Here is a 110475-nt window from a genome sequence, read left to right as displayed (position 1 = left end):
CGCGGATGGGTCGCTAGCCCGTTCATCGATGCCCTGCGGAGCCGCGAAAACCGCTTCAAGCCTGGCACCAGTCCGGGTGTGCGCATCTGCGGATAACTCCGTCACAAATTACAGATCGTAGTGCCTTCGGCACGTGGGGGGTGATGCCTGTGCAAACAGGCAACCTCAGAGAGGGAGTTCCCCACCCGTCGCGTTCGCTGGGCTACCAGATCCTCCGCTGGGCTGAGACGTACATCGTCCAGCCGGACGGCGAGAACGCGGGCGAGCCCTGGCAGTTCACCATCGAGCAGAAGCGCTTCATCCTCTGGCTGTACGCGATCGACGCCAAGGGCAAGTGGCTGTACAGCACCGCCTGTCTGCGGAGGTCGAAGGGCTGGGGTAAGCCGGTCCTGGCGGCTCTGGCCATCATCGAGTTCATCGGGCCCTGCCGGTTCTCGCACTTCGACGAGAACGGCTTCCCGGTCGGGAAGCGGGTCCGCCTGCCGTTGGTGCAGATCGCGGCTACCTCGATCGACCAGACCGCGAATACGCGGGACATGATCCGGCAGATGCTGGCGAGCTCGCCGGCCGAGTTCGAGTACGACCTTGAGATCGGCAAGGAGCGGATTCAGTTCCGCTCCGGTCGCCCGGGGCGTATCGAGCCGGTGACCAGCTCCAGCCGCACCCTGGAGGGCGCGCGGCCCACCTTCGTGGTGGGCGACGAGACGCACCACTGGGTGCCGAGCAACGGCGGCACGACCGTCTTCGAGACGCTCGACCGTAACATCCGCAAGACGGCCGGCTCGGGCTCGCGGATGGTGGAGTCCACCAACGCCTTCAACCCGAACGAGGACTCGGTCGCGCAGCGCACCTACGAGGCGTTCCAGAAGAAGCCGAACGGGAAGCTGCTCTACGACTGCGTTGAGGCCGAGTCCGACGAGATCGACCTGAACGACATTGAGGCCGTCGAGCTGGGCCTGAGGCAGGCGTACGGCGACTCGCACTGGGTGGACATTCAGGGCCTCATCGACGCCATCCAGGACCCCAGGACCTCGCAGGCTCAGGCGTATCGCTTCTACCTCAACAAGATCCAGGAGAGCGCGGACGCCTGGATGGCCAAGCCCATCTGGGATGGCCTGGCCGACGACACCGACCCGATCAAGGCCGGTGACCAGATCAGCATCGGGTTCGACGGTTCGCTGTACAGCGACTCCACGGCGATCGTGGGCTGCCGTCTGCGCGACGGCAAGCTGTTCATGATCCACCTGGACGAGCAGCCCGACCCGAAGTTCTCCAAGAACGCGGCCGACTGGCAGGTGGACACCCTCCTGGTGGACAAGCGGATGCGCGAAGCGTTCGCCACCCATCGGGTCGAGTGGGTGTACGCCGACCCGTCGTACTGGCAGAACGTGGTGGGCACCTGGGCTTTGGACTTCACCGAGGCCGACCGGGACAACCGGGACATCGTCTTCGAGTTCAGCCCGGCCCGTGCCCGACAGATGTGCGAGGCGATCGAGCGCTTCCATACCGCAGCGCATCTGGCCGAGGGCATCCGCCATGACGGCAACCCGGACTTGGCCCGCCACGTCGCGAACGCGGTCACCTACGAGGTCCCGCAAGGACATCTGATCCGCAAGGAATCGAAGAAGTCCCGCAAGAAGATCGACGCCGCCATCGCGGCTGTCCTGGCGTACGAGGCGCGAGCCGAGGCCATCGCTGACGGGCGCATGCGAGTGCGCCGTCGCGCCCGGCTACGAACGGGTTGGTCTTTGAACCGCCCAGAGACTGTGGGGTCCGAGAATCCGTGTTCGGTCAGGCGACCTGCGAGTATTCGTTGATCAGCCCGCCGAGGACCTGGCGCCGGGCAACGTATGCCTGCTCCAAACTGATCACTTCAGAGCGCGGGTTCGGCGGGCGTTGATGCAGGGATCGGTGCGGACGGTGCCGGTTATAGTGCCAGACATACTCGGCCAGGACCGTTCGCAGGTGTCGTTCACTGAAGATCAGCATGCGGTCAGTGCACTCGCGGCGTACCGTACCCACCCAGCGTTCGGCATAGCAGTTCGCGACGGGCGCTCGGGGAGGAGTCTGCACAACTCTCACCCCGATCGAGGCGAACACCGCATCGAAGCCGGCGACGAACTTGCTGTCCCGGTCGCGGAACAGGAGCGTCATCTGCCCGATCCAGCCGTCGGCGTCCAGTAGCAGGTTGCGGGCTCGCTGAGCCACCCATGCCCCGCTCGGGTGCGCTGTTACCCCGACAAGGTGTACTCGCCGGGTAGCCACCTCGATCACGAACAGCACGGAGATGCGTTTCAGGAACCCGGTGTCGACGGTGAAGAAGTCGCAGGCCAGCATGGTCTTGGCCTGCACGGTGAGGAACTGCTTCCACGTCGATCCGGATCGGCGCGGTGCCGGGTCGACACCGGCCTTCTTCAAGATCAGCCATACGGTGCTGGGAGCCAGTTTGTAGCCCAGGCCGACCAACTCCCCATGAATACGCCGATGCCCCCACGTCGGGTTCTCGGCTGCCAGACGCAGGATGAGCGCGCGAATCTCATTCGAGATCGGTGGACGGCCCGGCCGGCGCCGCGGATAAGTCCACTTTCGCCGGACCATGTCCCGGTGCCAGCGCAAGAGCGTGGCCGGGGTCACGACGAAGGCCGGCCACCGGATCCGGGGCAGCAGTCGGGACAGCACGGCCAGTAGCGCCCGGTCCGTCGGCGAGGGGCGCATCGGACCGGTCTGGCGGCGCAGGACGGCAAGCTGATGGCGCAGGACGAGTATCTCCACGTCCTTACTGGTGTCGGTACGTAGCCGCAACAGCAACAACTGGCCGAGCCGAACCAGCGAGAGGTAGAGCAGCGACACGAACATGAGTCGCGATCCTGCCAGACGAAAACCATCCTGATCGTGCGACAACATCGCAGGTCACAAGCCGAATCCGGGTTTTCGGACCCGACATGCTCCCGTGCCTGGCGGTGATCAGCTCCCAGACGCGCCGCCGGGTCTTGGCGCGCGCGGCGGCCAGCTTGTCACGCTGGCGAGGGGTCACCTCCTGCAATGCCCGCCAGGCTGTTGGCGCCGAGGCGACCGGGCCGAACAGTTCGCCCTGGTCGCGCAGGGTACGGATGTGCCGGATCGCGGTCCCGCCATCAGCGATCATCACCCCGAGATCGGTGAGTACCTGCCCACGGTCGTGGAGCACCTGACGGCCCGGCACCCGCAACGCGGACCTCAGCTCGCCGGTCAGACCGGACTTGAACGCCAGCATCCGCAACCCCGCGGTGCCCACGTGAGAGACCACACCATGACCGGCGACCGTAACCGGCCAGCCCTGTCATCCACTTCGGGATAGTCTGCATGCGAAGGGTGCTCCTCGCTCTGGAAGCGTGTTGATCTAGACAATCCACAATCTTCCAGATCAGGGGCACTCTTTGCTGTCTAACCGATCATCTCGGACGAGCTCACTTCAGCCACCGCGAATAGGCGAGGCTAGTAGGACGGATGCCGGTTACGCCATGCCCATCTGTGGCGGCGTGGATGAGGTTATGCGCCTGTGTGCAGGAAGGCCGCCCACAGCGATGGGGTTAGGGGCAATTGGCTCCGCAGTGTCTGGACGGCGTGGTGGAGGGCGTAGGGGGCTCGGCTGATGTCCACGCTCGCCCCCGCCCCTGCGTTTGGTCCTGCATCTGTTGCTGGGTCGTGGCTGGTCAGGATGGTGTAAAAGGTGTCGGCGACTTGCACGGCGTAGGCGTCGGAGATCGGCCATAGGGTGCCGATGACGTGGGGGAAGCCGGCCATCTGGAAGGCGGAGGCCAGGTGGATGGCTTCATCCAGCAGCTGGGTATCGCTGGTGAGGGCGGTGGAGCAGGCCGATAGGTAGGCCAGCCGGGCGTTGCGCAGGGTGAGGGGGGCCAGGCTGGCCACGGTGAGTGGATCGTCTTGGTGGTCGTGCAGCAGAAGCTTGCTCTGGGAGGGGTCGGTGGGGTCGCTTTGGCCGTGGCAGGCGAAGTGCGCGATCACGCAGTCCGGCAGGTGGGCCAGTACATGGGCCCTGGTTGGTGTCACCTGCTCCTGATCTATGGAGATATCTGTGGCGATGCCCGTCGCGTTAGCGCCCGGGGTGGCGGCCCTTGGACGGGAGGGCTCGGTGAGCCTGATAGCGCCGGGCAGGCGGGCGGCGACCAGGTCGGCTTCCCGGGCGACCTTTGGCAGCCGTCCCCGATAGCGCAGGCCGGGGGTGGTGGGCATGGCGACGATCAGCGCCTGCTCGTCACCGGTGGGCGGGGCTTGGTTGCTGGTGTGCTGGCGGGCGTAGCGCAGGGCGGTGATGGTGGGGGTGTAGGAGGAGACGACCCGGTCCATCACGCAGCGATGATCCGGGTCGGGGTCGGAGGTGTGGTGGCCGGCGGCGTGGATCGGCAGCAGCCCGAGCAGCCCTCCTGGCGCCCACCACAGCCGGGGCCATTGCCTCACATCGGTCCCGTCCCGGGGCGGTTCGTGGATGCCGAGCTGGTGCAGGACCGGCCCGGCCGCGACCTCCCACAGCCAGGCCAGCACGTCCCGGATCTTTTCCTGGGCGGCGAGTTTGACCGTGTCGCGGCGGCGGGTGCTGTCGGCTAGGGCCTGGTGGAAGTCGTTGATCTTGTCGGTCAGCGTCGCCTGGTCTAGGTCCGGCAGATGCAAAGGAGCTACGCCGAGGCGGGTGAGGATGAGGGCGTCGCTGCGGACAGGGCTGATGTTGAAGGTGACTATCGGCCCGGCACCCGCCTGCGCCTGGAGTTCATCGAGGGTAGGGGGTTGGGCAAAGGAAGCGAATCCGTCTAGTCCCTTGATCTGGTGCAGGACGTCGGCCAGCTCGGAGGCCACTTGGCGGCGAGCGTCCTTCCACGGCCGCGGCCAAGCCCTCGCACCGGGTCCAGGCGATTCGATGGGGTCAGCGGCGGGGGAGGCGGGGGAATCGAGCCGGTCGCGCAGGGTGGTGAAGCGGGCGGCCAAGTCCGGAGAGCGGCGGGTGAGGTCGCTGATGTCGCTGCGAGTATGCAGGATCTGGCTGAGGATCACGGCCCGGCCGGCCTCCAGCAGCCGCAGTGCCCGTTGGCCGCGTAGGTCAGCGGGGGTGGTGGGGTCGGCCATGGCCTGGGCCGCCGCTTCAGCGGCCAATCCGGCGAATTCGCGGATCGCATACTGCTGGTCGGAGCGTTCCAGCTGGCGTGGGCTCACCTCCGGCAGCAGCCGGACCGCGGTCTCCAGCAGCCCGGCCGCCTGTGCCGGATCGGTTCCGGCAGTCAAGCGTGCGGCCTCACGGGCGGCACGGATCCGCCAGGAGGGCGCCGCCGTCTTGTTCCCGGTCACCCGCTCATAGGCCGACACCGCTGCCTCTCGATCGGCCTGCACCCCGGTGTGGTCAAACCGGATCTGGAACCGGATCCCCAGTTCGGTCAGGCGTGAGGCGTGGTCGGGGTGGTCGGGCGGGGTGAGTTCTACCACACGCTCCTGGATGGTGACGGCCTGGTCCAGATCGTCCCGTACCCCGGTGCTCAGGAACCGGATCTGCAACGCCATCCCCAGGCTGCCCAAGTACGCGGCGTAGCCGGGGTGGTTGGGCGGGGTGAGCTTGACCGTACGTTCATGGATGGTGACGGCCCGGTCCAGATCAGCCTGCACCCCGGTGTTCTCGAACCGCATCTGCAGGCCGATCGCCAGGCAGGTCAGGCGTCCGGCGTAATTGGGGTGGTCGGGCGAGGTGAACTTGACCGCATCCTCTTGGGCGGTGACGGCCCGGTCCAGATCAGCCCGCACCCTGGTGCGCTCGAATCGGGCCTGCAGGCCGATCGCCAGGTTGTTCAGGTGCGCGGCGTAATCGGGGTGGTCGGGCGGGGTGAGCTTGACCGCATACTCCTCGAGGGTGACGGCCCGGTCCAGATCGGCCTGCACCGCAATGCGCAGGAACCGGGCTCGCAGGGCGGTCGCCAGGTTGCTCAGGCGTCCGGCGTGGTCGGGGTGGTCGGGCAGGGTGAGCTTGACTGCATACTCCTGGGCGGTGACGGCCCGGTCCAGATCGTCCTGCACCCCGGTGTTCTCGAACCGCATCTGCAGGGAGATCCCCAGGCCGTTCAGGAATCCGGCGTGATCGGAGTGGTCGGGCGGGGTGAACTTGACCGCATACTCTTGGATGGCGATGGCCCGGTCCAGATCGTCCTGCACCCCGGTGTTCTCGAACCGGGCCCGCAGGGCGATCGCCAGGTTGCCCAAGGATCTGGCGTGGTCGGGGTGGTCGGGCGGGGTGAGGGCGGTGATCCGCTGCCACAGACGGATGACCTGGTCCAGCAGTTCCCCATCAGTTGAGTGCATAACAGTGCCGAGCATGGCAAGGGCAGCAGGGGCTGCCTGATCCGCCAGGAACGGCAGTAATGGTTCGGGAAGGGTTTCATCAGTGATGCCGGCCAGAAAGCAGGCACCGAACCTGGTGACCGCAGCGACCAGATCATCTCGATTTTGCCCTTCGGGCAGGGCTTGGTATCGGTACCAATGCCACCAGCCCAGTACATGCCAGGCCACCATGTCGGCACCAGTCAGCTTCTCCTGGCCGATGAGCAGCGCGGTCAGGCGCTTAGCGTGAGCAACCGCAGCAGCCGTCAGGAGCGGTGTTGGATCACCGGTTGCGCTGACCTGCTGCAGTTGCCCCCGTACAGCGTCCAGCAGGTCATCTCGTTCGCTCACGATTCCTCCCGGCGACCATGCCGCGACGCTATGTCGTGAAGGCGACAATAGCCATCGCGTGAGCGGAGCGAAAGCGATTGAATACAGCTCTCGCCCATACGCTTGGGCCATACTTTCCCTCGGCCGCCTTATCGCTCACTAGAATGGAGCGGTTAACAACAAGATCACAAGCATAGTTGAGACGGGATCCTCAGCCTGGGTATGCAGCATCACCGACTGCTTGAGAAACGTGTCGGGATGGTTGCCAGCCCAGAGGAGGACCTCGCAGCCGATCCAGTAGATCAGCCAGCTGAGCGCCCAGGGCCGCCGCGCGGTTGCGTTCACGCCCGAGGCCCGACACCCGTCAGGAGTAATCTGCCCGTCCTCAGGTCGGCTTAGCGGTCGCTTCAGGGGGATCATCTTTACTCTTGGGATTCGCTTGCTCTCCGTCGAGGCTCGGCCAGGCGCTCTCCCAGGCGGATTCCGAAACGCCACTGCCCAATTGGTTGGGATCTCGGCTGGCCAAGAACTCCAGGGTTGAAGTGCTCTCTACCTTCTGGACCTTATGCAAAGCGGCGACGGCCATAGTGGCCATGGTCTCCGATGATGTGTGAGCCAGGTTGATCCACCAGTTGTACTGGATGACGTCGCGGAAAGGCTGTTGCCAGCCCGCATCCGCGAGGGCCTGTTCATCGCTGGCGGTGAGCAGCATCTCCTCCGTGACTCCTTTGATGACATGACTGTTGGGGGTCTCGGCGTGGAATCCGTCCACTTGCCACCAGACCTGTACGTAGCGGCGGTGTTCGATGCGATCCCGTATGAGCAGGACCTCGCCTGGTGCGGTGGGAAGGCGGCTGAGGATCCCTCGCCGGAACACCGCCCAGGCACCATCCAGCTGAATTCCTGGATCCGGTAGTTCGATACCGGCCTCCGCCGCCGCGGCGATGATGATCTGATGGGCGCGAGCTTCTGCCACAGCGATGATGGCGGCTGCATGCTGCCTGGCCTCGCTCAGAACCTGCTCACGCAGCCGTTGTGCCTCAGCGATTTCATCGACGGCCCGGTATTTCTCCTTACTGGCGATTTTCGTCCAGGCTCGACGCCAGGGTGCCAGCTGCTGGGCGGGAACTCCGCAGGCCTCGACAAAGGTTTCCAGTACCGCTCTGCGCGGGAAGCGGATGCCACGGAGCATGTCACTGACCGTTGCCTTCGACAGCGCGGCCGCTCCTTGATGACTGGCCGCCCATCGCTCCAAGTACCGCAGGGAAGGACTGTCTGCGCGCACATGCAGTTCGCGCAGTGCCACGGCCAGGTCCTCTCGGGTGGTCACCGATTCCAGGTCCAGATCCTCAATGTCTGGCCCGTGATCCACACTCAGCCCCTGTCCGAAAGTGTCCGCCGATGTTCGACAGCGTACGACCAGCGGGAGCGGTTCAAAGGCAAATGTCCGAACCCGATCACCCGCGTCCAGCGCAAGACGCAATGTGTCACGCTGCAGGGGCAACCCGTCCACGACCCTGTTGGACATCCAGCCCGGCATCATTTCCTTAGCCCATGCCCGTTTCTCCCCAACCGTCCGCTCCGCTTTTCCGCCACGTGATGACCTGGGCCGCCGCCGTCGGTTCACCTACGGTGGTCGCCGCCATCAACCCTTTGCTCGGCTATGTGGTCCTGGTGATCGAACTGGTCCTTGTGGTGGCGATCGTGGTGACCGCGATGTACGGGTCGGATCAGATCAGCGAGCGGGCATTCCGGCTGATCCGGCTGCTGTTCAACCGCAGAGAGCCGCCAACCCGACGGGCATCGATACGGCCTCCCCGCTGACACAATCTCGGGTGCCCAACAGCAACGCCCACGTAGAAGGGCTGGTCGATCACCTCATCAAGAGGTAACGTCGTCAAGAATTACGCCGTCTATGGTTGCCCATCTCATCCAGAAACGTGGCCGATTGGGAAGCAATCGCAAGGTCTACCGCGAAGCATACGGCCCGGAATAGGCGATGGGTGGGCGGAGCCTGGCGCCGGCGGGCCGTGTGGCTTGTTTTCGGGCTTGGCTGCATGGCAAGTCTGGTGCTTATCGTCCTCTCTCCACTTTGCGCCTGCCGATAATGTCATCCGCGCAGGTCGTGTGCCACGAACGCTGAAGGATGCGTCGATGTAGAAGCCTCTGGACGCAATGCCACTCAGCCTAAGTTGATCATGATTCAAGAGCCAGCTCGGGGAGATTCGCTAGATGGATCACGGCGCCACCTAGATCGGTTTCCCCAATCCGGCTTTCCATCGGGCTGACTTGTCCGCGTAGTTCATCTTCATCTTTCAGCCAAGACCACAGCGATGCGAGTTCTTCACTTCTGTCACCACCAGTGACCTGGATCTGCGTGTCCATCCCCGCTCCCCTCCATCGCTGCCCGTTCGTGTCGGTGCCGAGAATTGTTCCACCTTTTGCGCGAGCATACCGAAATTGTGTCACAGGCTCTGGCCTGCGGGGTTCTCTGGTGACAGGTTCGCGATGTGACTGCCGGGAAACATCCTCTCTGGCACCGTAAGTAGTTGTGACATTGCGCCTGGTCCATCTGGCTGCTGGCCGTCTTCTGAGAGGGCGTTTAATTTGAGTAAAACGCACCATATGTTCTAGTAGGTGTCTCGCCAGGTTGGTGTGTTCTCGTCCGTTATGCGCTTGGTGAGATTGTCGATCGAAGCGATGTGGATCATGGCTTCGGAGCTGGCGGGAAGGGTTTCATAATCGCGGGTCAGGTGTCGTCGTAACATAAGCCAGCCGAGGCTGCGTTCCACTACCCAGCGTCTTTTGACGACTTCGAAGCCGCGGACGTCGGGGTTCCTGCTGACGACTTCGACGTCGATTCCGAGGCGGGCTCCGTGCTCGACTGCGGCATTCTTGAATCCGGTGTCGACCCAGGCTTTGGTGATGGTCGGGTGGGTCTTCTTGACGTTGTTGAGCAGTTTTATTCCTACGGCGTTTTCGGATTGGCTTGCGGCGGTGACGGTGACGGCGAGGAGGAGGCCGAGCGCGTCTGTGGCGATGCCCCGCTTCCGGCCTACGATCTTCTTGGCGTTATCCCGGTCCCGGGATAACGCCAATTATCTGGGGCTGGATGTTATGCCTGGGCCGGGTGGATCAGCGCTGGCTGATGATGGCGCGGCCTGTGAACTGACGTCATAACCCCGGACCTTCACCGTCTCCTTCATCGAAGGGTTCTCGATGGAGGTGAGCACATGGTCAAGGCAGCGACGGACGGCCGTTACCCCGTCAGGGTGTCGGGGCCGTTGACTGGGCTGGTGCACGAGTTCCGGCTGGAATTGATCCGTCAGGGGTTCATGCCGCGGACCGCTCAGGACCACGCGTATGTGCTGGCGCATCTGAGCCGCTGGCTGGACCAGGAGGGTCTGGCTCCCGCCGAGCTGGGCACCCAGCGGATCGCAGCGTTCGTCGCGGCGCGGCGAGTCGGCGGCTGCCGGCGATGGCGGACCGTTGGCTCGCTGCGGCCGATGCTGGGCTATCTTCGCCGGCTCGGGCTGGTCCCGGCTGAGGAGCCGCGCACCCCAGGTCCGGTCGATGCGGTGCTGGAAAGGTATCGCCGCTGGCTGGAGCGTGAGCGTCGACTTGGCGAGCAGACGGTGGACTTGCGCCTCCACTGGGCCGGCAAGTTCTTGATCACTCAGATCGAAGACGGACGGCTGGAATTAGGCCGGATCGGTCCGCAGGCGGTGACGGCGTTCGTGCTGGAGATGTCGCAGCTCTACGCGATCAGCTCGATGAAACCGATGACCTCGGGTCTGCGGTCGCTGCTGCGGTTCTTGTTCGCGGCAGGCGACATCGACCGTGACCTGGCGCCGGTGGTGCCGTCGGTTGCCGGCTGGCATCTGAGCGGGATTCCGATCGGCGCGGACGACGAGGCAGTAACCGCGCTGCTCGCGTCGTGCAACCGGTCCACGGCGGTCGGACGGCGGGACTTTGCGGTCCTGCTGCTGATGGCCAGGCTGGGGCTGCGGGCGGTGGAGGTCGCGCGGCTGCGCCTGGAAGACATCGACTGGCGCGGCGGCGAGCTGACGGTTCGGGGCAAAGGCGGCCGCATCGATCGGATGCCGCTTCCGTCCGACGTCGGCGGCGCCCTGGCCGACTGGCTGCGCGACGGCCGTCGGCCGTCGGCGTTGCGGGAGGTGTTCACGCGCACGATCGGCCCGGATGCACCGATGAAACGGCAGTCGATCGTGATGGTGCCACGCCGCGCTTCGTCACAGGCCGGCATCGCGATGATCGGCGCCCATCGGCTGCGGCACCGCGTCGCTTGCCGGGTGCTGGCCGGCGGCGGGTCGCTGTCCGAGGTCGCCGAGTTGCTGCGGCACAACGACCACGCGAGCTCGGCGATCTATGCGAAGGTCGACCTGACCGCGCTTGCCGCGGTCATACGGCCCTGGCCGATGGCGGTCGGCGATGACGACACTGCGTGAGGCCGTCGACCGCTACCTGGCGATCCGCCGGAGCCTGGGCTACAAGTTGAAGGTCGAGGGCCGGATGCTCGGTCAGTTCGTCGCCTTCTGCGACACCCGCGGGCTGGACCACGTCACAGTCACCGCGGCAGTGGAATGGGCCACGGCCCCGGCTGGGGCGGATACGTCCTGGTGGGCGGCGCGGTTGACCGTCGTTCGCGAGTTCGCCCGGTTCCAGGCCGCCTTCGACGCCCGCACCGAGGTCCCGCCAACGGACCTGCTCCCGCGCACGGCGGACCGCTGCGCGCCCCATCTGTATTCACCTACGGAGATCACCGCGATGCTGCGGGCGGCACGGAGGCTCGCCAACCCGCTTCGCGCCGCCACCATCGAGGCGTTCATCGGCCTGATGGCCGCCACCGGCATCCGAACGGGGGAGGCGATGGGCCTGAACCGCAGCGACGTGAACCTGACCGGCCTCCTCCTGCTGATCCGGGACACCAAGTTCGGCAAGTCCCGCCTGGTCCCGCTGCACTCCAGCACCGCCGAGCACCTCGCCGCCTACCAGGCGCGGCGCGAGGAACTGTGTCCGCATCCGTCCACCGCAGCGTTCTTTGTCTCCTCCGCCGGCACCCGCCTGAACCACACCAGCGCCAGCAAGGCCTTCGCCCGCGTGCTGAAGACGGCGGCGATCACCGCACCGGCCGGGACGGGCAAGCCGCGGCTCTACGACCTCAGGCACACCTTCGCGGTGACCACGATGGCGAACTGGTACGCCGCCGGAGCCGATGTCGCGCACCTACTGCCGGCTCTGTCGACCTATCTCGGACACATCAGTCCCGCGACAACGTACTGGTATCTGCACGCCTGCCCGCAACTGATGACCGAAGCCGCCAAGCGCCTGGAAGCCTCCTGGAAGGAGCCGTCGTGACCAGCCTGGCCCCGATCCTGCAGGGATTCTTCACCGCTCGGCTCACCGACCGCCGCGCCAGCCGACACACCGTCGCCGCCTACCGCGACACCTTCCGCCTGCTCCTGCACTACGCCCAGGCCGAACTCGGCCGACCACCCGCAGCCCTGAACCTGGCCGACATCGACGCCGACCTCATCGGCGGCTTCCTGGACCACCTCGAGGCCGACCGGAACAACAGTATCGCCACCCGCAACGCCCGGCTGGCCGCGATCCACTCCCTGTTCGGCTACGCGGCGCTGCGCTGCCCCGAGCACGCCCTGCTCATCCAGCGCGTCCTGGCCATCCCCCAGAAACGCCGTGAGTCCACCGACGTCTGCTTCCTGACCCGCGCCGAAACCGACGCGCTACTCGCGGTTCCCGACCAGTCCACACCGCTGGGCCGCCGCGACCACCTGCTGCTACTCGTCGCCATGCAGACCGGCCTGCGCGTCTCCGAACTCACCTCGCTGACCTGTGTTGACGCCGAGCTCGGAACCGGGGCATACCTGCGTTGCACCGGCAAGGGCCGCAAACAGCGCGCCACCCCACTCACCCGGCCCACCGCCCGCCTGCTCCAGCTCTGGATCATCGACCGTCACGCCGCACCGGCCGATCCGCTGTTCCCCAACCGCACCGGCGGACGCCTCAGCCGCGACGCCGTCGCCGACCTGCTCGCCAAGTACGTCCCCGTCGCGGCCCGCACCTGCCCGACCCTCGCCTCCAAGAACGTCACCCCGCACACCTTGCGTCACACCACGGCGATGGCGCTGCTGCACGCCGGCGTCGACACCTCCATCATCGCGCTCTGGCTCGGCCACGCCAGTACGAAGGCCACCGACATCTACCTGCACGCCGACCTGGCCACCAAGGAGAAGGCTCTGGCCCGGACCGAGCCTCCCGGTCTCGGCACCCGGCGCTACCATCCCGGCGACAGCCTGCTCGCCTTCCTGGAGAACCTGTAGTTATCTCTGGCAACCATACGGTCAGACCATCGCTGACCTGCCCCGATCCACCCGGCCCCGGCATAACATCCAGCCCCAGATAATTGGCGGCGTCCGTTCCCTGGCTGGCCAGAGGTACGTTGGTGGAGGTTTTGACGCTCTGGGTGTCGATCACGGAGGCGGTCGGCTCGGGCGTGCGGCCGGCCTTGACGCGGGCCAGTCCGGTCAGGTCGTAGTTGAGCTGGGCGAGTATCCCCTCGTCGCGCCAGGCCGCGTAGTAGGCGTAGACGGTTTGGTGGTTGGGGAAGTCGTGGGGAAGGTACTTCCAGGGGATTCCTGTGCGGTTGATGTAAAGGATGGCGTTGAAGATGTCGCGCAGGTCGACGGCCGCTGGCTGGCCGGCGGGCCGGCGATCGAGTCTGGCTTTCCGCCAGGCGGTTAAGGTGGGCTCGATGAGTGTCCATCGGGCGTCGGATATGTCGCTGGGGTATGGTTTCTGCGGGTTCATGGGGACAGCTCTTACACGAACAGTGCTGCCGTTGGCGGCATCTGCCGGTTCGGGCGTTTCTGTGTCATCGATAGACTAGACGGAATCCGGGTTGTGGAAGCGGATTAAACGGTCGTCAAGGTCGGCATCACAAATTGGGTGGGAGTGCATCTACCGTGCAAATACCCCGAATGCCACGGGCGACAATAGCGACGTAACCCTGCGAGCCATACTTAAACGCCCACTGATGGATCACCCGCTACAGCACCCGGAGGCGACACCCCACCGTCGGCTACCTCAGCCCTATCGAGTACGAGCAGCGTTCCCTCAATAAGGTGCTACTCGCTACATGACCACCGGTGTCCACACTTTGGGGAAGCCCCATCCGTTGCAACACTCGACGACGGCATTCGGTCATGGGCCACCTCAGCCCGATCGATTACGAACAGCAACCCGATAAAGTGCTGCTCATCGCGTAACAACCGGTGTCCACACTTCGGGGAACGCCCCCGCGCAGGATGTGCACGCGCCGGGTCGACACCTCCATCACGAACAGCACGTGCAACGCTTCAGGAAGATCGAATCGACGAGAGAAGGAGCGCAGGCCAGCAGCCCTTCAGCCTGGGCGCGCAGAAACGTCCGCCACGAGGTGCCGGCATTGCGGGGAGCAAGACCGGACCGGCGGGCCCGCAGAATCCGCCATACGGTCGCCGGGCTGATCCGATGGCCGAGACGAACCAGCTCACCGTGCACCCGACGGTATCCCATCCGGATTTTCGCCCGCCAGCCGCACGATCAGGTCACCGATCTCCTTGCTGTGTGGCGAGGCGGCCGTCCGGTTCGGGTGGGTCCATCCTCGTTTGACCAGGCGGCGATGCCAGGCCAGCAGGGTGCCCCAGCCGATGAGCCCGTAGCCGGTGCGGCAGGAGTATGGTCAGCGCGGCCAGGACCGCCCTATCGTCCCAGTCCGGCGCCGCAGACCGCCACCTCATGTCTCAGCACCATGATCGCGATGTCCTTGCACGCCTGACCGCGGCCCCGAAAGACAAGCCATCCGAACACTGGGACCATGATCATGTAAAGAGGCGAAGAGGCGCAAGCCGCGATCCTCCCCGCACCGCCTCATCACGTCAAACCGCAGGTCAGCCGCTATACGGCAAGTATTGAAGCGGTACAGATCGTCCGTCGGGAGTTCTTCCACCTTCCCAGACACTTCCTTCACGCTTCACGACCCGTCATGAGTGGAACCGCTGAGGGGCCAGCCGAGGTTGACCGCGACCGTACCGCCTCGGAGTTCGTGAAGGTGGTTCATCAGGGCCCACAAGGCGACAAAACCGCGCCTTCTATAACGATCACACCGTCAAGGGCGATCACCGATGTTTTCGTCGTACCTCTGATTCATCATGAAGTACGAGTGACGTGCGGTGCGGCCCGGCGTGGGCCGGCAGAGCGGCGGCTATCCTGCCGGCCGCGCCTGCCGGTCGTTTGTTGCATGGAGGTGGGGTGTTGAATACGCAGGAGGCGCAGTCGGCGAGCGCAGGGCAGTCACCGCTGACGGTGCTGCCCCCTACGCTGCGCATGGCGTCGATGCCACCGCCGAAGAAGATTGTCCCCTTCTACGACCCGGACGAATTCGAGGAGTTCGTGAAGGAGTGGGTTCCGGCACTCGAGACGCGGTACACCCGTGTCGAGCGACATGGCGGCTCGGGGGACCACGGCATCGACGTAGCTGGCTACCTGTCACAGCAGAAGCTGGACGGTGAGTGGCACAACTATCAGTGCAAGCGATACAGTTCCGCTCTCACCTGGTCCATCGCTGTCGTCGAGATGCGCAAGATGTTCGTGTCCGCGTGGGCTGGCCACTTCGCTGTCCCGACGCGGTATGTCTTCGTAGCCCCCGCAATTTCACGGGCCCTATCACGCGATCTTGCGAAGCCGACCGGCAGCAAGGCCAAATTCCTGGCCGAGTTCGATACGGCCAAGGATAAGTGCGTGACTGTTCTGACCCCTGTACAGCGTCAAGAGATCAGGGACTTGGCTGCAGGCACCGACTTCTCGATGTTCGAATGTGTAGACCTCGACGAGATGCTCGAACTTCACAGCACCACACCCCACTGGGCTGCACGCTTTCCACATGCCCAGCTCAGCCGCGGTCCCGAGAAGATTGTTCCGCCCGAGCAGCACGGCGAGTTCGAAAGCCGCTACGTCCAGCATCTCCTCGATGTCTACCGCGAGCGGTATCCCGACACGATCAGCAACCTGGAGCATGTGTCAGGCGTCGCGGCAGCGGACGCGCACCTGAAGCGACAGCGTGTGGCCTTTTACGCCGCGGAATCACTGCGCGTGTTCGCCCGTGACGCCACCACGCCGGAATACTTCGAACAGGTGATGGAGGACGTGTACGACATCGTCGTGGAAGTGGCGGACTGTTCCCATCCGGACGGGTGGGAACGCCACGGCGCTGTCATGAACGCCGCCGGGAGCGTGCAGTTGACCCCGACGATCCTGACGCCGTTCGTGCAGCCGAGCACCCGCAAAGGGATATGCCATCACTTGGCGAATATGGATCGCCTGATTTGGTGCCGGAAGGGAGAGAAGTGAATCCGCTCAACAGCCCGCTCGAGGTTGGAGTACGTGCGCTTGTCCTCTTAGCCGAGAGCCACCCGGAGCCACTGGACCTCGGCCAGTTGGTCGTGCTGGATCATGTTCTGCTCCACAGTGGTGAGTTCGACGGTCCACCCAGTCTGCATCCCGGCCTGCCCGCGCGAGCAGGAGAACTGGGGATGAAGCGCGCCGTCCTGGAGCAGGCACTTCTGGTCTTAATCAGGGCTGGTCTAGCAGGCGTTGTGGATCGGCGGGAGGGACTGATGTACGCGGCCACCGATCAGGGCCCAGTGTTCGTCGACGTCCTCGAAGCGCCCTACGCCGGCTTCCTACGAGAACGAGCCGAGTGGGTGGTCCACCATTACTTCCCCGGCGTGGACACTCGTGTAGCCACCCGGCAGATCGTGAACCGCGCTACCGCTGAGACCGGCCATGAGTAACCTACGCCTGACTCACCTGACCTACGCCGGGACCAACAAGCCGGACGCGAGCGTAGAGTTCGACCCGGCCCTAACCGTCATTTACGGAGCCTCAGACACTGGCAAGTCATTCATCGCCGAATCCATCCAGTACATGCTCGGCGGCAGCAACCTGGAGCTGGTAGCCGAAGCCGAAGGCTACAGCCAGATCCTGCTTGGACTGCGCCTGCCGGACGGCAGCCCACTGACCCTGCTCCGCGTTCCCCGCAATAAGACCATCCAGATCCACGGTGGCGACTTCAGACATCTGGTGACGCGGCCTGCTGACACGCAGGTCACGGCGGCGCACACGGCTCGCAGCAGAAACAGCCTTTCCCTATTTCTCCTCGCCAAACTCGGTCTGACCGAACGGAAGATTCGCAAGAACGACGCTGGTGGCACCCGCGATCTGACCCTGAGTGACCTCGTGCACCTGTCCGTCATCCCTGAAACACGAATGGTTGATCCGCTGCCGCCGGTACTGCACTCAAGCGCCGCCAGCGGGAAGACAGCAGCAGCCTCGGTCGTCAGGCTCCTGCTCACCGGGGACGGCGACCCGGAGGTTGCCACGGGACCGAATGCGGGAGAACGCCGCGTCAACAAGGGGAAGATCGGCCTGCTCGATCAGATCATCGTTGACCTGCAGACCAAGCTGACCACGAGCGAGAGTGTCACAGAACTGCGTGTTCGTCTGACTCGTCTCCAAGCCTCCATCGACGAGCATTCCAGCGCTCTGCGTACGATTAGCGATCGCCATCTCAATGCCGTTTCCGCCCGCATGCGTGCTGCCGAGAGTCTGGCAGAGGTGGAACCGCGCCTCACGGAGATCGGCGACCTCGTGTCCAGATTCTCCCTCTTGGCGGCCCAGTACCGATCAGACCTCGCCCGCTTGGAAATGGTGACTGAAGCAGGCAGCATCCTCGGCTTCTTCCGGGTGGGCATCTGCGTGTTCTGCGGCGCGGAGCCCGAGCATCAAAAGCCGGGTCACGGAGAGCACGAAACTACCCAGCTGCACATTGCGGTACAGAACGAGACCGAGAAGACCAACGCCTTGCTCACCGACTTGCTCCCCACGATCCAGGACTTGCGCACGCAGTTCGACGACCTCAGCGCTCGGCGGGCATCTCTCATCGAAGAGACTGCTCGGATCGATGAGGAAATTGCGGGAGCTGAGGAACTGATTACGCCCATACGCGGGCGGTTGCAGGAGATCTTGCAGGCCCGTTCGTCCGTCGAGCGGGCCCTGGAACTCCACGAACGCATCAACGAGCTGGAGGAGCGACGGTCGCGGCTGGTGGGAGAGGGAGCCGTGCCCGCGACTCGACCTGCCGAATACGTCCCCACCCGGATTCTGTCCGTGTTCGACGAGACGCTCCGCCGCACGTTGGATGCCTGGGAGGTACCCGCTGTGGAGTTCGCGGAGTACGACCAGTACACCATGGACATTCGTGCGGGACATCGACACCGGGCTAATCGCGGTAAGGGTGTTCGTTCGGTCCTGCATTCGGCATTTACGACCGCGCTGGCTAAGTACTGCCTCGATAATTCCACACCTCATCTGGGCTTTGTCGTCCTTGACTCTCCAGTTGTCACCTACCGAGATCCCATCACCGAATCGGCCGACGATGACATCAACCTGACATCAACCGTCGTCGACCACTTCTACCGAGACATGCTGGACTTCCCCGGGCAGTCAATCATCATCGAGAACGGTGACCCACCGGTCGACGTGATCTCCAGGGCACTCACCTACCGGTTCTCCGGGGAAGGGTTAAGTAGGCCCGGATTCTTCCCAACTCGCATGTCAGCGGTCGGCACATAAGAGGCATGGCACAGCGAGGCATGGTACGGCGCCGCGACGCTGGCGCTGGCCGCGCACACAGTCCCAGGTGGCAGGCGATGCTGGGGCACTGTGCCTGCCGAAAGTGTCATCCGCGCAGCTCATCCGGCTTGCCGGTTCCGCCCGTCGAAGGAAGTCGAGGGCGGCAGGATGACCGTTCATGCGAAACGCCCGCTCTCCAAAGAGAGCGGGCACCCATGTGACACTGCGCGTGCCGAAAATTCATCCATGCAGGTCAGGCTACATGTTGCGGTGAGCCTGCGAGGTCGCAGACGATATCGCAGCGGCTCCATAATTGGCGAGCGATCAAATGCGCACGCGGACGGACGGCTGCGAAGCTCGCAACCTCTCAATCGGCTTGCCCACTTCGCGCCACTCCCCTGCGTACACCAGAAGTGAAGGGCGCACCCCGCAGCCCCGGATTCTGCGTCCCGACCCGCATTGCCATCCAGGACAGGCGCCCAGCCCGCAAACTCGGGATCATGCGACGGTGGCGCCCAAAGAAGCCCCCGGTGAAGCCAGGGCAGCGTCGACCGGACAGCGACCCCTCTCGCTGCTACAGCAGCAATCGGCTCCACCAACTCAGGCCCAATTCAGCAGAGATGTAGTGGCCGTGGTCCCGTCTGCTCCCGCCCAAACGCGCTCCCGGCGGGAGCAAACGACATTCCCAAACCGCTCCGAACGGACGTCAACCGACCCCAACGTTCCGCACTGACCTGCGGCTTCTGGAGAAACCCCAGGTCAAACCATGATCGGAACTACACTGACACGGAAGAGGTCACTGGTTCAATCCCAGTATCGTCCACCCAACAAATCCCAGGTCAACGGCCTGGGATTTTCGTTTCGAAGATCGTTGACCATGGAATCGGGAGCAAAACGGGAGCACACTGCTGCCGGAAGATCAAGACCCTTACCCCGATCGGTAGCGGTCTGCCCAGTTTCGCCGGGTAGAGGTCACCCCGAAACCGGGAGCATTTCTACTCCCTCCGGAGCACACTCCGAGCAGGACCCTTCAGCGGTCCGCCAGTCACCGCCGAATCACCGTTTCCGGCCCTTGCCAAGTTTGCGCAAGCGGCGTTGCAACTCATCCGTCAGACGGGTGCGCATCGCCTCGGTGACATGACCGTAGCCGCCGTCCATGCCGCCCAGCTCGTGACCCAGCCGCTCGAACTGCAGCACGCCAGGAACGCCGGCCTCCATCAAGACCGACTTGTGCAAATGCCGCAGCCCGTGGATGACCGTGCCGGGAAGGATCTGAGGGCCGTCGTCGCAGGCGGTCCGCCAGATCCGGCGAGCGAAGTTGGAGCGGAGCAGCCCGCCCGCCCTCCGGCCCGGCGAAGACCAGCTCTGCGGGATCCTCCTGTGAACGGCAACCCGTCGTCGGCACTCGGGTCGAGCTTGTCGAGGATCTCCGATTCACGGCGATGGCCGCCAGCGCGGGCTGGTGTAGGGCACCGCGTCCGGCTCAGTCGAAGGTGGTCCGGATCCAGTCGCGTATCAGGGCCGCCGTGTACGGGGCATGTTCCTCCGCCATGGTGAAATGGTCGCCGCGGGCGATGACGGTGGGGTCGTCGAACGGCCAGACGGGTTCCCAGTCTGCCGGCCAGCCCTCCAGCGGTTCCCCCGCACGCACGAACAGCACGGGGATCGGTAGATCAGTGAGCGTCGGATCGAGTGTCTGGTAATGCAGCGTGGCGGTGACCCAGCCGTCGTCGCCGGACACCGCGAATCTCGGGTCCTCCAACCGGAGCTCCAATTGCTCACCCAGACCGGGCAGCAGTGGGTCGACCCGGCTCACCTTGCTGGAGTCGTAGGTGTCCAGCACGACGACACCGGCCGGCGGGGTGCCCTGGTCGCACAGGTACCGGGCGAGCATGTGAGCGATCAGACCACCGGAGGACAGGCCGGTGAGCACGAAGGGCCGCTCCCGCAGTTCCGCACGCAGAGCGGCTGCGTGCATCTCCAGCAGCACATCCTTGGTCTTCGGGAGCGCCTCGCCATCGCGGAAACCCGGCTGCCGCAGAGCCCAGACGTCTCGTTCGCCCTGGAACGGCTTTGCCAGGCGGGAATACTGCACCGGATCCGACGTGCCAACGACCGCGGTGACACAAACCAGTGCCAGTCCTTGCGGGCCGCTTGCCAGCCGGACCGGTCGGGGGATATCAGGCAGCTCGTTCAGCGAGGTGAAGAACGTTCGTGATTTCTCCCATCCGGCCGCCGTGGCCCGGAGGTACCGCTCTCTGACGGTCTCGTTGTCCTCTTGCGTGGCCGGTTCGTCCTCGCCCTGGGCCAGCACCTTCATCAGATGCCCGACCAGCAACAGCGGTGTTGGATGGTCGAAGGTGACGGTCGGCCGCAGCCGCAGGTCGAGTGCCTTGGCGAGGTGGTTGCGGATGCTGACCGCAGCCAGTGAGTCCACACCCATCTCCAGGAACTTGGCCTGCGGCCTGAGCTCGTCCGTGCCGTGGTGCCCGAGGGTCACCGCGACCTTCTCCAGCACCAGATCGAGCAGGGCCCGTTCCCGCTCCGGTTCCCCGAGCAGGTCGAGCAGCTGACGCTGATCCCCGTTCGAAGCCTCCGGCTGGCTCACCAGCTCATGCAGCAGGGGCCCGGCCTGGCCACGCAGGTCGAGCCGGGCGGGCACCAGCACCGGGTCGGCCAGCTTGACCGCGGTGTCGAACAGCGCCAACGCCTCCTTCGTGGACAGCGAGTCGGTCGCCGTGTCCAGATGGCGGGTCATGTCACTGCGTTCGGCCCACAGGCCCCAGGCAAGCGACACCGCGGGAAGTCCTCGCGCGCGCCGGTGGTGGGCCAGTGCGTCGAGCACAGCGTTGGCGGCGGCGTAGTTCGACTGGCCCGCGCTGCCCACGGTGGCGGCAGCCGAGGAGAACAGCACGAACGACTTCAGCGGCAAATCCTGAGTCAGCTCGTGCAGGACGAGCGCCGCCTCCGCCTTCGGCCGCAGGACAGCGCCGAGGCGGTCCTCGGTCATGGTTATCACCATGCCGTCGTCGAGCACCCCGGCCGCGTGGACGACGATCGTCGGCTGGTGTGCGTCGAGCAGCTCGGCCACCTCTGCCCGGTCCGCGACGTCGCAGGCGGCCACAGTGACGGTGGCTCCCAGTGCGGTGAGTTCGTCCCGCAACCCTGGCGCGTCACCTCGGCGGCTGACCAGGACCAACTGTCGCACCCCGTGCACGGTGACCAGGTGACGGGCCAGCAGCCCGCCGAGTGTGCCGGTCCCACCGGTGATCAGCACGGTGTCCTCAGCCCCGGCGAACTTCGCCGGCCTATGGGGGAAGGCCCGCACCAGGCGGCGTGCCAGCAGCTGCCCGCCCCGCACGGCGACCTCCGGCTCGTTCGAGGCCAGCACAGCGCTGATCGTCAGTGGGGTGATCTCGTCGGCGTCCAGCAGGACGAACCGGCCGGGGTCCTCGGTCTGCGCCGACCGAATCAGGCCGATGACGGCCGCGCCGGCCAGGTCGCTGACGTCGTCGCCGGTCCTGGCCGCCACCGCGCCCGAGGTGACGAACACCAGCCTGGACGCGGCGAACTCCGGACGCGTGCTCCACCGCTGGGCCAGTCTCAGCGCGCGGCGCGCGGACTCCCGCACCGAGCCGCTGGAGCCGGGGACAAGCACCGCGCCCGGCGGTGGCAGACCCGCGGAGACCGCATTCTCCAGTTCCGCCAGATCCGGAAAAACGGGGAAGTGGTCGGTCTCGAAACCCACGGCCGCGACTGTCTCCGAGGCGACACTGCTCGCCGCGCGCACCTCGACCCACTTGTTCCGGAACAGCGCGTCCCGCGGCGCATCGCTTCGTACGGCAGCTGATCGCAGCACCAGCGAGTCCACCGACAACACCGGCATGCCCTCGCCATCGGTCACCGTCAGCCGCACCCCGTCATCGACCGACCCACTCAGCCGCACTCGCAGTGTCGCCGGTTCAGCTGTGTGCGCGGTCACCCCAGTCCATACGAACGGGAGCACAGGTCCTTCACCTGGTGCTGCCTCGCCGCTGAGTCCGAGAGCGTGCAGAGCGGAATCCAGAAGTGCCGGGTGGACCACGTAGCCACGTGCGTCCACCGGGCAAGCCACCTCGGCGAAGACCGCGTCGTCGCGCCGCCACACTGTCCGCAAACCTTGGAATGTGGGGCCATATCGCAGCCCGTGACCAACCAGCGCGGCGTAAAGGCCGGTGTGCGGGACCACCTCCGCGCCGGCGGGCGGCCACTCCTCGATCATCTCGGGCTCGGCGTGCGCCGGGCTGAGCACTCCCTCGCTAAGCACTCCCCCACCGTGACGCACCCAGCCCGCACCGTTCACTTTCGCATGGAGGGTCAGCCCACGGCGCCCGGTGTTGTCCGGTGCGCCGACACGCAACTGGACCGTCGCCGCACCGTCGTCCGGTAGAACCAGCGGCAGTTCCAGGGTGAGTTCCTCCACCGTGGCGCAGCCTGCCGCGGCGCCCGCGCGCAGCGCGAACTCGAGCCAGGCGGTTCCGGGCAGGATGACCTCGTCCAGGACCCGATGATCAGCCAACCACGGAGCCGACGCCACCGACAGGCGCCCGGTCAGCACCAGCTCGTCGCTGTCCGCCAGCTCCACCGGCGTATCCAGGACAGGATGACCAACGCTTGCGGACTTACGCGGGGTCAGCCAGAACCGCTTGCGTTCGAACGGATAAGTCGGCAGCTCGGTAAATTCGGGCGCTTCCGGGCCTGCCCAGGCAGTCCATTGCGGACACAGACCGCGGACGTACAGCTCGGCGAGCGAGGCGAGAAGCGCTCTGCGGCCGTTTTCCCCTCGGCGCAGCGATCCCACGACCACGGCCTTGTCATCGACGGCCGCCTGCACCGCCGGGACCAGCACGGGATGCGGTCCGACCTCCACGAAGAACGAGTGTTCCGGCACCGCGAGCCCGGCGACCGCCTCGTCGAACCTCACCGGCATGCGCAGGTTCCGGTACCAATACCCGGCATCCAGCTCGGTCCCGGCGAGCACGGCGCCGGTTACCGTGGAGTGGAATGGGAGGTCCGTGGCCTTCGGCGACACCGGCGCCAGCTCGGCGAGGACGCGGTCGCGGATGAGCTCCATCTGGGGCGAATGGGACGCGTAGTCCACCGCCAGCTTCTTCACCCGCACACCGGACTCGGCCAATTCCGCCAGCAAGGCATCGAGCGCGTCGGTGGCTCCCGCGACCACCGCCGACTCCGGTCCATTGACCGTCGCGATCGACAGCCGATCGCACAGTCGGGCCCGCAGTTCGTCCGCAGGCATCTCCACCGAAGCCATACCGCCACGGCCGGACAGTGCCGTCAGCACCTTCGCGCGCCGGGCAACCACCAACGCGGCGTGTTCGAGGGACAGCGCGCCGGCGACGTGGGCGGCGGCGATCTCCCCCTGGCTGTGCCCCACCACCGCATCCGGCTCGATGCCGCAAGACCGCCAGAGGCCGGCGAGGGAGACCATGACCGCGAACAGCGTCGGCTGCACTACGTCCACTCGCTCCAGCGAGGGTGCGTCCGGCTGCTGCCGCAGCACCGCGAGCAGGTCCCAGTCGACATGTGGCGCCAGCGCTTCGGCGCAGCGGTGGATACCCTCTCGGAACGTGGGCGACGCGTCCAGCAGGTCTGCGGCCATTCCCGCCCACTGACCACCCTGACCGGGGAAGACGAACACCACCTTGCCCATCAGGTCCGCAGTGCCCGTTATCACGCCCGGTACGGCGTCACCCCGGCTCAACGCGGTCAACCCGGGCAGGGGATCCGGGTCGAGCACCACGGCACGACGCTCGAACGTACTGCGGGAGGTGATCAGCGCCCGCGCGACACCCGCCGGATCCCTACCGTCCACATGCGATAGCAGCTGCCTCGCCTTGGTGCGCAGCGCGGATTCGGTCCGAGCCGAGAGCACCCACGGCAGTGACTGCGCTGCGCCGACGGCCGGCGCTTCGGCGGGCGGCGCCTCTTCGAGGATCACGTGGGCATTGGTGCCGCTGATACCGAACGCGGACACCCCGGCGCGCCGAAGACGGCCCGCGCTCGACTGCCAGGGGCGGCTTTCTGTGAGCAGTTCCACCGCGCCCGCCCCCCAGTCCACATGCGACGACGGGCTGTCCACGTGCAGCGTCGCCGGAAGGGTCTGGTGGCGCAGCGCGAGCACCATCTTCATCACTCCGCAGATACCGGCCGCGGCCTGCGTGTGCCCGATGTTCGACTTCACTGACCCGAGTACCAGCGGGGTTTCCCGGTCACGGCCGTAGGCTGCCTGCACCGCGGCCGCCTCGACCGGGTCGCCGAGCCGGGTTCCCGTGCCATGAGCCTCGACGGCGTCCACATCCTGGCTGCGCAGCCCCGCGTCGGCCAACGCGTCGCGGATGACCTGCCGTTGTGCGAGCCCGTTGGGTGCGGTCAGCCCGTTGGACGCCCCGTCGGAGTTGATCGCGGTGCCCCGCACCACGGCGAGCACCGGGTGGCCATGGGTGAGGGCATCGGTCAGCCGCTCGACGACCACGACCCCGGCGCCCTCACCCCATCCCATACCGTCCGCGGCCTCCGCGAACGCTTTGCACCGGCCGTCCGCGGCCAGCGCGCCCTGGCGCTGGAAGACGGTGAACACGCTGGGCGTGGCCATCACCAGCACTCCCCCAGCTAGCGCGAGATCGCATTCCCTCGCGCGCAGCGACCGGACTGCCAGATGCAATGCCACCAGCGAGGACGAGCACGCGGTGTCAATCGAGACCGACGGGCCCGTCAAGCCGAGCAGGTAGGCGACTCGCCCGGACAGCACGCCCGCGGAGGTGGCGATCGCCAGGTGGTCACCGTCCTCGTGGTGGTTGCCGGGCTCGCCGAACAGACTGCGGTAGTCCTGGTCGCTGGTCCCGGTGAACACCCCCGTCCGCGAGCCGCGCAGGGACATCGGGTCGATTCCGGCCCGTTCCACCGCCTCCCACGAAATCTCCAGCATCAGTCGCTGTTGCGGGTCCATCCACAGGGCCTCACGGGGACCGATTCCGAAGAAGCCCGCGTCGAACCAGGCCACGTCGGAAACGAACGCCCCCGCGCCGGTGAACTCGTCTGCCCAGCCACGGTCGGTAGGAAACGGCGTGACCGCGTCCCGGCCGGCGTCGATCAGCCGCCATAGTCCGTCCGGGTCGTTCGCCCCACCGGGCAACCGGCAGCCCATACCCACGATGGCGATCGGCTCGTGTGCGCTCGCCTCGACCGCACGCAGGCGTTCCCGAGTGTCCCGCAGCGTGGTGGTGAGGCGCTGCAGGGTGTCGAGTAACTTGCGGTCGTCAGTCATCGAGACGGTCCCTTGCTGCCAAGTCGAGTTCTTGTTCGGCGCGGCTCAGCAGGGTGTCGAGATCCGCCGTCTCGAGCTCCTCCCGCACTGGGCGTTCAGGTTGCGCGGCGGCAGGGGCCGGAGCGAGTTCGGCGTCGAGGTAGCCGGCCAGCGCGGTGGGCGTGGGATGGTCGAACAACGCGCTCGCGGGCACCCGCAGTCCGGTCACCGCACTCAGCTGGTTGCGCAGCTCCACCACGCCCAGGGAGCTGAGCCCCTGCTCATGGAAGGGTTTCCCAGGCAGGATCGCCTCGACCGAGTCGTGCCCGAGCGCCTGGGCGGCGTGGTGGCACACCAGATCGCGCAGCGCACGGACACGCTCGGCCTGCGATACTCCGGCCAGCCGCCGGATGAACGAGGAGACCTCCGCGGACGGCGCGGCGGCCTTGCTCTGCCGCGCTTCGGAGAGGTCCACGAGCAAGGGGCTGTGCCGGGTGGTCGCGAACACCGAAACGAACCGGGCCCAATCGACATCCGCGACCACCAGTCCGGACTCGTCCTGCGCGAAGGCCAGGTCCAGCGCGGCGATCGCCAGGTCCGGGTCGAGCACCGTCATGCCGTTGCGGCGCAGTCGCGCGGCCACGATCCGCGCCTCCGCCCCGTCCACCGCCATACCACCGGCCCCCCACGGTCCCCAGGCCACCGACGTGGCCGCGAGCCCGTCGGCGCGACGTTGTTCTGCCAGCGCGTCGAGGTAGGTATTGGCCGCCGCATAATTGGCCTGGCCGGCGTTACCGACCGCGCCGGTGGCGGAGGAGAACAGCACGAACGCCTTCAGCTCTCCGGCGAGCTCCTGGAGGTTCTTCGCGCCTGCGACCTTGGCCCGCAAGACCCGCGCGAGCCGTTGCGGGTCCAGCGCGTCGATCACGCCGTCGTCGAGCGCCCCGGCCGCGTGCACGACCGCGGTCAGCGGGCGGTCCTCGGGGATCCCGGCGAGCAGGGCTGCCACCGCTTCCCGGTCGGCCACGTCGCAGGCGGCGACGTCGACCTCGGCGCCGAGGGCGGTCAACTCGGCGACCAGCTCGGGATCGCTCGCATGCCTGCCTGTCAGGAGCAGTCGTTCGATGCCCTTGGCGGCCAGCCACCTGGCAAGCTGCCTGCCCAGCGCGCCGAACGCTCCGGTGATGAGCGTGGTGCCGCGCGATGGCCAGTCGCGTCGGGGTCCAGTTCCGACCGGCGCGTGCAGCAGGCGCCGGACGAACACTCCGGAGGCGCGCACGGCGACCTGATCCTCCGCCGAGGAGAGCACACCGGCCAATCGTTCGGCCGCCGGTGAATCCACCGTGAGTGGTAGATCGACCAACCCGCCCCACCGGTTTGGGTGCTCCAGCGCCGCGACCCGGCCGAATCCCCACACCATGGCCTGCACCGGGCTGCTGAGCCGGTCACCGTAGCCCGTGGACACCGCTCCCTGTGTCGCGCACCACAACGGCACTTCGAGCTCGGCGTCCCCCATGGCCTGGATCAGCGCGCTGGTCAGCGCGAGCCCGGCGGGCACCTCGGCCGTTCCCGGATGTCCCCGCTCATCCAGCGCCAGCAGGGACAGCACCCCGTCGATCGGTTCGCCGTCACGTACGGACGACGCAAGGCGCTCGGCGATCTCCGCGCGGCCCGCACCAATACCGATGGGCAGCGTCTGGGCGCCGAGCTTGTCGCCGAGCGGTTCTGGCACGGGTAAGTCCTCGGAGTGCACGATCAGCCAGTTCCGCAGGCGGGCGGCCTGGTCCGGCCCGGGTTGCCAGGCGATCCGGTACCGCAGCCGGTCCATCGCGGCTTCCCGGTCATGGCTGCGTCGCCACCGCGCCATCGCGGGCAGCAGTTCGCTGAACTTCCGGTCGGTGCTCGTGCCCAGCAGATCGGTCAGGCGCTGAAGGTCGTCGCGCTCAACGGCCTCCCAGAAGGCCGCGTGGGTCTGCTGGGAGTGGCTCTCGACCGCGTCGGGCATCAGCCAGAACCGCTTGCGCTGGAAGGCATACGTCGGCAGGTCCACTCGTCGCGCCCCGCTGCCGGCATACCACGCCGACCAGTCCGGCCCGTGTCCGCGGACATGCAGCGCCGCGACGGCGCCGAGCACGTCGTCGCGGCGCAGGACGGGGATCACCGCCGCGTCGGCCGTTTCGGTGAGGCAGTCGGCGGCCATCACGGTGAGCGTCGTCTCCGGTCCCAGTTCCAGAAACGTGTTGACGCCCTCGTCTTGCAACGTCCGCATCCCGTCGAGGAACCTGACCGTGCCGCGTATGTGGCGGACCCAGTACTCGGGCGAGCACAGCTCGTCGGTGGTGGCCAGCCGCCCGGTCAGATCGGACACGATGGGGATCTCGGGTGGGTGATAGGTCAGGCTTTCCGCGACCGCGCGGAACTCGTCGAGCATCGGATCCATCAGGGAGGAATGGAACGCGTGGCTGACCTGCAGGCGCCTGGTCTTGCGTCCCTGGGTTCGCAACCGCTCCGCCAGCGCGACGACCGCCTCCTCTGTCCCGGAGATCACCACCGACCGGGGCCCGTTCACCGCTGCCACCGACACACCTGGGGGCAACTGCGCGACCTCGTCCTCCGATGTCGCCACCGCGTACATCGCGCCGCCCTCGGGCAACGCCTGCATGAGCGAGCCCCGCGCCGCGACCAGCGTGCACGCGTCCCGCAGGGACAGCACTCCGGCCAGGTGGGCGGCGGTCAGCTCACCTATGGAATGCCCCAGCAGCAGATCCGGCCGGATACCCCAGCTCTCGAACAGCCGAAACAGTGCCACCTCGAGGGCGAACAGGCCGGTCTGGGCGAATTCCGTCCGGTCGAGGTGTTGCTGATCCGTACCGAACACCGTCTCCTTCACCGGCAGGCCCAGCCCGGCGCACACCTCGTCGAATGCGGCGGCGAAGACCGGATACGCGGCATACAGCTCGCGTCCCATGCCCACTCGCTGGCTCCCCTGACCGGTTAGCAGGTAGGCCAAGCCTCCCTCGGCTACCACGCCGGCAATGAGGCCGGGGTCGGGTTTGCCCGTTGCCAGCGCGGTCAGCGAGCGCCGCAGCCGATCCCGGTCACCTCCAGTGAGCACGGCCCGATGCGCCAGCGCCGACCGCGTCGTGGCCAGCGAGAAGCCGACGTCGCGCTCGTTGAGATCGGGGTAGGCGTCCCAATGCGCGGCCAGTCGGCCCGCCTGGGCGCGCAGAGCCGCTCCCGAACCGCCCGAAACTGTCCACAGTGGCCAGACGGACACGACGGGCTCCGCCGTGGTCTCCGCCTGCGCGGGTGGCTGCTGAAGGATCATGTGGGCATTGGTCCCGCCGATCCCGAACGACGACACGCACGCCCGCCGGGGCGGGCCGTGATCAGGCCACGGCATCTGCTCGGTGACCAACCTCAGCCCCGCGCGCCAATCCACGTGGGAGCTGGGCTGGTCGATGTTCAGGGTCGCCGGGACCACGCCGTGCCGCATTGCCAGCACCATCTTGATCAGCCCGGCCGCGCCTGCCGCGGCCAGAGTGTGGCCCAAATTTGACTTCAAGGAGCCCACCAGCAGCGGCCGGTCCGGCGGCCGATGCGCCCCGTAGGCCGCCAGCAGAGCGCCGGCCTCGATCGGGTCACCGAGCTTCGTGCCTGTGCCGTGCGCCTCCGCGACGTCCACGTCCGACGGCCGCAGGCGGGCGTCAGCGAGTGCGGAGACCAGCAGCCGGTGCTGGGCGACGCCGTTGGGCGCGGTGAGCCCGTTGCTCGCTCCGTCCGAGTTGACCGCCGACCCCGTGATCAAAGCGAGAACCGGATGGCTGTTGCGGCGCGCGTCGGAATACCGCTCCAGCACGAACATCCCACCGCCCTCGGCCCAGACGGTGCCGTCAGCGCCCTCGGCGAACGGTTTCACCCGGGTGTCCGGCGCGAGCCCGCCCTGGCGGCTGAACTCCACGAACACCATCGGTGAGGACAGCACATTCACCGCGCCCGCCAGCGCCAGCGAGCACTCGCCACGGCGCAGCGCGGCGGCGGCGAGGTGCAGCCCGACCAGTGACGACGAGCATGCCGTGTCGATGGACAGATTGGGCCCCTGCAGCCCGAAGGTGAACGAGATCCGGCCGGAGGCCACGCTGGCCGCGGTCCCGATCGCCAAATGCGGACGCGCGGTCCAACCGGCGTACCCGGGGCCGATGCCATAGTCGTTGTGGCTCAACCCGGCGTAGACCCCGGTGTCACTGCCGCGCAGCGCGGCGGGGTCGATGCCGGCCCGTTCGAACGCCTCCCAGGACAATTCAAGCAGCAGCCGCTGCTGAGGGTCCATCTCGAGAGCCTCGTGCCCACCGATGCCGAAGAACGCGGGATCGAACTCGGCGGCGTCGTGGAGGAACCCGCCCTTGCGCACATAGGTCGTGCCCGGCCGCTGTCGTTCCGGGTCGTACAGGGCAGCCAAGTCCCAGCCGCGATCCTCCGGCATCGACGAGATGACGTCACGACCCGAGACGACCAGCTGCCAGAGGTCCTCCGGCGACTGCACTCCGCCGGGGAACCGGCAGCTCATCCCGACGATGGCGATCGGCTCGTCGGAACCGCTCCGGCGCGGGACCACGGCAACCGGCTGGGACGCGTGGTTTTCCAGGTGCGCGGCCAACTGATTCGGGGTGGGGTGGTCGAACAGCGCGGCCGTGGCGATCTTCAGCCCGGTCCGCCTGCGCAACCGGTTCACCAGTTCCACGGCGGCCACGGAGTCCAGTCCGAGCTCGACGAACGACCGGCCCGGCCGGTAGCCGCCCTTGAACATCGCCTCGACCTCGGTCCGGATCAACCTGGGCAGATCCGTCGGCCGGGAGGTGGCACGGGCGGGCTGGATCGGTTCGGTCGGCAGGTGCGTGCGCCGGCCGCCCCAGCCGCGGAAGACCTCGGGCCAGTCCACCGAGACACCGTGGGTGTGCAACTCGCCCAGCGTGCCGAGCACGGCGTGCGGATCGGACTCGCCGCGCAGCGCGGCGGTCACGAGCACGTTCCCGGCAGCGGACTCGGGCAGTGTCTCCTCGACCAGCGCGGCGAGCACGCCACTCGCGCTCATGTCCACGTAGGTGTCGACGCCCGCCGCGTCGAGGCTGGTCACGCAGTTGAGGAAGTGCCCGGTCCCGCGTAGCTGCGCGCCCCAGTACTCAGGACGGCAGACCACGTCGGGGTCCGATCCGAACCCGGTGTACACCGGGACGAGCGGGATACGCGGTGGCCGGGGCGAAAGACCACGGGCGAATTGCTCGAAGTCACCGGCCATCGCGGCCATGTGCGGGGAGTGGAAAGCCCGGTCGACTGGCAGCTGCTTCACCTTGCGGCCACGATCCGACCACAGTCCGGCGATCCGCAGCACGGTTTCCCGGTCCCCGGACACGACCACGGAGTTCGGGGCGTTCACCGCGGAGATCCCGGCCAGGTGTTCGAGCCCGGACAACGATTCCAGCGCCTCCGCCTCGGTGACGCGCATCGCGATCATAATGCCGCCGACGGGTGTCTTCTCCCGGAACAACCTGATCCGCTCGGCCAGGAAGGCGCACACATCAGGCAGCGAGTACACCCCGGCGGCCGTCGCCGCAGCCAGTTCCCCAACTGAATGCCCCGCCACGAAGTCCGGGCGCACGCCACAGTGCTCGAACTGGCGGAACAGCGCCAGTTGGACGGCGAACAGCGCATCCTCGGTGTACAGCGCCTCGTCGGCAGGTGCGACCTCAGTGCGGCCATCGCCGAGCAGCAGACCGCGCACCGACCAGGTGGACACCGCGTCCAGGTGGTGACACACCTCGTCGAGCGCGTCGGCGAACACGTCGAACATCGAGTACAGCTCACGTCCCATGCCCGCCCGCTGCCCGCCCTCACCGGGAAAGAGGAAAGCCACCTTGCGCCCAGTGCGGGCCTTCTCCGCGCCACCCCTGCCGGCCGCGACTTCACTGAGCCCGTCGGCGAGCTCCGCGCGGTCACTGGCGAGGACTACGGCCCGATGCGGTAGGTGCGGCCGTGCGACCGCCAGCGTGTGTGCGGTGTCCAGCAGGTCGGGGCCGCTGGGCTCGGTCAGGTGGACGCGCAGGCTTTCCGCCTTGCCGCGCAAGGTCTCTTCACTGTCGGCCGACAGCAACAACGGCAGGGTCCGGACCACGGCCCTGGTCGACGACGACGGGCGCGCGGGTGGTTCTGACAGCACCAATGCGCAGACCGTTCCGGCGTCGTCCGCGGAGCAGAGCACTGCGGTCAAGCGGCGGTTCAGGTCGAGCGGAGCGTCAGCGACGGGAACCTGCCTGCGGGTGAGCAGCACTGGCATCTCCAGCAGAGCCGTCACCGCGTCGTCCTCGCCGCCCGTTTCGTCGCCGTCGAACACGTCGCCGTCGAACACTCTGTCCAGCGCGGCCTTGCCCGAGTGGTACCCGCGCCGCCACAGGAACTGGATGCTGTCGCGGTGCACCTCGGCGCGAGCACAGGCCTGCTGCGCGACCCGCCCCCGGCCCAGCGCGCTACCGTCGATCACGCAGTGGATCGGGTCGCCGTCGGCCACCGCGGTAGGCATCGGCTTCAGCAGGAGGAATCCGCTGCTACCACCGGGTGAAACCACCCCGGCGAGCGCGAGCGCGGACTCGCCGGCGTGAATGCTCTGGCAGGCCAGGTGCACCACCCCGGCGGGCTGGATGTCCAAGGTCACGGCGGGCCCGAGAACACCCAGTCGGGTGGCGATCAGGTCGGCGTGCGCCATGGCGAACACACCGGTGGCCGTATTCCGAAGCCGTTCCGGAACAACTCCAGCATTTTCCAGCGCCCGAAGCACTGCTTCGTCCGGCGGAATCGTCGAGGGGCTGTGTGACAAGCCGATAACCGCGACCGGGGCCGGGCGAGCAGTACTGCCGGTCTGCATAGAACCACCTGTACCTGTCATAGTCGACGGAAGTCGTTTCTGAACGCAGGCTGTCGAGCATTGTCCCGGGATGCCACCGGCATACCGGCTCTGCCCAGGTAGCGGCATATAGCGTTCGAGAGTTTATCCAGCCAGACAAGCGCGTCCAAGATTCCATTACAGGTCTAGTAAATCCACTAGCATTTCCGTCGCCGACTTGTCGCTCTACAAATCCGTGTAATGATGCTCGGAAGGTACACGCAAAGATCCGGCATCATGGAATCTGTTCTCTGGTCCGCGATATCCACGAAGCGGACCGGGGCTATTTGTGCCTGTCGAACAGCACACGGTGTGAATGTTCTTGCCTGCTGTCGTCCAGGCCCCGCGCCTTGCACTCACCGCCGTGATCGACTGACCGCTCGACCGAGCCGGTAACCAGCAAGACCGGACTTCGCTGACCACGGAGGAAATCATCGTGAAGCGACCTGTGCGACCTGCCCTGCTGGATGGGGAGACTCTGGGGGAGAGCCTGGCCCGGTTGGCGAGGGCGTCACCGGATTCCCGCGCGAGATTCCCCACCGCGGGCGACGAGATCACCGCAGCGGAACTCGACTCCGCTTCCGCGGCAGGCGCACACGAGTTCCTGCGCGCCGGGGTGCGACCCGGTGAGATCGTGGGCGTACTGGTGTCCACCGCGGCCAGGTTCCTCACCACGATCTTCGGCCTCTGGCGGGCCGGGGCGGCGGTCAGCGTGCTGCCGGTCCAGGCCGGTTTCGGTGGTGTGCAGGGCACCGCGCGCCGTCTCTCGCGCATCATGGCCGTCGCGGGCATGCGCCACCTCGTGCTGGACCCCGACTACGACGACCTCGGCCGCGAACTCACCACGGTGAGCACTGGCCTGGCCCTGCTGTCTCCGCCTTCGCCCAGCGGCACCGGCAGCGGGCTCACCCTGCCCGCCGTCGATCCCGGCGCACTTGCCATCGTCCAGTTCACCTCCGGCAGCACGAGCATGCCCAAGGGCGTGATGCTGCCTCATCGGACCACCATGGCCGGTCTGCGAGCCTGCGTGGTGTCGGGCGCCTTCAGTCCCGACGACGTGTTCGTCCAATGGGTGCCGACGTTCCACGATATGGGCTTGATCGGCCTGCAGTCGCACTTGCTCAACGGTGCCGACGTCCACGTCTTCCCCCCGATCGCCTTTCTGCGGCGGCCGGGCGCGGTGCTCGAGCACTTGGCCGCACACGGCGGAACCATGATGACCGGCCCCAACTTTTCCTACGACTACATACTCGACAACGTACCCGCGGAGCGACTGGCCACCCTCGACCTGTCCAGCTGGCGGCTGGCATTCAACGGCGCCGAACCGGTCAGCGCGGCCACCGTCCGGCGCTTCACCGAGGCGCTGGCGCCCAGCGGCGTCGACCCATCGGTGATGTACCCGGTGTACGGCATGGCCGAGGCCACCCTGTCAATCAGTTACCCCAACCCCGGCGACACCGCGACGATCCGCGCGGTGGACCGCAACGAACTGGCCAGGACCGGTGTCGTGCGCACTGTCGAGGAGACCGCGCCCGCGGCCAAACCGGTCGTCGCGGTGGGCCGCGCCGTGCACGGCATCGACCTGCGGATCGTCGGCGAGGACGGGGTGGTGGCAGCCGACAGCACGCTCGGGGAGATCCAGATCGCCGGGGAACCGGTGACCACCGGGTACTTCCGCAACCCCGAAGCGACAGCGGCGGTGTTCGACAACGGCTGGCTGCGCACCGGCGACCTCGGCTTCCTGCTCGACGGCGAACTGTACATCACCGGGCGGCGCAAAGAGATGGTCGTGGTGCACGGGCAGAACTTCTTCCCCGACGACGTCGAGAACGTCGCGCGCACCGTGCCAGGCGTCTACCGCCGCCGCTGCGTCGCGTTCCCCGACACCGACTCCGAGGGTGGCGAGCGAATCGGCGTCATCGTGGAGACCAGGGGGGATCCCGCCTTGGTACGCGAGGAAGTCCGCAGGCGTGTGGCCACCGAGTTGGACCTCGCCCAGGTGGAGGTCTACGCGGTCAAGCCCCGCTGGATCCCCCGCACCACCAGCGGCAAGTGGCAACGCGTACTCGCCGCCCAGCGCGTCACCGCCGGTGACGATGAAGGGGTGTTCCCCGCCACCGGAAGTCGAGACCAAGGAGAACTGGTGTGAACAGCAAAACCCGGTCGCCTGCCGGGGTGCCCTTGCTCGAGGACGAACGGATGCACAGTGCCCGGGTGTTTGCGGCCTACCAGCACGCAACCTGGGAAATGCACCACATCCCGTGGGACGAGTTCCGAGCTGACTTGGTGCTGCCCGAACATATCGTGTTCGCCAAGGGCGCCATCGTGGGTGAGTCCAACGTCATCGCAGCCACCCACGGACTGCTCAACGAGTTCGCCATGGACTACGACTTCTCACAGTTCGCGTGCATCTGGGGTTACCAGGAGATCCAGCACCACCTCGCCTTCCAGACCTGGCTACAGCTGGCAGGGCACAACATCGACCACAGCACGATCGCCTCGATGCGTGAGGCGTACCCGCCGGGGGTGACCAGGGCGGCCACGCTGGCGACCAACGTCATCTGCGAGGTGCTGGCCACGCACGCCTACAAGTGCGTCGCCCGCAGCATGCGGGAGCCGGTGCTCGCCGCGATCCTGCGGAAAGCCAGCGGCGACGAGGCGCGGCACGCGCGGGAATTCGTCCACTACACCGCGGTGCAATTGGCCGAACGGCCGGAGGAGTGCGCGTCAGTAGTGGAGACCCTGTACGTCTACATGGGCACCACGCGCGATCTGTACCGCCACCCGGTCAGCCGGTTCAAGGGAAACCTGCCCGAGCTGGCGAACCACGAGACCATCGACGAGATGTTCGCCTACTTCGCCGAGGTTGACGAAGGCGGCGCGGAGTGGGCGAAGTGCTGCGAACAGCTGTTCAAGTACTTCTCGCAGATCACCGGCTACAAGTTGACCAAGATGTCCGACGTGCGCCGGGCGATAGCCGACGAGTCGTCGAAGGACGTGGTCGTCGTATGACCGCCCAGCACACCTTCGGCGAGGAGATCGAGTTCCCCTGGATTTCGGAGCCCTCGTTCAACTGTTTCGGTTGCTCCCCACACAATCCGGTCGGGCTCAAGCTGCGCATGCGACGGCTGTCGAACGGCGACTACGCCGCCGAGACGACGTTCTCCGAGTGCTACGCCTCCTACCCGGGAATCGTGCACGGCGGCATCGTGAACGTCCTGGTGGACGAGGTGATGGGCGACACCCTCACGCTGATCCACGGCATGCTCGCGTTCTCCGTGACCCTACGCAGCAGGATGCTGGCCCCTCTCATGGTGGGAGAGCGGTACCTGACCGTCGCGCGGGTAAGCGGCAGGGGCAACGGGGTGCTGCACACCGAGGCCACGATCACCGGGCCCGGCGACGAGCTACACGTCATGGCAACCGGCACCTACCAGCCGATCCGATCCAAGCAGGCCAGAGAACTGATGAAGCTCGACGACGCCGCCTTCAGCCGCGTCCGGCACTACTTCGACCACGGAGCTGGAGAGACATGACCACCGAATCCGCCACCACCCGTGCAGAGATCGCCTCGGTCACGGCCGAATTCATCGCTGCTGAGCTGAAGATCTCCGCCGCCGAGCTCAACGGCGCCGATGTGCTCAAGGAACTGCCCGGTGCAGACTCACTGAAGCTGCTACGTGTGGTGTCCAAACTGGAGCGCAGGTGGGACGTCGAGTTCGACGACGAGGCCATTTTCGGCGCGCGGACCATCGACGAGCTGGTCATCCTGGTCGAGAGGCACGTCAGCGGCGATCTGGCGGGGTCATGACCGCACTGACCCCGCAAGAGGCGTATCAGGCAACCAACAAGCACTACGAGCTGCCCGCCGAACTGTTCGGCATCTACCTCGACCGGCGGCTGAAGTACAGCTCCGGGCTGTACACCAATGGGCACTCTGATCTTGACCAGGCGCAGACGGACAAGCTGCACTTCGTCGCGCGGCGACTGGGCCTCACCGGCGGTGAGCGGCTGCTCGACGTCGGCTGCGGCTGGGGCAGCCTGATCCTGTTCATGGCGCAGGAGTACGGCTGCCACGCCACCGGCGTCACCCCGTCACGCCCACAGGCCGAATACATCCGGGCGCAAGCGGAGAAGGCGGGCGTGGCCGAGCTGATCGCGCTGGAGCTCGGTTCGTTCACCGACGTCGAGGTGACCGGGCCGTTCGACGCGGTCACCATGCTCGGCTCAATCGTGCACATGCCCGACCGGACTGCGGTGCTGCGCAAGGTGTACGGGCTGTTACGGGGCGGCGGGTCGCTGTACCTGTCGGAAAGCTGCTTCCGGGACCACGCCGCCTATGAGGAGTTTTCGCAGCGGCCGGGTACCAAGCACGTCACCGAGGGCATTTTCGGATTCGCCGACATGGTGCCGCTGTCGGTGCTGGTAGAGGCCGTGGAATCGGCCAGGTTCAGCCTCACAGGACTCGCCGACCTCACCGCGCACTACCACCGCACCATCGAGGAGTGGGAACAGCGGGTTGGGGCCGCGCGTGACCACGTCGAACTGGTGGCGCCAGGTATGAGCGAGCCACTCATCCGATATCTCCGCACGGCCAATGCCGGCTGGGGTTACACCACCAAGCACTACGCGTTGAGCGCACTGAAATCCCGGATGGGTCCAACGGAGGCACCATGACCGAGACCCTGCCCGAGTCCGATTCCCAGCGGTTGCGAAAGTTCGTCGACCCTGGGGAAATCCGGGAGCTGACGCGGAAGGCGGTGAGCCGCGCCGGCACGCGGCAGTGGTCGATCGACGAGCTGTCCTGGGCGTCGCTGCGGCCTGAGGAACTCACCGACACCGACCGGTCGGTGGTCCGGTTCATCACCTTCATTGAGGACCATATCCCTGGGTATCTGACCTATTTCCTGGACGCCTTCCCCGTCTCCGGCGAGGATTTGGCGATCGAGGAGTTCTGTTTCAACCGGGAGTACTTCCGCTTCCTGATCTCCTGGGCTAACGAGGAGGAACGACACGCCTCGGTGCTGACCAGGTACCAGATCGAGGCCGGCATCAGCGACCCCGACGCACTGATGCGGGAGTTGGCCGAGGAGGGCCGGAAGAAGTTCGCACTGCCCTACGAGAACCCGCTGCAGGCGTTCACTTATACGCTGGTGCAGGAGAAGGCCACACAGCTGTTCTACCAGCGGTTCAGGACGGTGGCCACGGAGCCGGTACTGCGTGATCTGCTGCATCGGCTGGCCAGGGACGAGGCGCGGCATTTCGCCTTCTACGCCGAACTCGTCGGCGCCTACGTCAAGCGGCACGGGCTCGCAGCGAGCGTACCGGATCTCAAGGACGTGCTGTCCACCTTTCGGATGCCGCTGGCGGACACGCTGAACGGGTACTGGCGGTGGTCACTGAAAATCGCGGACGCCACGTCCTACGACCATACCGAGGCATACGAGGCGCTGGTCCGGCTCGTCAGCGATTTCGCCACGTCGCGAGGCGATGCGGCAATGGTCGACCTGGCCGAGTTCGTGCACCGGATCCGCGCGGTCTGACCGGCTCGTCCACTCGTGCAACAGGATGGAAATGTCTATTATTTTCGACCCGCGAGATCCATCGATACGTACGGACCCATATCCTGTCTATCGACGCCTCCGCGAGACTGATCCGATTCATCAATCACATTTCGGCTATTGGGTTCTTTCCCGCTACGCCGACGTCGACGCCGTACTGTGCGCACCAGGGGCGTCGAGTGAGTTCTATCGGAACACCACATGGGCCAACCGCCGCGGCGGCGCGGACAGCCCGCTCCTGCAGAGTGTGCAAAATTGGATGCTCATGCTTGACGGGCCCGCGCACAGGCGGATCCGCGGCGTGATCGGCAAGGTTTTCACCCGAGCCTCCGTAGCACGACTGCGGCCACGTATAACCGCTGAAACCGACCGGCTGCTCGACGCCGTGGGCGAAGGTGAGACCGATCTGATCGACAGTCTCGCACTGCCCCTTCCGGTGACCGTGACCTGCGAGCTTCTGGGCTTGCCCCCGTACGATCGAGATCAGTGCCGCCGTTGGACGAAACAAATAAGTCGCGTGATCGACCCCTCGATAACGTTCGAGGACACGACCGGCATGAACACGGCAGAAGTAGAATTTCGGGAATACGTCGCCGAGCAACTCGACGAGCGCAGGTCAACACCACGAGAAGACATCCTGTCTCTGCTCGTGCACGCTGAGGTCGATGGCGTCCGGCTGACTGACCGCGAGATCATCGCCAATGTTCTGTTTCTGTTCGTCGCAGGTCATGAGACAACAGTCAATCTGATCGGAAACGGTCTGCTGGCGCTGCTCCGGCACCCCGACCAGTTGCGAATGCTGCGTGAGAACCCGGAGATGATCACTGATGCCATGGACGAGATCACTCGCTACGACGCCCCCGTGCAGATCGTCTCCAGGCTCCTGACCGACGACGTCGCCCTTGAGGACGTCACGCTTCCCGCGGGGGCCAAGGTGATGTTGCTCTTCGGGGCGGCCAGTCGTGATCCGGCACGCTACCGCGACCCGGACCGCCTCGACTTGACTCGTACCGGAATAAAAACGCTGGCTTTCAGCAGTGGGCCCCATTACTGCATCGGCGCCGCGCTGGGAAAGCTGGAAACCTCTGTGGTGCTGACGGAGCTACTACGACGCTACTCCAGGATTGAACTCACCAGCGAGAACCTGGTCTGGCGACCCAACGTCAGCTTCCGTGGCCTACAGAGGCTGCCACTCAGGCTGATGCGCTGACTACGCATCACACGCCGAACGCGGGCCGGCAGCATCGCCGCCGACCCGCACGTCCAGCCGAGAGTCAGCCGAGACTGTCCCAGAAGTCGCAGTTGTGCCGCTCGTCGAGGTCGGCGGGACGGTTGCCGCCGGGCTCCAGCGACTGGACGAGCGGGACGGCCGGCCAGGAGGCGGCGGGCCTGCCGACGGCCGCGAAACGCGTCCAGTAGCGGATCATCGTGTCGGACAGCCGCTGCTGGTCGGGCCGGAAGGTCACCTTGAAGTCGTGCAGGTAGGCCAGCTCGGAGGCGTGGAAGGCGCCCAGCGGGAAGTCCTCGGGTCGCGGGAACTCGAACGGCAGCGGAGCGTCCCGGTCGGCGAACTCGTACCCGTAAACCGGCGTCCAGCGGGCCAGCACCAGGTCGTTGCGCCTGTTCGGGCAGGCGTAGCCGCGGTCGGTGATGATCGAGCCCCACGCCCCACGCGGCGACGTCCCCGCCGGGTAGCGTTCGGCGACCAGGTCCGCCTTGTCGCCGAACGCCACGCTGAGCAGGCCCCTGTAGTCGTTCTCCGCAAGGGGCGGGAACGTTGCCGCGAAGAACGCGCCCTCGTCCCGGGTCGTCCCGGCCAGGACGGGCACCCGGTTGAACCTGCCCTCGCGCAGCGCGCGTCCGGGGTGGACGGGGAGCGTCGGTGTGCCGTACGCGGGGCTCCAGAAGACGGGCGGGTTCTGGGCGGCCAGCAGCGCGGACACCGGCAGCCCGCGCAGGCACTCGATCGCCGTGGCCGGGTCCGCGCAGCCCAGCGCGGGCGCCACGCGCGCGCCGACCCCCTCCAGGACCTCGCGCGGCTTCCAGGTGTCGTACTCGGCGCCGACGCCGGGGAAGATCACGTCGGGCACGTTCAGCTCGGTGCACGACCCGCTCTGGATCACCATCCGCTGGAACAGCCCGGCCGCCGCCGGGGAGGCGAGCTGCGCGCACATGCTGTCGCCGCCCGCCGACTCGCCGAACAGCGTCACCCTGCCGGGATCCCCGCCGAACGCCGCCGCGTTGCGGCGCACCCAGCGCAGCGCCGCCTGCTGGTCCATCAGCCCGTACGTGCCGGAGTTTTTGAGTCCCGGATACCCGAAGAACCCGAACGCGCCCAGCCGGTAGTTGACCGTGACGACCACGACGTCACCCTGTACGGCCAGGCGCCGCTCGTCGTAGTCGCTGCCCGCGCCGCCGCTGAAGCCGCCGCCGTGCACCCAGACCATGACCGGCTTGAGCCCGTGTGCAGGGCGGGGAGTCGTGACGTTGAGGTAGAGGCAGTCCTCGCTGTCGCCGGCCGGGCTGCCGATCGCGGCGTTCTGCGCGCAGCGGGGGCCGGGCCGCGTCGCGTCCCGCACCCCGCGCCACGGCTCGACCGGCTGCGGCGCCCGCCACCGGAGCGCGCCGACGGGCGGCGCGGCGAAGGGGATGCCCTGGAACGTGCGGTGGTCCGCGGCGTCGGTGCCGCGAACGGCGCCCGCGTCGGTCCTGACGACGCCGGTGCTGATAATGCCGGTGCTCGCCTCGGCCGGCGCGGCCGTCAGCAGCCAACCGGCGACCACGGAGAGGAGGATGTTCGCCTTGAGTAATCTCATGCCCGCAATGATCTGGCAGGCCGCCGCCCCGCAGAATCCGGCCAGATACCCGCCGACGGTGTACCTACGTGCACCCCCGCTACTTCGTCCGCCGCTTCCAGCCCTCACGGGGCAGCGGGCGGGGTCGCCCGTCGGCGCTCTCCCACAGCTCGGCGCAACCGGTTAGCGCACGTGGCGACCGTTACGGCACGTCGGATTCCGAATCCGAGAGACGGCAATCGCCATACGCAGTAGTCCGACTACTCCCTGCTACGATCGTCGCGCATCGGATACGAAGGGGGCGGCCCGTGAAGGCATGGGTAGGCGTGGCTTTGATCGTCGTGGCCGGATGTGGAGCCGCGCTTAACGCCCCGGCAGTCTGGGCGGAGGACGCACCTGCCGAAGACCCCCAGCCTCAACTCACCCGAATCGACGGCACCGATCTCGGCGGCCCGGTTGGCACCCTGTGCGGCAACCGCCTGATCAGCCACGACTCCCCAATAGAGGACTCCCCCGTGCGGTGTGTCAACAGCTCGGTGAACAGCGGCAACTCAGTCGACAGCGGCAACCACCTCAGCCTTGGCGACGCGGTGAACAGCGGGAATTTCGCCAACGTGAACGGCACCAGCGACAGCGCCAACGCATCCAACAGCGGCAACCTCGCCAACGGCCGCCAGGAGACATTCGTGAGGCAGGCCGGACGATGATGATCGCACTGTGTATCGCCGCCATGGCCATCGCCCCCATCGGAGTGGGCGACTCAGACGATTCCCCAAACCGCAACAAAAGCGGCGACACCGCCAATACCGGCAACAGCAGGAGCAGCGGTAACAATATCGGCTACAGGGCCTTCAACAGCGGCAATTTTGCAAATATCAACGGTTCCACAAACAGCGGTAACGCCTCCTACAGTGCGAACAACGCCGACGGGCCGCTGCGTATCACCGTCAACAAGTGCCGCGTCAAGCGGCGCTGCTGACCCGGCGGCCGTTCTCGCGGGGATTCAACGGGTCGCGATGCGCCATCCGGCGGCGGTTTCCTGTTGCCTCCAGAATTGGGCGAACCGGCCGCCCGCGGCGAGCAGCGCATCGACGGGGCCGTCCTCGACGATGCGGCCGTCCTCCAGGAAGACGACCCGGTCGGCGTGGCGGACGCTGCCCAGCCGGTGGGTGACGATGACGCGGGTGCGGGGCACGGGATCGTCGGTGAGGGCGTGCACGATGGCGGACTCGTTCTCGGTGTCGAGGGCGCTGGTGGCCTCGTCGAGGAGCAGCACGGGCGCCGGTTTGAGCAGGGCGCGGGCGATGCTGATCCGCTGGCGTTCGCCGCCGGCCAGGGCGGTGCCGGCCTCGCCGACGGTGGTGCGCTCGCCGTACGGGAGGCGGGCGGTGAGTTCGTCGACGCGGGCGAGCGCGGCGGCGAGGGCCACCCGGCTGAGGTCGGCGGCGGGATCCCCGGCGAGGACGTTGTCGTGGATTGTGCCACCGAACAGATAAGGGTGCTGGAAGACGACGCTGACCAGGCGGCTGCGGGTCTCTGGGTCCAGGTGCGCGGCGTCCTGGCCGCCGATGTGGATGCTGCCGGCCGTCGGTTCGTGCAGGCCGGCGAGCAGGGCCAGGATGGTGCTCTTTCCCGACCCGGAGGGGCCGACGATCGCGGTGGTGCTGCCGGGTTGGAGGGTGAGGTCCAGGCCGTCGAGCACCTGCGGGCCGTCGGGGGTGTAGCGGAAGCCGACCTGGCGCAGGCGGATCTGCGGGGCGCCGGACATCGGATCGGGTCCTGCGGGGTCGCGGCGCGGGGGCGCGGGGGCCGTCAGGACCGCCCGCATTCGGCGCAGCGCGGTGGTGGCGGTCTCGATGCCGGGGGTGAGCTCGCCGAGCGCGGTGGACGCCTCCAGGTAGCGGGCGACGACGACGATGAGGGCGATCGCCTCGGGGGGGCTCAGCTCTCCGCGTACGGCCAGCAGGGTGGCGGTTCCGGCGAGCAGGACGAGCGCGAGCTGGCCGGCGAGGCTGAACAGGAGCTGCCCGGGGATCTGCATGAGCAGCACCCGGACGGCGGCGCCATGCTGGGAGGCCAGCGCCGCGCCGACGGTGCTGCGGGCCGGCTCGGCGCGGCGGGCGGCGCGCAGGGCCTGCTGGGTGCGGGCGAACTCGACGATCCGCTCGGTGAGGGAGCTATTGCGCTCGGCGGCGGTGCGGTCGGCGGCCCGGCTGATGCGGCCGGCCGCCCAGAACGCACCGAGCAGCACGGGCACCCCGGCCAGCGCGGCCAGCCCGAGGGGCAGGGAGATCGGCAGCAGCGCGAACCCGATCGTGACCGGCAGCAGGATCGCGCCGAGCAGGGGCGTGACGAGGTAGACGATGAGAGTGAACAGGTCGGGCCCGGTCGCGGCGATGGCCTGCCTGGCGGTGGCGGTGTTCTCGGCGGTGAACCAGGTCAGCCGGACGCGGGTGAGCCGGTCGGCGATCGTGTGCTGGGCGTTGTCCAGCAGCGCGAACCCGAGGTCGAAGCCGATTCTGGCGACGGCCGCGTCAACGGCCCAGCCGACGGCGGTGACGGCCGCCAACGCCGCCACCCAGGGCCAGGCCCGGCCGGGGTCGGAGCCGAACAGGGCGGCGACGAGGGGCACGAGCAGCACGGCGCCGACCCCGCGTAACACGACGCCGAGCAGGGTGAGGGCGGTGTGACCGGCGACCTGGCCGCGCCGGTCGGCGGGCAGGAGCCGCAGCAGGGTCCGGATCATCGGGTCGCCTCCTCCGGCTCGACGGCACGGCCCTGGCCCGCGTCCCAGAGCCGGCGGTAGCGGCCGCGCGCGGCGAGCAGTTCATCGTGGGCGCCGGTCTCGGCCACGTGCCCGGCGTCGAGCACGACGATCCGATCGACCCCGGTGATGGTGTGCAGGCGATGCGCGATGACGAGCACGGTACGGTCCGCGGTGAGCCGGTCCAGCGCCTGCTGGAGGAGGTATTCCGATTCCGGGTCGGCGAAGGCGGTGGCCTCGTCGAGCACGAGCACGGGTGTGTCGGCGAGAATCGCGCGGGCGATCGTGAGGCGTTGCCGCTCCCCGCCGGAGAGGGCCGCGTCGGGTCCGAGCATCGTGTCGTAGCCGTCCGGGAGCCGCATGATCCGGTCGTGGATGTGCGCCTCACGGGCGGCGGCCATCACCTGCTCCCGGGTGGCGCCGGGGACGGCGAGCGCGATGTTGTCGTGCGCGGTGCCGTGCACAAGCTGGGTCTGCTGGAACACGAATCCAACTTGTTCGTACAATTCGTCGGCGGTCAGGTCGCGTATGTCGCGCCCGCCGACGCGGATCGCGCCGGAGTCGACGTCGTGGAAGCGGGCCAGCAGCGCGGCGAGCGTCGACTTGCCCGACCCGGATGGGCCGACGAGCGCGGTCACGGTGCCCGGGGTGAGGGTGAGCGAGACGTCGTGAATGACGGGGACGCCGGGCCGGTAGGCGAAGCCGACCCGGTCGAACACCACGGTTCCCGGGGGCTTCGCCCCGGTGACGGCCTCCCCGCTCCGGGCCTGTAGTTCGGGCTCGTCGAGGGTGTTCTGGACGCGGCGGGCGGCGAGCAGTCCGGCGCGCAGCCCGCCGAGCCCGTAGGCGATGCCGAGCAGCCGGGCGCCGAAGGTGGTGCCCAGCAGCAGGAAGGGCAGCAACGTCACCGGCCGCATCGAGCCTGAGGCGATCAGGACGGTGCCGACGATGGCGATGACCAGGAGGAACGTCGCCGGGCGGGTGGCGAGGTCCATCAGCGTCTTCTTGCTCGTGAACGGCCGCTGCCAGTCGTTGAGAAAGCGGATGTACTCCTCCAGCCTGGCCCGGAACGTCGATGCCGCGGCGCCGCCGAACACCCGGATGACCGGCTGGCCTTCCAGGTAGGCGCCTGCCTCGCCGTCCATCCGCTCCGCCCAGCGCTGCGCCTGGGAGATCTTGGCGCCGGACTGCATGATCATCACCCACGCGGTGAAGGCGTACACCAGGACCGGCCCGAACAGTGCCAGCGCCACCCGCCAGTCCACGACGAACAGGTAGGCCAGCACGGCGAGCGGGGCGACGACCGCCGCGACCGCGTCAGGGACGGCGTGGGTGACCAGGTAGTGCAACGCGAGGGTGTCGTCCTGCACGACCTGTTTGACGTGCCCGGAGCCGCGGGCGGTGAACCATCCCAACGGCAGCCGCGCCGCCTTGCCGAGCAGCCGCTGCCGCAGCCCGCGCGCGAACCGGGCGTCCACGATGTGCAGCCACAACGTGAGCGCTCCGCTCAGGACCGTGCCCGCGCCGAGCAGGCCGAGCGCCCAGAAGCCGACCGTCCACAGCGCGCTCGCCGCCTGCCCGGCCAGCATCCGGCGGGCCAGTTCGACCAGCAATACGAAAGGGGCGAGTTGAACCAGCGTCACGACGGCTTGCAGCACCGCCGCCAGGATCAGGGTGCGCCGCAACGGGGCGAGCAGCCGCCCGGCGGCCTGCGCCCGCCAGGCCCCGCGCACCGGCGAGGCGGCCGCCGCCCCATCCGCCGGGGACGAGGACGGGGCAACGGGCACGGTCGTCTCGGGAGGCGTGGCGGCCTCCGCAGTGACCTGGTCCGGTGCCGACGCGGCTCGCAGCGTCCCCATCGCGCGGCCGTGGAACCAGTACGCCTGCGCGTACAGCTCCGACTTCGGGAACCCGAACTCCTCCCGCAGCCGCCCCCGGACCTGCTTGAGCGAGCCCGACTCCGCGGCGGCCCACGCCTTCCAGTCCGACCAGTCCCGCCCTTCGAGCGCGGCCGCGAGGGACGCGGGCCCGCGCTTGGGCACCCAGTGCGTGCGGGCCCGCGGATGGGCCGCGAGCGGGATGAGCAGGTCGGCCTCGTCATGCCGCTCCAGGTACACCTCGACCGGAACATCGCCGGGGACGACGGCGAGGATGCCGTTGATCGCGGGGATCGACGCCGAGTCCCCGATCAGCAGGTACCCGGCCGGCGGCTCCGGCGGCACCTCGAACTTGGACGAGCCGAGTGACGTCACCATCACCGTCCACCCCGGTTCGGCCGCCCGCGCCCACACCGACGCCGGCCCCGCCGGTTCGTGCAGCACGACGTCGACCGCGAACGCGCCGGTCGTCTCGTCCGCCTCCGAGATCGTGTACGCCCGCTGATGCTCGGCCGCGCCGCCGTCGGGATCGGGGAACCAGAACCGCAGCCACGCCGTCGGTTCCACCACCACATCCTTGAACAAGGTCGGCGATGTGAGCCGCACCCGCACGAAATGCGGTGCGAGCCACTGCTTCCCGACGACGGTCGCCTCGTGGTCGCGGGCGCCGAACCCGCGCATGACCGCGCCCTGGAATCCGCGCTTGGCCATCACAACCCTTCTCCCGTGGTGGCGAGGTCCGCGATGATCCGCGTGACCGGACGGCCGGGCGGCGCCGCCTGGACCAGGCCGCGGATCGCGCCGGTCAGCAGCAGCCGGACATACTCCTGGCGGTGCACCGGCGGCAGTGCCACATGTGCCGCGGCCAGCTGTTCGTCGACCGCCAGCCCCGCGATCGCGGCCTGACGTTCCCGGTCCAGGTCGCCGGCGTCCTCGCGCTCCGCCGCGACGCCGTGCTCCTCGGACGCCGCGACCGCGATCGTCAGCGATGCGACCGCGCCGCTGAGCACGACCGCGGCGTCCGGGCTGTAGCCGCGCCGGACGAGCGCCTCTACCTCGGCCGTGAGCAGCCGCCGCCCGCCGTCGCCGCGCGGGAACAGCAGTTGCAGGTACCTGGCCATCCCTGGATGCGTGAGCGTGAACGCGCGCAGTTGCAGCGCGAACGACAGCAGATGCCGCTCGATGTCGTGCCCTGGGGTGTCATGCAGATCCAGATCGGCGAGGATGCTCTCGCCCACCAGGCGTTCCAGCCCCCGCCGTCCCTCGACATACCGGTACAGCGCCGTCGCGGTGACCCCGAGCTCGGCGGCGACCGCCTTCACGCTCAGCGCGGCCATGCCCAGCTCGCGGCCGACCCGGACGATGTCGTCCACACAGATCTGCGGCCGCCGTCCACCGACCCGGGCTGAAGCCGTCACCGCGCCTCGATCCATAGTTATAGGGGCTAACTAAGGTGAGCCTAACCTACCGTCCGGGCTGGACACAACACGGGTTCCTGGCGCAGCGGGGCGAGTTCGGGGCGACCCACCGCTACCCCGCCAAAGCCGCTCGCCTACGCGACCTGGAGCAGCAGGTCGCCACCACCACCGACCAGCAGGCGATGAACCTCCTCGGTGCCCAGGCTGCTGTGCTCCTCGTCGGCGACGCAGGCGAGGATGACGTCTCCCCGCAGACGCCGCTGGGCCGTGGCGCGCACGGCGGCGGTCATCATGGCCGCGACGCCGCTCTTCATGTCGAAGGCGCCCCGGCCGAACATCTTCCCTTCGCGGAGCAGCGGATCCAGCGGCTCGCCGTCGTAGCCGGCCAGGCCGACGGTGTCGAGATGGCCGTTGAGCATCAGCGACCGTCCGCCGCCGGCGCCTCTGGCGATCGCGACCAGCGAGGGGCGGCCGGGGCGCTTTTCCAGGCGGTGCACCTCGAAGCCGTGGGAGGACAGCCAGTCGCCGCAGAAATCGGCGATGGCGGTCTCGCCCGCGCCGCTGGGCGACAGTTCGGGGTTGACGGAGTCGATGGCGATGAGCCGGGAGAGGAGGGCGACCGGGTCCGGTGCGATGGGCATGTGGGTCAGTCCTGGTTCGCGAGGCGGAGCAGGGTGGTGGCGAGAACGTCGACGCCGTGCGCGCAGGCCTCGGGCGTCGAGTACTCGCGGGGGTTGTGACTGATGCCGTCGTACTCGCCGCGTACGAAGATCATCGCGGTGGGGCAGAGCACGGCGATCTCCTGGGCGTCATGGCCTGCCCCGGAGAGCAGCGAGACGTGTTCCAGGCCGTGGTCGTCAGCGGCCTGCGCGATGGCCTTCCGCACGTCCTCGTCGAAGGAGACGTACGCGGTCCTGGCCATGCGCCGGGTGGTGAGGGTGAGGCCCGGCCGGCTGTTCTCCAGGCTCCGCAGGAAGGCGGCGAGGTCTTCCTCGGCCTGGGCGATCTGGGTGTCGTCGGGGTTGCGCAGGTCGACGGTGAGCGTCGCGCGGGCCGGGACGATGTTGGTCAGGTTCGGGTGCACGGCGAGATGGCCGACCGTGGCGCGCAGGCCGCCGTAGTTCCCGGAGTCGACCATGGCCCGCAGCCGCACGATGATCTGGGCCGCCGCCAGGCCCGCGTCGGCGCGCAGGTGGGTGGGTGTGGTCCCGGCGTGCGCGGCGCGGCCGTGGATGGTGATCTCCTGCCAGGAGATGCCCTGCACGCCGGTGACGACGCCGACTTCGACTCCGTGCTCGGCCAGGACCGGTCCCTGCTCGATGTGGCACTCGACGTAGGCGTGCGGCGGTTCGAGCCGGACGTCGGCGGGTCCGTCGAAGCCCGTGCGGGTGAGTTCGCCGCCGAGGGTGAGTCCGCCTCGGTCGGTGAGCGCGTGGGCGTACTCCAGGGTGAGGCGCCCGGCGGCGACCGCGCTGCCGAGCATGTCGGTGCCGAAGCGGACGCCCTCCTCCTCGGTGAAGACGCAGACCTCGATCGGACGGCGGGTGGTGATGCCGTGCTCGTTCAACGTCCGTACGACCTCGAGTCCGCCCAGCACGCCGAGGCAGCCGTCGAACGCGCCCGCGGTGGCGACGCTGTCGAGGTGCGAACCGGTGAGCACCGGCGCCGCGGCCGGGTCGGAGCCTTCACGGCGGCCGTAGATGTTGCCCATCCGGTCGACGCGGACGGCCAGCCCCGCCTGTTCCATCCATTTGATGACCAGGCGGCGTCCCTCGGCGTCCGCGTCGGTGAGGGCGAGGCGGTTGACGCCACGCAGGCCGGTGCGCTCGTCGTCGTACGCGCCGACCTCGGCGAGGTCCATCAGGGACCTCCACAGACGGCCTCCGTTCACGGTGATCTTGTCGGGCATGGAGCTCGCTCTCCCAGGAGTCGTCGGGTTGGCCGCACGGCCCTCAGTGCTCAGCAGTACCACCGTCGAGGCGGGGCCGAGGCCCAGCGCGGCGCGGCGCTCGTCGGCGCCGTCCCCGGTGAGCGCCGCGCGGATCCCGGCGAGCGAGGCGGCGCCGCAGGGCCCGGCGGAGACGCCGAGCGCGGCCAGATCATCGGCCGCGCGTGCGCTGTCGGCGTCGGTGACGGCCACGGCGGCGTCCAGTCCGCCGCGCAGGTACGGCCAGGCGATGCTGGAGGGGGTGCCGCAGTTCAGACCGGCCATGATGGTCTCGCCGGTGGCGACGCTGACCGGTTCGCCGGCCATCAGGCTCTCGATGACGCAGGGGGCGGCCGTGGACTCCACCGACAACAGAGCCGGAGCCGGCCCGGCCGGGCGGCTGCGGTAGTGGGTGACGACGGCCTGGGCCAGCGAGCCCACGCCCACCGGGACGACGATGAGATCGGGCGTCACTTGCTCGTCGATTTCAGCGCAGAGGGTGGAATAGCCCTCGACGATCCAGCCGGGGATCCGCTCGTAGCCCGGCCAGGCCATGTCCTGCACCAGGATCGTGTCCGGTGCGGCGGCCGCCTCGGCCGCCTCGCGCACGGCGTCGTCGTAGGAGCCCGCGACCCGGGTGACCTCCGCCTGTTCGGCGGCGATGGCCGCCACCGCCTCCGGATGCACACCCCGTGGGACGAAGACGCGGGCGCGCTGGCCGAGCAGGCGGGCCAGCTGGGCCACCGCGCGGCCGTGGTTGCCGTCGGTGGCGGCCACCAGCGTGACCGGATCGGCCGCTCCGCCGTGCCCCGCCCGCTCGGCGAGCGCGCGATGCACCGCCCAGGACGCGCCCAGCGCCTTGAAGGCGGGCAGGCCCAGCCGGGACGACTCGTCCTTGACGAAGACCCGCCCAACCCCCAGCTCGGCGGCGAGCCGGGGCAGTTCGATCAGCGGGGTGGGAGCGTACCCGGGCAGCGAGGCGTGGAATTCCCGCACCTCGGCGGGGGCGGGCGCGCAGGTCCAGGACCTGGCGCCGGGCCGGGCGAACCACGGCGGCATACGGACGGGCGGAGCGATCTCAGGCACACAGCCAGCGTGCGGCACGAACCTCCCATCGCTCCAGCGAATGTTTCCGACCTATATTCATCAGAGAAACCAACCAATAAAGGCTCGCGATGTTCGACCTGCACCGACTGCGCCTGCTGCGTGAACTCAAACACCGAGGCACCCTCGCGGCCGTCGCCGCCGCCCTCTCCTACAGCCCTTCCTCCGTCTCCCAGCAGCTCTCCCAGCTGGAGGCGGAAGTCGGCGTTCGGCTGCTGGAGCCGATCGGGCGCCGCGTGCGGCTGACCGAGCAGGCGGAGATCCTCGTCGCCCACACCGAGGCGGTGCTGGAGCGCCTGGAACGCGCCGAGGCGGACATCGCCGCCTCCCTCACCGATCTGACCGGCACCCTGCGCATCGCCTCGTTCCAGACCGCCGCCCTCGCCCTGGTGCCGCGCGCGCTGAGCCTCCTGCGCGACCGCCACCCCGGCCTGCGGATGCACGTCACTCAGATGCCACCGGAATCGGCCCTGCCCGCGCTGCAGGCCCGCGACTTCGACCTGGTCATCGCCGAGGAGTACCCGGGTAACCCCAATCCCCGGCCCGCCGAACTGGAACAGGAGGACCTGCTCGACGACCCCCTCCACCTCGCCCTGCCCGAACCGGCCGCCCCCGCGGTGCCGCTGCGCTCGCTGGCCGACCGGCCCTGGGCCATGGAACCCGAGGGCACGTTCGCCCGCCACTGGGCCATGACCCTGTGCCGGAACGCCGGCTTCGAACCCGACGTACGTTTCGAAACCACCGACCTCCTCATCCAGCGCCGCCTCGTCGAACAAGGCCACGCCGTCGCCCTGCTCCCCGGCCTCGTCTGGATCGGGCAGCCCGTGACCGTCGCGCTGCGGCAGCTCCCGCACGGCCAGCACACCCGCCGCGTCTTCACCGCGGTACGCCGGGGCCGCAGCCGGCATCCCGCCATCCAGGCATGCCGCCACGCACTCCGGCAGACGGCTTCAGAAGTGACAGCCCCGTGATCAAGGAATATCGATGCAAAGTGAGGAATAAATGTCAAATCCAGATGGCAGTGAGTTGGGCGAAGCCGAATACGAGGCGATGTATCAAGGCGTGTATCAAGGCGGCACTTCGGCGGGCCCGAAGCTGCCGTGGGACCTCGGCGCACCACAGCCCCAGGTCGTCGCGCTGGCCGACGCCGGCGAGCTCACCGGCGAGGTGCTGGACATCGGCTGCGGCCTCGGCGACAACTCCGTGTTCCTCGCCTCGCGCGGGCTGCGGGTCACCGGACTGGACTTCGCGCCGTCCGCGGTCGAGCAGGCCCGCGCCCGGGCCGCGGCGAAAGGCATCGACGTCACGTTCGCCGTCGCCGACGCGACGAAGCTCGAAGGTTACGAAGACCGCTTCGACACGGTGCTCGACAGCGCGCTCTACCACTGCCTGACCGAGCAGGAGCGTCACGAATACCTCGCCGCGCTGACCCGAGCGACCCGACCGGGCGGGCGGCTGCACCTGTTCTGCTTCTCGACCGAGATACCGGGTGTCTGCCCAGACCGACACCTGGTCAGCGAGGCGAACCTGCGCGAGACAGTCGGGAAGGACTGGACGATCGAACGACTTGAACCCGCCGCCTACACGACAGCGTTCGGCCCCGAGCAGCTGCGGTCAGCCATCCAAGGGATCCAAGGCGACGATTTCGACACTTCTCCGCTCGCCAAGCTCGCGACCGACGCCGACGACCGTGTCCTGATGCCGGCTTGGCAGTTGAAGGCGGTACGTTCAGCGCCGTGATGACCCAGTACGACCTAGATCGGCACACCAAATTTCCCTGACACGGAAGAGCTCACTAGTTCAATCCTAGTATCGTCCACCCAGTTATTTGCAGCACCACAGCCTGGACGCTTCCTGACGACCCGCCCGTCCTCCGAGGACTCCGCGGTTGGGGTATCCGCCTCTGATACACCCCCGACCGAGGCCCAGCCCTCGCAGCTGGGGGCATTTCGTCGTTATCTCGGGCATCTCGGGGTCAACTGATGTTGTTGATCCAGATGCCAATCGGGATGGAGAGCAGGGCGCCGCCGATAAGGCCGAGGATGGTGAGTGTCCATTCACGACGACGTTGGCGGGCGCGTTCGGGGCGGGCTGACTCCTCCGCCTTGGCGGCGTAAGCTCGGACGACCATCTGGATCTGTTCGTCAGTGAGCGTAGGGTCGCCGATCTCCCTCTGTATCTGCCTGCTCATGTCGTTCACGAGCGTGACATTCAAGTCACCGCGTCGGACACCACGCTCGTAATGATCTATGGCGGCGGCGCGGATGCCCGCCTTGGCGATGGCCTTAAGAGGTAGTCGCCTCCGGCGTCCGTCGTCCATGGTCCCCATCACTGTGTTCCGCACCCCTCTTGCCAGCTATATCCCTCCTTCTCGTTACTGGTAGGCCAGGTACTCGAAGCAGGCCATGGCTGTGCGTCGGTTGGGGGAAGCACCTGGTGCGGTGGGTTCGGGGCTATCGGCAAAGTGAGACCGCTGGACGAACCAGCGTCCAGCCCCACCGGCAAGGGTGAAGGTCACCTCCGCCCCCTGCGATGCATCGGTCTTCGCTCTCGTGGAAACGAACCCGGGCATTAGTCAGATATGGGCTGATCGATACCGATACCATGACCAAAGAAGAACTTATCACGACTCTTTTTGCCCTTTTGGACTTAGGTACAAATAGCGCGAATATAACAAAGGGACTCGAATGGAACTCCGAATCCTCGGCCCCATCGAACTTTGGGCGAAACAGACACGCCATAATATTGGGTGGGTAAGGGAACGCCACGTGCTCATAATCCTGGCGATCATGCCAGGCGAGCCGGTCACGACCGAAACGCTGGTCAACTTGGTATGGGACGGCGATCCACCGGATCACGCGCGAGACATTTTATATACCTATATCACACGGCTCAAAAATCGTCTGCGGGTAATCGGGGCCGATGCTAGGTTGGTCAGCCGGGCCGGGACGTACCTACTGGAGACGGATCCCGAGAAGGTGGACTACCACCGGTTCCGGCAATTACGTGCACAGGCTCTGGCCATTGCGGAAAGCGGTGACGAACTGGAAGCCGTGCGACTGCTGCGCATGGCGACGAAGCTCTGGCGTGGAGAACCGCTGGAAGGGTTGCCCGGATCCTGGGCCGAACGGACCAGGAAGGGCATCGAGGGCGAACTTATTGGCAGCGCAATCGAGCGGGTCGAGATCGAACTGCGACTGGCGCGGCACAGTGAGGTGATCACAGAGTTATCCTCGCTGGTGGAGAGCTACCCGGACCAGGAGAGACTGGTCGAACTGCTGATGATCGCGCTCTACCAGAGCGGCCGCCAGATTGAGGCGACGGCAGTGTTCCAGCGAGCCCGGGAAAATCTGGTTGCAGTTTACGGCACCGAACCGAGCCCTCAATTGCCACTCTCGAATCCCTACGTCGCGCTACAAGCCAAATCCCATTACGAGCAACTACTAGAATTTCGCATCCGTCTCATCGATTTAGTTTACCAGGCACATAAACGCAATTCCCGTGATGTGGGCGATCGGCGTCCCAGCGCACAGGCCCAGCAAGAGATCGAGGCTATTCAAGCCACCCTCGCTACGGATGATGCTTGGCTCGAAACTGTGCCGCTGCCGCTCGTCATCTATCTTGACGACGAGACCGGGTACGAGCGAGTACGGCAAGCCCTGAATGCAGTCCTTGAAACCATCGATCAAGAAATCGTCTTCGAGACACCCATAGTCAGGGGGTCCATCTGGCAGGCGTTCATCGCCGTCATCCGAGGACAGGCGAGCCCCGACCGCCTTCAAGGTGCCGCAGGCGCTGTCAGGGCTGGTTTGCAAGCACGCGTGTACGGAGAGCCCCAATCCCAGATCACCAAGGCGACGTCTGACGCGGTCGCCAACCTGCTGCAAACGCTCCAGAATAACGAAAACGCCTTGATCGCGATCGGCGACATCTTAATTGTGAAAGTTGACGGTATACCACTGGTGCGCCAGCTAACTCCGGACCAAGTCGAGCACTTGCAGAAGAACCCACGGCTGTACACCGACCCAAAGCTCGCGCTGAGTGTGCTCGACATCGGCTTGGCCGCCGCCGACCACGTCGGGCCTGACGATAGCCAGCGCACCGTTCTTCCTTGAGGATCAGAACTTGGACTGGATCGGGGCGAACCCGTGGCTGCGCAGCCCGCAAACGAGCGGGCCCGTGGCGATCTGTCTCGGGGTGATCTGAATCTTCCGAGCGGGGATGCACGTATCCATTCACGCCTGTGATTGATCAGGCCGTTTGCGGTGATATCCAAGGGTTCCGGCCAGCGCGTCACGGAGAGCGTCGAGGGGTGGACGCGTGGTTGCGGGCGGTGCCGAGGTAGGAGCGGATGAGGCAGTAGCGGGCGGACCCAGCGGGACCTTGCGCGAGAAAGGTCGCCGCTGTCTGGATGGGTGGTTCAATCGGCCCCGTGCTTCTCGACGAACTGCGCGATCTGATCGATCGGTACGCCCGGCCCGACTTGAGCTGCGCCATCGACGACGTCCTTCTGTTCCGGGCCGAGCGGCCCTACCCACCGACGCCGACGACGTACGGCAAAGTGCTCACCATCGTGGCCCAAGGCGCGAAGCGGTTCGCGCTGGGTGACCGGATCTACGAGTTCCGCGCCGGTCACTACCTCGTCGCGTCTGTCGATCTGCCGGTGACCAGCCATTTCACCGAGGCCAGTCCGGGGGCGCCGGGGCTCGGCGTCGGGCTGACCCTGCACCCGTCCGCGGTCGCCGAAGTGCTGCTGGCCAAGCCCGGTGAGCTGCCGGACACCGGGCCGGCCGCCCCGCCGGGGCTGGCGGTCAGCACCACACCGCCCGAACTCCTCGACGCCGTCGTCCGGCTGCTGCGGCTGCTCGACACCCCCAGGGACATCACCGTGCTCGCGCCGCTGATCAAGCGGGAGATCCTCTGGCGGCTCGTCACCGGTGAGCAGGGCGCGATCGTCCGCCAGTTCGGCCTGCCCGACAGCAGCCTCAGTCACATCGCCCGCGCGGTGCGGTGGATCCGGGACAACTACGCGCGGACGTTCCGGGTCGAGGAGATGGCGCGGCAGGCGGGCATGAGCGTGTCCACCTTCCACCGCAGCTTCCAGGCGGTCACCGAGATGAGCCCGATCCAGTTCCAGAAGCAGATCCGGCTCCAGCAGGCCCGGCTGCTGCTGGCCGCCCAGCCCGGTGACATCGCCGGGGTCAGCCGTCGCGTCGGCTACGACAGCCCGTCGCAGTTCAGCCGCGAATACCGCCGTCAATTCGGCGAGCCGCCGAGTCAGGACGCAGCCCGGCTGCACGCCTTCGAATCGGAATGACGTTTGTACAAAACTCGCGATCTCTTGCTCGATCCTGTCTGGAGATAGGAAGTAAAGGCGCGCCGATATAGCCTGCCCGGACATTCATTCGCGATGGGGGGTGTGGGTGGCTGATACCGAGCTCTTCGGACGCCGGGCGGAACTCGACGGGCCTTCCGAATTCACGACCACGCGCGGCGGCGGGGCGCGGCTGATCTGCGGCGAACCGGGCGTCGGCAAGATCGGCGGCGGAAAAGAGAATCAGGCAAGGAGTCGCGACTATCGCACAAGGCCTTTCCGGTCGCCCGCTGATTACATGGAACGACATTCCGGAAACCCCTTCGGCCCTTTTTGCGTGGCGAGAGGAATGACGATGACTGATGACTTCTCCAGCGAGATCACGCTGGAGGTCAACGACGTGACCCACCGGCTCCGCGTGGACAACCGCAGGACACTGCTCGACGCGCTGCGCGAGGACGTCGGTCACACCGGCCCGAAGATGGGCTGCGACCACGGGCAGTGCGGCGCGTGCACCGTCCTGGCCGACGGCCGGCGGGTGGTGTCCTGCCTGACGCTGGCCGTCGCCGCCGAGGGCGCGCGCGTCACCACGGTCGAGGGCCTTTCGGACGAGGGCGGGTTGCGGCCGATCCAGGAGGCGTTCGTGCGGCTGGACGGGTTCCAGTGCGGGTTCTGCACGCCGGGGCAGCTCTGCTCGGCGGTCGGCGCGCTGGCCGAACACGCGGCGGGCTGGCCGAGCGCCGCCACCGCCGACGTCTCCCCCGACGGGCCGCCGACGGAACTCGACGCGGCGGAGGTGCGCGAGCGGATGAGCGGCAACCTGTGCCGCTGCGGCGCGTACCCGTCGATCGTGCGCGCCGTGCTCGAGACCGCCGCGCGTGAGGCGGTGACGGGATGAGGGAGTTCTCCTACCGGCGCGTCTCCGAGGTCCGCGAGGCCCTGACACTGGTCGCCGAGCACGACGACGCCCGGTACCTGGGCGGCGGCACCAACCTCGTCGACCTGATGAAACACGGGGTCGAGACGCCCGGCCGCCTGGTGGACGTGCGGCGGCTCCCCCTGGGCGGCGTACGCGAGACCCCGGACGGCGGCCTGGCCATCGGCGCGACCACCACCAACAGCGACGCCGCCGCCCACCCCGAGGTGCGGCGCCGGTATCCGGCGCTGAGCCAGGCGGTGCTGGCGGGCGCGTCGGGCCAGTTGCGGAACATGGCCACGGTCGGCGGCAACCTGCTCCAGCGCACCCGCTGCGGATACTTCGCGGACCTGTCGCAACCGTGCAACAAGCGCGCGCCCGGCAGCGGCTGTGCGGCGATCACCGGCGCGCACCACAACCACGCCGTCCTCGGCTGGACCGGCCACTGCGCGGCGACCCACCCCTCGGACATGGCGGTGCCGCTGGCCGCGTTCGAGGCGGTGGTCCGGTACGAGACGCTCGACGGCCCCGGCGAGATCCCGCTGGCGGACTTCTACCTGCCGGTCGGCGACCGCCCCGACCTGGAGACGGCGCTGCCGCCCGGCGCGCTGATCACCGAGATCGTCCTACCGCCGGTCGCCGCCGCCCGGCGGTCGCGCTACCGGAAGGTCCGCGAGCGCGCGTCGTACGCCTTCGCCACCGTGTCGGTCGCGGTCGCCCTGGACGTCCACGACGGCTTCGTGCGGGACGCGCGCATCGCGCTCGGCGGGGTGGCCTCACGCCCGTGGCGGGCCCGTGCCGCCGAGGAGGTACTACGGGACGCGCCCGCCACCCCCGACCGGTTCCGCGGCGCGGCCGAGGCGGGACTAGCCGCCGCGGACCCGCTGCCCGGCAACGCGTACAAGGTGACGCTGGCGCGCAACCTCATCGAGGCCGTGCTGACCGAACTCGCAGAGAAGGACGGACGATGACCACCGAACAACCGGCCACCGCCGCCATCGGCGACGCCCGCCCCCGGATCGAGGGCCGCCTCAAGGTCACCGGCGCCGCCCGGTACGCCGCCGACGAACCCGCGCCGGACCTCGCCCATGGCTGGATGATCACCGCCACCGTCGCCAGGGGCCGGATCAGCGCCGTCGACGCCTCGGCCGCGCTCGGCATGCCCGGCGTGCTCGGCGTGCTCGACCACCGCAACGCGCCCCGGCTCGACCCCCGGGCGGGCAACTATTTCGGCCCCGACGGCAGTCTGCTGCTGTTGCAGGACGACGTCGTCCCGTACGCCGGCCGCCCGGTCGTGCTGGTCGTGGCGGAGACACCCGAACAGGCGCGGGCCGCCGCCGGGGCGGTCGTGGTGACCTACGAGCCGTACCCGCACGACGTGGACTTCCGGCTCGACCACCCCGCCGCCCGCCCGGCGTCCACCGCCTTCGGCCCGGAGGCCGACACCGGCGACATCGAGGTCGAACTGGCCGCCTCGGCCGTCGTGGTGGACGAGCGGTACCGCACCCCCGAAGAGAACTGCTCCGCGATGGAGCCGCACGCCGCGACCGCGTGGTGGCAGGACGGCCACCTGCACGCCGTGGACTCCAACCAGGGGCCGTTCAGCGTGTCGCAGGTCCTGTCGACGTTGTTCGGCGTCGACAGGGACCACGTGCACATCAGGGCCGAGCACGTCGGCGGCGGTTTCGGCGCCAAGGGACTGTGCGGCCCGCAGATGATCCTCGCCGCGATGGCGAGCCGGTCTTTCGGGCGTCCCGTCCGCGTCGTGCTCACCCGCGAGCAGGTGTTCCTAGCCACCGCGCTGCGCCCGCCGACCGACCAGTGGCTGCGTATCGGCGCCGACGCCGACGGCCGCCTGCGCGCCGTCCACCACCGCCCGGCGTTCGCGCTGTCCCCGCTGGCCGAGTACATCGAGTGGTGCACCGAGCAGGCCAAGACGTTGTACGCGGCCCCGGCGATCCGCACCGAGCTGACCGCCGTCCCGCTCGACATCCTGCCGCCGAGCTCAACGCGCGGGCCCGGTGCGACGCCCGGGTCGTTCGCCCTCGAATCGGCAATGGACGAGGTCGCAGAACGGCTCGGCCTCGACCCGCTCGACCTGCGGCTGCGCAACCAGCCCGCCGTCGGCCCGGTGTCCGGGCGGCCGTTCAGCAGCCGCCGCTCGGTGGCGTGCCTGCGGGAGGGGGCCCGCCGGTTCGGCTGGGCCGGGCGTGACCACCGGCCCCGGACGCGCCGCGAAGGACGGCTGCTCATCGGCACCGGACTAGCCGCCACCTGCTTCAGCGCCGGCGTCTTCCCCTCGACGGCGTCGATCACAGCGGAGGCCGACGGCACCTTCACCGTGGCCGTCGGCGCGACCGACATCGGCACCGGGGCACGCACCGCCCTGACCGCCGTGGCGGCCGACACGCTGGGCGTCGGGACCGAGCGGATCCGGATCCGGATCGCCGACAGCGACCTCGGCATGGCCTGGGGCGCCGGCGGTTCCCGCGGCACGACGTCCTGGTCGTTCGCGATCACCCAGGCCGCCGCGAAGCTGCGCGAACGGCTCGGCGACCCGGCCCGGCCGGTGACGGCCACCGTCGACACCACGGCGCTGATCGACTACCAGCCCGCGACGGAACGGCACACCTTCAGCGCGGTGTTCGCGGAGGTGAGCGTCGACCCGGCGACCGGTGAGGTACGCGTGCGCAGGATGCTCGGCATGTTCGCCGTCGGCCGGGTGATCAACCCGTTGCTGGCCCGCAGCCAGGTCATCGGCGGAATGATCATGGGCCTGTCGATGGCCCTGCACGAGGAGGGCGTGCGCGACCCGGCCACCGGCAGGCAGGTCAACCCCGACTTCGCCGGCTATCACATCGCCGCGCACGCCGACGTGCCGGACATCGAGGCTGAATTCGTGCCCGACTACGAGCCGCAGGATCCGCTGGGTCTCAACGGCCTCGGCGAGATCGGCACGGCCGGCACGGCCGCCGCGATCGCCAACGCCGTCTGGCACGCCACTGGCGTACGTCAGCGCACGCTCCCGATCCGCCTGGACCGGGTGCTGGAGGCCGAGGGTGCCGAGGTGCGGGGAGCCGTCGGTGTTGCGTGAGGTGTGGCCGTTCGCCCTGGCCAGGCGCCGGGCAGGTCGGCGGGCCGCCGGGTTGACGGCGCATGCTTGACCTCGGCGAGAAGGCACGGCCCCGTTTCGGGTCCGCGGTCATGCTGCTGTCCCTGTCGCTGGGCGGGCTGGCGTTCTCGGTGCTGCAGTCGCTGGTCGCCCCGGCGCTACCGGCCATCGCCCGTGACCTGGGCGTCTCCACTGCCGACGCCAGCTGGGTGGTCACCGCATATCTGCTGTCGGCCTCGGTGCTGACGCCCGTCCTCGGCCGGCTCGGCGACATGATGGGCAAACGCATGGTGCTGCTGGCCGTGCTCGGGCTGCTGGCCGCCGGGACGCTGCTGGCCGCGCTGGCGACGGACCTCGCGACGCTCGTCGTGGCGCGTGCCCTTCAGGGGGCGGCCGGGGCGATCATGCCGCTGTCCATCGGCATCGTGCGGGACGAGTTGCCGCGTGAGCGGGTCAGCGTCGTCATCGGGCTGCTGTCGGCGATGGTCGGGGTCGGCGCGGGGGTCGGCATCGTGGCCGCGGGGCCGGTCGTAGACCACCTGTCGTGGCACTGGTTGTTCTGGTTCTCCCTGATCGTCATCGCCGTCGCGCTGGCCGGAGCGGCAGCCGGGGTGCCCGGTCGGGGGCGGCGTTCGCCCGGCCGTCTCGACCTGCCGGGCGCCGCGCTGCTCTCGGTGTCGCTGGTGGCCCTGCTACTGGCGATCAGCAAGGCCAGCGACTGGGGGTGGGGGCACCCGGCGACCCTCTCGCTGCTCGGCATGGGGCTGCTCACGCTGCCGCTGTTCGTCCGGGTCGAACGCCGGATGCGCGAGCCGCTGATCGACCTGCGGCTGCTGCGGCCCCGGGGCGTCTGGGCCGCCGACCTGGTCAGCCTGCTGCTGGGGTTCGCGATGTTCGGCACGTTCCTGCTGGTGCCGGCCCTGCTCCTGCTGCCGGACGGCGGGTTCGGCGTGACCGTCACCGAGGCCGGCCTGTTCCTGCTGCCCACGACGCTGACGATGCTGGTCTCCGGGCCGCTGGCCGGTGTGCTGGTGCGCCGTCACGGGCCCCGGCCGCCGACGGTCGCCGGGGCCGCGGCGGTCGCGGGCGCGTTCGTGCTGCTCACCTTCGCGCACGAGGAGGCCTGGCAGGTCCTGGCGGCCGGGGCACTCACCGGCGCGGGCATCGGCCTGGCGTTCGCGGCCATGCCCAACGCGATCATCGACGCCGTCCCCGCAGGCAACACCGGCGAGGCGACGAGCGTGAACAGCATCGCCAGAACCGTCGGCAGCAGCCTCGGCACCGCCGTCATCGCGCTCGTCCTGTCGGAAGGGAGCGGCCTGGCCTTCTCCACGGGCTTCGCGGTCTGCGCCGGGGTGGGCATCCTCGCGGTCATGGCTTCCTTCTTCCTACCAGCACGACCGTGACAGCAGGGTTCTTGGAGGCACCCCGCGGTCCGGCTCCCTCACGCCCTGGCCGACCTGCTGCGCGCTTTCCTCCCCCATCGTCACCGCCCTCGGCGTCAGGCCGGCGGTGGGGCGAGTTTGGCGGCCACGGCGTCGAGGACCCAGTCCAGGCCGGTCGCGAAGGACGTCTCGGCGTCCACCTCCGTGCCGTCGTGCACGAACTTGGCCAGCTCCGGGAAGCGGCCCGTGGCCAGCATCCGCGTCACATGCGGGCCGGAGGCGCGCTGCCAGTCGCGCTTGGACAGGCCCGTGGCGCGTTCGGCCCGCAGGTCGGCGATCTCGCGCCTGATCGCGCCGGTGAAGTAGGCGCTGACGGTCTCCACGGCGCGCGTGACGGTGCCGAACTCGCCGAGTCCGTCGCCGGCCCCGGCGATCTGGACGAGGGTGTCCGCGCCTTCGAGGAACAGATGTGGGCACGGGCCGGCAGGTGGGCGAAGATCACGACGGCCGGTCTGGAACGCCTCGTGAGCCCGGACGCCGGCGAAGCCCTCGCCCTCTTCGGCGGAGTTCAGTCATCCTGGCTGTCCGCTCTACGCATATCCCATGGCTGGGATGACTCTGTCGAGTGTTCGTTCGATGTACTCGCGGGTTCCGGGGTCGAATTGGTCGTTGCGATGTTCCAGGTTGTGTGACTGGAACGTCGATCTGGTTGCGAAGTCGTCGGCACCGAGTAGTTCGAACAGGGTCCGGCGCTGGCCGGGCCAGTCGGTCGCGAGATCCTCGGCCTTCACCTCCACATAGCGCCTCTCCGTCAGGTCGGCTGTGGTCTTCCAGGTCAGCCATCGGTCATAGACCGGTTTGAGCCAGGCGAGCGCGCCGTCGACCGTGGTCGGTGCCCATGGTTGGTCGACGTGTGACGCGACCACCGCGACCGGGTGGCGCTTGATGTGGACGATGGTCGCCTCAGGGACGAGTTCCCAGAGGAAGTCCATGCACAGAAGGTTGAACGGTGTCTTCTCACACCAGGTCGGCTTGCCCGCGTCGGCGGCCGCTCCGCCGAACATCGTGTCGACCGCGCGACGAAGGATCTCGATCAGTTCGCGCCGATCGCCGAAGTACCTCGGGATCGCCCGCCGGTGACTCTGGGGTTCGAACGGCCCGGCGGGCCAATCGGCGTGCCCGAGCCCGGCCGCGGGCACGGACTCGTCGAACGTGCTCGCGACGAGTTCGGTCCACAGCCGTCCCACCGCGTCCCAGTAGTGCCGCTCGCCGATGGCCTCGGGAACGGTGTGACCACGATCTCTGTCGCGCCTGCCGACCAGCCGCACGGTCAGGAGGTCGCTCAGCCTGCGGAGGGCGTCGTCCCCGACGATGGGGTCGTACCGAATCGTGAGGGCGTCCGCCAGGTCCCGCAGGCCGCCCGGATCGATGATGAACCGGGTCTCGATCGGAATCCGGTGGATCTGCGGGTGTTCGCCGAGAACGTTCGCGAGCTGCGATGTTCCCGAACGACCCGTACCCGCTACGAAGATGGGTGCTGGGGCGGACATGACGTTCAGCCAAGCCGCGCCACCGCGCTCGCGCAACGAAATATCGGCAGGGGCTACGAATCGTCGTCCCGCACACCCACTCACCATATTGGATCCCAGACATTCTAAATTGGATGCGGGGCGTTAGGGTAAAGCTCACCTTCGATCGAATGGGAGCCTGCCGTGACCGTAACCAATCGTCCCCTCGACGCCGCCGGCCTGGAGGAGAAGCCTCTGGGGCCGCCGAGCGCCGAGCCCCTCGGCGGCGAGATCCTCGTGCGCAGTCGCGTGGACTTCACCAACGACGACCGGACGGTCGTCTCCGGCGTCTGGGAGAGCGAGCCGGGCAGGTCGCGCTGGGAGTTCCTCTCCCGTGGCGAGATCATCCACGTCGTCGCCGGGCGGATGACGGTGCAGCGCGACGGTGAGGAGCCGGTCGAGATCGCTGCTGGCACTACGGCGTACTTCCCGATCGGCTGGTGCGGCGTGTGGACGGTGCACGAGCGGCTGCGCAAGGTCTACGTCGTCTACAAGTCCTGACGTGGTTCAGCGTCGGGCCGCGATCGACGGCGAGTCGCGCGGCTGCCGCGCGGCCTGACGCGCCTCGCTTCGGGCGACGACTTCCGGGCCTCAACCCATTCCGCGCGCCCGTCGACCTCCCTCCGTTCAGCGAACTCACGCATAGGCCTCATGGATCCACTTATGTTATTTTTGGATCCCCATCGGAAGGGCGATGAAAGATGGATTCGATCGAGACGGAACCTGCCGGCGAGGCGCTCACCACGCGGACCCCTGGCTCCGCCCCTGAGGGGAACTGAGGCGTGGGCGCCCTGCCGCAGGAGGCCGAGTACGTCGTCGTCGGCGGCGGCACCTCGGGCAACGTCGTCGCGGCCCGGCTCGCCGAGGTCGGCCTGGACGTGCTCGTCCTTGAGGCCGGTCCCGACTTCGGGCCCGAGGGCAGCGCCGCGTGGCCCGCCGACATCGTCGACGCGACGCGGCTGGGACGTTCGCACGACTGGGGCTATGACTCCGGCGACAGTTACCCGTGGCGCGTCGGCTTCGAGCGCGCCCGCGCGATCGGCGGCTGCTCCGACTTCAACGGCTGCACCCAGACGTGGGGGCACCGGCGCGACTACGACTCGTGGGCCGAGGCCGGCCTGACCGGGTGGTCGACCGAGGACCTGCTGCCGCTGTTCGAGGAGGGCATGCGACGGATGCGCGTGCACACCTATCGGGCGGATGATCTCACGCCATGGCAGCGCGCGTGGTACGAGGCGGCGCCCGCCGCCGGGATGCCGCGGCTTGCCGACCTCAACGACGTCGACGAGTCCGCGGGGTTCGCCCCGGAAGCGGTGAACATCGTGGACGGCGTGCGCATCAACACCGCCTTCGCCTACCTCGACCCCGTACGCCCCCTGCCGAACATCCGGATCGTCGGCGACGCCCTCGTCGACCGTGTCATCGTGACGAACGGACGGGCGACCGGCGTCGTCGTACGGCACCAGGGCGAGACGGTGACCGTGCGAGCCGGGACGATCGTGCTGGCGGGCGGTACCTACAACTCGCCGACCGTCCTGCTGCGCTCCGGCATCGGCCCATACGCACAGCTCGCGGTACTGGACATCCCGCTCGTGCAGCACCTGCCCGGTGTCGGCGAGAACCTGCACGACCAGCCGTTCCTGCTGATGAGCTGGTCGGGCTCGGAGGAGATGGGCGCGGCGATGGAGCGGGCGCGCGCGGCGGGCTGGTGCCCCGACGAACAGGCGATGGGCAAGGCGGCTTCGAGCTTCGACACGGAGGCGTTCGATCTGCACTTCCTGCCGTACAGCCCGACCCATCTGATCGGGCGCAAGCGTTGGAGCGTGGGCGTGTCGGCCCTGCAGCCCCGCTCCCGCGGATTCGTGCGGCTGCGCGGCACGGACCCGGAGGCGAAGCCGGTCATCGACCATCGCTTCCTGGCCGACCCCGAGGGCGTCGACGTCGCCGTGCTCGCGGAGGGCGCCACGATGTTGCGCGAGATCGCGGCGGACCCGGAACTGGCGCCGCTCGTCGGCGCGGAGATCCACCCCGGGCCCGAGACCTTCGACCGGGACGCGCTCGTCGCTCACCTGTACCGCAACCCCGACAACTACTGGCACCCCGTCGGCACCTGCAAGATGGGGACCGGCGACGACGCCATGTCCGTCGTCGACGAGCGGGCGCGGGTGCATGGTATCGACGGCCTGCGGATCGCCGACTGCTCGATCATGCCGAGGATTCCCCGCGCGACGACGGCGATGCCGGCGGTCGTGATGGGCGAGAAGGTCGCCCGGCTGCTGCTCGAGGAGGTGGCCGCGTGGCGAGCGACGAGCTGACCTGGCCGGCGCCGAACCCGACGTTGCTCGGCACACGGCACTCGGTGTCGTCCGGGCACTACCTGGCCTCGGCCGCGGCGTTCGCGATCCTCGAAGCGGGTGGCAACGCGGTCGACGCCGGCTGCTGCGCCGGCATGGCGCTGGCCGTACTGCACGCCGACGAGGTCAACTTCGCCGGCGTCGCACCCATCATGATCCGCCTCGCCGACGGCACCACCGTGAGCCTGGACGGGCTCGGGGTCTGGCCGCGGCGGCTGCCCCCCGACCTGTTCATGACCGAGTACGGCGGCACGATCCCCACCGGCATCCTGCGCACCGTGGTCCCGGCCGCGCCCGACGCCTGGCTCACGGTGCTGCGCGACTACGGCACCATGACCTTCGCGCAGGTCGCGGCGGCCGCGGCGCGGCTCGCGCGGGACGGCTTCGCCGTCTTTCCCCTGCTCGCGGACGGCATCACGAACCGGCAGGCGGGCTATCGGAAGTGGGCCGCGAACGCCGCGATCTTCCTGCCCGAGGGTCGGCCGCCGCGCGTGGGAGAGCGGTTCGTCCAAGCCGACCTCGCGCGCACGATCCAAACCATGATCGACGCCGAGGAGCGCGCCGGCGGCGAGCGTGTCGCCGGCATCGAGGCCGCCCGCGCGGCGTTCTACGAGGGCGAGATCGCCGACCGCATCGTGGCCTACCACGAGGCGAACAACGGCTACCTGCGCCACGACGACCTCGCGGAGTTCCGCTCGCGCTACGAGCCCGTCGTCGAGACCCGCTGGCGCGACTTCACGCTCCTGACCTGCGGCGCATGGTGCCAGGGCCCGATCCTCGCGGAGGCGCTGCTCATCCTCGAGCGGCACGGCCTGGACGGGCTCGAACACAACGGCCCCCGGTACGCGCACACGGTCATCGAGGCGCTCAAGGGCGTCTTCGCCGATCGCGAGCACCACTTCGGCGACCCCGAGTTCGTCGACGTGCCGCTCGACCGGCTCCTCGGCGAGAAGCACATCGCCGCCCGGGCGGCGGCGATCGACCCCGAGCGCGCCTTCGCGGGCCTGCCGCCCGCGCTCTTCGGCGAGTCGCAGGTGCTGCCCGACGCGATCCGAGCGGACGAGCTGCGCCACATCGGCGAGGGCGGCACCAGCTACGTGTGCGTCGTCGACCGCTGGGGGAACGCCTTCTCGGCGACACCGTCCGACGGCGCGTCGACCTCGCCCGTCATCCCCGGCACCGGGATCGTGCCCTCGCTGCGCGGCCTGCAGTCGCGGCCCGACCCCGCGCATCCGGCGGGTGTGGCGCCGGGCAAGCGGCCTCGGCTGACTCCCAACCCCGCGATCGCCGTACGTGACGACGGCAGTGTGTTGGCGTTCGGCTGCCCTGGTGGCGACATGCAAGTGCAGGCGATGCTCCAGGTCTTCCTGAACGTCTTCCACTTCGGCATGGATTTGCAGGAGGCGGTGAACGCGCCGCGTTTTTCGACATGGAGCTTTCCGAACTCGTTCGCGCCCTTCGACTACCTCGCGGCGCACGTCTTCCTGGAGGACCGTTTCGACCCCGGCGTCCACGCGGAGCTGGAACGACGAGGGCACGACGTGCGGCTCTGGCCCGCCTACACCCGGGACGCGGCGGCCGTCGAGGCGATCTACCGCAACGCCCGGACGGGATTCCTGGAGTCCGCCGCCGATCCGCGCCAGCCTGCCCAGGCGGTGGTCGCCTGAGTTGCTTTCTTCTCAGCGGTCATGGGCCTGAAACGGTTGTGGGATCGGCTGCGAAGCGGATTGAAATGACTGGAATCGCGGCCATACCCGCGAAGAAGAGACCGAGACCTATCGAACCCAGCACGGCCACGTACAGTACGGCGCCCGGGACGATGGCCAGCAGAACGAACAGGAGGGCGCCCAGAAGGTGTAGTGCGCTGACGGCGACGAGCGGTGGCACCGACAGCTTGTCCCGAATCTTGGGCAGCACGATGAGATCGCGCGTGAACAGAAAGGCGAGCGCCACGGCTATCATGGCCGCGCCGATCCGGAACAGGTCCTCGTTGAGGCGTACGGAGGCACCGGATTTGCTGATGGACGCCGCGCTGAATCGAACGGCGATGTAGAGCGGAACGGTGACGAAGATATTGTCCAGGATGATGTACCAGTACCTGTACGGTGCCTGGAACCGCACGTGTAGCGCCAGGATGCCGACCGTTGTCGCGAGTAATAAACCGAAAACCAGCCCCATGACGAACACGGCGGCCCACACCTTCGTGTCCACCTGCTGTGTTACGGACGTAACGGATATGATCGCGTCCGAGGCCCGCTCCAGAACCAGGGCGACGATGAGCAGCATGGCCCAGACGTTAATTTCGAGAAGTTTTCGGTACAGCTCGTCGCGGTTCGGGTCGATTTTGCCGGCAGTCATCTCTGCTACGCCCCCCAGCGTCCCGTCAAGCCCAGTGGGATCAGCGCCAATACGTTGATTAGAACTAGAATGTGCGATCGATCGCGGCGTTCGGCGAGGGAGTCTTTCCAGAGGAGGGCAATCACCGCGGATAAGACGGGGAGAAACCCGGGGAGCAGCCAGAGCGGGGACAAGTGGCCGAGAAAGACAAGAAGTGCGACCGATAGAGCGTAGACGGATGAAGCGCCGAGGGGAATCAGAAGCGCCCGAGTGCGGCCGAAAGCAGTGACAAGTGTGCTGATGCCGGCAACTCGATCGCCACGTGAATCTCTTATATCCCACGCCACTTCTATGATGAACACACTGCACGATATCAGTGCGATGGCCAGGAAAAGCTGAAGCATGTGCGGGTGCGGGCTGGATAAGCCCGGATAGAGCACGGCGGCAATCGGCCACGCGACAGATGGGACGATATTCTTGAGACCGATTACCTGCTTGATCCGGCGGGGCTCACCCCGTTTTCGCTTGAAAAACGGAACCGAGTACAGGACTCCCACGAGTAATGTCACCGTCAGGAGAGCCGTGGCGGCGGGCCCCACGAAAAGCGCCGACAGCAGAAGGCTTGCGAGTATCGCGGCCATGGCCATGTTGCGAAGCGCGAATCTCGCGAGATAGGCCCTGGCGTATGCGCTCGGGTCGTTTATCTCGTCTTCGACGAAATCGAAAACTCGATTGAGCTGATAAATGCCGAAGCCGGCCAGCAGCACGGACGGCGCCGCCATCCAGGATGGGCTCGATCCATACCAGGGCGGCATGGCCCACATGATGAGAATGGCGCCCGGCTGAAGGTAGATTCGATTGCGTATCGCAAAATCGACTACACCCCGCCCGCCGCCCACTCTGGATATCTCGTCAGAGGCGTTGGCCAATCGTAGGACCCCCGAGGTGTGACCGTCAGCAAGGCCGATACTTCGACTGTCATCGGTCGAGACAACCTCGAGAATCCGTAACCGCACGGCAGCAATGTTAGCAACGCCCCCTGAAACTGTGGAGGCGCTGACAAGGGGTTGTTCGTATCGACTTCAATGCGATTCAGCTCAAGCATGCCCCTGACCTCGAGCCGGGTTCGCTATTCCTCCGGTTTCCGCCTGATCATCCCGTTCCGGTGCGAGTGCCAGTCAAGATCGAAAGGTTGTGGCCCCGGGCGGCCGTGTGCGGGCCGCCCGGGGAGGGGATCACGCGGGCAGGGTCCACTTCTGCCAGGTGTTGTTGTTGGCGTCCCAGATCTGCAGGCGGGTGCCGTTGGCGGTGTTGCCGCCGGGGACGTCCAGGACGCGGCCCGACTGCGGGTTGCGGAGCTGGCTGTTGCCGATGCTCTGCCACTGCTGGGCGCCGGATCCGTTGCAGTCCCAGATCTGGATCTTGGTGCCGTTGGCGGTGCCCCCGCCGGCCACGTCCATGCACTTGCCGAGCGCCCGGATCGTGCCGTCGGTGCCGATCGTCCAGCGCTGCGCGGCTGTACCGTTGCAGTCGTAGAGCTGAACGGCCGTGCCGTTCGCGGTGCCGGACGCCGCCACGTCGACGCACTTGCCGCCCACGCCGGTGATCGGACCCGTACGTGTCGGCTGCGGGCCCGTCGTCAGGGTGACTTCGCCCTGGTTGAGCGTACGAGAGTGGAAGTAACCGGCCTGGATCTCGGCGTTGGTGTTGCTGCCGCGGAGCTGCTCGGACCAGACCATGAAGTAGGTCCACCGCGTCTGGCTGTCCAGCAGGGACGCGTTGGGCACCTTGCCCATCTCCGCGATCGCGATGGGCTTGCCGGCGGCGATGTTCTGGATCTGCTGGTAGTCACTGGCGGACGGGTAACCCTTGTACCAGACGTCCAGGCTGACGACATCGACGTACGACGAGCCCGGGTAGTAGCTCGCCCAGCCGCCTGCCGGGTTGTCCTGCACGTTCCACACCCAGATCAGGTTGCTCAGCCCCTTGCCGACGAGGTAGTCACGGGTGATCTGATAGAGGCGGGCGCCGCCGGAGGAACCAGGACGGTTGCCCCACCAGTTCCACGACTCGTTCATCTCGTGCAGCGGCCGGAACAACACCGGCACCCCGGCGTCCTTGAGCTGCTGTAAGTAGGGGACGACCTCGTCGAGGCGGCGCTTCCACGCGGTGTTGAGCGCGGTGCCGTCCTGGATGATCTGGCCGAACTGGGTCGCCGAGATGCCCGTCTTCACACCGCCGTCGAACTCGCACGTGCTCGGCCCGGTCGGGGTGCACACGTGCCAGGTCAGGGCGACCAGCGAGCCGTTGGCCCACTCCTGCTTGGCCTGGTCGACCACACGCTGGCGGTTGGCGACGTCCTCGGCGCGGAACATCAGGTCGCCGCCCCACAGGCCGGGCCACTGTCCGGTGACGTCGTGGACCTGCTGGGAGTACTGGCCGGGCAGGCTGGCGGGCTCCTTGTTGTGCTGGCCGCTGACGATGTTGCGGCCGGTGATGGAGGTCAGGTAGTTCAGGACGTCCTGCTTGGACGCCGCCGGGAAGGCGTGCGCAGGAAGGGCCAGCGTGGCCGCCGCCACGAGCGCGGCCGAGCCGGCGGCGAGGGCGCGGCGGATGCGGGAGCGGGGTCGGGACTGGTGCATTGCGCGTTCTCCTTCTTTTGGGGGGTGGGGATGGTCATGTCCGCAGGACGCCTTCGAGCGTCGGCTGTGCCGCGTTGACGCTGAACATGGCCGCGCGCAGCCGCTCGTCGTCCACGGCGGCCACGCCCGTGATCCGGATCGTGCGCGTCTCGCCGGGCAGCAGCGTGACCAGGCCGGTGTCGGCGACGGCGTCCGGGGACAGGCGGTCGGCCTGCACCAGCAGGTCGCGGACGAAGCTGTGCGCCGTGATCACCACGTCGAGGCCGCCGGGAACCGGACGGGCCGCCAGGTCGAGCTCGGGCGCCGGGTAGCCGAACGCCGCGTCGGCGCAGCCGAGCACCAGGTCGCGCAGCCCGTCGGCGTCCGCGACCAGGAACTCCGCGCGCACGTCGCCGAACGCGGTCAGCCCTTCGGGCAACGGCAGCACGGCCACGCTCCGCGGTCCGGCCGTAAACGGCACCGCCTCCTCGGCGAGCACGGTCCCGTCGGCGCGCATCCGGCGCACCGCGGCCATCCCTTGCCACTGGTCGGCCGACTGGTTGTCCACGGCCAGAACGCGTACGCCCCCGCGCGTCTGGAGCGTGAGGAGGCGGTCGGCGTACAGGCGGCGCAGTTCGTGGTAGAGCGGTTTGGGCCGCCCGGCGCCGTCGACGGCCGCCCACGACGTGACCGGCCAGCAGTCGTTGAGCTGCCAGACGACCGTCCCCGCGCACACCGGCCAGTGCGAACGCCAGTGGGCGACCGCCGTCGCGACCGCGCGGGCCTGGTTGACCTGCGTCAAGTAGTGCCAGTCGTCGAACGTCACAGAGGTCGTGAAGTGGTGCGCCAGGCCGCGCCGCAGCTTGCCGTTGCCGTCCTCGGCCTTCTGGTGGTGCAACATCCCGGCCGAGTCGGGGCTCAGATCCTCAGCCGGCAGGGCCGCCGTCAGGGTCGCGTACGCGGGCGGGGCCTGCCACCCGAACTCGGCCGCGAAGCGCGGCACCTCGTTGAGGTAGTCGGTGTAGTCCCGGCGGTTCCACACCTCCCAGAAGTGCGACGGGCCGTGCGCGGGGTCGTTGGGGTGCCGGTCCCACGAACCCGACCACGGGCTGCCCGGCAGATAGGGCCTGGTCGGATCCAGCTCGGCGACGATCCTCGGCAGCATGCCCAGGTAGTAGCCCTCGCCCCAGCTCTCGCCGGCGAGCGCGTCCTCCCAGTCCCAGTCGCGGAACCCCCACAGGTTCTCGTTGTTGCCGTTCCACAACACCAGGCTCGGGTGCGGCATCAGCCGTACGACGTTCTCGCGGGCCTCGGCGTCCACCTCGCCGCGCAGCGGCTGCTCCTCGGGGTAGGCGGCGCAGGCGAACAGGAAGTCCTGCCAGACCATCAGGCCCAGCTCGTCGCACGCGGCGTAGAAGGCGGCGTCCTCGTAGATGCCGCCGCCCCAGACGCGGACCAGATTCACGCCGATCGCCGCGGCCTGCTCCAGCCGCGTGCGGTACCGCTCGGGGGTGACGCGGACGGGCAGCGCGTCGTCGGGGATCCAGTTGACGCCGCGCGCGAAGATCGGGGCGCCGTTGACCCGCAGCGTGAAGGCCGTGCCGTGGGCGTCCGGGGACTGGTCGAGTTCGACCGTGCGGAAGCCGATGCGGCGTTCCCACACATCCAGTTCCGCGCCGGTTTCCGCGTCGGTCAGGAGGACGCGGCACGTGTAGAGCGGCTGGGCGCCGTGGCCGCGCGGCCACCAGAGGGCGACCTCGGGCACCTCGACGGCGACGGTACCCCGGTCGCTGATGATCGCCGTCGTGGCGGTGTGGCCGCCGACCGTCACCGAGGCGCGCACCTCGCGTCCTGGGGTCGTGCGCTCCAGATCGAGGTGGGCCTCCACGCGGCCCCGGCCGCCGGTGACCGTGACCACCGGGCGCACCCGGGCCAGCCGCGCCGTGTTCCAGCACTCCAGCCGTACCGGCCGCCAGATCCCGGCCGTGACCAGCGTCGGCCCCCAGTCCCAGCCGAAGCTCGCGGCCATCTTGCGCACGTAGTTGAAGGGTTCCGGGTACGCGTTCGGCCGCGCCCCCAATCGCTCCCGCACCGCCTCGGCCTCGTCGTACGCCGAGGTGAACCGCACCGAAAGGGCGGCGCCTTCCAGGGCGGTGACATCGAACCGGTAAGAACGGTGCATATTGCGCGTCGCGCCCAGGACGTGGCCGTCCAGGCTCACCTGCGCCACCGTGTCCAGCCCGTCGAAGACGAGGTCCACGCGCTCCCAGTCGCCCGTGATCTCGGGCAGCCGGGTGTCGTAGCGCCAGTCGGCGCGCCCGACCCAGGCGACCTCGAGCTCGTTGCGCCCCAGGTACGGGTCGGCGATCAGCCCGGCCGCCAGCAGGTCGGCGTGGCAGCACCCGGGCACCGTGGCCGGTATCGGTGTTCCGCGCAGCCCCGGCGGGCCTCCGCCACTGTCAAGCGTGACCGTCCAGCCCGAGGTCAGCGGCGTGTTGTGCGTGCTCAATGCGCGACTCCTCATTTGGTGGCGCCGGCCGCGAAGCCGTTGTAGATGAACCGCTGCAGCGCGAGGAACACGACGAGGCTGGGCAGGATGACCAGCGCCGCCCCGGCGGAGATGACCTCCCAGTGCGCGCCGAACGGCCCCTTGAACCGGAACAGCGCGGTGGAGATCGTGCCGAGATCCTCGGACGGCATGTACAGGAACGGGATGTAGAAGTCGTTGTAGATGGCGACGCCCTTGACGATGACGACGGTGGCGATGGCGGGCCGCAACAGCGGCAGGATGATCCGCCAGTAGACGGTCAGCGATCTGGCGCCGTCCATCCGCGCCGCCTCGTCGAGCGAGATCGGGATCGACCGAATGAACTGCAGGAAGATGTAGATCGACACGATATCGGTGCCCATGTACAGCAGCACCGGTGCCCAGTGGGTGTTCATCACGCCCAGCTCGTTGACCACCTGGTAGGTCGCGACCTGCGTGGTGACCCCCGGCACCAGCGCGGCCACCAGGAACAGCGTCATCACGAGCTTCTTGCCGCGGAAGTGGAACCGGTCCACCGCGTACGCGGTCATCGAGCCGATGAACACGGTGCCCAGCAGCGAGAAGAACAGGATGAAGGTCGTGTTCCCGAGCGCCTGAAGCATGTGGCCCTCGGTGAAGGCGGTCTGGAAGTTCTCCCAGTTGAACCAGTTCGCCGGGGGCGACAGAGGGCTCGGGTCGGTGGTCATCTCGCCGGGCGTGCGGAGCGAGGTCAGGATGATCGCCAGCAGCGGGACGATGACGACCGCCGAGGCCAGCAGGAGGGAGGCGTACTTCAGGACCCGCGTCGGCGTCATGACAGCTCCACTCTCTCCTCCGGGATGAGCCGTCGCTGCACCCACGTGACCAGCAGCACCACCGCCAGCAGCACGAACGCGGCCGCCGACGCCAGGCCGACCTTGTTGAAGTTGAACGCGAGCTTGATCGTCTGGATCACGAACGTCTCGCTGTTGTTCGAGCCGCCGGTCATGATGAACGGGATCTCGAATACCGACAGCGCGCCCGAGATCGCCAGGATCGCGCTCAGGCTGATCACCGGCTTGATGCCGGGGGCGATGATGTGGCGGAACTGCTGCCAGCGGTTGGCTCCGTCGAGCGAGGCCGCCTCGTACAGGTGCTGCGGGATCGACTGGATCGCGCCCAGGAACAGCACCATGTTCAGGCCCATGAACCGCCACACCGACACCCCGGCCAGCGAGGTGTTCACCAGGTCGGGGTCGCCCAGCCACAGGTGCGGCTCCAGGCCGAACAGGCGCGCCACCGTGTCGAGCGTGCCGCCCGGCTGGAAGAAGTAGAGGAACACGAACCCGATGGCCACGCCGTTGATCAAGTAGGGGAAGAACAGGATGCCCTTGAACACGTTCCTGAACCTGGTGTCGAAGCTCAGGATCGTCGCGAAGTAGAGCGCCACCACGATCTGCATCGCCGCGCCCGCGAGGTAGAACAGGCTGACCGCGAACACCTGGAGCATCTTCGGGCGGGTGAACAGGTCCAAGTAGTTGTCGACGCCCACGAAGTTCCGGGTCGGGCTCAGGCCGTCCCAGTCCGTGAGGCTGTAGACGAACATGCTCACGGCCGGGACGTGCGTGAAGACCACCAGCAGCACCAGCGGGGCCGCCAGGTAGGCCCACGGCGTCCACCACCGCCTCGTGTCACGCCGCCGCTCCGCCTCCATCCGGGGGCGTACGGGCGGGGGCGCGGCCGGGCGGGGACGCGCCACATGAGATGCCGGCATGCGCTAGCCGCCGATGGTGGACTGGGCCTCGGACCACTTCTTGTTGAGGTCGGCGAAGATGCCTGGCAGGTCGCCCTTGGCCGCGCCGCGGGCGACGTCGACCAGGTGCTGGCGGTAGTCGGGCGCGCCCAGACCCACCTCGGACGCCTTGTCGATGTCCAGGACCATCGTGTTCTTCGCCCAGCTCAGGCTGACGAACTTCACGCCCGCGTCCTGGAAGGGCTGCAGGCTGCTGGGGAGCGGAGCGCCCTTGACCGACGAGATCGACAGCGCCTTCTGCGCGTCACCGGACTTGGTGATGAACCACTCGATCCAGGCCCGCGCCGCCGCCTTGTTCTTGCTGTGCACGTTGATCGCGTACTGGTAGTCGGGGCGTACGGCGGCGCAGAAGTGGCCGTCGACCTGCGCCGGGAACGGCATGAAGCCGATGTCGTCGGGGTTCTTGCCGGCCTTCGTGGCCGCGTCCCGCATCTGCACGACCGCCCATGAGCCGAGCCACATCGTGGCGATCTTGCCAGTGGCGATCAGGTTCTTGGAGTTCTCCCAGTTCGTCGTGTTCGGGTCGGCCTCCGACAGGCCGTTCTTCACGATGTCGAACAGGAGTGTGTCGATGACGTTGAGCTCCTGCCCGGCCGCCCACGGCTCCTTCGTCGTGGCGAGTTTGTCGTTGGCGGCCGGGTCACAGCTCGGCGAGCCGACCGCGTTGCCCCAGTTCGTCAGCGGCCAGGCGTCCTTGTAGTTCGTGTAGTACGGGGTCGCGCCCGTCTTCTCCTTGATCGCCTTGAGCGCGGTGATGAACTCGGCGGGCGTCTTCGGCCATTCGGTCATTCCGGCCTGCTGCCAGACGGCCTTGTTGTAGACGAAGCCGGTGGCGACGCCGATGTTGGCGATGCCGTACACCTGGCCGTTGATGGTGCCGCGCTCGGTGAAGTCGTACGTCTGCGAGATCTCGGCCGCGGAGCCCAGGGGGGCGAAGAACGTGGGGTACTGGCTGGTCGGCACCGAGTTGGGAATCGACAGAACGTCGCCGTAGTCCTCACTGTTCATGCGGATCTTGACGTCGCCCTCGTAGTCGGTGAGCCCTTGGAACTCGACCGTCACCTTCGGGTAGAGCTTGTTGAACTCGGCGGCGTACGCCTTGGCGGTGCCGTCCTGCACCTGGTCGGTCCGGTTGGTCAGGACGGTGATCGTTCCAGAGACCTGTCCGGGGTCGGACGGTACCGTTACCGCGCCCTCATTCGGGGCTGGTTCGCCACCGCCGCCGCAGGCGGTCAGGCCGATCATCAGGGCGATGCCGGCCGCCATCACGCGTGTTCCTCGCACGTCGCACATCTCCTCGTTCTGTGAACCCCGAGCGGCTGATGGCTGCTTAACCTAGACGCAACATTTCAAGGTGTCCATAGAGCGTTTTAGTAACTCCTCGAAGCCTGCTGCGGGGAGTCGGATGAAGATCCAGTATTTAAGCAGCTCAAACGTGTATCGGCGAGTGGTTCGCGCAGCACTGGCGCTACTAAATCGATACGTGACGCATGATCATGTCGCGGTACCAGTGCGCGCTGCGCTTCAGCGTGCGCCGCTGAGTGGTCCGGTCGACCGAGACGAGGCCGAATGTGGGGCCGTAGCCGTGGGCCCATTCGAAGTTGTCGAGCAGTGTCCAGACGAAGTATCCGCGCACGTCACAGCCATGGTGGCGGGCCTGGGCCACGGCGTCGATGTGCGCGCTCAGGAAGGCGATCCGGTCCTCGTCGTCAATCGTGGGGGTCGGCTTCTCGTCCGGGAAGGCGCCGCCGTTCTCGGTGATGACGATCGGGATGGGCGGGTACTCGCGGTGCAGGCGGACCAGCAGGTCGGTCAGCCCTGCGGGCGTGATCGGCCAGCCGAGCGCGGTCGTCGGCCCTGACCGAACGGCCGCGCCGTCGGCCTGTACGGTGTCGGTGAAGTAGTAGTTCACGCCGAGCACGTCCAAGGGCGTGGCGATGGTGGCCAGGTCGCCCGGTTCCATGGGCAGCTTGATGCCCTCTTCGGCCAGGTCGGCGAGGGTGTCGGACGGGTAGTGGCCGCGTAGCAGCGGGTCCAGGTACATGCGGATACCGAAGCCGTCCGCGCGACGGGCGGTCTCGACGTCGGCCTCGGTCCGCGGGATCGCCGGGGTCAGGTTGAGAGTGATGCCGAAACGATGGTCGCCGCCAGCACTTCGCATCCGGTCGACGGCGGCGCCGTGGGCGAGCAGCAGGTGATGGACGGCGTGCATGGCGGCGGCGCGGTCACGGCGTCCAGGGGCGTGCATGCCGTCGGCGTAGCCGTACATGGCCACGCACCACGGTTCGTTGAGCGTGGTCCACGACGCGACGCGGTCCTGAAGGCGGGCGAACACCAGCTCGGCGAAGTCGGCGAACCGCCAGGCCGTGTCGCGCTCCGGCCAGCCACCGGCGTCCTCCAGCTCCTGGGGCAGATCCCAGTGGTAGAGCGTCACCCACGGGTCGACGCCGCTGGCCAGCAGTTCATCGACAAGGCGATCGTAGAAGTCCAGCCCTTTCTCGTTCGCCGGGCCCGTCCCGCCCGGTTGCACGCGCGGCCACGAGATCGAGAACCGGTAGGTGTCCACGCCTAGTCCCGCCAGCAGGGAGACGTCCTCGGTCATGCGGTGGTAGTGATCGCAGGCCACGTCGCCGGTGTCGCCGTTGGCCACGGCTCCCGGCACGCGGCAGAAGGTGTCCCAGATGGAGTCGGTCCTGCCGTCTTCGCGGGCCGCGCCCTCGATCTGGTACGCCGAGGTCGCCACTCCCCAGCGGAAGTACGGGGGAAAGATCGTGTCGTGAGGCATGGGCTTCCCTTCGGCCGGTCCTGGGGAGGCCTCACCATAGGTTCGATATTTCAGTCTGTCCATAGATCGTTACAGTGCACCAGCTCGGGGACGGCTGGGCCCTCCTGGCTGGGCTGTTCGGCTGTGAGCGCCGGCCGGGCGTACGCCATGGATGGGCATCTACTCGCACCTTGCAGTCGGTAAGCGGGTAAATTGAGCTCGACCGGGGCCGAACGCGACCCTGCTCTGCTGTCAGAAGGCGGTCGTTGTGACGGAGATGGGTGCGGCCCGCAGGGATCGCAGGGTGACGATCAAGGACGTTGCCGCGCTTGCCGGGGTGTCGCCTTCGGCGGTGACGATGGCGTTGCACGATCGGCCCGGCGTGTCGGCGGCCACCAAGGAACGCATCCTGAAAGCCGCCCGCGACCTGGGCTGGCGTCCGAATCTGGCCGCTGCCGCACTGTCCGGGCACGCGGTGCACACGGTCGGTCTCGCCATCGCGCGGCCGGCCCGGCTGCTCGGGCTCGAGCCGTTCTACATGGAGTTCGTCTCCGGGATCGAGAGCGTGCTCGGCAAGCGCGGGTGCTCGCTGCTGCTGCGGGTGATCGAGGCCGACGAGGAGATCGAGGTCCATCGCGAGTGGTGGCAGGGCGGGCGGGTCAACGGCAGCATCCTGGTCGACCTGAAAGTGGACGATCCTCGCATTCCCGCGCTCGCGGAGATCGGGTTGCCGGCGGTCGTCGTCGGGCACCCGTCACTGGCCGGACCGTTCACCTCGGTCTGGACCGATGACGCCGCCGGGATCCGGGAGGCCGTGCGGTACCTGGCCGCGCTGGGTCATCGCTGCGTCGGACGGGTCTCCGGCCTGGCCGAACTCGGCCACTCGGTGATCCGGACCGCGGCGTTCGAGGAGGTGGTGGGCGAACTGGGCATCGAGGGCCGCACCGTGGCCGCCGACTTCTCGGCCGTACAGGGGAGCAGAGCGGTCCGCCGGTTGCTGCTTGAGCCCGGACGGCCCACCGCGATCATCTTCGACAACGACCTCATGGCGGTCGCCGCGCTGAACGTCGTCGACGAGTTCGGCCTGTCGGTTCCCGAGGACCTGTCCATACTGGCCTGGGACGACTCGCTGTTGTGCCAGCTCACGCGTCCTGCGCTGTCGGCGATGAGCCATGACATCTACGCATTCGGCGTCGAGGTCACGAATGCCCTGTTCGACGTGATGAACGGCGTCGAGCACGAGTCCCACGCCACGCAACCGCCAAGCCTGGTCCCACGCCGGTCGACGGCGCCACCTCGCACCTGAGAAGCGTCCGACCGACTCTTGACAGTAGCGCGTGTCCCTCCTACCGTCCTGATGACTAAATCGTTACAGTACCGCGGAAGGCGTCTATGAGGCGTTTGTCGGTTCAGGAACCCGGCATGTATGGGCTGCCTGTGGGACCAGGGAATGGGTAGCGCCGGCGGAAGTCGTTCGCGGCCGCCTCCATGGTGGTCCAGGTGACGCCCTCGTGGGCGGTGATGTACTCGATCAGGCGCTCGAGCATGAGCAGCATCTGAGGGCGCCCGGAGACGTCAGGGTGGATGGTGAAGGCGAAAACGCCGTAGTCCTGCTCGCGGTAAACCCAGTCGAACTGGTCCTTCCACCATGATTCGACGTCGCGGGGGTTCACCCAGCCCGCGCTGTTGGGGGACTTCTTGATGAACATCATCGGTGGCAGGTCGTCGGTGTACCAGTTGGCGCCGATCTCGACCAGGTCGAGGATCTCGCCGCGCCGCAGCGGCTTCATCCAGGCGCCGGCCTCCTGGCTGTAGTCGATTTTCGTCCAGGAGTCACCGACCCGGGCGTAGAACGGCATGAAGTCGTGGAGGCCCTGGCTGTGGTCGTAGGTGAATCCGTACTTCTTCAGCAGCGTGGCGGTGTTGGCCGACATCTCCCACCAGGGCGCGACGTAGCCGCGAGGAGCTCTGCCGCTGACCTGTTCGATGAGGTCGACACAGTAGGCGAGGACGTCCTCTTCCTGTTGGGGGGTCATCGCGACGGGGTTCTCGTGCGAGTAGCCGTGCGCGCCGATCTCGTGACCGGCGTCGACGACCATCTTGATCGAGTCCGGGAAGGTCTCGATCGAGTGACCTGGGATGAACCAGGTCGCCGGCAGGTCGTACCTCTTGAAGAGGTTCAGGAGCCGTGGGATGCCGACGTCCCCGGCGAACATCCCTCGCTGGATGTCCGAGGGCGAGTCCTCGCCACCGTACGAGCCGAGCCATCCGGCGACGGCGTCGACGTCAACCCCGAACACGCATTCGATTTCCTTGGGCATGGTGACCCCCTTCCTCCGTGCTCACAGCTGATACACAGGATGACGAAAGGTCGCACTCAGCATCATTCCCGACAATCGGACCATGATGCTGGCGCACACTGGCCCGGTACGGGTCCTGGTGGTGGATGATGAGCCCACCCTGGCGGAGTTGCTGGCCATGGCGCTGCGCTACGAGGGCTGGGAGGTGCGCAGCGCCGGAGACGGCCTGAGCGCCGTCCGGGTCGCGCGCGGTTTCCGGCCGGACGCCGTCGTGCTCGACGTGATGCTGCCCGACATCGACGGGCTGGAGGTGTTGCGGCGGCTGCGCGGGGAGGCGCCGGAGGTGCCGGTGCTGTTCCTGACCGCGAAGGACTCGGTCGAGGACCGGATAGCGGGGCTGACGGCGGGTGGCGACGACTACGTGACCAAGCCGTTCAGCCTGGAGGAGGTGGTGGCGCGGCTGCGCGGCCTGATGCGCCGGGCCGCCCGTTCGGAGCTGCGCGCCGACTCCCGGCTCGTGCTCGGAGACCTGGTCATGGACGAGGACAGCCACGAGGTACGGCGCGGCGGTGAACTGATCACCCTGACGGCCAAGGAGTTCGAGCTGCTGCGCTTCCTGATGCGCAATCCGCGCCGGGTCCTCAGCAAGGCGCAGATCCTCGACCGGGTGTGGAACTACGACTTCGGCGGGCAGGCGAACGTGGTGGAGCTGTACGTCTCGTACCTGCGCAAGAAGATCGACGCCGGCCGGGCACCGATGATCCACACATTGCGCGGCGCGGGGTATGTTCTCAAGCCCGCTGAGTAAGCGCTGGTCGTTGCGGGCCCGCCTGGTGGCGGCCATGCTCGCCCTGCTCGGGGCCGCGTTCCTGGTCGTCGGCGTGACCGCCGAGGTGACGCTGAACAAGGTGCTCTACGACCGCGTCGACGGCCAGCTGACAGCGGCGGCGAACCGGGCGCCGCGCGGCTTCGACCCGCTCCCCCGCACCGGCCCGCCCGGTTGCGCGCAACCACGAGGGCGGGACTTCCCGCCCGGGCAGGTCATCGGCACCCTGTCGGCGTGGATCTGCGACGGCGTGGTCGTCAACGCGGACGTGCTGACGGAGAACGGGCCGGCGGACGCCGGCCACCTCGGCGCCACACTCCCGGCGATTCCGGTGGGCGCCGCGCCGCGCAGCTACGACCTCGGCGAGCTGGGCGACTACCGCCTGATCGCGCGGAACCTGCCCGACGGCGCGGTCCTGGTCACCGGGCTGCCGCTGGCGGACACGAAGGAGACGCTGTACCTGGTGGCCGGGGTGGTGGCCGGGGTGAGCGTGCTGATGCTGCTGGCCGTGGCGTACATCGGCGTGGTGATCGTGGGGCGGACGTTGCGGCCGTTGTCCCGGGTGGCGGCCACCGCCACCCGGGTGTCGCAGCTGACCCTGGACCGCGGCGAGGTGGAGCTGCCGCAGCGGGTCGCCGAGGCCGACGCCGACGCGCGCACCGAGGTCGGCCAGGTGGGTGCGGCGCTGAACCGCATGCTGGACCACGTCGGCAACGCCCTGGAGGTACGGCACGCCAGCGAGACGCAGGTGCGCCAGTTCGTCGCCGACGCCAGCCACGAGCTGCGCACCCCGCTGGCGGCGATCCGCGGCTACGCCGAACTGAGCCGGCGCGGCCCGCGGCCCGTGCCGCCCGAGGTGGCGCACGTGCTTGGCCGGGTGGAATCCGAAGCGCGGCGGATGACCGCCCTGGTCGAGGACATGCTGCTGCTGGCCCGCCTGGACGCCGGCCGGCCGCTCGCGCATGAACCCGTCGACCTGTCCATGCTGACGGTCAACGCGGTCAGCGACGCCCATGCCGCGGGCCCGCGGCATGACTGGCGGCTGGACCTGCCCGAGGAGCCCGTCATGGTCGTCGGCGACCCGGCGCGGCTGCAGCAGGTGCTGGCGAACCTGCTGGCCAACGCGCGCACGCACACGCCCGAGGGCACCCGCGTCACGGTCAGCGTGAGCGCCCGCGGCGAGCAGGCCGTGCTGCGGGTGGTCGACACCGGCCACGGCATCCCGGCCGACCTGCTGCCGCACATCTTCGAGCGGTTCGCCCGCGGCGACGGCTCCCGCTCCCGGGCGGCGGGCAGCACCGGCCTCGGGCTGGCCATCGTGCGCGCGGTGCTCGACGCGCAGGGCGGGAGCGTGGACGTGGACAGCGTGCCCGGCCGCACCCGGTTCACCGTGCGGTTGCCGCTGAAGACCTGAGCTCACAGCCTGCGCACAGCGCCGGCACAAGGAGCGGACAGTCCGGTGGCCGACAGTTCTCGGGTACGCACGGACGAAAGGACGCACCGTTGAGCTCCACGTTGCCCGCGATGTCGGTAGATCTACCATCGCCCACCCCAACGCGCCGTAAGAGGCACCTGGCCCTGCCGGTGCTGCTGCTGGCCACCGCCGTGCTCTACTTGTGGGGCCTGGGCGCCTCCGGCTGGGCGAACTCGTTCTACTCGGCGGCGGCGCAGGCCGGATCGCAGGATTGGACGGCGTTCTTCTTCGGCTCCTCGGACGCGGGCAACTCGATCACCGTCGACAAGACGCCCGCCTCGCTCTGGGTGATGGCCCTGTCGGCGCGGCTGTTCGGCGTCAACGCCTGGAGCATCCTGGTGCCGCAGGCGCTGATGGGCGTCGCCGCGGTCGGGCTGCTCTTCGCGACCGTACGGCGCTGGTACGGACCGGCGGCGGGCCTCATCGCCGGCGCCGTGATGACGCTGACGCCGGTGGCGGTGCTGATGTTCCGCTTCAACAACCCCGACGCGCTGCTGGTGCTGCTCCTGGTCGCCGGTGCGTACGCGACCGTGCGGGCCGTCGAGAGCGGCGCCACCAAGTGGCTGGTGTGGGCCGGGGTCTTCGTCGGCTTCGGCTTCCTGGCCAAGATGCTTCAGGCGCTGCTGGTGGTCCCCGTGTTCGCGCTGGTCTACCTCATCGCGGGGCCGCCCAAGCTCGGCAGGCGCATCCTGCAACTGCTCCTGGCGGGTGTCGCGCTGATCGTGTCGAGCGGCTGGTACGTCGCGATCGTCGAGCTGGTGCCCGCGTCGGCGCGCCCCTACATCGGCGGTTCGCAGCGCAACAGCCTCCTGGAGCTGACCCTGGGCTACAACGGCCTCGGCCGCCTGAACGGCAACGAAACCGGCAGCGTCGGCGGCGGTCCTGGCGGCGGCTGGGGCGAGACCGGGTGGACGCGCATGTTCGACGCCGCGCAGGGCGGCCAGGTCGCCTGGCTGCTGCCCGCCGCGCTCATCCTGCTGGCCGTGGGCCTCGCGGTGACGGCCCGCACGGCACGCACCGACCGAACCCGCGCCGGGTTCGTGTTGTGGGGCGGCTGGCTGCTGATCACCGCCGGGGTGTTCAGCTTCATGGCGGGCATCTTCCACGCCTACTACACCGTGGCCCTCGCTCCGGCCCTCGGCGCGCTGGCCGGCATGGGCGCGGTGACCCTGTGGCGGCGGTGGAACACCGCGTGGGCGGCACCCGTCGCGGCTGCCACCGTGGCGGTGACGGCCTGGTGGTCGTACGAGCTGCTCGGACGCAGTGGCGAATTCCTGCCGTGGTTGCGCTGGGCGGTGCTGCTCGGCGGGCTCCTGGCGGCGCTGGGACTGCTGGCCTCCGCCCGGCTGCCCGTGCGGGTGGCCGGAATGATCGCGGCGCTGGCGTTCACCGTGGTCCTGGCCGGGCCGGCGGCGTACGCGATGGACACCGCCGCCACCCCGCACAGCGGCTCGATCCCGTCGGCCGGTCCATTCGTGACGGCCGACTCCGGAGGCAGGGGCGGCCGCGGACCGGGCATGCCCCCGGGCGCACCAGGCGTCGGCACGGCGCGGAACGGTGGGGCGCCCTGGGGCGGTACGCCGCCAAACGGCATGGGGCAGGGTGACAGGGCGCAGGGCGGCATGGGGCGGGGCGGCGGCATGGGCGGGGGCATGGGCGGGCTGCTCAACGCCTCCACTCCCGGCGCGGACGTGGTCGAGCTGCTGCGGCGCGACGCCGACTCCTACACCTGGGTGGCGGCGGCGATCGGATCGCAGAACGCCTCGGGCTACCAGCTGGCCTCCGGCGAACCCGTCATGCCCATCGGCGGCTTCAACGGCAGCGACCCCTCCCCCACCCTCGCCCAGTTCCAGCAGTACGTCGCCGATCGGCGGATCCACTACTTCATCGGCGGCGACGGCATGCGCGGCGACTCGCAGATCTCCGCATGGGTGGCGGCCATCTTCCAGGCCACCACGGTCGACGGCCTCACCGTCTACGACCTGACGTCATCCAGCGGCTCGGCCTCCTGACCTTCACAGCCGCGCCACAGCGACACCACAAGGCCCTGACAGCGATTCGGACAACGGTGAGGATATGAGCACTTCAGTCGCATACGTCGCAGCCGCCGGGCAGGAGGCGCGCGCACCGGTCCTGGATGTCGTGGTCCCCGTGCACAACGAGGAGGACGACCTGGAGCCATGCGTGCGCCGCCTGCACGAGCACCTGCTGCACGACTTCCCGTACCCCTTTCGCATCACGATCGCCGACAACGCCAGCACCGACGGCACCCCGCGGATCGCGGCCCGGCTCGCCGCCGAACTGCCGGAGGTCACCTCCCTGCGGCTGGCCGCCAAAGGGCGGGGCCGCGCGCTCAAGCACGCCTGGTCGGCCTCCGACGCGCAGGTGCTCGCCTACATGGACGTCGACCTGTCCACCGACCTCACCGCCCTGCTGCCGCTGGTGGCTCCGCTCATCTCCGGCCACTCCGACCTGGCGATCGGCTCGCGGCTCACCCGCGGCGCCCGCGTGATCCGCGGCCCCAAACGGGAGATCATCTCCCGCTGCTACAACCTGCTGCTGCGCGGCGCGCTCTGGGCCCGCTTCTCCGACGCGCAGTGCGGCTTCAAGGCCCTCCGCGCCGACGTGGCCGCGCGGCTGCTGCCCCTGGTGGAGGACACCGGCTGGTTCTTCGACACCGAACTGCTCGTGCTCACCGAACGCGCCGGGCTGCGCATCCACGAGGTGCCGGTTGACTGGGTGGACGACCCCGACAGCCGCGTCGACATCGTGCGGACCGCCATCGCCGACCTCAAGGGCATCGCCCGGCTGGCCAAGGCGCTCGGCACCGGCCGGCTGCCCCTGGCCCGGCTGCGCGAACAGTTCGGCCGGGCGCCCCTGCCCGTCGCCGGTGTGCCCGCCGGTCTGGCCGGGCAGCTGCTGCGCTTCGCCGCCGTCGGCGTCGCATGCACGCTCGCCTACCTGATGTTGTACGCCGTGCTGCGCACGCAAACCGGCCCCCAGACGGCCAACCTCATCGCCCTCCTCGTCACCGCCGTGGCCAACACCGCGCTGAACCGCCGTTTCGCCTTCGGAGTGCGCGGCGGCGGCCTCTGGCTGCACCACGCCCAGGGCCTCGTGGTCTTCGCCGCGAGCCTGGGCCTGACCGGCGGCTCACTCGCCCTGCTGCACGCCCTCGCCCCCGACCCCGCCCAGGCGCTGGAACTCGGCGTGCTGGTGCTGGCCAACCTGGCGACCACCTGCCTGCGGTTTCTCCTGCTGCGGACATGGATCTTCGGCCGGGCAATCCGGAATCGCCGGTGACCGCCGCGCGCGCATGCCGTGTCATAGATTTGTACGGGATGAATGCGAATCCGTACTCTTCCGTGCTGGTGCGCGAGGTCACACCGGACGATCAGCCCGAATTCATCGAGTTGGCCAGGTCAAGTCTCGCGATGCACCGGCAATGGATATCAATGCCGACCACCCCAGCGGCATTCGCGGCCTACGTCAACCGTTTTGACGGCGTCGCCGCCGTGGGCCTGGTGGTGTGCTTGCGTTCCACCGGTGAGTTGGCCGGCATCGTCAACTTAAGGCCGGTCAACCGCGATGACCCGCTCCGAAGGGCGATCGGCTTTGGCGCCTTCTCCGGCATGACGGGGCGAGGATACATGCGCGAAGGTGTGGAACTGACTCTCCATATCGCCTTTCACCGGCTCAACCTGGATGGCCTCGAAGCCGACATCCAACCGGGGAATACGGCCTGCCTGAATCTGGTCAAACGGCTTGGTTTTCGCAGGCAGGACTGTTCCGTGCCCCCGATATGGATTGACGGTTCCTGGCGGCACCACGAGCGTTGGACCATCACCCGAGAAATGTGCTATCCGGGCATCTTAAGCTGAATGATAATTCCGGTAAGCTTACCGCACATACGGGGCTCTGCCATGCGCCGTAGGGGTTTCATGATCTCAGCTAACGGGGATTCGCTTCGCGACTGAACGTATCCCATGGCCGCGCTCAAATCTCATCCTGGGAGCTGATCAGCATGGGAGAGTACTCCGGGCCAGACACTGCCACCAGTGATGCCGAATGGCCTGCGAGCCTCGATGTCGCGGAACTGCTTCAGTCGGGATGGCGCCCGACCCCACTCCGGCAGTTCATCCTCAAACTACACAGCCGCTGCAATCTCGCCTGTGACTACTGTTACATGTACGAGATGGCCGACCAGGGCTGGCGCCGCCAGCCCCGCCGTATGTCACGAACCACAATCGATCACGTGGCCACGCGTATCGCCGAACACGCCGAAGCGCACAACCTGAACAGCATCGAGATCCTCCTGCACGGCGGCGAACCCCTGCTGGCCGGATTCGACCGCATCCGCTATGCGGTCACAAAACTCCGCTCAGTCCTCGACGGTATCGAGTTGACCGTCAGCGTTCAGACCAACGGAGTCCTGCTCGACGCGGCGTTCCTGCGCCTGTTCGCCGAACTGAATGTGCGCGTCGGGGTCAGCCTGGACGGCGACGCCGAGGGCCAGGACCGCCACCGCCGCCGCGCCAGCGGTGAGGGAACCTATACGAAGGTGCGGGCGGGGCTGGAACGGCTGACCGCCCCCGAATACCGACACCTGTTCGGCGGTCTGCTGTGCACGATCGACTTGGCCAACGACCCGGCGACGACGTACGAGGCGTTGCTGGAATTCCGGCCGCCGACCATAGACTTCCTCCTCCCGCACGGGAATTGGGATACTCCCCCGCCTGGCCACTCGGGGACGGACACCAGCTATGGCGATTGGCTCGTCGCCATCTTCGACCGCTGGTATGGCGCCCCCGAACGAGAAACCCGGGTCCGGTTGTTCAGTGAAATCATCCGGCTCCTGTGCGGCCGTCCGTCCCGGAGTGAGTCGATCGGCCTGTCTCCCGTGGCAATCGTAGTGGTGGAAACAAACGGCGGCATCGAACAGGTCGACACGTTGAAGTCGGCTTACGACGGAGCCAGTGGAACGCTGCTGCATGTGTCACGCGATCCATTCGACGCCGCGCTGCTGCTGCCCGCCATCGCCGCCCGGCAGATCGGCGCCAGGGCGCTGTCGGAAATCTGTGTGGCCTGCGATATCGCCGCTGTCTGTGGCGCCGGGCTATACCCGCATCGTTATCGCTCCGGTAGTGGATTCCGCAATCCATCGGTCTACTGCCGCGACCTGTACCGGTTGATCACGCATATCCGGCGGGTGTTGACCAATGATGTGGCCCTCTTGTCGAGGGCCACCTGGAACCAACCCCGTCCGCTCGCGGCCAGCGGCACCGAACGCATCGGCGGTGTTTAGATCGGCGGCGGGTCGAAATCAATGTCGAGATGCCGGCCCGCGGCCGCCACCACGGTGTCCGGATGCTCCGCGCCGAGTGTTTCGATGTAGAACTCCATCGTCTCCGCGAAGAGCGCCTGGGAATCCTCTCGCTCGTTGGCGGCGTTCAGGTCAGCGGCCAGATTGGCGGCACAACCCAGTGTCGTGGGGTGCCTCTCACCGAGGAGTTCCTTCAAACGGCGATGTGTGTCCTTGCCGAGTTCACATGCCGCCTTGAGATCCCCGAGCACAGCGAAGTCGCTGGTGAGGTTCAACGCGATGGTGAGGGTGTAGTGGTGGTCACGCCCCAGCGTTCGCTCGATGCCTTCGAGGGCCTGCTCGTTCAGTTCGCGCGCCTCCTGCGGCCGGTCAAGCACCCGGTGCAGGAGCGCTACATTGCTGGCGCAGCCGTAGTGATAGGGATGCTCGGAGCCGTACATGCCCGGGTAGCGCAGCATGGTGTCCGATGCCAGCTCGAACGCGTCCTCCGCCTGCCCGTTGGCGCGCAACGCGTTCGCGAGCGAGGTGGCCGCGGCCAGGGTGCCGGGGTGGTCGAGGCCGTACAGCCGGACGTAGCGCGCGTGCACCTCCTGGGCCAGTTCGAGGGCCTCGGCGGTCTCGCCGGAGCGGAGCCTGGCGATGGCCAGGTCCTTCATCGTGATGAGGATGCGAGGATGGTCGGCGTCGAGTTGCTCGCGCCCGTACGCCAGCGCGTCCTCCCCCACATCGCACGCCTCGGTGTAGTCGCCGCACAGCCGGACGGCGCGCGCGAGACCGGTCCAGAGGTTCAGCACGGTGCCCCGGCCCATGCCCTTCTGGGCCAGCGCCAGCCGGAGCGCCTGTTCCTGCAACGTCCGTGAACCGCGGTAGTCGCTGGTGAGACCATGGTCGAGCGCCAGGTTGTTGACCGCCCGAAGCGTGGTCACATGGTCGGGCCCCAGAACTTCCTCGTGCAGGCGTACGGACTCGGCGTCGTGGTCGCGGGCCTCGTGGAACGAGCCCTTCGCCCGCAGGTCGGCGCCGATGCTGTTGAGCAGAATCAGGGTGTCGAGATGCGTGGGTCCGACCGCCTTGCGCATCGTGGCGAGCGTGGCGGAGTCGAGATCGTACGCCTCGTTGTAGCGGCCCAGGCTGCGCAGCAGGTTGCCCTGTGAGCGCTTCGCCCTCAGCACGTAAAGGTCATCCGGCCCGGAGTCGGCGGTCCACTGCTGCAGGAATGTCTCGGTGTGGCTGCGGGTCGACTCGTGGTTTCCCGATGTGCTCAGGTATGTCAGGATGTCCAGCGCGAAATTCCGTACTTCGTCTCGGCGGCTCTCGGCCATCAGGGACGGCCCGACATGGGCCAGCAGAGCGTCGTAGCGAGGCCAGTTCCGCGGGTCGTCGGGATTCCCCGAAGCGGCCCCGACGAGCAGGGAGTGGACTTCCGCGCGAATCTCCTCCTGGGTCGTGGCGTCAAGCTCTTCACGGAGCAGCGCCTGGATCAGGCGGTGCACCTGAATGGTGCGCTCCCCGGCTTCGGCGTCGAGTCGCACCAGGGCGTACTTGCCGAGTCGCCCGATCGCCTTACTCAACCGGATGGGGTCGGCGAGCAGTTCGGCGATCTGTGGGCGCACCTTTCCTGCGACCGGATAGAAGACAGCCCTGGGAATCGGCTCCGGCCCGAAGAACGCGCAGCAGCGCAGCAGCTCCATGGCTTCGGGCAGATTCTCCTTGAGCTTGGCGACCGACAGTCCCCAGGCCGCCGTCATGGAGAGGGGGTATTCACTCGGCTTTCCCTCGCTGAGCAGCGTGCTGGTGCGTTCTCTGAGCAGCCGTAGATAATCTTCGGCGGACATGCCGGTCTCGGTCTGGAGAGCGGCGGCCTGTTCCAGTGCCAGCGGAAGGTCACCCAGTTCTTCCGCCAGCCGGTTCGCGTCGAGGTCGCTGAGTGAACGGCGCATCCGCCGCTTGAAGAACTCGACGCTCTCCGGGCGGGGGAAAACGTCAATGGCCACCGTGTCGACCACACTTTCCCATCGATGGTTGCGGGAAGTGATAAGCACGTGCCCCGGCCCGGGTGGAACGATGTCGCTGAGTTCTTCCGGCTCATCCGCGTTGTCGAAGATCAATAGCCATTGGGAGTACGGCTTACCGCGGCGCAGCGCCTCCAATACCGCGTTCGCGGCGTCCTCGATGCCGGTCGCGGTCGCGGGAGGCAAACCCAGATGCGGAGCGAGTTGCGCCAAGGTCGATCGAACCAGACCAGGTTGGTCTGAGGGGATCCACCAGACGATGTCGTAGCTGTCGCGAAAACGATATGCGTACTCAACGGCCATCTGCGTCTTGCCGACACCGCCAAGGCCGTGCAGAGCGTGCGGCACCACCGCCGTTACTTGATCGACGATGCCGTCGCGCAGCCGGCTGAGCAGCTCTTCACGGCCGGTGAAATTCTTGTTGCGTGGCGGGACCTTCCAGATCTCGGGAAATCCACCTGTTGCCCGCTGTGCAGCGGGCGGCCGTGAAATCGTCACCGTTTCGCCCTCCCCGTCCGTTCGGCCTGCAGCCGGCCGCCCGATGATGATTGATTTCCACGCCAAAATAGGGATAGGACAGAGACGATAGTCGTGTTGCGGTCCACTTGATAAGCGTTTCGGCAGTCGATCATTTTTGGTCAGGCCGGTCACAGCTTTTGGCGCACGCTACAACCACCTTCTCACGCCGCACCGTCCGCAAATGGACATTGACGGGTAGGCTACCATCGTCAAATGTGATAAATGCGTGATGAGGAGCTGTCATCAGCACGACGTTGCCAGGATTCGGTCGGTCCTATATTTCGGGACGGCCACCCCCGGGAGACGCACCACCGCCCTACGAGGGAGCGCCCATGCACATTGTCACTCCAGAGAGCGATCTCGTGGACTTGTCCACGCTCTCACACCGTCACCTGGAAGGACTCGGCGACACTGTCTTGGCCCAGGCGTTGCGCGAACTGCTCGAGCCTGGTCAGGCTGACGAAGAGGTGTTCGCGCGCTTCGATAACGGCTGATTGGATCAGCGGTTCGCGCGGCTGAATACCGAGTCGGGGAGCGGCGAAGACCAACGACCTCATTCCGGCAGTCCTAAACAGGTCCCGACAAGACGAGGGGTACTGATCATTGCTGTTTCTTTGAGAGGCGCGCCGTGGCGACGAAGGGCTATCTCGCCTTAAGCCGGGATGGCACAATCACAGATGCCCAGAGTTACGCGGATCTCAAGGTAGATGATCGGAATCTCACCTCTCGACCAAGACGGGAAACGTCGTCTCTCGATGAGCGAGGACTGGCCCATGACAGCGATCTCCGCAGCTTCCCGCCCGCGACGCGGACCCTTTATCGGGCCGCGGCCCTTCGACGCCCGCGACGGCATGCTGTTCTTCGGACGAACCGGCGAGATCAGCGAGCTCACGAGGATGTGGCAGGGAAACCGCCTGACGATCCTGCACTCCGATGCCGGCACCGGAAAGACATCGTTGCTGCGCGCCGGCGTCGTCCCAGAACTGAGGTCGTGGAATACCCGCGTGCTCCCAATCGGCCAGGCCACTTTGCCCCCCGTCTGGCCGACAGCCGCGCTGTCCGATCACAACCCCTATGTCTTCGCGTTACTGTCGTCGTGGACGATCGATCAATCACCCGTCCGGGTGGCAGGTCTATCCGTGGACGACTTCCTTCGCAAAGAACTCGGAATCGACAAGTACGGTCAGCCCGCTCCGACCCTGGCGGCCGTCGATCAAGCTGAGACGTTCCTCCGTGAGTCCGCGGGCCACGAATACCACCGATGCCGCTTCCTCGACGAATTGTTCGAAGCCCTGATGCAACGGTCCAATCTACGGCTGCTGTTGTCGGTGCGTACGGACTATCTGGATCAGCTGCTGCGGATCGTCAAAGGCTTCGGTGGACTGCCCTACGCGGAATTCGCGCTGCAACCTTTCAAGCTGGACGACGCCGCGAACATCGTGCGTAAGTCAGTCGAGGCCACCAGCGGCGGCATGGTCCCGGACCGGGTCAACGAAATGCTGGACGAGCTGAGCAAGGTCAGAGATGGCGCCGGGAAGGAACGGGAGCGGACCTTCACGATAGATCCCCAGCTTTTACAGGTGGCTGGAATTCGGCTCTGGGGAGATCCGGCCGCCCAGGGACACCTCGCGGACACCCGACCGGAGGTCGCCGTTGATCAGGCGCTCCGCGATTTCTGCACGCGCACGTTGGCAGAGATCGCGGCGGACCATGAGCTGTCCCCGGACAGTTTCAATGGCTGGCTGCGGCAGGCGATCCTCACCATCGACGGGATGGGCCCATCGTCGTCGGCGGGGGTAACCGCCGCCGTTGTGCACTCGCTGGAAGACCGGCATCTGTTCCGCACGCCGCAGCAAGAGGGCCTCCGTGTCCACGAACCTCGCCAGCCGCAATTGCTGGGTCCGCTGCTGTGGGCCAGCACCGCCCCGTGGCCGGCGGTTCCGCCTGATCCGGCCGACCGGCTGCATGCCGCCGTACAAGCTCTCTCCGACGGTGAACCGGACCGGGCCCGGAGACTGGCGATCGGCGCCGCCAGTGCCTGCCCGCCGCAGGCGACACGCACGCGAGCCGAGATCGAGTCCCTGTTCGGCAACATCGCCTACGAGCAGGATCTGCTGAACCAGGCGATCGCGTATTACCGTGCCGCGGCGAGAATCTTCGAAGCGATAGGCGACAGTACGGCGGTCGGTTGGTTGCTCGTCGCGGTTGGCCGGATCGCGCTCAAGCAAGGGCGGGAGAGTTCGGCGATCGAGGATCTGCGGGCCGCCGTCAATCGCGCTCCCCATGATCTGATCGTGCAGACCGTTCTCGGTCAGGCGTTATGGCAGGCCGGGGAGTCGCAGGCGGCTCTTGCCGTACTGAACGGCGTCCTGGACAGGCAGGGTGACACGCCCGAAGCACGACGCACCCGCGGCGAGATCCTGGCCGATCTCGGCAACGCGGAGTTGGCGCTGCGGGACATCAGGCAGTTGCGGAGCCATCGCATTGGATCGTCCACGCGTGCGGCTCACGCCCTCGCGCTGGCCACTTTGGCACTCACCGACGTGGCCGTAAGGGAACTCGACGATGTGCTGACCGAGGGTGAGGACAGCGGCCCGGTGCTGCTGCGCGCCGCCCGGGTCCGCAAACTCGCCGGGGACGGCGACGAGGCGGCCCGGCTCGCTGAACGTGCCATCCTGGCGCTCCATCCTCCGTTACCCATCCATCAGCGCCGAGCAGCCGTGCATCTGCTGGAGGACCCCTGATGCCGGAAACGGCTCTCGTGGCGCTGATAACCGGCGGCAGCGCCGTGCTGGCCGCGTTGTCCGGCGCGGGCTGGTCGGTGGTGACGGAAAGGTCGAAAGCAAAGCACGCACGTCTGGCGGCAGCGGCCCAGCGGGACGCCGACAGGCAGGACGTGCGTGCCGCCGAACTGCGACAGGCGTTCGCGGATGCCCAGTCGGCCGTGTTGAAGCTCGGCCTCGCGGTCAGCGTCTCGCTCGACATGCGCGCCAGTAGCAATGCCAGGCTGGACGGAGAGGATCTGCCCGGACAGCTTCGCCAGGCGCGGATCGATTACCACGGAGCCAAAGCGGCGATCGAGCGTTTGTGGCCCCTGTGCCCGTCGGACTGCCAGGAAAAGATCAGGGAACTGAGCAACGCGGCTACCGGGGCATTCAGCTACGCTCGGTCGGTGGCCGGACCGACGGAGGTACCGGAGAAGGTGGAAGCGGCCCTCGAGGAAAGCCTGCGGGCACTGAGCGACGACATCTTTCCGCAGGTCCCCGGCGAATCTTCTCCGACTGAACTCACGTAGTGAATTCAGGCCGCTGCTCTGTGGCCCTGGCCGGTGTCGCCGAGATTGCCAGGATGAGCGCCCCCACCGCCACCGCTCCCGCCACCAGGACGGCAGCACCCTGAGTGCCAAGACCCGCGACAATGTAGCCGCTTGCCAGCGCACCGAGCGGAACAGCGCTTCCAGAGAAGAAACGACTGGCGCTGGTCACTCTGCCCAGCAGTTCCTTGGGAACGCATTCCGCCTGATAGAGAGCCAGGACGACGTTGATGTGCGCTCCGGTGTAGCCGATCCCGCCCCAGGCCAGCGGTAATACCAGCAGGAGGTAGAACGACGAGTTGTGGTCAACGACGGCCACCGCGAAACTCAGCAGCAGCCAGGACCACACGCACATCACGACGGCGCGCTGGGGTGACACTTTGCGCAGAAGATAGGGCGCGGTGAGGGAACCCAGCACTCCCCCGAGGGCTGTGGAGGCGACGAGGCAGCCGATCGCCAGACTCGACAGGCGTTGCTGGTGCGCCAGCAACACCAGCAGCAACCCCAGGGTTTGGAAGAAAAAATTCGCGAGTGTGCAGACAATCAGCACGGGGCGTAGGAATCGGTCACCGCTCAGGAAAGCGAGGCCTGCCTGCAGTTCTCTGGTCAGCGTCGCCAGGCGTAGCGGCCGCCGTTCGGCGGATGGTTTGAACTCCTGTTTGCGCATCCTGAGGAGCGCGAAAATCGACACGGAGGAGGCCAGTGCGTCGGCGGCGAACGGCAGCCAGCGGGACATGTCGAACAGCAGTCCGCCGAGTGGACGGCCCAGTAGGCCGGCTGCGTGGATGCGGCCCTCGTTCTTGGCCATGGCCTGGGGCAAATGAATGTTTGGGATCAGGCGGGGGATTATGGTCGTCTCCGCCGTGTTGTAGAACACGAGGCAGACTCCCTGCGCGGCGACTGCCAGTAGCAGCAGAGACGGGAGGCCGCCGAAGAGGATTACGCTCGCGGTCAGCAGTATGGCCAGTGCGGCTCGGACCACCAGACTGACGATCATGACGCGGTGGCCGTCCGAGCGGTCGACCAATACGCCGACCGGCAGGTGCAGCAGAATCCGTGGCAGCGTTCCTGCCGCGGTGACCCAGCCCGCGAAGACAGGCGAGTTCGTTAGGAGGAGCGCTAGCAGCGGGGCGGTCAGGGTGGCGTTCATCGTGCCGATCTGTGAGATCGCCGAACCCGTCCACAGCAGGTTGAAGTCTCGTTCCCAGGCGGAATCGCGAAGGCCAATGGGCCGACCGCTCTCGGTACTGTTGGTCACCTCTACCGCTGCCCCCCAAGGCGCATGGTGACCGGACAACGTACGCAAATGCACACTTTGTGGTCATTACGGTGGCAAATGGACCGCCCCGGCAAAGACGCGAGGCGGCGTTCCCCAAGGCAGAGATCGTAATCTACTCGACGGCTATAACTCAGGCGAATCGACACTGGGCAGTTTTACGCCTGTGGTCGATAAAGTCCTCATCTGATATCGAATCAACCTCACTCGTCCTCTTTGCCGAAGGAGGTGTGAGGGAGTGAGGCATGGACCTGGTAACCGGGGCGGGAGGTGGGTTGATCCGGTGGCCGACGACTGGGCGAACAATTCGGGAGGGCCCGGTTGTGAAGCGGTGCCATCGCTCCACAACCGGGAGCCTTCGTGTCATACAGCTCGCCGCTACCCCATGCGGCTGATGATGTCCTCCGCGGCGGCTTCGGCCGAGGTGGCGCCCGTGAAAACGCTGATCGCGAGTCGGCGATACGCGTCCAAGAACGTCGTCTGAAAACTCGGGGGCAGGTCGATGGCGAGGCTGCCGCGGTCGACGACCTCGCCCGCGATCTTGATCATGTCCTTCGTTGATTCACCTGTCTCGGGCGAGTCCAGCAGTTTGGCGCGGTTCGCGGCCACTGTCGGAGCGCCGTTGTCGGCGGCGAACGCCACGTTCGCGGACGCGTCGTTGATCCAGAAGTTGATGAACTCCAGCGCCGAGGCGACGTTGTCGCAGGACTTCGGGATCGACAGGCCGTTGATCGGCAGGAGGTCGGTGGCGGTGCCGTTGTCGGCGACCGGCAGCAACGTGTATCCCGTGTCCGGCGCGAGGCCGTGCGACTTGAGCCCGTTCCCGATCGCGCCGAGAGCGTTGGCTGGGCGGGCGCTGGCGAACGCGACTCCCGCGGCCATCGCACTGTCCTCGTGTGAGCCGGTGTAATCGGTGATGCGCTCGGCGGGGAGGACGACACCCTCCTTCATGAGCGCATGCCAGGTGGAGAACCACCCGGCGAGGTCCTCCGCGCGGAATGCCGCCTTGCCGTTTTCGAAGACCGGCCCCCGGCTGCCGAGGTAGGTGATGACCTCGACCGGCGTGTTGTAGGGGAAGTCCATCGCGAAGACACCCTTCGGCAGCTTCTTCTGCGCCTGGCGCATCCAGCTGAAGAACTCTCCCCAGGTCATGCTATTCTTGGGAATGTCGATACCGTACTTCTCGGCCATCGCTTTGTTGTAGGCGATTACGGAAGGCGCCATTCCGTATGGAGCCATGTACAGCTTTCCGTCGTCCGTGCGAAGGCTGTCGACGACGCCCTTGTCGAGAGGGCCGAGGTCCAGGGGCTTAGCGTTGCTAAGGTCGAGGAAGAGGTCCTTGCTCGCGTAGTCGTTGAGGCCGAATGTCAGCATCTGCGTGACACACGGCATGTTACCGCCGGCCGCCTGGACGTTCAGGCGTTCGAAGTACTTCAGATAGTCGACGGGCTCGCCTGCGACCTTGACGGGGAACTTCTTCTGGAACAGATCGATAACCGCGTTGGTGCGCGCATTACGCTGTTCCGACCCCCACCAGGAGAATCGGATGTCGCCGGCGCCCGCGCTGGCGCTGCTCGGCTTGGGATCGGACGAACCGCACGAGGCCAGCAGGCCCGTGCTGAGCATCACGGCCGTGACGGCGGCTGCGATGCGGACGGCTCTCACCTTCATGTTCTTACCTCTCGTATTGCTTCGGACTCACTTCAGCCCGGTTGTAGAAATGCCCTCGGTGATCAGCCGCTGAGCCACCGCGAAGAACGCGATGAGCGGCACCAGGGACAGGACCGACATGGCCAGGAGTCCACCGGTATTGGAATTCCCGGTGGCGTCCATGAACTGCCGGAGACCCAGCGGAACGGTGAAACTGCCCGGGTCGTTCAGATAGAGCAGCGGGCCCAGGAAGTCGTTCCAGCTATGGACGAAACAGAAGGCGGCCGTCGTCGCGAGAGCCGGCATGCTCAACGGCATGATGACGCGGAAGAAGATCCCGATGTGACCGCACCCGTCGATGCGGGCGGCTTCGTCCAGCGACGGAGAAATGCCGCGGATGAACTGCACCATCAGGAAGGTGTAGAAGGCATCGACCGCGAAGTAGTGAGTAAGGGTGAGCGGCCAATAGGTGTCGACCATCCCGAGCGTGTTGAACATGATGTACTGCGGCACGACGGTGACCTGCGCCGGCAGGAGCAGCGTACCGATCATGAGCGCGAACAGGATGCGACGGCCGGGGAACTCGATGCGCGCGAAGGCATAGGCCGCCACCGAACACGACAGCAGCACGCCGACGATGGACGCCAGCGAGATCAGGGCCGAGTTGACGAAGTACGTGGCGAAACTCGCACCGCCGTCGCCCTGCCACCCCGCGCGGTAGTTCTCGAGTATCAGCCCTCCCGGCGAGCCGATGACGCCGCCTTCGGAGAACGACGCGAGCAGCAGGACCGCCAGCGGGTACAGGAGGAAGGCGAGGAGCAGGCAGATGAGGAGGTGGCGCGCGGCCTTGCCCGCGCCCGGACGCGGGCGGAACAGGGCTGCCGTCATGGAGTGGCTAGTCTTCATAGTGGACCCAAAATTTGGAGCTGGCGAAGATCAGCGCTGTGATTCCGGCGAGGGCGAGCAGCATGAGCACGGCCATGGCGGACGCGTAGCCCATGTGGAGATCCCTGAACGCCTGCTCGTAGAGATACAGAGCGAAGACCAGGGTCGAGTCGGCCGGCCCGCCCGTCCCGTTGGACACGATGTACGCGGGTGTGAAGGATTGCAGCGCGTTGACCAGGACGATCACCGCGTTGAAGAGAATGATGGGGCTGATGGCCGGCAGCGTGATGTGCCACAGCTTCGCCAGCATCCCGGCACCGTCGATGCTGGCGGCTTCGTATCGTTCGGCCGGCACTTGCTTGAGCGCCGCGTAAAAGATGACCATCGTCGAGCCGAATGACCACACCGACAGCAAGATGATCGTCCAGATGGCGGTCCCTGGCTGTCCGATCCACGCGATCCGTGGCAGGCCCAACGGTGCCAGCAGGTTGTTGACGATGCCGTCGTACGCGAACAGCCGAACCCAGAGGATCGCCACCGCGACGCTGGCCGCGATGAGCGAGGGCAGGTAGAAGGCGGCCCGGTAAAAGCCGAACAAAGGGCTTCGGCTCGCCTTGCCGCTGGCCCCCGAGGAGCGCTGACGATCATTCACGAGCGCCGCGACCAGGAAGGCGGCAACCAGCGTCACCGGAACGCTCACGAACACATAGAGAGCCGTCACGCCGATCGACTTCACGAACCGCGGATCGTCCGTCAGCATCTTTGCGTAGTTCGACAACCCGACGAACTCGGGCGCACTCAGCAATCCGTAGTCGGTGAGCGACAAGTACCCCGAGGCGATCAGCGGGCCGAGCGTGAATACGAGGAATCCGATGGCCCACGGCGCCAGGAAGAGAGCGGCCATTCGCCGGTCATGCCGAGATTTCGTACTCAGCCGCCTCCCGCGGCCGCGGGAGGTGCTGGAGCGTGCGACCTTCGCTGGCACGGTCACGAGCCTGCTGCGGGTGCGGCCAACCGCATGACGATGTCCCGCACGAGACGGATGTCGTCGGTGGCGATATCGGCGGTCGAACGGACAGCCGCTTCGCCGGCGACGGCGTCACGGAAGTGGATCCACTCGTTCTTGAAGCCGTCCTCGAAGCTGCGGTACGAGCTCGCGACCGTGCGGTCGTTGTCGTTGACGGTCGAACGGGTGACGATCTCGGTGCCCGAGAAGGCCAGGAACGGGTTGCCGAAGCGAAGATCGACCTGGTCGTCGTCGCCGTACACCGAGAAGCGCTCGTCCCACCAGCCGTAGTTGGTCCCCAGCTGCAGGTCGACATTGCACAGGGCGCCGTTCTCGAGCTCCAGCACCGCCTGGACGTGCTTCGGCCCGGCCGTGTGGGCGAACAGCACCTGCCGGGGCATCCCGTAGCAGAAATTGAGCAGGCTGAAGTCGTGCGACCCCAGCATGAGAGCGGTCATGTAGGTCTCGACGAAGGACGCGTGGGTCGCCGGCAATGTCGCGGCGACCCGCCTGGCGACCTCCGGGTTCACCTGAGCCGCCTTCCCCGTCGCGGCGACAGTGGTACGTACCGCCGCGCCACCCACATCAGGAAGATCATCGACCCGGAAGATCGGACCGAAGTCGCCCCGGACGCGCGAAAGGATGGCGCCGTAGTCGTGGATCTCCACGGCACGTGGCGCGCGAGCGCCGCGCACCTTGTCGGCCAGCCAGAGGACGGCCGGATCGTGCAGTTTCTGATATCCCACCTGCAGGACCAGATCGGGATTCTCAGCGAGAACCGCCTTGATCTCCTCGGCTTCGCCGACCGTGAACGCCAGCGGCTTCTCGGTCATCACATGCTTGCCGGCCCGCAACGCGGCCAGGATGTCGGCGGCGTGGTCGTAACTGAGCACGCCGATCGCGTCAAGAGTGTCGTCGGCGAGCATGTCGGCGTACGACGTGTACCGGGTCGCGACGTTGTGGTAGTCCGCCACCAACTGCAGGGTGCCGGCCGACAAGTCGCACAGGGCGGCAAGCTCGAGCCCGGCGATCTCGCGGATCGCCGGCAGATGGCGAGACTGTGCGATGTAGCCGCAGCCCAGAATTCCTACACGCATGGTTTTTCTCTCAATCGTGGTGAAGACGCAGTATCAGATCGCTGGGATGTAGATCTTCTCGCCGCCGCGCTTGGCGGACTCGTGTGCCAGAAGACCCACTGACGTCCAGTTCGCGGCGACTAGGTGGTCAATCGCCGCCGGCCGCCCCTCGACGATACTGGTAACGAATTCGTGCGCAAGGTGGGGATGCGAGCCACCATGGCCGCTCCCCTGGATGAACGACAGGTGTTCGTTCTCATCCGAGTACACGCCGTTCGTCGTGAAGGGACGAATCTCCTCCGGGAGCCTAGCGGCGAAGTCGGGAACCTCCACCAGCTGGGGGACGTCATCGACGTGCAGCAGGTGGGCACTCTTCTCGGTCGCCGCCCACCGGAACGACGCCTTACTGCCGAATACGTCGAAGCTCTCGACGTATTCGTGTGAGGTGGCGAACAGCGCCCGGGACACCTCTGCCTTCACGTCGGAGTCCACGACATCGACGAACGCGCTCTCCACGGCGAACGGAGATCCGTACCGGGCCATCAGCTCATCGGGGATGCGCCCGGAGCCCACGCAGGTCACGCTCGCGGCGGGTTTGCCGAGCAACGCGAGGACCGGGGAGACGGCGTGGGTGGCGTAATGCATGGGCGGGAGACCCTCCCAGTACGACGGCCACCCGGCCATATTCTGGAAATGTGAGCCGCGCATGAACTGGATACGCCCGAGCAGGCCCTCGTCGTGCAGGTGCTGGACGTAGAGGAATTCACGCGAGTAGACCACCGTCTCCATCATCATGTAGTTCTTGCCGGAGTCCTCGGCAGCCTGCGCGATCGCCACGCAGTCGTTGAGCGTCGACGCCATGGGGACGGTGCACGCGACGTGCTTTCCCGCCCGGAGCGCGAGCACTGACTGAGCCGCATGGTCGGGAATCGGCGTGTTGATGTGGATAGCGTCGATCGAGGGATCCTCAACCATGGCTTCAAAGCTTGTGTAGCGACCTGCGACACCGAAATGATCAGCGACCTCTTCGAGTTTTGACTTCGTGCGCTGACAGAGTGCGACAAGTTCGACCGCCGGATGCGCCTGGTAGATCGGGATGAACTCCGCGCCGAAACCAAGCCCCGCGATTGCGATCCGCGTCTTTCGAGTCATGTTCGTTCTGCCTCCTTGTGGAACGAGGCTAGGAGCGGGAGCGTTGGCCAACCATGCGAAAATTCGCATGATGGTTTAGATTTTTCACATGCGCAGTTCACCGTCACGACAGGTGGCGCTGATCATCGAGACGTCGAACCAGTACGCTCGGGGCCTGCTGGAAGGCGTGCGGCGATTCGTCGCGGTCCGGCCCGACTGGTCGCTGTACTTCGCCGAGCACAGCCGCAGCGAGCACGACTACTCGTGGCTCGAGGAGTGGGAAGGCGACGGGGTGCTGGCGCGGATAGAGAACCGCGAGTCCGTCGGCATCGTCCGCCGGCTGGGGTTGCCCACGGTGGACCTCAGCGCCACCCGTCTGGCGCCGGAGCTTCCCGGCGTGGAGACGGATGACGCGACGATCGCCTCCTGGGCGATCGACCACTTCGCGGAGCGCGGCCTGCGGAACTTCGCATTCTGCGGCGATCCACGCTTCGGGTGGTCACTGCACCGCGGCACCTCGTACCGACGGCTCGTCCTCGAACGTGGGGCAACCCCGTTCGAGTACGCGATGACCCCCTCCGGAAGGTGCTCCATCGACCGCAGCCGCCTGGCCCAGTGGATCGCCTCGCTTCCGAAGCCCGTCGGCGTGATGGCGTGCTACGACATCGCGGGCTTGGAGGTGCTCGAGGCCTGCAAGATCGCCGGCGTGGCCGTACCCGATGAAGTCGCGGTGCTCGGGGTCGACAACGACGAATTGATCGGGAACCTCAGTTCGCCCCCGCTCTCGAGCATCGAGCCGGACGCGCGGGGTGCGGGCTTTCTCGCCGCGCGCCTGCTCGATGAGATGATGAACGGAGCTGTGGTGCCGTCGGAGCAGCAGCTCCTCAAGCCCTTGCGTGTCGTGACACGCCAGTCGTCGGACGTCTTGTCGGTCGAGGATGTCCTTGTCGCACGCTCGCTACGCTTCATCCGGCAGCATGCCCACGAGAACATCACCACCGACACGGTCCGCTGGCACGTCGGACTGTCGAGGGGGGCGCTGGACCGGCGCCTCCTGAACACCATCGGCAGGACGACGCATGCCGAGATCACCCGTGCGCGCATGGCCCGGGTCACCGAGTTGCTGTCGAGCACCGACCTCACCCTGCAGCAGATCTCGGATCGTCTCGGTTTCACGCACGTCGAGTATCTCAGCGTCGCCTTCAAGCGGCACACCGGAAAGACACCGTCCGAGTATCGCCGGCTCGCGAAGTGACTCATTCGCGTGACTCATTCGCGTGACTCATGCGCGTGGCCGGCCGGTGAGGGGCAGCCTGGTCCGGGTGATCAGCGCCGCCACCGTCGCCAGCACGGGCAGCCCTGCCACCACCGCGATCACGAATGGCCACGGTATGGCGGTCGTGGCAGGATCTCCGGCGCCGTGCGTCGTCGTCGGCCGGCTCAGCGCCACGCCCGTCACCATTCCCGCGGCCAGCCCCACCAGCGCGCCGAGCCCGGAGATGTAGAGGGCCTGGCCGGCCACGATCACCCGCAACGTCCCGGGCGGGGCGCCGATGGCCGCCATCGTCGCCCGCTCAGGCCGCATGTCGGCGGCTGCCAGGCGGGTGGCGGCCAGCGTGCCGCCGACGACGAGGACAAGGGCGCCGCCGAGCCAGCCCCACAAGCTGGGGTCGGGCACGTTGCGATACCCCTCCTCGGAGGCGACCGTGACGCGGGAGCTCACCTTGGCGAGATCACGCCATATCGTCGAGTCGGCCGGCGGCCGGTACATGGCGTAGAGCTGGCGCTCCGCCGTCGAGAAACCGGCCTGCTCGACCAGGGCGCGCGGCAGCAGGGCGCCGCCCTGGTGCTGGTCGGCGGGTGTGGCCAGCACCGCGGGGACTTCGAGCTTGCGCGGCGGGCCTGACGTGGAGCTCGCCCGCAGCGCCAGCTTGCCGTCCCGCAGCGCGGCCGGGTCGAACACCACGGCCTTACCGCTCGCCAGCGCCGCGGCCGCCGGCGGGTCGTGGCGCCCTTGCAGGAGCCTGAGCAGAGCCTGGTCTCCGATGGCCGCCGTGCGACGCGTCCGTATCCCGTTCCAGCGCATCGTGTACCGCAACGCGTAGCGGTGGCCCTGGGCGTCCTTCGCGTGATAGCCGGCGGCCAGCGGCACGCCCGGCAGCTGGCGGGCCGCTTCGGCGCGGAGCTTGTTCCAGGCCGCGTCGCCCATGGGGCCGCCCCAGATCGCCAGCATGCCGGTCGGGCGCGCCGAGGTGTAGGCGTTGCGCCGGTCCATGTATTCGCTGTAGGTGCTGATGCCCACCGCCACGACCGTGGCGGTGACCGCGATGACGGCCGCGACGGCGCTCGCCGTCCGGGATTGGTTGCGGACCGCGTCGCGGACGGACACCCGCAGCGGGAGCCGCAACCGCGCGGCCAGCCGTCCCGTGTGGCGGACCAGCCATGGCGTCAACACCACCAGCCCGATCATGACCAGCACCGCGGAGGCCCACACCCACGCCGAGCCCGGCTGGCGCCACGCCACCACGGTCGCCCCCAGCCCGGCCAGCACCAGCACGGCCCCCGCCAGGGGCCATCCCGGCCGATCGGCTACCGCGGGCGCGCGGCCGGCCAGCACGGTCGCGGTGTCCTGCCGAGCCGCTTGTACGGCAGGCACCAGCGCCGCCACGACCCCGGCGATCAGGCCCAGCGCGGCAACGCCCAGAACCGGCGCCCACGGCACCGCCGCCGCGCCGACCTGCCCGCCCCAGCGCGCCACGAACGGGGCGCCCAGCGCTCCGGCCCCGATGCCCAGCACCGTCGCCACGAGGGCGGCGGCACCGCCGAGGACCAGCCCGTCGGCCAGCACGATCGTCCGCAGGTGCCCGGCCGAGCCGCCCTGCGCCGCGATCTCGGCCAGTTCCCGGCGCCTTCTCCGGAGCCCGACCGCGAAGGCGGGCCCGGCCAGCAGCACGGTCTCCAGCGCCACCATGATCACCATGGCGCCGATCCCGACCGCGTACCGGACGTCGAAGGGCGCGGCGGGAACCCGGGCCGTGATCATGGTGCGGGAGGTGACGAACAGACCAGCCTTGTTCAGCGCGGGCACGTCGGTCCAGGACACGGGCTTCGCGGTGTCGGCGAGCCATCCGGTGCCGTACTCGAACACTGACCACGATGCATCCGACGGCGCCAGCGGGAGATCCGGACCCACGACCTCGCGAAGCGACGGCCGGTGCGGGTGCTCGACCACGCCCACCACCGTCAGCGGCGCCGCGCCGGATGGCCGCAGGAGATCGCCGGGCCGCAGGCCGATCGCGGGTGTCACCGCGACCTCGCCGGCGGTGGGAAACCTGCCTTCCCTCAGCGTCCGCATTCCCCTGGTAACGGGATCGCGCAGGTCGGTCTCCCGCGCGTCGACCCGCTCGCTGCCCAGCCGGAGCACGCCGGTGCTGAAGGGGATCAACCGGGCGCCCGGGCCGAGCAGCTCCACGACCTCGGCGGCGCTGAGCCTGGGCGCGGCCGCGTCGCCGCCTGTGGTCCAGCCCGTCCCGTTCGGCTGCTGGTGGAGCACCGTACCCGCGGGTACCTGCACGAGGCGGGCGTCGGCCGCGCCGAGTTCGGCCGCCAGTCCCTCCTGCGGGGTGACGTTCATGGTCTCGGTGAGGGTGAGCATCGCCGTGATCACCAGGACGGGCAAGCCGATCATCACCATGATGAGCGCGCTTCGTCCCCGGGAACGCCACGCGTTCCGGCGGGCGATGCGCAGTGCGGCGCGAACGGCGCTCATCTGGCGCTCACCACCGGCGCGTTCGTGGAATCCACGATCATCCCGTCGCGGAGGAACACCACACGGTCGGCCCAGGCGGCGTAGCGCGGCTCGTGCGTGACGAGCAGGACCGTCGCGCCCGCGTCACAGCGAGCGCGTAATATTCGCAGGATCTCGTCGCTGGTGCGGGTGTCGAGCGCGCCGGTCGGTTCGTCGGCCAGCAGCAGGCGCCGCTCGCCCACCAGAGCGCGGGCGATCGCGACCTGTTGCCGCTGGCCGCCGGACAGCTCGTCGGGGAAGCGGTCGGCCAGGTGTTCCCCGTCGATCTCCGCCAGCACGGCCATGGCCTCCTCGCGGGCGCGGCGTGACCGCACGCCGTCGAGCTCGCGCGGCAGCATCACGTTCTCCGCCGCCGTCAGCGACGTGATCAGGTTGAGGTCCTGGAAGACGTAGCCGACGCTGCGGCGGCGCAGTGCCGCCAGGTCGCGCACGGTGGCCAGGTCCTGCTCGCCGATGTGCACCGTCCCCGACGTGGGCCGGTCGAGCCCGCCCGCGAGGTTGAGCAGGGTCGACTTGCCGGACCCGGACGGGCCCATGACCGCGACCAGCTCTCCCGCGTCGACCTCGAGGCTCACGCCCTGCAGAGCGGGTACGGCTGCCGCCCCTTCGCCATGGACTCTGGCCACCTCGGCCAGCCGTACGATCGTCATTTTTCCTCCTTGAGTACGGCTTCGCAGTGGTCCAGCCACCGTTGCTCGGCCTCGGCCCGGAAGATCATGGAATCGAGCACGAGCCGCTGGGCTGCGCCTTCCGTGGCAGCTCGCTTGGCCCTGGTCAGCTCTTGGAGGCCGCGCATGGTCGCCGTGCGCTGCTTGCGGATGACCTCGGCGATGTCCACCTCCTTGGCGGCGACGGCCATGGCCAGCTTGATGACCAGCTCGTCCCGCGGCCGGTCGGACTGGACGACGGGGGTGCTGAACCATCGCACCATTTCCGCCCGCCCGGCCGCGGTGATCGTGTAGACGACCCGGCCCTGCTCATCCGACTCGCCCGGCATGACCAGGCCGTCACGCTCCATGCGGGACAGCGTCGTGTAGACCTGGCCGATGTTGAGCGGCCACGTCGCCCCCGTCGACGCCTCGAATTCCACCCGCAATTGGTAGCCATGCCGGGGCCCCCTGCTGAGCAGGGTGAGCAGCCCGTGCCTGATCGACATGGATACTAAGTATGCATATTCAGTATGCACTCCACAAGGAGCCCGCCGTACTCCGCACAGGACGCGGCGTACCGGCCGGGATGTGGGTGCCCACATGCGTTGGGGCCCGCACCTTCAGGCGCGGGCCCCAACTATGTAGTGCTTCAGCGTTAGGCGGGAACGATGTTCTCCGCCTGCGGCCCCTTCTGGCCTTGCGTGACGTCGAAGGTCACCTTCTGGCCTTCCTGGAGCTCGCGAAAGCCCTGGGCGGCGATGTTCGAGTAGTGGGCGAAGACGTCAGCGCCGCCGCCGTCCTGCTCGATGAAGCCGAAACCCTTTTCCGCGTTGAACCACTTCACGGTGCCAGTAGCCATATTGCATCTCCTTCGGGGCCGTGCCCGGAAGACTCGCACTGTGCAAGCCTCACGTCGCCGCGATGATTTCCCCGTCCGGAAAAAGCACCGGCAACAAAAAAGTGCCACCACCAGCGCAGAATGCTGGTGAGGGCACCTGAAGTCGTTGGAAACCACAACCGCAACTGAAATCGACAGTATCACGGCGCGTCACGGCGTCCGTAGCTCCGGTGCAGAATAGCGCCGACCCCGGCTTGGTGGTTAAGGGTGGTGTCGGGGGACGGTGAGGGTGAACCCCGATGCCTCGGGCGGGTCGGCGCTTTCACCATCGAGCCATGAGAATCGCAAGGTTCGCGACCGTGGTGGCGCCGCTGTGCGTGGTCGCCTATGGCCTGATCAGACTCATCGGCCGGCTCGACGGGGAGTACGGCCCCGGCCTGGACTGGCAAGCCTCCCACCTGGCCAACCTCATCGGCCTGGGGCTGCTGGTCTTCGTCATTCTGGGCATGCGACGGCTCCTGTCCCCGGGTTGGGGCAGGGAGGCCGCCGTCGCCGTCACGCTCGTCGGTCTGGTGGCGGCGGTCGTCCAGTTTGTGGCCGACATCGTGCAGGGGCTGCTCGCGGCGGACAGACCGGAAATGAGCGAACTCAGCCGTGAGTTCCGTTCCATCCCGGGCGCCGACCTCGCCTTCTACCAGGTGGGTCCGCAGTTGCTGTACGTCGGGCTGTTCGTGCTCTTCGCGATGCTCGCCTACTCCCGCACAGTGCCCTGGTGGAGCGTGGGCGTGATCCTGGCGAGCAGCCTCCTGCCGGTCGTGAGCCTGGATCTGCTTCCGATCAGCGGAATCGGATATCTGGTGGCGTTCGTCCAGCTCCGGCCGCTGCTCGAAGAGCGGCAGGCGCAACCATCCATCGCCTGAACGCTTCGACCGGCTGATAACTCAGGCCGGATCCCCGTTGTTCTGGACGGGGTCCTCAAACGCTGCGCAGGACCGACACCACGATGCCCAGCACCACGGCGCCGTCGCCGTCGATGACGTCGTAGGCGGGGTTGCGCGGTTCGAGAACGACATGCCCGCCGCGTCGGCGGTACACCTTGACGGTCGCCTCGCCGTCGATCATCGCGGCGACGATCTGACCCGAGTGCGCCTCGGGCTGTTGCCGGATCACGACGATGTCGCCGTCGCAGATCGCTGCGTCGATCATCGAATCGCCCCGCACCCGCAGGCCGAACACGGTGCCCCGGCCGGTGAGGTCGCGGGGCAGGGTCAGCGCGTCGTCCGCGTACTCCTCGGCCAGGATGGGAGTGCCTGCGGCGATGTCGCCTACCACGGGCACGCTTACCAGGTCGGCGGCAGGTTGCGGCGCGGAGGCGCGCAGGAACAGCCGGACGTCGATTGGCCTGGTCATCGCCGTGCCCCGGCGGAGGAAGCCCTGCTCTTCCAGGATTTTGAGGTGTTTCGACACCGACGAGGGCGAGCGCAGCCCGACCGCGTGGCCGATCTCACGGGTGCTCGGCGGGTATCCGTACCTGACCACCCAGTCCCGGATCGTGGCCAGGATCCGCTGCTGGCGCTGCGACAAGACCGAGGGGTCCAGGTATTCGAACATGTCAGCATCGTCGTAGGCGGTCACCTGCGACATGCTAGAGCCCAGCACCTGCCGCAGAGCGCAGCCGGGCCGTGATCGGGAACATGTGTCGGTGCCCTGAATGCGGGATCGCTGCGATGTGGCAGACGCTTCGACGCAAATTCAAGCGCGCCCAAATCCCCGCTTCATCCAGCTGATGAAAGTTTCAGAAACCGAGATCAGGACCACCTGTCCCGTACATGCTTCTGACGACCTGCGCTATCAGGCTGATAGAGCCTCAGTAAATCCGCTGAGTTCCAGTTAACATCGAGCTAACAACGATTTAATGCCTGATGTTAACTCCCCGGTCCGGCGGTCCGAATTTTGCGTACGAAAAGCGACATTGAAAGTCCGGCCACGGCGGCACACACTCGGCGATAAGAAGGCTCACCCCCAGATTTTGGAGGCACAATGGACCGAGCCGTAACCGGAATTCACGGGCGTAGAAAATCGATACTCCGGCGCCTCACGTCCGCCGCCGTCGCGGTGCTCGCCGTGGCATTCCTCTGCGTGCCGCCCGCCTCCGCCCTCGCGCTGCCGACGCCGAAGGATCTGACCGCCTTCCTGGACCTCGAATGCTTCAAGACCAACCCGTACCAGCCGCCCGCCACCACGCTCACGCTGCGGCACATCAACCCCGTGCTCGGCAACCTGCCGATCGAGACCGTCACCCTCGGCCAGCGTGAGCAGCTGTGCGTCCCGGTCGCCAAGAACACCCAGATGGCGCCGTCGCCCGCGATCGATTTCATCAGGTACATCGACCTGGCCTGCTACAAGATCTCCGGCACCACGGTGACCACGGGGCTCGTGCTCAGCCATCTCAACCCGCTGTTCCAGACCCTGCCGCGCACGCAGATCTCCATGAACACCCCACAGCAACTGTGCGTGCCGGTCATCAAGAACAACGTGGTCCCGCCCGCTGAGGTGCTGTCGCTCATCCGCCACATCGACCTCAAGTGCTATGCCATCACCCCCAACAACCCGCTGAACCAGCAGTTGTCGTTGCGCCAGCTCAACCCCGTCCTGACCCCGATAATCCCCACGCACGGCGCGCAGGTCCTCTACGCCCGCCAGCTGTGCGTCCCGGTGCAGAAGGCCGGGGACAACATCCCGGCCGAGGTGTTCAACATCGTCCGGTGGATCGACTTGGAGAAGTTCGACCTCGTCACCCCGGCCCTGCCCACGGTTTCGCTGACCCTGCGGCACATCAATCCCGTGCTCGCCGGGCTCCCGGTCGAGCAGGCCACCCTCACCGGCGCCAGCCAATTGGCCCTGCCGGTCGCCAAGAACGGCAATTTCCCGCCGGGCTGATTTCCTGACCCAGAGTCCCTCCACCCGTGCCGGTGGAGGGATTCTGTCATTGCCCAGCGTTTGTACGAGAAGGAGCTAATCGACTTTCGCGGCACGGGAAGAGTAATTCTCTATAAGGCGCAGAAATTCGCAAATCCAAGATTCCCAGGACATCCCGGCGTTGCGGCGTGGAAGTTCCTGGTCCGCGGCGCATGCCCAGGGTGACTCAATTTCCCGCGCCGGCAAGCGTCACCAGGCCTGAAGACGACCTTGACGCTTGGGGGTCCGGATCCTACTCTCGTTCTGGCCGTGGGAGCGTTCCCACGACACGGGCGCGCAGGCGTTCTCGAAGGCTCTGGTACGGGCGACCCCCCGTCCGATGGAGGTTATGGATGCCCCGGAACCCCGCCTCACCTTTACAGCGGGGCATGTGGATCAACGAGTTGGCCGGATCAGGCACCGCCTACCAGATGCCGCTGGCGATCACTTTCGAGGGACCGCTCGACGTTCCCACGCTGCTCGCGGCATGCGCGGCCGTACTGGACCGGCACGAGCTCCTCGGTGCCGCGTTCCAGGAGGACGACGGCGAGCTGCTGATCGTCCGAGCGGACATTCCGCCGACCGTGGCGCACGGTACGGAGCAGCCGCTGGATTTCGACGTCCGCTGGGGACCGCTCGCCCGGTTCACCCTGACGGAGACCGGGCCGGACCGGCACCGCCTGCTGTTCGTCGCCCACCACCTGGTCTTCGACGGCATGTCGAAGGACATCCTGGTCCGGGACCTCGCCGCCCTGTATTCCGGACGTCCGTTGGCGCCCGCCGCGCCGCCGTACGGCGAGGTGATCCAGGCCGAACGCGAGCGGGTCGAGGAGGCGCTTCCTGCGGCCGAAACCTTCTGGAAGGCGCGATGGCGCGACCAGTTCGAGGTCTTCACGCCGGGCGGCGAGACCACCGCGTCCCGGCGTCCCGGTCCTGGCGCGAGCGTGGCGGCGCTGTCCGGTCTCCCCGACCTGGGCGACCTGGGCGTGACCACATTCGAACTCCTCCTGACCGCGCTGCACGCGCTGCTGCACCAGTACGGCGCCCGCGAGCCGATCATCTCGGTGGACCTGTCCACCCGCGGGCCGGACACCGCGGAAACGGTGGGCCTGCTGGTCAACGAGCTGCCCGTGGTGGCCAGGCCCGTGCCGGGCGGCACCTTCCGCGAGCTCGCCCACCAGGTGCGCGACGAGTTGCGCGCCGTCTACGCCTTCGGTGAGGTGCCGCTGGCGCGGGCGCTCGGCGGTCTGTCGCCGCGCGGCTCGCTCACGCCGGTCTCGGTGAGTTACCGGCGGCGCGGACCCGACCCCGACTTCGCCGGCCTGACGGTCGACGTGGACTGGGCGATGTTCAACGGCGGCGCCCGCGGCGCGCTGCACCTGCAGGCCGTCGAAGGGCCTGGCACGCTCGACGCCTGGCTCCGGTACGACCCGCGGGTGCTCTCCGGCGAGGACGCGGCGCTGGTCGCGGCCGACCTGCGGGCGGTGCTCGGCCAGTCGCCGGACACTCCCGTGTCGGAGCTCGTCCTGCCGTCTTCGGGGGCCCGTACCAGCCAGGCGCAGCCGGCCGGGCCCGCCGCCGTCGCCGCGGCCGCGCCCCCGGAGATCGTCGAAGCCGTGACCCGGATCTGGTGCGACGTGCTCCGCCTCAAGCATGTCGGCCCGCACGAGGATCTGTTCGACCTGGGCGGGCACTCGATGTCGATCATCAACATCATCGCCAGGATCGACAAGCAGTACGGCGTGGAGCTGCCCATAGACGTGTTCTTCGACAACCCGACCGTGGAGGGTGTGGCCGAGGCGGTCGCCCAAGCATCGATCCATTCGGGGGCCTGACCCGCATGCACGCCGCGTTCGACACCGGCCAGGACGAGTGGACCGGCCCGCTCGCCTGGGGGCAGCGCTCCATCTGGGAGGCGATCCGACAGGTCGGCCCGTCCGGGGATCGGTACTTCAACTTCAGCAGGGTGGTGCCGGTTCCACGCGGGGCGCCCGCCGCGGACGTGGCCACGGTGGTGGCCGCGCTGGGCGTCGTGGTGGCCCGGCACGACTCGTTGCGCACCCGGGTACGGCAAGGTGTCGGCGCGGAGCCGTACCAGGTGGTGGCGGGTGGCGGGGCGATACCGGTCGAGATCGTCGAGTCGGCCGCCGAGGAGGAACGGCTGGTGGGGGTGCGGTTCGAGTTCAGCTCGGACTGGCCGCTCCGGGTGGCCCTGGTGGTGTCGGACGGCCGGGTGCGCGAGGTAGTGCTGGTCTTCTGCCACGTCGCCGCGGACGGGTACGCGGCTGACCTGGTCGCCAGGGATCTGCGCCTGACCCTGCTGCGCGGGGCGCCGCCCGGCGAGGCGGAGCAGTTGCGCGAGCTGGTCGCCGCGCAGTCGGGGCAGGATGTGTCCCGCAGCGAACGGGCGATGGAGTTCTGGGCGGCGCAGTCCCTCGGCGGGCCGCTGCTGGACCGGCGGCACGAACCCGCCGACGGCCCGCGCTACCAGCGGGCGGCGATCTTCTCGCCTGCCATGGACCGGGCCTCCCGCGTGCTGGCGCAGCGTTACGGCGTCAACGGGTCCACCATCCTGCTGGTGGCCGCCTGCGTGCTGGTGGGCCGGGCGGCCGGGCGGCCGAGGTCGGCGATGACGCCGCTGGTCAACAACCGTTTTCTGGC

General features: G+C 67.7%; 81 protein-coding genes and 2 pseudogenes (1 of these 83 only partly in view). 43 read left to right on the top strand and 40 right to left on the bottom strand.

Going from position 1 to position 110475, the window contains the following annotated elements; genetic code table 11:
- The first annotated feature begins 143 nt into the window (after window positions 1-143).
- Window positions 144-1817, top strand: a complete 1674-nt coding sequence (locus tag Aple_RS08370; RefSeq protein ID WP_155343910.1) for a terminase TerL endonuclease subunit — start codon at window positions 144-146, stop codon at window positions 1815-1817.
- Here Aple_RS08370 and Aple_RS08365 read toward each other — a convergent pair.
- The 4 genes from Aple_RS08365 to Aple_RS08350 all read right to left on the bottom strand — a co-directional run bounded on the left by Aple_RS08365 (window position 1792) and on the right by Aple_RS08350 (window position 8212).
- Window positions 1792-2856, bottom strand: coding sequence for an integrase core domain-containing protein (locus Aple_RS08365; protein WP_155343909.1), 1065 nt, complete (start codon window positions 2854-2856; stop codon window positions 1792-1794). The genes Aple_RS08370 and Aple_RS08365 overlap by 26 nt on opposite strands.
- Entirely contained in the window at window positions 2777-3274 is a 498-nt protein-coding gene (locus tag Aple_RS08360; RefSeq protein WP_170321346.1) for a hypothetical protein, read from the bottom strand. The genes Aple_RS08365 and Aple_RS08360 overlap by 80 nt, the downstream gene beginning before the upstream one ends.
- A 254-nt stretch (window positions 3275-3528) precedes the next feature.
- A complete protein-coding gene (locus Aple_RS08355) occupies window positions 3529-6705 on the bottom strand; it encodes a CHAT domain-containing tetratricopeptide repeat protein (RefSeq protein ID WP_170321345.1) in 3177 nt (1058 codons plus the stop codon).
- Window positions 6706-7069: 364 nt separating this feature from the next.
- Window positions 7070-8212 carry a TY-Chap domain-containing protein gene (locus tag Aple_RS08350; protein ID WP_155343906.1) on the bottom strand — a complete coding sequence of 381 codons (1143 nt, stop codon included), beginning with the start codon at window positions 8210-8212 and terminating at the stop codon, window positions 7070-7072.
- 26 nt (window positions 8213-8238) lie between these two features.
- On the opposite strand from Aple_RS08350, the gene Aple_RS08345 reads away from it, so the two are divergent.
- Window positions 8239-8508, top strand: a complete 270-nt coding sequence (locus Aple_RS08345; protein WP_155343905.1) for a hypothetical protein — start codon at window positions 8239-8241, stop codon at window positions 8506-8508.
- Between the two features lie 372 nt (window positions 8509-8880).
- On the opposite strand, the gene Aple_RS08340 is transcribed toward Aple_RS08345, so the two are convergent.
- Together Aple_RS08340 and Aple_RS08335 are read right to left on the bottom strand one after the other, a co-directional pair.
- Window positions 8881-9069 carry an effector-associated constant component EACC1 gene (locus tag Aple_RS08340; protein WP_155343904.1) on the bottom strand — a complete coding sequence of 63 codons (189 nt, stop codon included), beginning with the start codon at window positions 9067-9069 and terminating at the stop codon, window positions 8881-8883.
- 245 nt (window positions 9070-9314) lie between these two features.
- A pseudogene (locus Aple_RS08335) lies at window positions 9315-9773 on the bottom strand (transposase); the annotation flags it as partial.
- Between the two features lie 144 nt (window positions 9774-9917).
- Between Aple_RS08335 and Aple_RS08330 the strand changes: the two are divergent.
- From Aple_RS08330 to Aple_RS08320, 3 genes are read left to right on the top strand one after another with little or no spacing between them, the layout of a single operon-like run.
- Window positions 9918-11153, top strand: a complete 1236-nt coding sequence (locus Aple_RS08330; RefSeq protein WP_155343903.1) for a tyrosine-type recombinase/integrase — start codon at window positions 9918-9920, stop codon at window positions 11151-11153.
- Complete coding sequence (locus tag Aple_RS08325) at window positions 11137-12063, top strand: tyrosine-type recombinase/integrase (protein ID WP_155343902.1); 927 nt, start codon at window positions 11137-11139, stop codon at window positions 12061-12063. The genes Aple_RS08330 and Aple_RS08325 overlap by 17 nt, the downstream gene beginning before the upstream one ends.
- Complete coding sequence (locus Aple_RS08320) at window positions 12060-13046, top strand: tyrosine-type recombinase/integrase (RefSeq protein WP_155343901.1); 987 nt, start codon at window positions 12060-12062, stop codon at window positions 13044-13046. The genes Aple_RS08325 and Aple_RS08320 overlap by 4 nt, the downstream gene beginning before the upstream one ends.
- Window positions 13047-13131: 85 nt before the next feature.
- Here the strand turns inward: Aple_RS08320 and Aple_RS08315 are convergent.
- Window positions 13132-13533: pseudogene (locus Aple_RS08315) on the bottom strand (transposase); the annotation flags it as partial.
- Between the two features lie 1482 nt (window positions 13534-15015).
- Between Aple_RS08315 and Aple_RS08310 the strand changes: the two are divergent.
- Genes Aple_RS08310 through Aple_RS08300 form a run of 3 tightly spaced genes read left to right on the top strand, consistent with a single transcriptional unit; the run spans window position 15016 to window position 18396 of the window.
- On the top strand, window positions 15016-16113 hold the full coding sequence (locus Aple_RS08310) for an ABC-three component system protein (protein WP_218038185.1): 1098 nt from the start codon (window positions 15016-15018) through the stop codon (window positions 16111-16113).
- Window positions 16056-16556, top strand: a complete 501-nt coding sequence (locus Aple_RS56000) for an ABC-three component system middle component 2 (RefSeq protein ID WP_308805497.1) — start codon at window positions 16056-16058, stop codon at window positions 16554-16556. Before Aple_RS08310 ends, Aple_RS56000 begins: the two co-directional genes overlap by 58 nt.
- Window positions 16549-18396: an ATP-binding protein gene (locus tag Aple_RS08300; protein ID WP_155343899.1), complete on the top strand. Its 1848-nt coding sequence runs from the start codon at window positions 16549-16551 to the stop codon at window positions 18394-18396. The genes Aple_RS56000 and Aple_RS08300 overlap by 8 nt, the downstream gene beginning before the upstream one ends.
- A gap of 1056 nt (window positions 18397-19452) precedes the next feature.
- Here the strand turns inward: Aple_RS08300 and Aple_RS08295 are convergent.
- The 3 genes from Aple_RS08295 to Aple_RS08285 form a co-directional block, all read right to left on the bottom strand.
- Window positions 19453-19593, bottom strand: coding sequence for a hypothetical protein (locus tag Aple_RS08295; RefSeq protein ID WP_155343898.1), 141 nt, complete (start codon window positions 19591-19593; stop codon window positions 19453-19455).
- A gap of 286 nt (window positions 19594-19879) precedes the next feature.
- Entirely contained in the window at window positions 19880-25720 is a 5841-nt protein-coding gene (locus Aple_RS08290; RefSeq protein ID WP_155343897.1) for a type I polyketide synthase, read from the bottom strand.
- Complete coding sequence (locus Aple_RS08285) at window positions 25713-32456, bottom strand: type I polyketide synthase (RefSeq protein WP_246264252.1); 6744 nt, start codon at window positions 32454-32456, stop codon at window positions 25713-25715. The genes Aple_RS08290 and Aple_RS08285 overlap by 8 nt, the downstream gene beginning before the upstream one ends.
- A 613-nt stretch (window positions 32457-33069) precedes the next feature.
- Between Aple_RS08285 and Aple_RS08280 the strand changes: the two genes are divergently transcribed.
- Genes Aple_RS08280 through Aple_RS08250 form a run of 7 tightly spaced genes read left to right on the top strand, consistent with a single transcriptional unit; the run spans window position 33070 to window position 39404 of the window.
- Window positions 33070-34782, top strand: a complete 1713-nt coding sequence (locus Aple_RS08280) for an AMP-binding protein (RefSeq protein ID WP_218038183.1) — start codon at window positions 33070-33072, stop codon at window positions 34780-34782.
- Window positions 34779-35645, top strand: coding sequence for a ferritin-like domain-containing protein (locus Aple_RS08275; RefSeq protein ID WP_155343895.1), 867 nt, complete (start codon window positions 34779-34781; stop codon window positions 35643-35645). Before Aple_RS08280 ends, Aple_RS08275 begins: the two co-directional genes overlap by 4 nt.
- Complete coding sequence (locus tag Aple_RS08270; RefSeq protein WP_155343894.1) at window positions 35642-36169, top strand: PaaI family thioesterase; 528 nt, start codon at window positions 35642-35644, stop codon at window positions 36167-36169. Before Aple_RS08275 ends, Aple_RS08270 begins: the two co-directional genes overlap by 4 nt.
- Entirely contained in the window at window positions 36166-36444 is a 279-nt protein-coding gene (locus tag Aple_RS08265; protein ID WP_155343893.1) for an acyl carrier protein, read from the top strand. The genes Aple_RS08270 and Aple_RS08265 overlap by 4 nt, the downstream gene beginning before the upstream one ends.
- Window positions 36441-37310, top strand: a complete 870-nt coding sequence (locus tag Aple_RS08260; RefSeq protein WP_155343892.1) for an SAM-dependent methyltransferase — start codon at window positions 36441-36443, stop codon at window positions 37308-37310. The genes Aple_RS08265 and Aple_RS08260 overlap by 4 nt, the downstream gene beginning before the upstream one ends.
- Window positions 37307-38176: an acyl-ACP desaturase gene (locus tag Aple_RS08255; protein WP_155343891.1), complete on the top strand. Its 870-nt coding sequence runs from the start codon at window positions 37307-37309 to the stop codon at window positions 38174-38176. Before Aple_RS08260 ends, Aple_RS08255 begins: the two co-directional genes overlap by 4 nt.
- A 31-nt stretch (window positions 38177-38207) precedes the next feature.
- Window positions 38208-39404 carry a cytochrome P450 gene (locus Aple_RS08250; RefSeq protein ID WP_170321343.1) on the top strand — a complete coding sequence of 399 codons (1197 nt, stop codon included), beginning with the start codon at window positions 38208-38210 and terminating at the stop codon, window positions 39402-39404.
- A gap of 64 nt (window positions 39405-39468) precedes the next feature.
- On the opposite strand, the gene Aple_RS08245 is transcribed toward Aple_RS08250, so the two are convergent.
- The gene (locus Aple_RS08245; RefSeq protein WP_155343889.1) at window positions 39469-41010 is read right to left on the bottom strand and encodes a carboxylesterase/lipase family protein; all 1542 of its coding nucleotides are present in this window, start codon (window positions 41008-41010) and stop codon (window positions 39469-39471) included.
- Between the two features lie 287 nt (window positions 41011-41297).
- Between Aple_RS08245 and Aple_RS08240 the strand changes: the two genes are divergently transcribed.
- Window positions 41298-41696 carry a hypothetical protein gene (locus Aple_RS08240; RefSeq protein WP_155343888.1) on the top strand — a complete coding sequence of 133 codons (399 nt, stop codon included), beginning with the start codon at window positions 41298-41300 and terminating at the stop codon, window positions 41694-41696.
- Complete coding sequence (locus Aple_RS08235) at window positions 41693-41968, top strand: hypothetical protein (RefSeq protein WP_155343887.1); 276 nt, start codon at window positions 41693-41695, stop codon at window positions 41966-41968. The genes Aple_RS08240 and Aple_RS08235 overlap by 4 nt, the downstream gene beginning before the upstream one ends.
- 24 nt (window positions 41969-41992) lie before the next feature.
- On the opposite strand, the gene Aple_RS08230 is transcribed toward Aple_RS08235, so the two are convergent.
- The 5 genes from Aple_RS08230 to Aple_RS53130 all read right to left on the bottom strand — a co-directional run bounded on the left by Aple_RS08230 (window position 41993) and on the right by Aple_RS53130 (window position 50061).
- Entirely contained in the window at window positions 41993-43735 is a 1743-nt protein-coding gene (locus Aple_RS08230; RefSeq protein WP_155343886.1) for an ABC transporter ATP-binding protein, read from the bottom strand.
- Window positions 43732-46341, bottom strand: coding sequence for an ABC transporter ATP-binding protein/permease (locus Aple_RS08225; protein WP_155343885.1), 2610 nt, complete (start codon window positions 46339-46341; stop codon window positions 43732-43734). Before Aple_RS08225 ends, Aple_RS08230 begins: the two co-directional genes overlap by 4 nt.
- Window positions 46341-47048, bottom strand: a complete 708-nt coding sequence (locus Aple_RS08220) for a TetR/AcrR family transcriptional regulator (protein ID WP_246264241.1) — start codon at window positions 47046-47048, stop codon at window positions 46341-46343. The genes Aple_RS08225 and Aple_RS08220 overlap by 1 nt, the downstream gene beginning before the upstream one ends.
- A 134-nt stretch (window positions 47049-47182) precedes the next feature.
- The gene (locus Aple_RS08215) at window positions 47183-47689 is read right to left on the bottom strand and encodes a M20/M25/M40 family metallo-hydrolase (RefSeq protein ID WP_155343883.1); all 507 of its coding nucleotides are present in this window, start codon (window positions 47687-47689) and stop codon (window positions 47183-47185) included.
- 5 nt (window positions 47690-47694) lie between these two features.
- Entirely contained in the window at window positions 47695-50061 is a 2367-nt protein-coding gene (locus Aple_RS53130) for a diaminopropionate ammonia-lyase (protein ID WP_218038182.1), read from the bottom strand.
- A gap of 89 nt (window positions 50062-50150) precedes the next feature.
- Here Aple_RS53130 and Aple_RS08200 point away from each other — a divergent pair, with 89 nt between their 5' ends.
- Entirely contained in the window at window positions 50151-51050 is a 900-nt protein-coding gene (locus Aple_RS08200) for a LysR family transcriptional regulator (RefSeq protein WP_155343882.1), read from the top strand.
- Between the two features lie 55 nt (window positions 51051-51105).
- Window positions 51106-51819, top strand: coding sequence for a class I SAM-dependent methyltransferase (locus Aple_RS08195; RefSeq protein ID WP_218038181.1), 714 nt, complete (start codon window positions 51106-51108; stop codon window positions 51817-51819).
- Window positions 51820-52054: 235 nt separating this feature from the next.
- Here the strand turns inward: Aple_RS08195 and Aple_RS08190 are convergent, their stop codons facing one another.
- Window positions 52055-52399 carry a hypothetical protein gene (locus Aple_RS08190; RefSeq protein ID WP_155343880.1) on the bottom strand — a complete coding sequence of 115 codons (345 nt, stop codon included), beginning with the start codon at window positions 52397-52399 and terminating at the stop codon, window positions 52055-52057.
- 448 nt (window positions 52400-52847) lie between these two features.
- On the opposite strand from Aple_RS08190, the gene Aple_RS08185 reads away from it, so the two are divergent.
- The 6 genes from Aple_RS08185 to Aple_RS08160 all read left to right on the top strand — a co-directional run bounded on the left by Aple_RS08185 (window position 52848) and on the right by Aple_RS08160 (window position 60827).
- Window positions 52848-54194 (top strand): AfsR/SARP family transcriptional regulator, encoded by a 1347-nt coding sequence (locus Aple_RS08185; protein WP_170321342.1) that lies wholly within the window; start codon window positions 52848-52850, stop codon window positions 54192-54194.
- Window positions 54195-54511: 317 nt separating this feature from the next.
- Window positions 54512-55396 carry an AraC family transcriptional regulator gene (locus Aple_RS08180; protein WP_155343878.1) on the top strand — a complete coding sequence of 295 codons (885 nt, stop codon included), beginning with the start codon at window positions 54512-54514 and terminating at the stop codon, window positions 55394-55396.
- A 352-nt stretch (window positions 55397-55748) separates the two neighbouring features.
- Window positions 55749-56291 (top strand): (2Fe-2S)-binding protein, encoded by a 543-nt coding sequence (locus tag Aple_RS08175; RefSeq protein WP_155343877.1) that lies wholly within the window; start codon window positions 55749-55751, stop codon window positions 56289-56291.
- The gene (locus tag Aple_RS08170; protein WP_155343876.1) at window positions 56288-57280 is read left to right on the top strand and encodes an FAD binding domain-containing protein; all 993 of its coding nucleotides are present in this window, start codon (window positions 56288-56290) and stop codon (window positions 57278-57280) included. The genes Aple_RS08175 and Aple_RS08170 overlap by 4 nt, the downstream gene beginning before the upstream one ends.
- Complete coding sequence (locus Aple_RS08165; protein WP_155343875.1) at window positions 57277-59403, top strand: xanthine dehydrogenase family protein molybdopterin-binding subunit; 2127 nt, start codon at window positions 57277-57279, stop codon at window positions 59401-59403. Before Aple_RS08170 ends, Aple_RS08165 begins: the two co-directional genes overlap by 4 nt.
- 62 nt (window positions 59404-59465) lie before the next feature.
- Window positions 59466-60827 (top strand): MFS transporter, encoded by a 1362-nt coding sequence (locus Aple_RS08160; RefSeq protein ID WP_155343874.1) that lies wholly within the window; start codon window positions 59466-59468, stop codon window positions 60825-60827.
- Between the two features lie 95 nt (window positions 60828-60922).
- Here the strand turns inward: Aple_RS08160 and Aple_RS08155 are convergent, their stop codons facing one another.
- Both Aple_RS08155 and Aple_RS08145 read right to left on the bottom strand, forming a co-directional pair.
- Window positions 60923-61189, bottom strand: coding sequence for a TetR/AcrR family transcriptional regulator C-terminal domain-containing protein (locus Aple_RS08155; protein ID WP_246264239.1), 267 nt, complete (start codon window positions 61187-61189; stop codon window positions 60923-60925).
- A gap of 207 nt (window positions 61190-61396) precedes the next feature.
- Entirely contained in the window at window positions 61397-62356 is a 960-nt protein-coding gene (locus Aple_RS08145) for a sulfotransferase (protein ID WP_155343873.1), read from the bottom strand.
- Window positions 62357-62518: 162 nt separating this feature from the next.
- Between Aple_RS08145 and Aple_RS08140 the strand changes: the two genes are divergently transcribed.
- The 3 genes from Aple_RS08140 to Aple_RS08130 all read left to right on the top strand — a co-directional run bounded on the left by Aple_RS08140 (window position 62519) and on the right by Aple_RS08130 (window position 66395).
- Window positions 62519-62875, top strand: coding sequence for a cupin domain-containing protein (locus Aple_RS08140; RefSeq protein WP_155343872.1), 357 nt, complete (start codon window positions 62519-62521; stop codon window positions 62873-62875).
- Between the two features lie 281 nt (window positions 62876-63156).
- On the top strand, window positions 63157-64689 hold the full coding sequence (locus Aple_RS08135) for a GMC family oxidoreductase (protein ID WP_155343871.1): 1533 nt from the start codon (window positions 63157-63159) through the stop codon (window positions 64687-64689).
- Window positions 64671-66395 carry a gamma-glutamyltransferase family protein gene (locus Aple_RS08130; RefSeq protein WP_155343870.1) on the top strand — a complete coding sequence of 575 codons (1725 nt, stop codon included), beginning with the start codon at window positions 64671-64673 and terminating at the stop codon, window positions 66393-66395. The genes Aple_RS08135 and Aple_RS08130 overlap by 19 nt, the downstream gene beginning before the upstream one ends.
- Before the next feature lie 19 nt (window positions 66396-66414).
- Here Aple_RS08130 and Aple_RS08125 read toward each other — a convergent pair whose 3' ends face one another.
- The 8 genes from Aple_RS08125 to Aple_RS08090 all read right to left on the bottom strand — a co-directional run bounded on the left by Aple_RS08125 (window position 66415) and on the right by Aple_RS08090 (window position 76790).
- On the bottom strand, window positions 66415-67086 hold the full coding sequence (locus Aple_RS08125; RefSeq protein ID WP_155343869.1) for a hypothetical protein: 672 nt from the start codon (window positions 67084-67086) through the stop codon (window positions 66415-66417).
- 5 nt (window positions 67087-67091) lie between these two features.
- Complete coding sequence (locus tag Aple_RS08120; RefSeq protein WP_155343868.1) at window positions 67092-68081, bottom strand: UbiA family prenyltransferase; 990 nt, start codon at window positions 68079-68081, stop codon at window positions 67092-67094.
- Between the two features lie 219 nt (window positions 68082-68300).
- Window positions 68301-69707, bottom strand: coding sequence for a glycosyl hydrolase (locus Aple_RS54300; RefSeq protein ID WP_155343867.1), 1407 nt, complete (start codon window positions 69705-69707; stop codon window positions 68301-68303).
- Between the two features lie 34 nt (window positions 69708-69741).
- Entirely contained in the window at window positions 69742-72195 is a 2454-nt protein-coding gene (locus tag Aple_RS08110; RefSeq protein ID WP_218038180.1) for a glycoside hydrolase family 2 protein, read from the bottom strand.
- 11 nt (window positions 72196-72206) lie between these two features.
- A complete protein-coding gene (locus tag Aple_RS08105) occupies window positions 72207-73028 on the bottom strand; it encodes a carbohydrate ABC transporter permease (RefSeq protein WP_155343865.1) in 822 nt (273 codons plus the stop codon).
- Complete coding sequence (locus Aple_RS08100; protein ID WP_170321341.1) at window positions 73025-73966, bottom strand: carbohydrate ABC transporter permease; 942 nt, start codon at window positions 73964-73966, stop codon at window positions 73025-73027. Before Aple_RS08100 ends, Aple_RS08105 begins: the two co-directional genes overlap by 4 nt.
- 3 nt (window positions 73967-73969) lie before the next feature.
- Window positions 73970-75289, bottom strand: a complete 1320-nt coding sequence (locus tag Aple_RS08095) for an ABC transporter substrate-binding protein (RefSeq protein WP_218038179.1) — start codon at window positions 75287-75289, stop codon at window positions 73970-73972.
- A 187-nt stretch (window positions 75290-75476) separates the two neighbouring features.
- Window positions 75477-76790: a GH1 family beta-glucosidase gene (locus tag Aple_RS08090; protein WP_155343863.1), complete on the bottom strand. Its 1314-nt coding sequence runs from the start codon at window positions 76788-76790 to the stop codon at window positions 75477-75479.
- A gap of 283 nt (window positions 76791-77073) precedes the next feature.
- Here Aple_RS08090 and Aple_RS08085 point away from each other — a divergent pair, with 283 nt between their 5' ends.
- Window positions 77074-78075 carry a LacI family DNA-binding transcriptional regulator gene (locus Aple_RS08085; RefSeq protein WP_218038178.1) on the top strand — a complete coding sequence of 334 codons (1002 nt, stop codon included), beginning with the start codon at window positions 77074-77076 and terminating at the stop codon, window positions 78073-78075.
- A gap of 103 nt (window positions 78076-78178) precedes the next feature.
- Here the strand turns inward: Aple_RS08085 and Aple_RS08080 are convergent, their stop codons facing one another.
- Window positions 78179-79090, bottom strand: a complete 912-nt coding sequence (locus tag Aple_RS08080; RefSeq protein WP_155343862.1) for a polysaccharide deacetylase family protein — start codon at window positions 79088-79090, stop codon at window positions 78179-78181.
- 82 nt (window positions 79091-79172) lie between these two features.
- Here Aple_RS08080 and Aple_RS08075 point away from each other — a divergent pair, with 82 nt between their 5' ends.
- From Aple_RS08075 to Aple_RS08050, 6 genes are all read left to right on the top strand, one after another.
- The gene (locus tag Aple_RS08075) at window positions 79173-79877 is read left to right on the top strand and encodes a response regulator transcription factor (RefSeq protein ID WP_155343861.1); all 705 of its coding nucleotides are present in this window, start codon (window positions 79173-79175) and stop codon (window positions 79875-79877) included.
- Window positions 79855-81309, top strand: coding sequence for a sensor histidine kinase (locus Aple_RS08070; RefSeq protein ID WP_174889802.1), 1455 nt, complete (start codon window positions 79855-79857; stop codon window positions 81307-81309). Before Aple_RS08075 ends, Aple_RS08070 begins: the two co-directional genes overlap by 23 nt.
- 89 nt (window positions 81310-81398) lie before the next feature.
- A complete protein-coding gene (locus Aple_RS08065) occupies window positions 81399-83381 on the top strand; it encodes an ArnT family glycosyltransferase (RefSeq protein WP_246264238.1) in 1983 nt (660 codons plus the stop codon).
- 64 nt (window positions 83382-83445) lie between these two features.
- The gene (locus Aple_RS08060; protein WP_155343860.1) at window positions 83446-84672 is read left to right on the top strand and encodes a bifunctional glycosyltransferase family 2/GtrA family protein; all 1227 of its coding nucleotides are present in this window, start codon (window positions 83446-83448) and stop codon (window positions 84670-84672) included.
- Window positions 84636-85250 carry a GNAT family N-acetyltransferase gene (locus Aple_RS08055; RefSeq protein ID WP_155343859.1) on the top strand — a complete coding sequence of 205 codons (615 nt, stop codon included), beginning with the start codon at window positions 84636-84638 and terminating at the stop codon, window positions 85248-85250. Before Aple_RS08060 ends, Aple_RS08055 begins: the two co-directional genes overlap by 37 nt.
- A 143-nt stretch (window positions 85251-85393) precedes the next feature.
- A complete protein-coding gene (locus Aple_RS08050) occupies window positions 85394-86674 on the top strand; it encodes an FxsB family cyclophane-forming radical SAM/SPASM peptide maturase (protein WP_155343858.1) in 1281 nt (426 codons plus the stop codon).
- On the opposite strand, the gene fxsT is transcribed toward Aple_RS08050, so the two are convergent.
- Window positions 86671-89202: an FxSxx-COOH system tetratricopeptide repeat protein gene (gene fxsT, locus Aple_RS08045; protein ID WP_246264236.1), complete on the bottom strand. Its 2532-nt coding sequence runs from the start codon at window positions 89200-89202 to the stop codon at window positions 86671-86673. The two genes, Aple_RS08050 and fxsT, sit on opposite strands and share 4 nt — an antisense overlap.
- A gap of 353 nt (window positions 89203-89555) precedes the next feature.
- Here fxsT and Aple_RS08040 point away from each other — a divergent pair, with 353 nt between their 5' ends.
- The 3 genes from Aple_RS08040 to Aple_RS08030 all read left to right on the top strand — a co-directional run bounded on the left by Aple_RS08040 (window position 89556) and on the right by Aple_RS08030 (window position 92518).
- Entirely contained in the window at window positions 89556-89717 is a 162-nt protein-coding gene (locus tag Aple_RS08040) for an FxSxx-COOH-like cyclophane-containing RiPP peptide (protein WP_155343857.1), read from the top strand.
- Window positions 89718-89996: 279 nt separating this feature from the next.
- Complete coding sequence (locus tag Aple_RS08035; protein ID WP_170321340.1) at window positions 89997-91967, top strand: tetratricopeptide repeat protein; 1971 nt, start codon at window positions 89997-89999, stop codon at window positions 91965-91967.
- Entirely contained in the window at window positions 91967-92518 is a 552-nt protein-coding gene (locus Aple_RS08030; protein WP_155343855.1) for a hypothetical protein, read from the top strand. The genes Aple_RS08035 and Aple_RS08030 overlap by 1 nt, the downstream gene beginning before the upstream one ends.
- Here the strand turns inward: Aple_RS08030 and Aple_RS08025 are convergent.
- The 6 genes from Aple_RS08025 to Aple_RS08000 all read right to left on the bottom strand — a co-directional run bounded on the left by Aple_RS08025 (window position 92511) and on the right by Aple_RS08000 (window position 99581).
- A complete protein-coding gene (locus Aple_RS08025) occupies window positions 92511-93794 on the bottom strand; it encodes an MFS transporter (protein WP_155343854.1) in 1284 nt (427 codons plus the stop codon). The two genes, Aple_RS08030 and Aple_RS08025, sit on opposite strands and share 8 nt — an antisense overlap.
- 396 nt (window positions 93795-94190) lie before the next feature.
- Window positions 94191-95483, bottom strand: coding sequence for an ABC transporter substrate-binding protein (locus tag Aple_RS08020; protein WP_155343853.1), 1293 nt, complete (start codon window positions 95481-95483; stop codon window positions 94191-94193).
- Window positions 95484-95510: 27 nt separating this feature from the next.
- A complete protein-coding gene (locus Aple_RS08015; protein ID WP_170321339.1) occupies window positions 95511-96350 on the bottom strand; it encodes a carbohydrate ABC transporter permease in 840 nt (279 codons plus the stop codon).
- A 7-nt stretch (window positions 96351-96357) separates the two neighbouring features.
- The gene (locus Aple_RS08010) at window positions 96358-97251 is read right to left on the bottom strand and encodes a carbohydrate ABC transporter permease (RefSeq protein WP_155343851.1); all 894 of its coding nucleotides are present in this window, start codon (window positions 97249-97251) and stop codon (window positions 96358-96360) included.
- An 83-nt stretch (window positions 97252-97334) separates the two neighbouring features.
- Window positions 97335-98450, bottom strand: coding sequence for a Gfo/Idh/MocA family oxidoreductase (locus tag Aple_RS08005; RefSeq protein ID WP_155343850.1), 1116 nt, complete (start codon window positions 98448-98450; stop codon window positions 97335-97337).
- Window positions 98451-98483: 33 nt separating this feature from the next.
- On the bottom strand, window positions 98484-99581 hold the full coding sequence (locus tag Aple_RS08000) for a Gfo/Idh/MocA family protein (protein ID WP_155343849.1): 1098 nt from the start codon (window positions 99579-99581) through the stop codon (window positions 98484-98486).
- A gap of 88 nt (window positions 99582-99669) precedes the next feature.
- Here Aple_RS08000 and Aple_RS07995 point away from each other — a divergent pair, with 88 nt between their 5' ends.
- Window positions 99670-100815, top strand: coding sequence for a XylR family transcriptional regulator (locus tag Aple_RS07995; RefSeq protein ID WP_155343848.1), 1146 nt, complete (start codon window positions 99670-99672; stop codon window positions 100813-100815).
- A gap of 27 nt (window positions 100816-100842) precedes the next feature.
- On the opposite strand, the gene Aple_RS07990 is transcribed toward Aple_RS07995, so the two are convergent.
- From Aple_RS07990 to Aple_RS07975, 4 genes are all read right to left on the bottom strand, one after another.
- On the bottom strand, window positions 100843-103329 hold the full coding sequence (locus Aple_RS07990; protein WP_155343847.1) for an ABC transporter permease: 2487 nt from the start codon (window positions 103327-103329) through the stop codon (window positions 100843-100845).
- Window positions 103326-104018 (bottom strand): ABC transporter ATP-binding protein, encoded by a 693-nt coding sequence (locus tag Aple_RS07985; protein ID WP_155343846.1) that lies wholly within the window; start codon window positions 104016-104018, stop codon window positions 103326-103328. Before Aple_RS07985 ends, Aple_RS07990 begins: the two co-directional genes overlap by 4 nt.
- Window positions 104015-104524: a PadR family transcriptional regulator gene (locus Aple_RS07980; protein WP_155343845.1), complete on the bottom strand. Its 510-nt coding sequence runs from the start codon at window positions 104522-104524 to the stop codon at window positions 104015-104017. The genes Aple_RS07985 and Aple_RS07980 overlap by 4 nt, the downstream gene beginning before the upstream one ends.
- Window positions 104525-104673: 149 nt before the next feature.
- Window positions 104674-104877: a cold-shock protein gene (locus Aple_RS07975; protein ID WP_155343844.1), complete on the bottom strand. Its 204-nt coding sequence runs from the start codon at window positions 104875-104877 to the stop codon at window positions 104674-104676.
- A gap of 314 nt (window positions 104878-105191) precedes the next feature.
- On the opposite strand from Aple_RS07975, the gene Aple_RS07970 reads away from it, so the two are divergent.
- On the top strand, window positions 105192-105776 hold the full coding sequence (locus tag Aple_RS07970; protein ID WP_155343843.1) for a hypothetical protein: 585 nt from the start codon (window positions 105192-105194) through the stop codon (window positions 105774-105776).
- A 55-nt stretch (window positions 105777-105831) separates the two neighbouring features.
- Here Aple_RS07970 and lexA read toward each other — a convergent pair whose 3' ends face one another.
- Window positions 105832-106500, bottom strand: coding sequence for a transcriptional repressor LexA (gene lexA / locus Aple_RS07965; protein ID WP_218038177.1), 669 nt, complete (start codon window positions 106498-106500; stop codon window positions 105832-105834).
- Window positions 106501-106896: 396 nt separating this feature from the next.
- Between lexA and Aple_RS07960 the strand changes: the two genes are divergently transcribed.
- The 3 genes from Aple_RS07960 to Aple_RS07950 all read left to right on the top strand — a co-directional run.
- Window positions 106897-107796, top strand: a complete 900-nt coding sequence (locus tag Aple_RS07960) for a hypothetical protein (protein WP_155343841.1) — start codon at window positions 106897-106899, stop codon at window positions 107794-107796.
- A 371-nt stretch (window positions 107797-108167) separates the two neighbouring features.
- Complete coding sequence (locus Aple_RS07955) at window positions 108168-109649, top strand: condensation domain-containing protein (protein WP_170321338.1); 1482 nt, start codon at window positions 108168-108170, stop codon at window positions 109647-109649.
- Window positions 109650-109654: 5 nt separating this feature from the next.
- A protein-coding gene (locus Aple_RS07950) for a condensation domain-containing protein (protein WP_155343839.1) crosses the window boundary here: on the top strand, window positions 109655-110475 show its 5' portion. 436 nt of this gene lie beyond the right edge of the window; only the first 821 of its 1257 coding nucleotides appear in the window; it begins with the start codon at window positions 109655-109657; its stop codon lies off the right edge, out of view.

The sequence above is a fragment of the Acrocarpospora pleiomorpha genome (assembly GCF_009687885.1).
In the GTDB taxonomy this organism is placed as follows: domain Bacteria; phylum Actinomycetota; class Actinomycetes; order Streptosporangiales; family Streptosporangiaceae; genus Acrocarpospora; species Acrocarpospora pleiomorpha.
The sequence above is the reverse complement of the archived record's forward strand: the minus strand, read 5'-3'. Positions and strand labels throughout refer to the sequence as shown.

What these genes read in the sequence shown, in the direction of transcription:
- Aple_RS08215 (WP_155343883.1), bottom strand. Translation starts at nt 47,689, where the DNA reads ATGCCCATCGCACCGGACCCGGTCGCCCTCCTCTCCCGGCTCATCGCC.
- Aple_RS07955 (WP_170321338.1), top strand. Translation starts at nt 108,168, where the DNA reads ATGCCCCGGAACCCCGCCTCACCTTTACAGCGGGGCATGTGGATCAAC.
- lexA (WP_218038177.1), bottom strand. Translation starts at nt 106,500, where the DNA reads ATGTCGCAGGTGACCGCCTACGACGATGCTGACATGTTCGAATACCTG.
- Aple_RS07980 (WP_155343845.1), bottom strand. Translation starts at nt 104,524, where the DNA reads ATGTCGATCAGGCACGGGCTGCTCACCCTGCTCAGCAGGGGGCCCCGG.
- Aple_RS08060 (WP_155343860.1), top strand. Translation starts at nt 83,446, where the DNA reads ATGAGCACTTCAGTCGCATACGTCGCAGCCGCCGGGCAGGAGGCGCGC.
- Aple_RS08250 (WP_170321343.1), top strand. Translation starts at nt 38,208, where the DNA reads ATGTCTATTATTTTCGACCCGCGAGATCCATCGATACGTACGGACCCA.
- Aple_RS08370 (WP_155343910.1), top strand. Translation starts at nt 144, where the DNA reads ATGCCTGTGCAAACAGGCAACCTCAGAGAGGGAGTTCCCCACCCGTCG.
- Aple_RS08330 (WP_155343903.1), top strand. Translation starts at nt 9,918, where the DNA reads ATGGTCAAGGCAGCGACGGACGGCCGTTACCCCGTCAGGGTGTCGGGG.
- Aple_RS08245 (WP_155343889.1), bottom strand. Translation starts at nt 41,010, where the DNA reads ATGAGATTACTCAAGGCGAACATCCTCCTCTCCGTGGTCGCCGGTTGG.
- Aple_RS08200 (WP_155343882.1), top strand. Translation starts at nt 50,151, where the DNA reads ATGTTCGACCTGCACCGACTGCGCCTGCTGCGTGAACTCAAACACCGA.
- Aple_RS08005 (WP_155343850.1), bottom strand. Translation starts at nt 98,450, where the DNA reads ATGCGTGTAGGAATTCTGGGCTGCGGCTACATCGCACAGTCTCGCCAT.
- Aple_RS08175 (WP_155343877.1), top strand. Translation starts at nt 55,749, where the DNA reads ATGACTGATGACTTCTCCAGCGAGATCACGCTGGAGGTCAACGACGTG.
- Aple_RS08300 (WP_155343899.1), top strand. Translation starts at nt 16,549, where the DNA reads ATGAGTAACCTACGCCTGACTCACCTGACCTACGCCGGGACCAACAAG.
- Aple_RS08010 (WP_155343851.1), bottom strand. Translation starts at nt 97,251, where the DNA reads ATGGCCGCTCTCTTCCTGGCGCCGTGGGCCATCGGATTCCTCGTATTC.
- Aple_RS07975 (WP_155343844.1), bottom strand. Translation starts at nt 104,877, where the DNA reads ATGGCTACTGGCACCGTGAAGTGGTTCAACGCGGAAAAGGGTTTCGGC.
- Aple_RS08040 (WP_155343857.1), top strand. Translation starts at nt 89,556, where the DNA reads ATGCACATTGTCACTCCAGAGAGCGATCTCGTGGACTTGTCCACGCTC.
- Aple_RS08190 (WP_155343880.1), bottom strand. Translation starts at nt 52,399, where the DNA reads ATGGACGACGGACGCCGGAGGCGACTACCTCTTAAGGCCATCGCCAAG.
- Aple_RS08345 (WP_155343905.1), top strand. Translation starts at nt 8,239, where the DNA reads ATGCCCGTTTCTCCCCAACCGTCCGCTCCGCTTTTCCGCCACGTGATG.
- Aple_RS08020 (WP_155343853.1), bottom strand. Translation starts at nt 95,483, where the DNA reads ATGAAGGTGAGAGCCGTCCGCATCGCAGCCGCCGTCACGGCCGTGATG.
- Aple_RS08145 (WP_155343873.1), bottom strand. Translation starts at nt 62,356, where the DNA reads ATGTCCGCCCCAGCACCCATCTTCGTAGCGGGTACGGGTCGTTCGGGA.
- Aple_RS08340 (WP_155343904.1), bottom strand. Translation starts at nt 9,069, where the DNA reads ATGGACACGCAGATCCAGGTCACTGGTGGTGACAGAAGTGAAGAACTC.
- Aple_RS08070 (WP_174889802.1), top strand. Translation starts at nt 79,855, where the DNA reads ATGTTCTCAAGCCCGCTGAGTAAGCGCTGGTCGTTGCGGGCCCGCCTG.
- Aple_RS07995 (WP_155343848.1), top strand. Translation starts at nt 99,670, where the DNA reads ATGCGCAGTTCACCGTCACGACAGGTGGCGCTGATCATCGAGACGTCG.
- Aple_RS08260 (WP_155343892.1), top strand. Translation starts at nt 36,441, where the DNA reads ATGACCGCACTGACCCCGCAAGAGGCGTATCAGGCAACCAACAAGCAC.
- Aple_RS08255 (WP_155343891.1), top strand. Translation starts at nt 37,307, where the DNA reads ATGACCGAGACCCTGCCCGAGTCCGATTCCCAGCGGTTGCGAAAGTTC.
- Aple_RS08100 (WP_170321341.1), bottom strand. Translation starts at nt 73,966, where the DNA reads ATGCCGGCATCTCATGTGGCGCGTCCCCGCCCGGCCGCGCCCCCGCCC.
- Aple_RS08075 (WP_155343861.1), top strand. Translation starts at nt 79,173, where the DNA reads ATGATGCTGGCGCACACTGGCCCGGTACGGGTCCTGGTGGTGGATGAT.
- Aple_RS08000 (WP_155343849.1), bottom strand. Translation starts at nt 99,581, where the DNA reads ATGACTCGAAAGACGCGGATCGCAATCGCGGGGCTTGGTTTCGGCGCG.
- Aple_RS54300 (WP_155343867.1), bottom strand. Translation starts at nt 69,707, where the DNA reads ATGCACCAGTCCCGACCCCGCTCCCGCATCCGCCGCGCCCTCGCCGCC.
- Aple_RS08105 (WP_155343865.1), bottom strand. Translation starts at nt 73,028, where the DNA reads ATGACGCCGACGCGGGTCCTGAAGTACGCCTCCCTCCTGCTGGCCTCG.
- Aple_RS08350 (WP_155343906.1), bottom strand. Translation starts at nt 8,212, where the DNA reads ATGTCCAACAGGGTCGTGGACGGGTTGCCCCTGCAGCGTGACACATTG.
- Aple_RS08265 (WP_155343893.1), top strand. Translation starts at nt 36,166, where the DNA reads ATGACCACCGAATCCGCCACCACCCGTGCAGAGATCGCCTCGGTCACG.
- Aple_RS08285 (WP_246264252.1), bottom strand. Translation starts at nt 32,456, where the DNA reads ATGGCGCACGCCGACCTGATCGCCACCCGACTGGGTGTTCTCGGGCCC.
- Aple_RS08030 (WP_155343855.1), top strand. Translation starts at nt 91,967, where the DNA reads ATGCCGGAAACGGCTCTCGTGGCGCTGATAACCGGCGGCAGCGCCGTG.
- Aple_RS08270 (WP_155343894.1), top strand. Translation starts at nt 35,642, where the DNA reads ATGACCGCCCAGCACACCTTCGGCGAGGAGATCGAGTTCCCCTGGATT.
- Aple_RS08365 (WP_155343909.1), bottom strand. Translation starts at nt 2,856, where the DNA reads ATGTTCGTGTCGCTGCTCTACCTCTCGCTGGTTCGGCTCGGCCAGTTG.
- Aple_RS08125 (WP_155343869.1), bottom strand. Translation starts at nt 67,086, where the DNA reads ATGACTGCCGGCAAAATCGACCCGAACCGCGACGAGCTGTACCGAAAA.
- Aple_RS08035 (WP_170321340.1), top strand. Translation starts at nt 89,997, where the DNA reads ATGACAGCGATCTCCGCAGCTTCCCGCCCGCGACGCGGACCCTTTATC.
- Aple_RS08235 (WP_155343887.1), top strand. Translation starts at nt 41,693, where the DNA reads ATGATGATCGCACTGTGTATCGCCGCCATGGCCATCGCCCCCATCGGA.
- Aple_RS08325 (WP_155343902.1), top strand. Translation starts at nt 11,137, where the DNA reads ATGACGACACTGCGTGAGGCCGTCGACCGCTACCTGGCGATCCGCCGG.
- Aple_RS08080 (WP_155343862.1), bottom strand. Translation starts at nt 79,090, where the DNA reads ATGCCCAAGGAAATCGAATGCGTGTTCGGGGTTGACGTCGACGCCGTC.
- Aple_RS08165 (WP_155343875.1), top strand. Translation starts at nt 57,277, where the DNA reads ATGACCACCGAACAACCGGCCACCGCCGCCATCGGCGACGCCCGCCCC.
- Aple_RS08170 (WP_155343876.1), top strand. Translation starts at nt 56,288, where the DNA reads ATGAGGGAGTTCTCCTACCGGCGCGTCTCCGAGGTCCGCGAGGCCCTG.
- Aple_RS08090 (WP_155343863.1), bottom strand. Translation starts at nt 76,790, where the DNA reads ATGCCTCACGACACGATCTTTCCCCCGTACTTCCGCTGGGGAGTGGCG.
- Aple_RS08230 (WP_155343886.1), bottom strand. Translation starts at nt 43,735, where the DNA reads ATGATCCGGACCCTGCTGCGGCTCCTGCCCGCCGACCGGCGCGGCCAG.
- Aple_RS07960 (WP_155343841.1), top strand. Translation starts at nt 106,897, where the DNA reads ATGGACCGAGCCGTAACCGGAATTCACGGGCGTAGAAAATCGATACTC.
- Aple_RS07985 (WP_155343846.1), bottom strand. Translation starts at nt 104,018, where the DNA reads ATGACGATCGTACGGCTGGCCGAGGTGGCCAGAGTCCATGGCGAAGGG.
- Aple_RS08290 (WP_155343897.1), bottom strand. Translation starts at nt 25,720, where the DNA reads ATGACTGACGACCGCAAGTTACTCGACACCCTGCAGCGCCTCACCACC.
- Aple_RS08160 (WP_155343874.1), top strand. Translation starts at nt 59,466, where the DNA reads ATGCTTGACCTCGGCGAGAAGGCACGGCCCCGTTTCGGGTCCGCGGTC.
- Aple_RS07970 (WP_155343843.1), top strand. Translation starts at nt 105,192, where the DNA reads ATGAGAATCGCAAGGTTCGCGACCGTGGTGGCGCCGCTGTGCGTGGTC.
- Aple_RS08225 (WP_155343885.1), bottom strand. Translation starts at nt 46,341, where the DNA reads ATGGCCAAGCGCGGATTCCAGGGCGCGGTCATGCGCGGGTTCGGCGCC.
- Aple_RS08050 (WP_155343858.1), top strand. Translation starts at nt 85,394, where the DNA reads ATGGGAGAGTACTCCGGGCCAGACACTGCCACCAGTGATGCCGAATGG.
- Aple_RS07990 (WP_155343847.1), bottom strand. Translation starts at nt 103,329, where the DNA reads ATGAGCGCCGTTCGCGCCGCACTGCGCATCGCCCGCCGGAACGCGTGG.
- Aple_RS56000 (WP_308805497.1), top strand. Translation starts at nt 16,056, where the DNA reads ATGCCATCACTTGGCGAATATGGATCGCCTGATTTGGTGCCGGAAGGG.
- Aple_RS08015 (WP_170321339.1), bottom strand. Translation starts at nt 96,350, where the DNA reads ATGACGGCAGCCCTGTTCCGCCCGCGTCCGGGCGCGGGCAAGGCCGCG.
- Aple_RS08055 (WP_155343859.1), top strand. Translation starts at nt 84,636, where the DNA reads ATGGATCTTCGGCCGGGCAATCCGGAATCGCCGGTGACCGCCGCGCGC.